We start from the raw sequence: 84,216 nt of genomic DNA, 5'->3' as shown, positions 1-84,216 counted from the left end.
GAATGATCCAAGTAAATCTGTTTGAGAGAAAAACCTTAAAAGCTTTATTCATGCCCGATAAAATACCGATAAAACAAAAGGAAGCTCAATTGAGCCTCCTTTTATGAAAAATTGTGGGACAGCAGTGATCTTCAGATTCCCTTTTTTATTGCAAATCTTGCTTGGAAAAAATAAAGTCATCTAAATAATTTGCTAAAATGGGCGTATAGCAAACAGACTTATTTTTATATGGCTTATCAACTTATTCCATTATCCATTCAAGCAACGGACAACATTCAGTGTCCCCATTGTCAACAAAACGTCATTAATTGGGCTGAAGAGCAGTATGTACAGCCCTGTGAACATACCTTATTTATTGCCATGGATATCGGTTTTGAATATATGACCGATGAATTTGAGCAAACCATGTCACGTTCGGTTGATGATCTGCATGCTAATGATGATCAGGTAAATATGTTTGCAGAAATCACGCAATCCACTTATCCCAATTATTTGATTTTTCAATCTGATTTGGGCATAGCAGGATATTCTCGTTATGTCGGTTTTACGGCATAAATAGAATCTAATATAAAAGCTCCCGAAGGAGCTTTTATATTTTGTAGTACTAAAAAAGTTTAGTTCTCGATGACTTCTTCTTCAACATCATCATCTGCCGTGTCCATGCCTAGTTCTTTGAGCTTGCGAGTCAGGGTATTACGTCCCCAGCCGAGCAATTCAGCAGCATGGCGTTTACGACCACGGGTTTGTTGTAAAGCGGCAGTAATCAGAGTGCGTTCAAACATGGGTGTGGCAATGTCCAAAATCTTCATTTCACCGTTTTTAAGCTTTTGGATCGCCCATTGAGCCAATAATTCATCCCAGTGATGCAGTGAAACACGATCAAAATTACTGTGTGGTTGGGCTTCATCACCCGAACGTTGAATTGGAATTTGTTTCAATTCAGACGGTAAATCTTCAGGGTAAACCTCACGTCCAGTAATCATGACTGTAAGCCAGCGACAGGTATTTTCTAACTGACGGACGTTGCCTTGCCAGGGTAATTGTTGCATGTACTCTTGGGTTTCTGGACGCAAGATTTTAGGATTCACCCCTAATTCTTTACCAGCGCGTGCCAAGAAGTGCTGCGCCAACATTGGAATGTCTTCACTACGATGGGCCAGTTTTGGAATGTGAATACGGATCACGTTCAGGCGATGATATAAATCTTCACGGAAGCGACCATCATGAACCAGTTTTTCCAAGTCTTGGTGAGTTGCTGCGACTATACGCACATCCACTTTGACCGGGATATGACCACCGACACGATAGAATTCACCATCTGCCAAGACACGCAGTAAACGTGTTTGGGTTTCAAATGGCATGTCCCCAATTTCATCTAGAAATAAGGTACCGCCATTGGCCTGTTCAAAACGACCTTGACGTTGCGAGTTGGCTCCGGTAAATGCGCCTTTCTCATGACCGAAAAGTTCAGTTTCAATCAGGTCTTTTGGAATAGCAGCCATATTTAAGGCAATAAAAGGCTTGCTGCTACGTGGCGAATGGCGATGCAGGGCATGTGCAACCAGTTCTTTACCTGTACCAGATTCACCATTAATCAGTACGGTAATATGCGACTGTGACAAACGGCCAATTGCACGGAAAACTTCCTGCATTGCAGGTGATTCACCAATGATTTCGGTCGTTTGAATAGGCGGTGCTGTTTTTGCAGATTCTTGTTGTTGTAACTTGGCAATATGCAAAATTGCACGATTCACCAATGCCAATGCTTCATCAATATCGAACGGTTTTGGTAAATATTCAAAAGCACCGGTTTGATAGCTGGATACCGCAGATTCCAGGTCTGAATGAGCGGTCATAATAATGACAGGCAAATCCGGATGGCTACCTTTCACTTTACCCAAGAAAGTGAGACCGTCGATTCCCGGCATGCGGATATCTGTCAAAATTACATCAGGCGCATCTATATTAAGTTGATCGAGCGCAGATTGTGCTTCTTCAAAACTGGTAACGTCAAAACCTTCTTCTTTGAATGTTTTTTCCAGTACCCAGCGCATGGCGCGATCATCATCAATTACCCATATTTTATTTCGCGACATGGTTAAACTCCCAAGGTAAATATAAGCTAAAGACTGTTTTTCCTGGAACTGATTGGCATTCAATCATTCCGCTATGTTGATGCATAATATTCTGTGCAATGCTCAAACCGAGCCCTGTGCCTTTAGCACGTCCTGTGACCAGTGGATAAAACACCGATTCTAAAATTTCTTCCGGTACACCCGGGCCATTGTCTTCAATATCAATACGAACAGCAGAGCGCTTTAACACACCATTAATGGTGACTAGACGCTGAATCCGTGTTCGCAAAATAAGTTCAGGCTGATGGTCTACAAAGAATTCTTTATTTTCCATCATGGCTTGGACTGCATTTACACTAATGTTGAGCATGACCTGAATCAGTTGATCGCGGTCTGCCATGACATCGGGTAGAGACAAATCATAGTCACGGGTGATTTTGATTTTCTTTTTAGTTTGATTGGTAATGAGTGAGCGCACGCGTTCGAGTGGCTCATGTACATTGACTAATTCATAGCTTGGCAATTGGCGCGAGCCGAGCATGGTGTCCGCCAGGTTACGTAAACGATCCACTTCACTAATGATAATGTCAGTGAATTCTGAATATTGAGGATCATTTAAGCTGCGTGCCAGCAATTGGGTTGCACCACGGATGCCGCCTAAAGGATTTTTAATTTCGTGCGCCACACCACGAATCAGCTGTCGTGCAACCTGGTGTTGTTGAATCAGGTTTTCTTCTTTAGAGATTTTCAACATCCGATCAATCGGATTTAATTCTATCAGTAGAAGCGGGTGATACGGCTTTTGAGCGTTTATTTGTGAAACAGTATAATCCACATGGATATCTTTAAAGTTGACACTAATGGTGGCTTCACGACGGGTATAAGGCTGTCCTGTGACGAAAGTATTCAATAACGCTTCTTCGGTATTAAACTCATCATCAGGCATATGCAGTAAATTTAAGACGGGTTGACCTGAAGCACGCAGCAAACTGATGTCAAACAAAGCTTCACAAGAAGAATTTAAATAAAAAATATTCAGCTGGCTATCGACCAGTAAAATGGCGGTGGTTAAGTTATCCACTAAAAGGCGATAGTCGATCCCGGCGGGTTGATCCATTAGCGAAAGCATCCTGTATTAAAATAGCGCAATGGCATCTGCACTTCTTGTCATTTCTCCCTGTTATGGGACATTCAACGAGTTAAACGTTGTCGAAATAAAGCAAAATGCACGCCAACTTTGAGCACGTGTGGAAATAAAAATTCTGACGCTATAAAAGTGTGCTTTTTGTTGTTTGATTACAGAATTTACATAGCATAGTAAAGGAAATAAAAATATTAGTGAACCAAAATGGTGCATTTAAAATATTTGGTAAAAATATAGGCATATTTTGGTGCGTGATGCAAAGAGTCGGCTTTCTACCTATTTTTATGATCGGAAAAGACATACAATACGCGGATTATAGTGGAGTGCAGATTCATGAAATCCCCCAAAGTCGGTTTCGTTTCTTTAGGTTGTCCTAAGGCATTGGTAGATTCTGAACGAATTTTAACTCAGTTAAAGACTGAAGGTTATGATGTAGCATCGGATTATGATGGTGCTGATTTAGTTGTTGTGAATACGTGTGGTTTTATTGAATCTGCCGTACAAGAATCGTTAGATGCAATTGGTGAAGCCATGAGCGCAAATGGTCGTGTCATTGTGACCGGTTGTTTGGGTAAAGATGAAGACAAAATTCGTAAAATGCACCCGAATGTCCTTAAAGTGACAGGTGCCGCGGCATATCAAGAAGTGATGGAGGCCGTACACGAGTACGTACCTGAACCACCAAAGCATAACCCGTTTATTGACCTTGTTCCTGAACAGGGTATTCGTTTGACTCCTAAACATTATGCCTATTTGAAAATATCGGAAGGCTGCAACCATCGTTGTACATTCTGTATTATTCCAAGTATGCGTGGTGATCTGGTTTCACGTCCTGTGGGTTCTGTTTTAAGCGAAGCACAAGCGTTGAAAAAAGCCGGTGTAAAAGAAGTCTTGGTCATTTCTCAAGATACATCTGCCTATGGTGTAGATACCAAGTACAAGCTGGATTTTTGGAACGGTCAGCCGGTTAAAACCAAATTCTTCGACATGTGTGAAGCTTTAGGTCAACTCGGTATTTGGGTGCGTCTACATTACGTTTATCCATATCCACATGTGGATGCGGTGATTGACTTAATGGCACAAGGTAAAATCCTGCCATATCTAGACATTCCTTTTCAGCATGCCAGTCCGCGCATCTTGAAATTGATGAAGCGACCAGCCCATAGTGAAAATACGCTTGAACGTCTTAAACTTTGGCGTGAAAAATGCCCTGAATTGGTGATTCGTTCAACATTCGTGGTTGGCTTCCCGGGTGAAACTGAAGAAGATTTCCAGATTTTGCTTGAATGGCTCAAAGAAGCACAGCTTGATCGCGTAGGTTGCTTTACCTATTCACCTGTTGAAGGTGCGACAGCAAATGATCTTCCAGACCATGTGCCTGAAGAAATCAAGCAAGACCGTTATGAACGTTTCATGCAAGTACAGCAAGAAATTTCAGCAGCCAAACTGCAAAAACGTATTGGTCAAACCATGACAGTACTGGTTGATGATTTGGAAGATGAATTTCCGGTGGCTGTGGCACGTTCTTATGCAGATGCACCTGAAATTGATGGTAATGTCTTTGTAGAAGATATTGATAAGAGTCAAATTAAAGCCGGCGATTTGCTTGAAGTCGAAATTACCGATGCAGATGAATATGATTTATATGCGAAGTTAATTCGAGTCAAGTCTGCTTGATCTGTCATAAAAGTATACGAATAAAAGTTTAGATATTGGAAGATTCGGAGATTTCCTGATGTTGGATTCAAAAAAACCCCGTTATGCACGCATTTTGCTTAAGCTTTCTGGTGAGGCACTTGCAGGAAATAAGGACATGGGGATTGATGCACAAGTGCTTGATCAAATGTCTTTAGCGATTGCTCATTTGGTGGGTTTGGGTGTTCAAGTCGGTATCGTGGTTGGCGGTGGTAACCTGTACCGCGGTAGCCAATTGCAAAAAGATGGTTTGGTTGGTCGTGTAACAGGTGACCAAATGGGCATGCTTGCAACTGTTATGAACGGTTTGGCATTACGTGATGCTTTGGTACGCCGTAACATCAAAACCCGTTTAATGTCTGCTTTGCCAATTGGTGCAGTAGTTGAAGCGTATTCAAGCCGTGATGCCATCCGTCATTTGACTCAAGGCGAAGTGTGCGTATTTGTTGCGGGTACAGGTAATCCATTCTTTACTACTGACACAGCTGCTTGCTTGCGTGGTATTGAAATTGAAGCCAACTTGATCTTAAAAGCCACTAAAGTGGATGGCGTATATAATAAAGATCCAAGCAAATATGACGATGCGGTAAAATATGAAACACTTACATTTGACCAAGTGTTAGATGAAAAGTTAGGCATCATGGATTTAACTGCGATCTGCTTGTGCCGTGATCATAATGTGCCACTACAAGTATTCGATATGAATAAGTCGGGTTCATTGCTTTCAGTGGTTATGGGTGAAAAAGAAGGGACTCACGTTACCAATTAATGACGTGAGCCTGAAAGCTCTTTATACTACACGCTATTTAGTAATTATATCTCTTAGAATTAAGTAAGGAAGATCATATGATTAACGATCTTAAAAAAGACAGCGAAGACCGCATGAACAAGACTTTAGAGTCTTTAGAACATGGTTTTGCTAAAGTTCGTACTGGCCGCGCGCATCCATCAATCTTGAATGGTGTGATGGTTCCTTACTATGGCTCTGATGTGCCTTTAAACCAAGTGGCAAACGTGGGTCTTGAAGATTCACGTACATTGTTGGTACAACCATTTGAACGTACAATGGTTTCAGCAATTGATAAGGCTATTCGTGAAGCAGGTTTGGGTTTAAATCCGATTACTGCTGATGCGATTCGTGTGCCAATGGCTGCACTAACTGAAGAAACACGTCGTGACATGCAGAAAGTTGCACGCACTGAAGCTGAAAATGCCAAAGTTGCGATCCGTAACATCCGTCGTGATGTATTGGGCGACATCAAAGCATTATTGAAAGAAAAAGAAATTTCTGAAGATGATGATCGTCGTGCATCTGATGATATCCAGAAAATCACCGATAAATTTGTTGCTGAAGTGGACAAACGCCTTGCTGCGAAAGAAGCTGAATTGATGAAGGTCTAAGATTTAATGACCGTATCAGAAGACAGTTTACCTCTTCCAAAACATGTTGCCATCATTATGGATGGCAACAATCGTTTTGCAAAAAAAATGCAAATGCAAAAGGGTGCTGGACACCGTGAAGGGAAGAATGTCCTGGATCCGATTGTTGAGCACTGTAGAAAAAAACAAATTCAAGCGTTAACCGTTTTTGCATTTTCTAGTGAAAACTGGAATCGTCCTCAATTTGAGGTTGATTTACTCATGGCATTGTTAGAAGAAACAATCCATGAGCAACTGCCTCGAATGGAAAAATTCAATATTGCCTTATGTTTTATTGGTGATCGTTCTCGTTTATCTGCGCATTTACGTGAGTTGATGTTGCAAGCCGAACAAAGGACTGCTAAGTTCGACAGCATGACTTTGACCATCGCGATTAGTTACGGTGGTATGTGGGATATGGCGCAGGCTGCAAAACAAATTGCAGCGGATGTTCTGGCAAAAAAAGTCGCAGTTGAAGATATAAATGTTGAGTTGTTTGGGCAACATGTCAGTATGGCGGATTTACCCGCGGTAGATTTACTGATCCGCACGGGTGGTGATTATCGTTTGTCGAATTTTTTACTTTGGCAAGCCGCTTATGCTGAGTTGTATTTTACCCAAACCTTATGGCCTGAATTTACCGTTGAAGAATTCGATGATGCGTTAGCAGTCTTTGCTGGGCGTGAACGTCGTTTTGGTAAAACTTCAGAGCAAATCCAACAAGAGAAACTTGAGAATTAATAAATGTTAGAGCGGATTATAACCGCATTGGTATTGGTAGCAGTTGTACTTAGTTGTATGTTTGCTACACAGTCTCAGTATCCAATGTTTGTGCTGATGATTGTTGCAGCAGGGGTCGCAGGGTATGAGTGGTTTAAACTTATGCCAGGAAAAAATAAAAATCTGGTGAAACCCTTTGCTTGGGGTTATGGATTAGCGACAGCAGCATTAGCAACTTTGGCATTATATTTTAATGATATCGCTCTATTACTTTGGGCAGCTTCCATTTTTTCCTGGATTTTAAGCATCTTTTGGGTTAAATCATATCCAAGTTATGATGGATGGTATAATTCAAGCTTAAATGTGATTGGATTTATTTTAATTTCTGCTGCAGTGACCGCAATTTTCTCAGTCTGGAATAGCTCGCCATGGTGGCTGATGTACCTGTTTTTACTGGTATGGGGGGCAGACAGTGGCGCTTATTTTGTCGGGCGTAAATTGGGTAAGAAAAAACTGGCACCCGATGTGAGTCCAAATAAATCGGTTGAAGGTTTATATGGCGGCATCTTCACTGCAATGATTATTGTGGTAGTGGTCGAAGTTGTTTATTTAGATTTAACTTTGGCTCAGCATATTCTGTTTTTAATTTTATCTGTAGTCACTGTATTTAGTTCTGTATTGGGCGATTTGTTCGAGTCCATGATCAAACGTCGTGCCGGAATTAAAGACTCGGGTCGTATTCTGCCAGGGCATGGCGGGGTGCTTGACCGTATTGATTCATTGCTTGCTGCTGCTCCAATTTTTGCTGCAGGCATGTATGTTTTAAAACTTATTGGTGTAGATTTATAGATGTCACAATCTGTTTGTATATTAGGTGTAACGGGTTCCATTGGTCAAAGTACCTTAAAAATTCTGCAGCAGCATTCTGAAAAGTATTCTGTATTTGCAGTCACGGCGCATAGTCGAATTTTGGAACTTGTGGAAATATGCAAACAGTATCGACCGAAAATTGCAGTTGTTCCCTCAAATAAGGTTGATGAACTCAAGCAACATTTTCAAAATCAAAATCTTAACGATATTGAAATTTTGACCGATGAAGCCGGCTTGATTGCCGTTGCTGAACATGCAGATGTCGATGTGGTCATGGCAGCCATTGTTGGTGCGGCAGGTCTATTGCCTACATTGGCTGCGGTAAAAGCGGGTAAGCGAGTCTTGCTGGCGAATAAAGAAGCGCTGGTGATGTCGGGTGACCTGATGATGCAAGCTGCACATGATTATCATGCGGAATTGCTTCCAGTCGATTCTGAACATAATGCTATCTTTCAATGCTTACCTCAGAATTATTTCCAAACAGAACGTAACGGTCAGCCTAAACAGGGGGTGTCGCGTATTTTGCTTACCGCCTCTGGTGGGCCATTTTTAAATCATAGTCTTGAACAATTACAAAATGTGACACCTGCACAAGCGTGCAAGCATCCAAATTGGTCGATGGGGCAAAAAATCTCTGTTGATTCTGCGACTTTAATGAATAAAGGCTTGGAACTCATTGAAGCCTGTCATCTCTTTGCAATTTCAGAACAGTTTGTAACAGTGGTTGTACATCCACAGAGTATTATTCATTCTATGGTTCAATACGTGGATGGTTCGACTTTGGCACAAATGGGCAATCCTGATATGTGTACGCCAATTGCGCATGCGCTAGCATGGCCAGAGCGTATTCAAACCCATGTGCCTGCCTTGGATCTATTTGTGAATCATCAACTGGATTTTCAAGAACCTGATACCACTCGTTTCCCCGCATTGAAACTGGCTCGACAAGCAATGCAAAGTGGTGGTTTGGCACCCGCAATTTTAAATGCTGCGAATGAGATTGCTGTTGAAGCATTCTTGAAAAATAGCATTGGCTTTACTGAAATTCCTCAAGTGGTTGAACAAACCTTGAATCAGGTTGAAAGTGGTGCGGCGGAATCGATTGAACTTATTTTACAAGCTGACCGAGTTGCTCGTTCTGTAGCACAGCAAATTGTCATCAATAAAGGAAACTAAATCATGAGTGCCTTGTTTATTGTTGTGGCAGCCATTCTTTTGCTTGGACCGCTCATCGCGATTCATGAGTTTGGGCATTATATTGTTGCACGTAAACTCGGTGTGAAAGTTTTAGTCTATTCAATTGGTTTTGGACCAACATTATTTAAATGGACGTCTAAGAAGTCTGGCATTCAATATCAACTTTCTGCATTGCCCTTAGGTGGCTATGTGAAAATGTTGGACGAGCGCGAAGGTAGCGTGGCGGAAGAAGATTTACCAAAAGCCTTTAATCGTCAGCATCCATGGAAGCGAATTGCGATTGTGGCTGCAGGTCCATTGATTAATTTAGCTTTTGCTGTGGTTTTATTCTGGATTTTATTTATCCCATCCCAAGAACAACTGAATACTCGTGTTGGTAAAGTGTTACCGAATACACCTGCTGCAACTGTTCAAATGCAAGTGGGTGACAAAATTACAACAGTGGATGGTACTGAAACCAATACATGGGAAAAATTGAATTTTGCTTTGGTTGACCGTGTAGGTGAAACAGGTTCAATTGAAATTCAGGTAGAACGTGATGGGCAAATTAAAACCTTTCAATTACCCATTCAAAATTTCTTAAAAAATCAAAATCAATCTGCATTAGACAGTTTAGGCTTTATGCCATATCGCCCACACATTCCTGCCATTGCCACTAAACTTAGTGAAGATGGTGCAGCGATTCGTCAAGGGATGAAAGAAGGCGATAAAATTGTTGCGATTGATGGCGTAAAAATGAATGACTGGTTTGATGTGGTTCAAGTGGTTCAGGCTTCACCAGAAAAATTGTTAAAAATAGATGTGTTACGTCAAAATCAATTGCTGCATTTGCACGTGATGCCACAAGCCAAACGTGACAACATGGGGAATGTTTCAGGTATGCTTGGCGTACAGAATATTCCAGGGGAAATAAATATACCTGCAGATTATAAACAAATGATTCAATACAGTCCGACTGAAGCATTTGTGATGGCGGTTGATAAAACGGGTCAAATTTCAGGTATGATTTTGAACTCGATCGTCAAAATGTTTCGTGGTTTAATTGGCCTGGATAATTTATCCGGCCCGATTACCATTGCGAAAGTGGCAGGACAAAGCGCGGAAATGGGTTGGCAGACCTTTATCTCTTTTATGGCTTTAATGAGCGTGAGTTTGGGTATTTTAAATTTATTACCAATTCCTATGCTGGATGGTGGACATTTAGTTTACTATTTTATTGAGCTGATTCGTGGTAAACCTGTTTCTGAACAAATACAATTGGTTGGTTTAAAAATTGGTATGGTACTGCTCGGCAGCATGATGCTCCTTGCATTATTCAATGACTTCATGCGTTTATAACAACGTAAATACGAAATAAATTAACATCGGAAAAGACTGGCATGCAGCACACACATTTATTTATGCCTTTGGCGCTCATTAGTGCAATGGCAGCAGTACAACAAGTATATGCAGCAGATGAATTCATTGTCCGCGATATTAAAATTGACGGGCTTGTTCGTTTAACGCCAACAAATGTCTATGGGATGTTGCCTGTCAATGCTGGCGATCGTGTCGATGATACGACTATTGCAAATTCAATTCGTGCTTTGTATGCCACGGGCTTGTTTGATGATATCAAAGCATCAAAAGAAGCGGATACGCTCATTTTTAGCGTGGTTGAACGTCCACTGATTTCCAAGGTTGAGTTTAAAGGGAACAAGCTCATTCCTAAAGAAGCACTTCAAGATGGGCTTAAAAAAATGGGCATTGCAGAAGGTGAGGTTTTGAAAAAATCTGCCCTGCAAACCATTGAAACAGAACTTGAACAACAATATATGCAGCAAGGTCGTTATGACGCTGATGTAAGTGTTAAAACAGTCGCTAAACCAAACAACCGTGTCGATTTAACTATTGAGTTTGTGGAAGGTAAAGCAGCTAAAGTTGTAGATATCAATATCATTGGTAATACTGTTTTTAATGAAAGCGATATCAAGCAAGCGTTTGCAGTGAAAGAAAGTAACTGGAGTTCGATTGTTACCCGTAACGATCGCTATGCCCGTGAAAAAATGGCAGCCAGTCTGGAAGCTTTACGTGCTCTGTATTTAAACAAAGGTTATATCAACTTTAATATTACCAATTCAAGTTTGAACCTGAGTGAAGATAAAAAGAATATCTTTGTTGAAGTCGCTGTTGAAGAAGGTGAGCAGTTCAAATTTGGTGAAACCAAGTTCCTGGGGGATGCACTTTATAAACCAGAAGAACTGAAAGCACTGCAAATTTACAAAGATGGCGAAACTTATTCTCAAGAAAAAGTAAATGCAGTCAAACAGCTTTTGCTTCGTAAATATGGTAATGCTGGTTATTACTATGCCGAAGTGAACATGGTTCCTGAAATTAATGAAGAAACTAAACTGGTTAATCTGAATTATTATATTAATCCAGGTCAACAAGTGACCGTACGTCGTATTAACTTTACTGGGAATACCAAAACAGCGGATGAAGTATTACGTCGTGAAATGCGCCAAATGGAAGGTGCATTAGCAAGTAATGAAAAAATTGACCTGTCTAAAGTTCGTTTAGAACGTACCGGCTTCTTTAAAACGGTAGATATTAAACCTGCTCGTATTCCAAATGTGCCAGATCAGGTTGATTTAAATATCAATGTTGAAGAGCAACATTCTGGAACTAGTACTTTGGCGGTTGGTTTCTCGCAAAGTGGTGGTGTGACCTTCCAAGCAGGTTTAAGTCAAACTAACTTCTTGGGTACAGGTAATAGTGTTTCTATCGATTTGTCTCGTTCAGAAACGCAAGATTATTATAATTTAAGTGTGACAGATCCGTACTTCACCATTGATGGTGTACGTCGTGGTTATAACATGTACTACCGTAAAACCAAGCTGGATAACGACTATAACGTCAATAACTATGTGACGGATAGTTTTGGTGGTGGTATCACTTTTGGTTATCCAATTGATGAGAACCAAAGCATTAGTGCTGGTCTGAATATTGATCAGACTAAGGTAACGGCAGGTTCTTATGTATCGACCTATGTTCGTGATTATTTACTTGCTAATGGCGGTAAATCAACGGATAAAGGTTCAAGTTGTCCAGCGGATGCTTCGGGTAATTCTCAACTCACTGTACCTGTATATGACACAGATGGAACAACTGTAATATCTTATACTTGTGCTGTATCAGAAGTTACATATGACAATGCTTTTGAAGGGGATTTCTTAACCTATAACTTGAATTTGGGCTGGTCGTATAACACCTTAAACCGTCCGGTATTCCCAACAAGCGGTATGTCACATCGTGTTAATGGTGAAATTGCATTACCAGGCAGTGATGTTGAATACCAAAAATTGACTTATGATGCTCAAGCATTCTTATCATTACCCTATGACTTTGTGCTTCGTGGTTATGGTAAGTTAGGTTATGGTAATGATTTGCCATTCTATAAAAACTTCTATGCGGGTGGTTTTGGTTCAGTTCGTGGTTATGACAACAGTACATTGGGACCGAAATATCCGGGTGTAACGTATAATGAGTCCAAAACTAAAGATTATAATCCTGAAGAAGTTGGTGGTAATGCTCTAGTACAATTTGGTGCAGAACTTGCATTACCTCTTCCGTTTAAAGGGGATTGGACGCGTCAGGTTCGACCAGTACTTTTTGCTGAAGGTGCACAAGTATTTGACACCCAGTGTAAAGTCCCTAGCGGAAACTTGTATTTAAATGGTACCGCAACTGATCCGGGTATCAGTGCTAAACAATATTGTGAAGATAATTTTGGATTTGATGCGAATAACATGCGTTATAGCGTAGGTGCTGGCTTTACCTGGATTACCATGATTGGCCCACTTTCACTCAGTTATGCTTACCCATTGAATGAAAAATCGGGTGATAATACTAAAAATATCCAGTTTGAAATTGGTCGTACTTTCTAAGGTGACGTAAGAATAATTTAGGTTGTGTTAATACATTTATCGGGTGTATTGACACAATCAAACTTAAAGAGAATATGATGCAAAAAATGATGATGGTGATGGGTATCGCCTTGGCAAGCACGACCTCTTTAACGCAGGCTGCCGGTTACGGAGTGATTGATTTAGAGCGTCTTGTGGAAAATAGTAGCTATTTAAAGCAGCAAAATATAACTGTACAGCAAAAAATCAAGCCACAAACTACTAAAATTGAGCAGTTATCTAAAGAGCTTGAAGCATTACAGCAACGGGCACAATCCAATACCAAATTTACAGATGCAGAAAAGCAAAAGCTTTCGGCACAGTATCAAGCCAAGCTTCAAGAATTGAATCAATTACAGCAATCTGTACAGTACAGCGTACAAGATTCGATTCAACAAATTCGTAATGTTTTTGACGCGCGTGTGAAGCAAACTGCGGAACAATTGCGTAAAGAAAATAATTTAGATGTTGTTTTGAATAAAAATTCAGCGCTTGCCTATGACCCTAAATATGATTTAACTGATAAAATGATTCAAAAGGTCAATATTATTAAGTAATCAATGAATCCTAGACAATTTCGCTTAGAAGATCTTGCTCGCCTTGTACAAGGCGAGTCTGTCGGTCAATCTGATTTAATGTTACAAGGATTGGCAAGCTTAGATGTCGCTCAAGCCAAACATATTGCATTTGTAAATTCTGAAAAATATTTAGATCATGCACGTGCTTCAGAAGCAGGTGCACTGATTGTCACTACAGCTTTAAAATCACAGCTAGATACACATAATAATTTTATTGTGGTTGATAATCCTTATCTGGCTTTTGCCATCCTGACGCATGTCTTTGAAAAAAAACATACGCAACAGGGTATCGAAAGTACAGCTCGAATTCATTCCTCTGCCATCGTAGCTGATAGTGCCTATATTGGACATTATGTGGTGATCGGTGAAAATTGTGTGGTGGGTGATGAAACAGTCATTCAATCGCACGTTAAAATCGATGATGATGTAGAAATTGGCAAACAATGTTTTATTGATTCACATGTCACTTTAACGGGTGAAACGAAAGTAGGTGATCGAGTACGTATTCATGCCAACAGTGTGATTGGTGGAGAAGGTTTTGGCTTCGCACCTTATCAAGGTAAATGGCATCGTATTGCACAACTAGGGTCAGTTAAAATTGGCAATGACGTGCGAATTGGATCAAATTGCAGTATCGACCGTGGTGCATTGGACGACACAATTCTAGAAGATGGCGTGATTATTGATAACCTTGTGCAAATTGCCCATAATGTCAAGATTGGTGCCAATACAGCGCTTGCAGCAAAATGCGGTATTGCGGGTAGTACCACAATTGGCAAAAACTGTATATTTGCGGGTGGAGTAGGTGTGGTCGGTCACATTAATATTGCAGATAATGTGACAATTACCGGCATGTCAATGGTCACAAAAAGTATTTCTGAGGCGGGAAGCTATTCTTCAGGAACACCAATGTTGGAAAGTTTACACTGGAAACGTGCTGCTGTACGCTTTAAACAATTAGCAGATGTGCCATTGACCCAATTAGTGAAACGGCTTGATCATATACAGGCTCAAATAGAGTCCCTTGAATCAACTTTTAAGCGTAAATAGAATATGATGACCGAGTCGAATACTGCTGCATTTACGAAACCTGAATTGCCAATGCACATTCAACAAATTCGTGAATATTTACCTCACCGCTATCCATTCTTATTGGTCGATCGCATTGTAGATGTGACTGATAATGGCATCGTGGGCTATAAGAATGTTTCAATCAACGAAGAGTTTTTACAGGGGCACTTCCCGGGCTACCCGATTATGCCAGGCGTTTTGATTGTTGAGGCATTAGCCCAAGTCTCTGGTATACTTGGTTTTATCATGAATAATGAAAAACCTGGTCCAGGATCACTGTTTCTTTTTGCGGGTGTTGAAAAAGTCCGTTTTAAAAAACAGGTCGTTGCTGGTGACCAATTGGTATTAAAATCAGAATTGGTTATGCACAAACGTGGCATTTACAAATATAATTGTATCGCCACAGTGGATGGCGTTGTAGCAACAACCGCGGAAATTACGGTTTCGCATCAGAAAATAGAGCAGGCATGAGTAATAACGATTTAATTCACCCAACCGCCATTATTGACTCATCTGCAGTAATTGCTTCAGATGTACAAATTGGTCCTTATTGTATTATTGGGCCGCAGGTCAGCATTGGTGAAGGCACCAAGCTACATTCACATGTAGTAATTGGTGGCTATACTCGCATTGGGAAAAACAACGAAATATTTCAGTTTGCGAGTGTGGGTGAAGTATGTCAGGATTTAAAATATGCTGGCGAAGAAACCTGGCTTGAAATTGGCGATCACAATTCCATTCGTGAACATTGCAGTTTACACCGTGGTACGACGCAAGATCAGGGCATTACCAAAATTGGTAGCCATAACTTATTGATGGTGAATACCCATATTGCACATGACTGTGTGGTGGGGGATCATAATATTTTTGCCAATAATGTCGGTGTTGCTGGACATGTTCATGTTGGTGACTATGTGGTGGTGGGTGGAAACTCAGGTATTCATCAATTCTGCAAAATCGATTCTTTTAGTATGATTGGCGGTGCTTCGTTAATTTTGAAAGATGTACCCGCTTATGTGATGGTTTCAGGCAATCCGGCACATGCCTTTGCAATGAATGTAGAAGGGATGCGTCGTAAAGGTTGGTCTAAGAATGTGATCCAGGGATTGCGTCAAGGATTTAAATTGATCTACAAGGAAGGTTTAACCACCGAACAGGCGATTCAACAGATTCGTGCGGAAATCCTGCCTGAAGTTCCTGAAGTTCAGTTGCTGATTGACTCTTTGGAACAATCGAAGCGTGGTATTGTTCGTTAATCGAATATGCTGCTCAATAAAAAAGACACCTTCTATGGTGTCTTTTTTATTGTTTTATTTCTTTAAATAACCTGCTTCTTCCGACTTCGGATAATCTTTGAGTAGCTTGGTCTTAAGTTGATTGGCCAATATTGTATTACGGTCTACATCTTTGGCGATACTGTGAAGCTGGTACAGCGCTCGAGCTGCTTTAGCTGAATTCGGATATTGATTGATTACAATATTGTAATTCTTTTTCGCTTCAGTGTAATTGGTCGGTTCAATGGCTAAATTGAATTCTGCCAACCAGAAATAAGCATTACTAATATAAACACTGTTAGGATTATTTTTAATAAAGTTTTTCATCGGTGCAATGGCTTTTTTTGCACCACCTTGTTTATAGGCATCTAAAGCCACAGTATAAGCAGCTTTGTCCAGATCAGCCGGAGAGGGTTGAGTATTTGCTTGAGTACTAACAGCTGCTGGTGAGATAGTGGTTGACTTTGCTGCTACTGGAGTTGGGGTATTTACGGTGCTGGGAGAAGTATCCTGTTGGTTATCCTCCTCTGGAGTTGCACTTTCTGGATCCACTTTTTGTTGCAAGAGTTCTAAACGCTGATCCAAATCGGTATAGCGATTGGTGAGTTCATGTTTCAGTTTTTCAATTTCATTGTCTTGCTCTTCAATTTTGCCACGTAATGCACGAACATCATTTTCTAATTGTTGATTTTTCTGCATGATTTGCCAATTCAGATTGGTCGGTACATTGGCAGTTGTGGCACCTGAATCAATAGCGACATTATTTGCACTTGGTTCAATGCTCGTTTGGCTTAAACCGCGAGATTCAATTGGAATGTTGGCATAAAGCGAAGCTGAGCTAAGTAAGGTGAGTACACATAAAGCATGCTGTTTGAGCATCATAAAAACATCCATTTCGTATTCTTAGGCATATTCAAAATTTGCGACATTTAGAATGTACCAGTTTAAAAGATCTGACCACATTAAAAACGTCCATGCCGTGAAATGCAATATGCATTTACAAACTTGTGGTAGGTTTAAAGTAATTGATAGTCCAGATAAAAATATACAAAAATGCTATTTTTAATCAATATTGTTTTTTTAATAATCAAATAAAAGCGATGTGGCTCGAAAAGTGATTTGAAGGCTTGCAAGTTAAATAAAAATCTCTATACTCTAATCTTGCAATGGTAGCCCCGCTGGTGGCTTCGCAATTGTACTCTGTAAACCCCGCCAGGACCGGAAGGTAGCAACGGTAACAGATCTATGATGTGCCGAAGTTTTGCTAGTGGGGTTGCCACCAGTTTCTAAAATAATAATTCTTATTCTATTCCTCTCTTAAAAATCATCCTCTTTTCTTGTAATTGCTTTCATAATCGCATCCATTTCAAAACCCCGATACATCAAAAAGCGAATTTGCTTGGCTTTTAGTTTTGGCTCTTTTTCTACATTTGTACCGTATTTTTTAACTTTCAGTTGATAAGCCTGTTCATTCCAGTCGGTTTCTTTTAGTTCTTCCTGAATTAAACTGGCATCAATTTTTTTTGATTTTAAAGCCAGCTTAATTCGGTTTGGACCTTTCCCTTTTCTTTTTTGACTCGACAGCATAATTTCTGCGACACGTTGGTCACTTTGATAATTTTCTTTGGCTAACTCATCCACCAGTTTCAGCACCTCATCACGATCCATGGCATACAGTGCCAGTTTTTCGATCAGGTCAGCTTTTGAGTATTCTTTGCGTGTCAGTACGGCAAAGGCATACGAGCGCAAACGTGAGCCTGTGAGACCTTTAGGCTTGGGCTGTGGCTCATCTTCAAAGTGTAATGCTTCGGACTCTAGGATGGGGGCTTGTGGGGCAGATGTCGCTTCTGTCGATGAATCATCAAATTGTTGTTTCATGCTTTCATAGTCAAGCAGTTTGGGAAATTTTGGATTAGTCATAGTGTTGTATCTATCACATCAAATAAAAAACGCCCCGTAGGGCGTTTTACAGTTTAACTCGAAAAATTCGACTTTAACATCATGCTGATTAAGCATCTAGGAAGTCTGGTTCTTCTTCGTCTTTTTCTTCAATTGGCTTGGTCACAGGGGTTAACAGCTTTTCGCGAATCAGACGGTCAAGCTCCTGTGCAATTTGAGGGTTTTCCTCTAAATGGCGGATCACGTTATTTTTACCCTGACCAATTTTATTACCTTGATATGAATACCAGGCACCTGCTTTTTGTACCAGTTCTTGAGCTACTGCAAGATCAACCAGCTCACCCAGTTGATTCACACCTTTACCATACAAAATCTGGAATAAAGCTTCTTTGAACGGAGGTGCCATTTTGTTCTTCACGACTTTAACCCGTGTTTCAGAACCGACAATTTCGTCGCCTTCTTTCACTTGACCAATACGGCGGATATCCAGACGTACAGAAGCGTAGAATTTAAGTGCATTACCACCCGTTGTGGTTTCAGGACTACCGAACATTACACCAATCTTCATACGGATCTGGTTAATGAAGATCACCATACAGTTAGAGCGTTTTGCATTACCGGTAATTTTACGTAATGCCTGACTCATCAAACGTGCCTGTAAGCCGATGTGCGAGTCACCCATTTCGCCTTCAATTTCTGCGCGAGGCGTAAGGGCAGCCACGGAGTCGACAACGATCATGTCAATTGCACCAGAGCGAACCAGCATGTCTGCAATCTCAAGTGCCTGTTCACCATTGTCCGGCTGAGAAACCAACAGGTTGTCCAGGTCTACACCTAACTTGCGTGCATATTGAGGATCAAGCGCATGTTCAGCATCGATGAAGGCACATGTACCACCCGCTTTTTGACATTGTGCAATGGCTTGCAAAGTCATCGTGGTTTTACCTGAAGATTCAGGCCCGTAGATTTCAACGATACGACCTTTCGGCAAGCCACCAATACCGAGTGCGATGTCCAGTGTTAAAGAACCTGTAGATACCGCTTCGACAGCCAGTACGGTGTTATCACCAAGACGCATTACTGTATTTTTACCAAACTGTTTTTCAATTTGGCTTAGGGCAGCATTCAGCGCCTTACTTTTATTATCATCCATCTCACAACCTCAAAACGATGTCACAAACATATTAACTTAAGTGGATGTGTTACTTTAAAACGTGTTCCACTCAAGTATAGTGACAGATTCATTCTTTATGTTCTATATCAATTCAGTCAAATGCGACAGAATGTGACGCTTAAATTAATCATGACTATAAGACCAGTCTTGGTCAAATTGTTGATCATTATCTTGTTTAAATTTACTGATTTGCCGTCGATCTTTTTTACTCGGTCGATGTTCAGGTCGGGCTAGATTATGCAACTTTCTTTGGGTTGCAAGCAACTCTCGTTTTGCAATACTCACTTCTGTTTCTTCATACAGCAGTTGGGCAGCGGGTGCCGCACCACGATTCGCGGATAAAGCTTTAATCACAATGGTTTTTCGCTCAAAACCTTGTTGAATGGTCAGTTCCATTCCAATACGAACTTCTTTGGAAACTTTAACGCGTTCACCATTATGGTGGACTTTTCCGCCTTCAATCGCAGCTTTGGATATCGAACGTGTTTTAAAAAAACGTGCCGCCCACAGCCATTTATCTACACGCATACTTTCAACGGTGTTTTGTTGAGAAGGATTAGGCATATTTTTTCAAATCCTCTGCTTGTTCTAACATGACGATTAAATCGGTCAAGTCTTGTAAAATAGGATAAGGACTTTCAGTCCGTATATTTCCTTTAGATGAGGGCTGTGCAATGCTAATTAAATTCTGAATACCAAATTTTTCTGCACCTTTCAGGACTTTTTCTGTGTCATCGATAAAATAAGCGGATTTTTCTTGGAATGGATGTAGGGCATGCAGCTTTTGCCAGAATTCGATCGATTCTTTGGCATAACCAATGCTTTCACTGCTGATAATCACATCAAAATAATCAGCGATTTGGGTGTGTTCAAGTTTAAACTTTAAACCTTCGCAATCTGCATTGGTTGCAATCCAGCAGGCATAACCATTGGCTTTTAAATAATCGAGCAGTTCTATACAGCCAGAACGTAAAGCCACCTTATGTTTAAATTCATGTTGTAGTGCAAGAGTATCGACGCCAACTTTTGAACTCCAGAAACGGGTTGAATACCAATTTAGGGTATGATTATGCTCTTGATAAAACTGGAATAGCGATTCAGTACTTTGTTCGAGCGTGCAACCGTGCATGGCAGCATGGCGAATGGGAAGTTGATGATTCCAGATGAAATCATCATAAGCAAGGTCAAGGAGCGTGCCATCCATATCAAAAATAATAATTGGTCTTTCCATTCAATAATCTCCAATGTTTTTCAAAGTTCAACAAGGCGCATAGAAAAACCATACAATCACTGAAAATATTCATTTTTTGCACTCATCAATGCTTTTTAAATATTTTCAAAGTTCAACAAATTTGTTTACGTTTCAAGAAAAATTATGTACAAATCTGTGTACATATTTTTGTCTTGTACATGAATGTGAAAATTATAGCGCATTGGATGATACGTAGCATGTCTTTAAGTGATTCATGGTTGAAATCAAATAACGGTAAAGTACGCGATAAAGTTGAAGTGGTGACTGATCGTGATGCCTTGTCTGTTCGCATATCACCAAAGGGGAAAATGGTATTTCAGTACCGGTATCGCTTTAATGGAAAAGCCAAACGCATAGATGTTGGTACATATCCGTTAATGAGTTTAAAAGATGCCAGAATATTGGTGCAGAAATACAAAATCGAATTAGATCAAGGAAAGGACCCACTTCAGTTAAAGCTTAAGCGTGAAGATGACTATGCAAAGCAGCCGACTGTAAAGGAGATTTGTGATACCTGGTTTAACACGATTGGTATCAATAAGGTGGCATGTAAGGACGATTACCGAGCCTTTGAAATCCATGTTTACCCACGTGTCGGAAAACGTATTTGTGATGATATATCTCTGCAAGAATGGTCAGAGTTGTTATTCACAATCGTAACAAATGCAAGGACAGTAGCAGTAAAAATTCTAGGTAACTTAAAATTGATTATGCGGTGGGGATGTATTCACGGCAAGCTGAATAATCAACCTATCCAACATTTGAAAGCTGCCGATCTAAATGTTAAGAAGGTAAAGCGCTCACGTTACCTATCAGAACAAGAAGTATTTTGGGTGGTTCATGCATCACTTAGAAATAACGCCATGTCACCAAAAAACAAAGCCATAATTATCATGCTTCTATTTTTTGGATGCCGTGTTTCAGAATTGCGATTAGCCAAAAAATCAGACTTCGACTTTCAGGAAAATATTTGGTATATACCACCTGAAAATCACAAGATGGGGGATAGAACACACAAGCCAATTATTCGCCCCATCATTCCTCAAATTGTGCCATTTTTAAAGTATGTATTTTCATTATCGCCAGACAGTTGTGAATATGCTTTCCCTAATTTAAAAGGAAAGAAATACACCAGGCTAGAGAAGGGATTTCAGACCACAATTCCAATGTATGTCGGGAATAGCATTAAAAAGATATTTGATGTTGAGATTGATCAGTGGTCAACCCACGATTTACGTAGAACAATGCGAACACATATTTCAGAACTTGCACCACCGCATATTTGTGAAATTATGCTTGGGCATGGATTACCTGCGGTATGGGGAACTTATGACTTGCATGAATATTTAAGTGATCAGGCGCAAGCTTATGAAAAGTGGTTTTATAAGCTTTGCGCTATACTGGATAATTATGAGCGATTTGACATTAAAGGCTGTATATCAAGCGACTCAAGCAATCCATTTCTCTCTTCCCATAATGCTACAGCTTTGATTCCGTAGCGACTGCTTGATTTGCCGTGTGCTTTGATTAAAGGCTGAGGAAAATCCTTTCTACTACGCCAGTTAATCAAAGTACCCTTGGAAATACTGTACCGCTCCAACAACTCAGGAGTCGAAATATATAATCCCATTAAGACACCTCCTTCAAACTATTCATAACCGAACCCGATAAAATCGATTTGTGATTAATTTCTAAAATCTCATCAAGACTTACAAAAAATGGAACACTGTCAACCAGATCATTACCAGCAATTGTGTTTGGGCCATCAATACGTCGAACAACCCCAGTCACCACAATTACTTGACCTAAAAAGTTTTCAAATTGAGCCTTGATTGTGTCGCCAATTTTTACAACAGGTCTCTCAATCATAACTTCGCTCCCAAACTCACTTCAAAAGGTAACTTCACATCAACACTTGCTTCCTCGTTACGCATCCAGTAATCAACAGCAATGTGATAAATAGCCGATACCTGTTCAGCAGTAAGCGTTTTAACTGTGCCAGTTTTACAGATCACAAAAGGAGCAAGCTCATCAGCAAAGTCTTTTGCTATTTCGAGTATTTCAGTCATTGGCTGGCTCCTGTGCTTCGATTGCTTCTTCTTTGGTATCAAAAAACTTAACTTCTGTACCATGACGTTTTCCAAAGGCTAGCAATGCAAAGCAAGGCTTGTTACTTATTTCAATAACTTCAAGGCAATCAATCTCAACAATGGCATTAATGTCATTGTCACTGGTAATGGCATCTTTTATTCCATCAATACAGGTCCACTCATCCCAATCTTTTAACTTGAAGTAGTGGTGGGTATTGGATTCAGTTTTCTCTACAAACCCTTCCAGCACCGCTTGAGCTTTGGCTGCTTGCCACATATTCCAAGCGTCATTAGCCACAATGTTGAAATAACCGCCCATTGTTTTACTAAATTCCAGAATGTCTTTCCCGCGAATGGCGCATTCACGTCGATAAATTTCAGTTTTCTTAAAATTTGATTCGAAAGCTTCTTTTTGAATATCCATCACGCTCTCCAAGTCGCTTCTTTAAACTTTGCATCAGTGATTAGATCTTCAATTTCACCAATGCCTACATTGCTAAATATATGGGTCATCTTCGCCCCGAACACTGTGAGTGTTCGGGTGATAGTGGAGTAGTTAAAATTCATTAAGATCCCTCAAGTGCGATATTGAACGGATCCAACTCAAGTCGACGCTTGTTAACCAGTTCCATTAATCGTGGTTGAATCTCTTCATCACATGCCGACACATCAATTTCTAAGGCATCCAATTCAGTAAGGTTTTCAGCTCTTTGAATACGTACCATAAGTGATGGTTGAGCAATTGGAGGATTGAGTTCTACCAAACGTTTATTGATTGCACTTATGAGTGGTGTACGTTGCTCCGGAGTCCAAGACTTTGTATATTTGATTTGAGCATTCGCTTCTGCAGGTGAAGCAGCTTTAGCCACTCGATCAAGCAGATCAGCCAGTAATTCCTGGTGAACAATATCTTCATTCACTTGAACTGTTTTTTCCGTAGATTTAGATGCCTCATTAATCACTCTGCGACGAGTTTGAATGTATGTATTCAGAATCCCTCTTTGGTTATCTAATAAGCGAGAATCTTTATTGATCTCGTTTTCCAAGATAGTAATAGCCTCTAGTTGAGTTGCTCCAGTAAGGGCCAACATGTATTCACTTTTAACTGTTTGTGATAATTGAACAGGGTCTGGATCAGTAGGCACTACTTCAACTACCTGACTTACATTTAAAGCTTCAATACGTTTTTCACCCAGCTTGTTCAGCTCAATGATTTGTCCACGAACCATATGTCCATTTGCACTTAATTGATAACGGATCTGCATGACAGCATCTACGGTTTCAGCTTCATTGAGTTGAGCTGTGAACTTATCGACCAATTTCACTGCATCGGTTTCGACAAATTCTTCTGTCAAACTTTCCTCTACTGCAGTAATAGGGCCTTGTTCAGTAATCTGAATATCTGGCTGACTTTCAAATGTCTTTTCTTCAACAACATTTGAGGTAGCAGTATCAGGATCAGATGGTGTACTTGCCTGATCTGCATCATTCTTAGTTTTAGTTGAGCGTTTCTTTTTAATTTTGATATGGCTTTCTATCGTCAAAGGGTAAGCAATAGTCCGACCAAAAAGTTTACCAATTGCTTGTAGCTGCAATTCAGCATTTTCCTGATCCGCCTGGGCGAAACCATTACGCACACACTCATAATACTTTTTACACAATGTGGTGTATTTAGTGTGCGCAACATGATCAGGGTAAACTAAGAAGATTTCCATATCCTCTTTAACATCATCAAGTGTTAAAGGCTTGGTAAACGTAATACCAGCTACTTCAATAGTTTCAACCTTGATGCAGAACTCATGGCCAGGTGTTGCAAAGATAGTTGCAGGAAAACGGTCCAGATCATCAAACTCAATTAATTCACCAACGGCACGGCACAGAATATTTCGACCTGCCATCATTGCTGCAAAAGCTTCATTACCATTTAAAATATTCATGCTACCGCCTCACTTACTTTTGCATTACGAACGAGTTTTACTTCAACCGAATCAACCATTAAATTGTCATCTTTCACCAAGCGTTCAGCTTCAAATCCAGTAGCTGCTTCAACACGGCCTTTGATGAACCCCTTGCCACCGTGAACAGTGGCTTTATATGACCAAACATACTTTTTCATTATTCTTATCCTTTTAATGCTTTGCGAAGATACGGATCCAATTCATCCTGGCGAAGTAACCAAGATACATAGCTAGGTTCTAGGTCTTTAATGGCTGTGCCTTTATGTTTACCAAAGCTGATCTTTTTAGGAATCCGTGCGGTTTCGGACATAAGGAAAAGAGAGTTGATATCTTTGATTCCTAACTTTTCCACAATCACTTGAAGCAATACACCAGTAAAATAGATATCCCATTTAGCGTTATGAGCTTTTCGCAAATGAGTGCGTGCAAGGGCCTTGTCTTCCATAATGAAGTAGTACAAAGCGCTTAAATTGTGAGTTTCCATGTCAGGCCAAACCATGCGTGAAAGGGCAAGGGTACAAATGCCTTTTACATCGATTGATGAATCACACAATTTGATTGCTTGAATGTCATAATCAATGTTGTGGCCAATGATATAAGTCACACCTTCGGGTAAGCGGAAAGTATCAAAGCTTGGTTTACCAACAAGGTCAGCCTCAAGGATGTGATGAACTGCCATAGCACCCATTGAGATCGGTTCAGGGCATGAAAAATATTCATCAAAGTTTTGCTCATGATTTACCTCAAGTACCCCCTGCGCAAAAGTGCAAGGAGAGTAAGAGACCTCAATTGGATAGCCGTTAATTGTGTTTGTTTCAGTATCCAAAATAATTGCATTCATGCTCATGCGATTATTTCTCCCTGTCCTTGAGTTGTGTTGATGATGTAAGCTTTCACATCGTTAAATTTTGCCGCTTCAATTGCCATTAGGCTGTCAATACCTTGATTCTCACAGAAACTCATAACATCTAGATTTGCTTGAGTAAGTAGCTCTTGAAGTTCATTGCGTTGAACATTGGTAATACCGAAAAATTCAGCAGGATTAATCCAGCGACTGGAATTAATGTCAAAAGTGAAACCTAGTTCTTTCGCCTTTTTAAGCATGATTTGACGCATAGATTGATAATAAATATGTGACTTATCTAATGACTCAGTGAGCTGTGTTAAATCACCCGCGTGTTGGATTTCAGAGCAGCTTTGTTCCCAGTTCTCTAAATCTTCTTGAGCCTTCATAGTTGCAAGCTGATCAGGTGTAAGTGTGTTGATGTGGTCTTTGGCTTGTTTTATTAGATCAGCCAAAAAACTTGGATTAGTCTTGAGATCTGGCACCCAAACTTCACCCGTCTGAACCTCAACACCTTTGTCGTTGATAATCTTAAGACCCAAATCACCAGCATTTTTTGCATGATGCGTAGGACATGGACTAAAGCTAATTACACGAGCATTTTTACCTTCACCGGTAGTTACAGTGGTTAAATAACCCATGATGTCTGCAATACGGTAAAGCTCATTACGATTCTTACCACCCAAATCAGGACGATAAATCACTTGATCGCCACTCTGATCCTCAGATGCATGGGCAATAAAAACCACATCCTTTCCAGAAGCAATAAAGCTGTTTACGTATTGCTTAAAGATATTGTTTGCTAAGCCTTGGGCTTTTAATTTGAGTGAACCGTCTTTCTGTTTATTGGTATTGTTGAGCATGAGATGCGTTTTAATGCTTTCAAGCATTGCACCCACGGTATCAATAACAATGGTGTTATATGGTTCAAGATCACTTGCAGTTAAGTTTGCAACATCAGCCCATTGATTGACTTGAACCACAGCACCGCGTCTAAGCTCACCAGTACGATGCGAGCCTTTATCAAAGTCGAATGAAATAGCTTTGTCACCAGTGAAACCAATTGATGTTTTACCCAAGCCTGGATCAGCGTAAAGGTAAACAATGATTGCTTTGACCAATAAAGCCTGATCAGCCGGAATAATATTTAAACTCATGATATTTCCCCTTAGTTCCAGCCACGTGTGTTAGACCAACCATGCGTACCTTTGGCACGGTTAAATGCTTTACGCTCATACGATGGAATATGTGTACTTTGCAAACCAATCGCTAAAGCTTTACGACGTTGGAATGCGCGTTCACGGTCGAAGTTTTGGCGGATCCAAGGCTTAGCAACTTGTTCTTCCAGAGTTACTTTATGAAGTTCACCGGTTTTACGGTCTTCAGCAAAGATGTCTTTACCTTGTTCAACATAAACAGTGTGGCCAAGACGCATAGAAATGCTGTCTTGCTCATAGCCACCAAGGTATTCAGCGAATTTTTGAGTAGAAGTCGTCATTAGCGAGTCCCTCCATTAGCGGAAAACTGCAACTGGTGTTTAAGAGCAGCTTGTTCTTGACGATCTACCTCGTTTGAACAACTACGGACTGTTACTACTGTTGATGCAGCAGTACCAACGATTAGAGAAACAGCCATTACTTCTTTGAAAACTGCTTTAGCTTTAGCACCAAAAGAAGGGCGCATTTCAGAAGCGGTCGGATGCTGAAACAAAACAGAAGTCGTTTGACTTTTGTTAGTGTCAAACTCAGGGGTTTGACTATGGGATGGGATTTGATTCATACTTACCTCGCTAGTTAGCAAAAGCACATTTGATTCTCAGGTCGGTGTGCTTTTTGTTTGTTTACGAGATTTAGTTTACCAAAGGAAACTTTATTGTCAATGAAAAAGTTTATTAAAAGAAACTTATTTTTATATTGGGAAACTTTTATGCTTTAATAGACAAAAGAAAACCCATCACAGGGATGGGTTTTCTTTTAAAGATTCTTTATTTTTTGCTGATGAATACTACTGTTGCAATGATTGCTGTGACATTAACTACTAACAAGGAGATGAGTGTGATCATAATTTAAGGTAAATACGGCACAAGGTTAAATTATAGTTGGTAAGGTTGTTTTATATACACCTTTATTGTTTATTTTATATAAAAAAAACCCACACTGGATGGGCTATTAATTCGTTTTACTTAGCACTGAATATTGTCTTTTTTCTTATAGTAATCCAATGCTATATCTAAATCCTTTATCAATGTACTTTCTGTGTATTCACCTGGTGATAGCCTCAATAGCGATGGCATGTAATTGGTTTTGTACTCTACAGGGTAGTCTTTACATAAGATCTGAATACGAGCCTCTTGTGTGGTGTTGGGATCGTCGAGTTGATCTAGAAATCTACTAATCCGTTTATCAGATTTTTCAAATTGGACGTTTGCTATTGATGAGTCTGTTTCCTCTGAATTGGGTACTTCGGCTACTTTTGATTGGTTATCGCAGCCAGCAAGAATGATAAGAAATAGGGTGGTTGTGAGAATTTTTGTTTTCATGGTTAAAGTTTTATTGTTATTTGATCAGGAATTATAAAGGAAAATTGATAAAAGAAAACCCACCGCTGGGGTGGGGCAATATAATTTAAGATATTGATTCAATATTAAAATCTAATTCTGGTTGTGTATTGGCTGTTGGAATTCTTACAGGCTCAATCGAATCACAATAAATCATGACCTCCGAACCCTTAACTTTGTAGTAGGCACTATAATTTAAAGCATAATCAACTTGTCGATAACCCCTATATATTTCTTTAATTTCAGGACAGTTATCATAAGAAACAATCCATTTTGTTTTCACTTCATCCAATGCATTCCGAATTTGAACATGATCGTCATGTAGGTAGAAATTTCGATATAGACCTTGGCCCTTAACATAGTAAGGAGGATCTAAATAGATAAGTGAATCTGGGGGTAATAAGGAGTCTACTTGGTTTAAAAGCTCTAAAGCATCAAGATTGTAAACTTTGATACGATCTTTATATTCACCAATTTTTTCAATTCTTTTTGACAGGTTTTCTTTATGATAACGCGCATCCAATTTATAGTTGCCATTTTGGTTCTTACCACCAATAACACCACCTTTTAAAATTCCAGAACGGTTTGTTCGGTTTAAGAAAAAAGTAGCAAATCCATGTTCAAGTTGATCATGATCTTCAGGTTTCGCTAAGATAGTTTTTTGCTTATGCCATTCATCAATAGTAATTTGTGTGTCATTTACTAGCTTAAGAAAGCATTCAGTGTTTTCAGTAACAGATTTCCAAAAATTGAATACAGCTATATCAAAGTCATTTATATGAATGTTTTTACAATGTCCATTAAAAAGCAAATCTAGAGCTACGCCTGACCCTCCCGCATATGGTTCGAGATAGTCACCTGTAAGAATATTAGCCTCCATTAAGTCTTTAACAAATGGAGCAAATTTACCTTTTCCACCGGGATAACGAAGAGGGGTATTGAAGTTCATTTGATACTACTATTTGCTGAAACAATATTTGAAAGAAAAATATCGCATTCTTCTTCATTTTCAGAAGCCCATAAAGAAAAGATATTATTTGTTATGAGATCTTCCTGCACACCATTGTACCAACTCTTCATTGCCTTTCGGTCAATTTTTTTTACATCGTCAACGGTAGTTGGTAGAGGCACGTAATTACTTGTATAAAATTTATTTAAGTCTTTAATATTTTCTAAATAATAATTAGTACTAAATAAGTCGGGAGTTTTATTTTGCCAAAAATCTCTATTAGATTTCATATTAATAAATTTCTCTAATAAATATGAGTAAATTATTTTATCGGGTGGCATGCCGAAATATTGAGAATTTTGATTATTAACTGGTAATAAAACAACATTGTTAGCACTTAACAATGATTCCTTCATATTTTTGCTATTACCATCATACATATCTGCATCTAATATTATTAAAGATTTTTGAAAATGAGGTGTTTTATTCATTGCTAGTAAATTATGACAACCTAGTTTTGCTGGCACAAAATTTAATTTATTTCCAAAATAGCTAAAATTATCTGTTATTTTCTGACTAGAAAGAATGCCCTTAAAAAAATCTAAAGCTTCTAAATCTTCAAAATAAACATAAACTTCAGTTGGCAATGGAACCGATTCTAAATTAGCAGCGGCAATTTTAGAAGATTCCAAAAGCATATCATTCTTAATTTTTAAGTAAGATGATTTCTGCATAACCTTAGGTATATTGGTGTCGATTAGATAAACTATATCGTCTACTCTATATTGCTTAGCAATACTTTCATCTATGATTTCTTTTATTATTGTCAATGAATGACTGGTTACAATAATTTGAAGTTTCAGAATATCTGCAAAATTTTTTAATGTACGAATTAAATTTTTCTGAGCTCTAGGGTGTAGTCCTGCTTCTATTTCATCAATTACTAAAATGCCCCCATTGTAATCATCACCTAAATTGTTTTTTAAATTATTAAATGATGCTAATGCAGTAGCAAGAGAGCTAAGAGAATCCTGCCCTAAGGATATTGAAAGTGATGAATGCCCAAACTCGGGAACGAGTGATTGTTTATTGTTATTGTTCGAAAAAGAATGCGTATATATATTTTTTTCTGATTCTAAATTAAAGGGTATTACTGAATTAAAAAAATCATAAATAAAATCAATACTTTCTTGATCTATAGTGGTTATTTTGTGTTGTATATCAGACCAATCAAACTCTCCAATGGGACTAATTCGACTCATTCCTAAATATAATGTAGGTATTTTAATTTTTGAAGCGCCACCTATTTCATTAATTTCCAAAAATTCCTTCTCAATTTTATTTTTGATTCGCGGTATAACTCTCATTCTATAGATATATAAATTTTCGCCATTAAGATAAGATTGCTGATTTTCAGTTAGAGTACTTTCATCAGCTTTTACCATAAATTTCTTTAGATTTTTTTTCTGTATTAATTTTTTATGTGAGCCTGAGACAGAGCACTCTTTTATAACTTCGACATTTTTAATATCATATACTAAGTCTGCGCTAGAAGCCCCTTCCTTTCTATTTGCAAAATCATAATTATAATCTAAGAAAAAAAGTTCACTAAAGTCTGCTCGAAAGGCTTTATTTAGTAGTGTCTTATGATTTGTATATTCAGAGCCATTTGCGATTAGTCCTAAAATTGTAGATTTTCCAATCCCATTGTGCCCAGCAATAACTGTTATTCTCGGAGCTATATCTATGGTTAAATCAACTAAATTTCTAAACCCAGAATTGCCAAACACAACTTTTTTTAATTTCACTAGAACACCCTTCAAATAACTAATTTTAAAATTTATAAATCAAATGGTAGCTTATATTTTAAGGACCATTTTAATAAGCTATTAACCACTTCCGATCTGATGATTTTTCATAAATCCAATCACCCAAAAAGTTGAATTCTCTTAAATTCCTTATTGGCTTCTATGTTGTTTCTATAAAATTTATCCCTATCAGGCGCATCAATAAACTTAGTAAACGTACTTGCTTCAAGAAGCCTGTATATGAATTTTTCACCTGTCTTAAGCTCAACTGTTAATAAAAGCCATTGATAAAGCACACGGCTGATCTTGCGGGAATTTATTTCAATTGTTTGCATTCATAACACCACAGCACTCAAATTACGGGTGATTTACTTTTAAAACAACTCGATACAGCCTAAATAAATTCAAGTCGCGTCGGGTTCGCAGTTTTATTTATCTAGCCAACAAAAAAATGATTTGGGGGTTTATAACTCAGAATACTTTTCTAAAAATTCATCTAACCATCCTTGTGCTGCCTCAATATTAGTTATGTCGGTCAACTTTAGATTAGTGCCTTCTGCTTCGTTAAAGCCTTCAATAATAGCTTCAAAGATATTTGCTTCACTAATGACCTCACGTGCCATTTCCGCAGCGTCATAGCTTTGTTTGGCTTTTTTAAGCGAGGCTATTTGTTTATCAATTCCTGCGCCAATTTTATCTAATGCTAATTTAAATTCTTGACGATTAATCGTTAGAGCAGTTTTGGATTTATTAAGTGTTGCAATCATTATGTTTTCCTTCTGCGAGTATTCTCATCCAGCTCGCCAAAATTGACGACCCATAACTTTAAAATTTAAGCCGTTTTGCTCTGATACTTCACGATCTCTATATTTTAAATTTAAGCTATGCAGGGTGAGCTTTCCTCCTTCCTCCTTGAATATCTGCTTAATCATTCCTTCACCCTCAAAATAAACAGCATAAATTCCACCATCTACAATTTCAGTTTTAGAAATATCAATACCCACTAGATCGCCATCATGAATAAAGTCAGTCATGCTATCACCCTTGGCTTTAATGATTCTCATGCAGCTTGGATCAACATGCTTCCTCTGAAAGAATGACGGTGTAAATGGGAATTTCCCGTTAATAACATCAAAATGAAATTCTACAGATTCACCAACACCACAAGAAAAATTAGCTTCCACGACATCAATCCAAATAAACCCATTCTCTGTTTCATAATCAATAACAGTTGGCTTATGTGCTTCATCAACATCAAATGAAACATCACCTTTGCTAGTCAAATTATGCTTATTCATAAATTCTTGCATATTGAAATTATTGAAGAGTTTTTCTTCTTCACCTGTAAGCAACCAGTTCTGAGATGTTTTTAATACAGCTGCTAATGCCGGCAAGAATTCTGCCTTAGGTGTATTTGTTCCAGCCACCCATTTGGATACAGCCCCTTTTGTGGCCCCTGTTGCTTCAATTATTGCAGTTTGTCGAAGACCAAGCTCTTTCATTCTTTGAATTATACGGTCGCTAATAGTGGTCATACAAAATCCCTCATTTCTTGTTTCCTATAGTAAACAAGCACCTTGATATATGAATAAACTTATGGTTTACTAATGGAAACTATTAGTTTATAAAGGTAAACCATGACTGTAGACGAGCTAAAACTTCATTACGGAGTTAAAACCGATTCTGAGCTCGCTCAGAAGGTCGGATATACCAAGGGTGCTGTTAGTAAATGGCGAAGCAAGGGTATATCCCTAGAAACCCAAGCTTTATTGCAATTAAAAACAAAAGGGAAGGTTAAGGCCAATCTACAGGCTTTAACTGCATAGGTGAATTTATGAGTCTTGAAAAGAAATCTACACATGTTCGTTTGTCTCCGGAAATCCATGAGCGAGCTAAAACACTTGCTGAAATTAAGGGTAAAGACCTTGCTCAATACCTAGCGTTTCTCCTTGAAAAAGAAATCGTAGGTGAGTGGCATGTACTTAATTTACAAGCAAAATCCTTTGAGCGCTTGGGATTGAGAGCTTTAGTGCGGGATATATCTACTGAGGTGAGCTTTCCAGAGGGATCGGAAGGGATTAACGCAAATTTAGGCAAAGAAAAAGCCTGACGGGCAAGGTCAGGCTTTTAACAATTCAAACTATGAAGGGAATGAATATGAAATCAAATTTAGCACATGAACCACCAGAGTCGCAAGGCGACTTGGTTCATTTTCCAAGAAATGAGCGACAAAGTATGTCGAAAAAGGAAGAGCGCTACACAAGAACGCCTAATGCTTTAATTGATGACTTAATCATGTCTCAGTTGAATGATAAAGCCTTCAAATGTCTTATGTTCATAGTACGTCAAACATCTGGTTTTGATCGTGCATCTCACCCCATCGCTATTACTCAATTTCAAAAATACTGTGGCATTAAAAAACGCGACACAGTGATGTCTTGTATCCGTGATTTGGAAGAAGTTTGTTTAATCAAAGTTGAGCGAAAACTCGGTTGTTTAAATGAATATTTCTTCACTCCTGACCAGTACCGTGAAAAGGGACTAGTACCGTTAAAAGGTAGTACCGCTAAAGGTGATGGGACTAGTACCACGAAACAGGACGGGACTAGTACCGCCAAAGGGGACTACACCAGTACCGTTGAACGGGGCACTATTAAAGAAACATTTAAAGAAAATATTAAAGAAAACTTTAAAGAGGAAATCGCCCAAGAAAATTCAGTCGATGCAGTTTTAAATCTCTGGACACCTGATCTCCATTCTTTGAATTCTTGGTTGCAGCAATCAGGTGAAATGGCAATGACTCAGGAATGTGTCAATCAAATTTTACTTGAGGTGAATGCTCACTACGAACCACGTTTGAAAACAGGTTCGGTTACTTCAAACCAGATGTACTCAAACTTTGTGAAATGGGTCAAACGTGGTTACAAGCCAAAAGCTCAAACAAAACCCAACCTGAACGTCAACGATGCATGGAACAACATTCCCGAATTCCAAGGAGAGATAGCATCCGTTGAGATACCGGAGGATTTTGTATGAATACCATGGCTTTGCTCACAGATGGATTTCAGAAGGTTGAAGCATTTTGCGCTGAACACAACATGGCAAAGGTTCAAGCAGGTCCAAATCAGATTTGCCCGCAATGCGCTATAGATCTAGTGGAATCTCAAAACAAAAACCGCCAGAAAGAAATCGACCAGATGGTACGTGAAAAGCATTTTGCAGGTGCCATGCTCCCAGAACGTCATGCTGAATCAGGTTTTAAAAATTACATCGTTCAGCATGCAGGACAGAAAAACTCACTTAATCAATCAATCTCATACGCTAAAAACATCCTGATTGGCGCTAAAAACAACTTTGTCATGGTTGGTAAGACTGGCGTAGGGAAAACCCATTTGAGTTGCGCTACAGCTCGCACATTGCTCAACAAGGGCATGTACGTTCGCTATATCACAAGCGAAGAGATGGCCCAAAAAATCATGCGAGCTTGGGATAAGGACACCAAGGATGCAAGTGAAAGATCGGTGATCTATGAATTCACTCAATACGATTTATTGATTCTGGATGAGTACGGATTGCATGACCGGGATAAGCGCCTGGAACTTGTTCACAAGGTTTTATACGCACGTTATGACGCAATGAAACCAACCATGCTGATTTCAAATTTTACATTGGCTGAACTTCAAAAGGATTTGGGTGACCGTCTTTGGTCGCGATTCCAGCAAGGTGGCTTGACAGTAGTTGAGTGCAATTGGGGTGATCAGCGTTTAGGAGGTGGGGTGTGAAGGCTATCAAAATTCCTTGTGAGCATGACTTATTAAGCAAAAATCATAATGTGTGGGCTGATGCTGTAATGAGATGCAAAGGTGGTAATCCGTACTGTGGTGCAGATGGATTTTGTCATGCAGATGGAAAATGTTTCGCAGATCAAGAGCTCACCAGAGAACAAGCTATTTTAGAAATGGATCGTTTGGCTCAGGAGCTTTATGAGGCGAAGCAAGAAAATGGAAAGCTAAAAACATCTTCTGAAAGTTTAATTAATCAACTTGAATTTGCATTAGAGCAAAACAAGAAAAACGGAAAATCGGAACGAGTTTTTGCAATTCGATACTGCATTTCTGAGATTAAAAAAACTTTGCGAGGTGCCGCATGAAACACCCATTAGATAACAAAACCGTGGATTGCTTTAACTCCAAGTATGCAGTCAAGCATGGCGAAAGAATGATTCTTGTGTTGAAAAACATCATCAATAAGCGTGGTCGAACCAGTATGAAAGAGGTTCAAGGGTGGATTGGTATTAGCAGTTCTGCCAGTGGAACTTTTGTGCGTCAGTTGATTGCTGCGGGTTATTTAGAAACCAATAGCAAAAGACCTGTAAGTCTTAAAGCTACTGAAAAAGCAAAACAATTATTTGGGGTGGCAGCATGAACTTAATCGAAAAATTGGGATTGGAAAAGTGTAAGGCGATTGTGGGTGGGGCGCCTGAGTGGGCTAATTATTGGATTACCAGAGACCAATATCATCATCACATTATTTCATTTCCAAACATGACAGGTCATTCAAGTTATCTATTGAGTGACCTCCGCACCGCAATTGCTGACCATGAGCGTACAGACACATGCTCTGACATCCGCAATCACATTAGCCCTTTGACTGAGGTGAGTGAGAGATGAGTGAATTTCAAAAGTACTGGCAAGACTATGTTGCTTCGGACGTTGTTTTAGGATCAGAGGAGTATTGCGCTCAACAAGCATGGAAGCACCAACAAGCCAAGATTGATGAACTGCAAAAGCGGATTGATGGGGCTTTATTCGAAATGCAACAACTCTCTCTAATGTTGAGTAAGGACATTGATGGCTATGAAGACCCTGCTCAAATATGCCAGTCGGAAGGCGTTGATATGGGTGTGAGGATTTTGGAAAAAGCCCTGCGAGGTGAGCGTGAATAACAAAGATTTTCTAATTTGCATTTTGCTTAGCATGGCCTTGTTATTTGCAGTCAAATTTTTTTGGAAGTGGGCAACTGGTGGATTCAACAATATTGCCGTCATGGAGTGGATGAACCGAGGTTTTTCTTTTGGTATTGGATTCTCAATTTCAATCATTGTGGTGGTTCTAGTGTTCAAGTTGGTTGCAGGTGACTAATGACCAGCATCTCGCTCACTGAATATCGCGAACAGTATGGCGGTGGTCGAAAGACTGCCACTAAACGACCTAAGAAGGTCAAAGGTGAAAAGGTTATTAGTGAAGGTGAGGCAATACTGAGCCTTCAGCTTAAAGCGCTAAAAATCGAATTTGAGCAGGAATTTAAGTTTCACCCAAAACGGAAATGGAGGGCTGACTTCCACCTGGTAGAAAAGAGGATTTTGGTTGAGGTTGAAGGTGGGATCTGGAGTGGTGGGAGGCATACAAGGGGTAAGGGATACATTGGGGATATGGAAAAATATAACTCAGCAACAATGATGGGTTATCAGGTAATACGGTTTAGTACAGAGCAAGTGAAGTCAGGTTTAGCGATAAAGCAGATTGAGAAGATGGTAGGGGATTTGGGATGAATGCAGCAGTGGATAAGTTTGAACAATTTGAATGGTTGACTCATGGCATTAGCGCTAAGACAGCCAATTATGAACCGAGTGTTCGTGGTACGGGGGAAAAGCCATTGAATTATGAAGATCGTTTGGGTGCTATTGCTTCAATGGATACGCAATTAGCCAAATCAGTGACAGCTTTGATTGTATTTGATGGTAAGTCGGAAAGTGATTATGAGTATGTGCGTAATCACCTGGCTAAAATTATGTTGGCCAATGCAACAGAAGACAAGAAACGTGAGCCTGAACATATCGCTATGTATCACTTGGCATGGCAGATTGCACGAATGGTTATGGATTTTGCTTTAGATCCAGATTTAGAGGATAACTACACTGCCAAGGGTCGTTTGGCTTATGCAGGCATTAGTGGTAATCAGATGGGTGTAGATACCTATCGTATGACGTGGAAGGGTTATGAGAAACTAATGGTACTTGCTATTGAATCTGCTATTGATGAGGCATCCAAGGCTATTGAGTTGTATAAGAAAAATACTTACAAAGAAATGCGAGCATAGGTATTTCGTTTTAGCGAAGACTAAGGTATAGTTTTACTATACTGGTCGTATTACGGTTTGACCAAATATTAAAGCTCATCGAAAGGTGGGCTTTTTTGACATTGTTTGTTCATGTAAATAAAGGATAATAACTTTTTTCTTTTGAGCTTTAATAGAAATGGCAATTCTAACTGTCAAGAAATTAGATGATACTCTTAGTGAGTTAGCAGTTAACGGCAAAAAACCTGAAAAGATTTTGTTAGGTTATAAAGCATATGGCGACCTAATGAATAATCGCAGTTTTTTTGAAGAAGTAGCAGGCTCAGCAATGGATCCAAACAAACGAAAATATAAAAATATTAAAATTAAAGTTACCCAAGACGAATACCAGTTTGAAGTGAAGTGTTCAAAATAATAGATTGATATATCAAAGAAAGCTCGGTCATTTGATCGGGCTTTTTGTTGCTTATTGAACAGTAACCATGTTATTAAAGGTGTATTGTTTTTAAACAATAGTTCTAATTCAGCGCAAATGGTTAGAAAGAAGCTCACTTAGTAATAGGTGGGCTTTTTTAATACCAGGAGAAAAGTCATGCCCAGTTTCAAAAGTTTGCTAATTAGATAAAGACTGTTTGAGCAAGCACGTTTAGATCCCACGAAAGAGGATACAACCCATGCAGTTCATCGAGCATGAATAGGATATGCAGGAAAGTGATTATCTGATTGGGAGTGATGTCCCGCCTTAAAATGACAACGAAACCGAAAATTGATTAGTACTGTGCCTATTCAGTGGCAATCAAAGTAGGGAGTAGCTATGGACCACAGCATAGGACTTCTGTGGTGATCAATTCAAAATCAGATCAGTTGTGAATTAAACGTGATATTTATCAAAAAATTACGAAATAAACTGTTTGATTGAATAGCAAATATCGAGTAATTTTTCCATTAGGTTAGATGAGGTTATAGATCATCTAACTGAGCGAATCGATTGACACTCGGAAAGACGAGAATTACCACAAATGCTTACAGAAATGTGAGCATTTTTAATGCCCCGAGAAATGTTTTTTGTGTAAGCAATATCGGGGCACCCAGATTCTAATTCCCTATAATTCACGGGAATTAAATTATAAAAAGACATTTACCCTGCTGACGGTACCTTCACAAATGAAGGGACCATATCGAGCAGATGAACGGAATGGTGAGCTTTTTTAATATTTAATAAATCATTAATTAAGTTTTCCTAATAGTTTGATTCAATTAACATTATTTTTTCTTTTGGTACATTATGCCACTGAAAATTATTTGATTAGTGTACAAAATAGCAAACAGAAACTAGCTGTAGTTTCTGAATGACCTTTTAAGGTCCTTAGTTTATAGGCCCACATCATCTTTCCTTGAGTGGGCTTTTTTTTGCATGGAGAAAAGCATGTTCCGTTTCTTAATGTGTTTATTTGGCTTTCATGGTGCGACTGAAATTGAATACACGGCTGATGATGAAGAAATCAAAGTGTGTCGGGATTGCCTAAAAGAAGTTAAGTGATTATTTATTAAGCCAAATATTAGATATGTTAAACAAATAATTACATTCAGATGCACAAATCATCTGCTAGGATGTTTGCACATAAAAACAAGTAAATAGATTTTTAGGCATGACATGAGCCTGTTTAACTTGGGAGAGTTAAGCAGGTTTTTTTTATTAATATATTATCCAAACTTGCCGGACGTATTACGGCACATAAAACCCCGCTCAATATGCATTATTGGTGGGGTTTTTCTTTTCTTATCAGTGGTGACCATGACAGATCGTGTACAAGCTAAAAAAGATTTGCAGTTCTGTTGTGATGAACTTGCGATATATCAAAGTTTAAGTCGTTCAGGTTTAAAGCGTCACCAGTTGATGGCGATTGATGAAATCATGATTGGGCTTAAAGAACGTATTAAAAATTTACGTACGATTCTGCATGCCTGATGCTAGATGATTTGAAACTATATTATTAATGTGAGCAGGTAGTATAATTATTGGTATATCATGAACTTGGTTTTAATAATTAAGGATTTGGTGATATGGGTGTTTGGATTGCCAATAAAGATGAGTATGGCGAGTATCAGTTTAATGAAAGGCTTTGGCCGGACTGGTATAAACCTGAGAATATTGAGGTTGCTGCTGTCGAGCATTATCGCAATATAATTGAAGATTCAAATATTACTTATTACTTATATTCATGCGAAAGGTTAGATTCCAAAGCCTTAGAGGGAATGAAAAGTGATTGGTTAAGTTTTTGTGTGCCGTAGTAAGATAATTTATTGCAACCTCCTCCGGGAGGTTTTTTATTGGGTGATGGTTATGGAACTGGATAAATACAAAGCCTTAACAGATAAATCGCCAATTAAAACAAAACCACGTACCAGATCACTACCTAAACCAAGTGAAAAATACCTAGAAGCCTTCGATCGACTTAAAGAAATCCTTGATCGCATGGAAATTAAGTATGAAGAATATTTTCACTTCAAAAGCACCAAGCATTGGCGTTTTGATTTCCATTTGATTGAGTATCGAATGTTGATTGAAATCGCTAGTGGTCCATGGTCAGGTGGTCGTAAAGGTCGTCTCGCTACAAAGGCTTGGAGTATTGACAGGTATGGCCATGCTGAAGAAATGGGATATCAGTATATCCGCTTTGAAACCGGCGACATAAACATGGGCCGGGTAACTAAATGGCTCAGAAATTTAAAGGCATCTTATGGACCAGTTCAGACCATTCCCGCCGACAGATCTGATTGATCAGGCTGAGGAAGAAGAAGCGATCCGCTTGGTACCCGCCGTGGATCTAAAAGAATGGGTTATTAAAAACTGGCTAACCATTGGTGGTGAACTCCATAACCCGGATCACGATCATATTGCTGAGTTACTGCATGACAATGAAGAGTTTCTTGCATTCGCTTGGGCATCATCTGCCGCCGTAGCTAAAAAACGAATGGTGCTTGGTCAATGTGAAAAGGTCATGTTTAATCAGGGTGGATGGAAGAAAGCACGACAAGAACAACAAATGCGTGATTGGTTTGGCTTTGTGCCTCAATACCTAATCACTGTGGACGCGGCATTTTGCGAACAAACTTCAGATCGTGAGTTTTGTCGTTTGATTGAACATGAGCTTTATCACATCGGTGTTGAACGTGATGCAGATGGCGAGATTATTTATAGCGATATGACCGGTCTACCAAAACATTATTTGGCTGGCCATGATGTGGAAGTGTTCTTTGGTGAAACTAAACGATGGGGTGCTGATGAGTCAGTAAAACGACTTTTAGAAATTGCCAAGAATGCTCCATTCGTATCAGAAACTAATATTGCTGCTTGTTGTGGGAACTGTGTGATTGGTTAGAGCTGAAAGGCTCTATTTTTTTGCCTATCTTGCATGACGTAGCATGACAAAGGTGATTTTATGGCAGCACTTAAAGAGCCTGTAAAAATGTTTATAGTTCAGTCTCTTGCATGCTTTGAAACACCTCAACAAGTGGCTGATGCTGTCATGCAAAGATTTGGTATCGAGATTGATCGTAGGCAATGTGAAAATTACGACCCAACAAAATTTGCTGGACGTAATCTAAGTAAAAAATTAAAGGACTTATTTGAACAATCTCGCAACGATTTTCGAAAAAATATTGAAGATATTGCGATTGCGAATAAAGCTTTCCGTTTACGTGAACTTCAAAACATGTATGAAGACTCCGGCAAAAATAAACGAGCCAAGCAGAATTTATTGAAGCAAGCATTCCAAGAAACTGATGGTCGTGTGACTAAACAGGAAATCACTGGTAAAGATGGCGGTCCTATTCAACAGGAAACTAAAAACCCACCCCAATACACACCAGAGCAACTTGCAGGCATGACCGCGCAAGAGCTTTCACGTTTGGCAATTAATGGCAAGTTATGACTTATGCAATTGAAGATATAGCGCCACTAATTAAAGAGTGGACGATTAACACACGTCTACCTGAAGTCGTTGAAGAGATGACAAGGCGTTATTACTACAGAATGCTGATTGAGCAAAATGAGCTAAGTAAACAGGCTGAAATATATAAATGCAGTAAAGATCCTATCCATTGGTTTAATCATTGGGTATGGACTTACGATCCGCGAGGTATGCCGTTTGGTTTACCTGCAAACATTCCTTTTGTATTGCGTCCAGGTCAGGTTGATCTTGTAAATTGGCTGCTTGAGCGCGAGAGCACACAAACACATGGTTTGATTGAAAAAAGCCGTGATGAAGGCATGAGTTATGTTGTTCTGGGTTTTTACCTGCATCGATGGCTTTTTGTCGAAGGCTTTGCAGGTGGTGTGGGTAGTCGTAAAGAAGATCTGGTTGATAAGAAAGGTGATCCAAAAACACTACTTCACAAGTTTCGTGACATGTTCTCAAAAATGCCTAATTGGATGAAGCCTAAAAGCTTTGTCGAGAAGGTTCATGACAACTACATGCGTATTATCAACCCTGATAATGGTGCAACGGTCACCGGTGAAGCAGGAGATAACATTGGTCGTGGTGGTCGTACCACAATGTACTTTCTTGATGAATGGGCATTTGTGGAAAGACAGGAAGCTGTAGATGCGGCAATCTCTCAAAACACCAACGTACACATCAAAGGTTCAACTCCAAACGGTATTGGTGATAAGTTTCACCAGGATCGTTTTAGTGGTCGCTACGCAGTATTCACCATGGCATGGCGCGACAATCCAGATAAAAACTGGACTGTTACATTCAATGGGAAATTGATTCATCCATGGTATGAGAAGCAACTCGCAACACTGGATGACATTGTTTTAGCCCAAGAAGTTGATATTGATTACGCTGCATCGGTTGAGGGTGTATTGATTCCATCAGCATGGGTGCAGGCTGCTGTTGATTCTCATCTTAAGCTAAACATTCAGCCATCAGGTGAGCGAATGGGTGCGCTTGATGTGGCAGATGAAGGCAAGGATAAAAACTCATTTGCTGAACGTCATGGCATTGTATTGCAGTATCTGGAGACATGGTCGGGCGTTGGTGACGACATCTTTGGAACCACTCAAAAAGCGATTGATCTTTGCTTAGACCATAAACTCAATATGTTTTATTACGATGCTGATGGCCTTGGTGCAGGTGTACGTGGTGATGCTCGTGTCATTAATGAGCAAAACACAACCAAAGGCATTACTGAAATCCAAGCAGATCCATTCCGTGGTTCAGGTGCTGTACATAATCCTGATCAAGAGATGGTTGAAGCACGTAAAAATATTGATTTCTTTGCAAATCTTAAAGCTCAAATGTGGTGGTCTTTACGTATCCGATTCCAAAATACATATCGTGCGATTCAAGGTATGAAGTTTGATCCAGACAATCTAATTTCATTATCCACTCAAGATGTTGATAAGCGAGAGCTTGAGCAATTAAAACGCGAGCTATCGCAACCAACTTACACCAAAAATGGTGCCGGTAAGATTTTAGTCAACAAGCAACCCGATGGTGCGCTATCTCCCAATAGAGCAGATGGCGTGATGATCTGTTTCAGCGATATTAAAGGGCCTGCACGAGTTAGACCGGGTGGGGGTGGTTCACGAACTTATTAAGGTTTTTAAAATGGCAAAATCTAAAAACAAGCAAAAAGATACTAAGCCAAAATCAGCAGGCTTAATGTCGGAAGTTGCGGTTGAAACACTTTCATTTGCAATGGGTCGTGCTGCTGACATTGATGAGGTATTGAAGCAAGCTGGTGTGTCGCGTCAACGTCTATCAGTTTTGATGGCTGATGATGAAATCTCTCAGGCCATGGAAACTCGTTTAGATGCAGTCTTAAATGCGCCGTGGCGATTTGTTGAGGATCATGGTGATCAAACTATATTTTTAAAAGAGTTGTTTACCCGTTGGCACTTCGAGATTGTAACGGGTGCATGGGATGCCTGCCCATACGGTTATTCAGTAATGGAAGCCAATTATTTTATTGATGAAAATAATCGGTTCTCGATTGCTGAAATTGGTACCAAACCTATGGAGTGGTTTGAGCCGAAAAATACAGGTGCTTTAATTTTTAGGAAGCCTCAATCTAATACCGAAATTAATGTATTTAAAACCTATCCATTAAAGTTCTTTTTAACTCGACGCAAGCCTTCTTACAAACAGCCTTATGGAGATCCATTACTTTCAAAGCTTTACTGGATTTGGTTCTTTAAAACTAATTCAACCAAGTTTTGGGTCAAGTTTTTAGAGCGTTTTGGCTCACCATTGCTGGTTGGTAAAGTTGGCGGCAATAACCGCGTTCAAGCAGATATTGATGCAATGACTAGTGCCTTGCTGAATGCTCATTCTCAATCTGTTATCTCTATTGGTTCTGAGGATGACATAAATACCGTCGGCACAAACTTCTCAGGTGCTGGCTCGTCAGCATTTGAAGCATTTGATAATGTGATGACCAAGCGAGTGCAAAAAGTCGTACTGGGGCAAACACTGACATCTGGTAATGATGGCGGCGGTGGTAGCAAAGCATTAGGCGAAGTCCATAATGAAGTGCGTTTGGATAAACGTAACTCCGATTTAAGGATGATTACACCAGTCATTCAAGACATTATTAATGCGCTCTGCCTGCTCAATGGCTTTGAAAAGCACACCATTATTTTGGGTGGTGAGCAAGATTTAAATATCAAAGTGGTTGAGCGAGATCTAAAACTTAAAACACTTGGTGTTGAGTTTAATGATCAATACATTGTTGAGACATACGGGCTTAAACCTGAGCATTTTAAAGTACGTGCCGAATCGATTACAGCAAACACTCAATTCACAGCATTACCTAAAACAGCATTCAACTTTAAGGCATCTGCCAACAAGTTATCTGCAGCACAGCAAGAAGTTGAAGAATTAACGGATGGCCAAGATGATTTACAGTTATTGGATACTGAACAGATTAAACAACTGGTTGCTGAATCAGATAGTCCTGAAGCTTTGATATTTAATTTGTCGCAATTAATACCAGGTGCAACTCAATCGCAATTCACAGCCAATTTAGATCAGGCTTTGTATGCTGCTGACGTGTTGGGGTATGCGACATCAAGTAAAGGTGAGTAGTTATGCAACCAGTCACGTTTCTTGAAGCTCTAGAATACGCTCACAACAAAAAGATCGTCTTGCCTGATGAGTTTTACTCAATGGATCTAAAGACTAGGCAGATGGCAACTACGGTTAGCTTTTTATCAAGTCTTGAGCAGATTGAAACCGTTATTAAGGCCGTGAATAAATCGATTGCGGATGGTGGCACGTTTAAAGACTTTCAAGACCTAATTGCTGAATCTGAAATCATTTTGCCAAAGCATTACCTAGACAATGTGTTTCGCACAAATATTCAAAATGCCTATGGTCATGGTCGGTGGCAACAACAGCAACGAAATAAAGCTAAACGTCCTTATTTGATGTATTCAGCTATCAATGATAGTCGTGTACGTCCAGCACATTTAGCTTTGAATCGAATTGTATTGCCGATTGATGATCCTTTTTGGCTTACACATTATCCTCCCACGGGTTTCCGTTGCCGGTGCAGTTGCATAGCATTAACTGAAAAAGAAGCATTGAAATACGGCATTACGCCAGATGACAAACTGCCAGAAGTTGCTGAAGCATTGGATTGGAGTTCTCATCCTCTGCAGTTTGGTGAGCTTGAATCACTGGTTGATAAAAAGATCGGTGCTTCATCCTTGGATAAGGAATATCTGCTCGAGCAGAAAGAGGTCATTAAGGCTGAATGGACTGCATCTAAAAAGCTGACCAGTCTATTTGCTCCAATGGACGACAAGACTCGAGATCTGTTTGATACTGTGGCCAATACTGTTATTCCACTTGATCCAAAGATCAGACCAAGTGCGATTCGAACTTTCTTGGATTATGTTCAAGGCAATGATTCAGCATTAACCGGTTACCTTAATTCAGCTACAAGCTCACTGGCTGACGATGTTTTGAAACGATGGTTAGTTGCTGACATGAAAGCGATTCAAGCTGTGGCAAGTAATACAGCTTCAACCGTGGTTGGATCCGCAACCATTCAGCAGGTCGTAGCTTATGAAGTAGGTCAAACAGTTCAACTTAATTCGCCGTTACTGATGAGTGATACAGCCTCAGATATTGTGATCAAGGTTGAGAATGCTAAAGGCTTTGGTATTGATCTGGATATGTTGAATGCGGGTAACGGTGTTTTATTTCCAATAGGTCTGTCGTTTGAAGTGGTTTCTATTGAGGCAGTTGAAGGGCAGATGGTTTATACGTTGAAAGCATTAATTAACTAAGTTTTAAAAATGAATCTAGACCACTCCATTCGGGGTGGTTTTTTTATTAAGGAAATAAAAATGCGTGTATCAGGTTTTGAAAGCATTATGCCTACTGAAGTTAAAGAAGGTGTTGAGTTACCCAAATTTATTCGCACTTTAACAGTTGAAACAGCGGAAGAAGAACAGCAGTTGCGTTTATTTTTAACAGGTGCCTTAAAGGTTGATGAAAATGGTTGTCATTCATTAGGACGTGATTTTGGTTCGAATGCCTTAGCGATAAATCCAGATGCGACAAATGGTAGTCGAGCATTAGGCGAAGTACACAATTCCTCGGAAGCCATCCTTAAGCTAGATTACCCACTAGAAGATAAGTTGAAAATCATCGATACATTGGTTTCAGCTCTTAAAAATGAGAACTCAGTGTTCTATGATCACACCAAAGAAACTGAAGAAAAATTGTTGGCATTAATTCGAAGTATTTAAAAACACAATCATTCAAGACCACCTATTAAGGTGGTTTTTTTATGGAGCATGAAAATGCCAGATCCAAATGAAAAGCAAAAAAAGGAGCAGGACAAGTTTTGCTTCCAATTAGGCCAAGTCAGTGTAGACAAGCCTGAAGATGGAAAAAAGAAACGCACCTTCTCGGGTATTGCTTACAGCGGTGAAGCAATTACTGATCATTGGTATTGGGACAAGGTTGTATTTGATCTTGATTCCATTCAAATCAAAGGTCGTATTCCTGCACTACTTGAACATCGAACCAGTCAACGTGCTGGGGCAATCAACTCTCATTCTGTTAACCATGCCGAAGGTCTAAAAATTGAGGGTAATTTACTTTCAAATGAATTTGGCACTCAAGTCGCTCAAGATTCTGATGATGATTTTCCGTGGCAAATGTCAGTTCGAATCTACCCAACCACAGTTGAAGAGGTCAAAGAGGGTTCGGTCATTGTGAATGGTCGAACATTCCAAGCGCCTGTTGCGGTTTTCCGTGGTGGGCGTATCCGTGAAGTGTCCTTTTGTGCTTTAGGTGCTGATGACAATACAAATGCAGTGGCAGCCAGTCACTCTCCAAAAAACTTTAATCAACCAGAGGACACTAACGTGACCGAATTAGAACAGGCGAATGCCCGAATCAAAGAGCTTGAGACTAAAAACTCTGAGCTTAAAACTCAAAACAAACAATTTGCTGCTGCAAAACGTGAAGCTGAAATCACTGCACTTGGTAAAGACCTCGGCAAAGAATTTAGCGCTGAAGATATCACTGAAATGAAGAATCTTGATGATTCAGCATTTGCATTCTCGGCTAAACAGTTGCGTCAATTTTCGGCTTCCAAACCACCAGAGCAACAAACACCAGGTGTAAATCCTGCATTTGCACATTTGTTTAGCCATCAAGCAACAGGTGGTCAGGGTGGTCAAGCTCCACAGGGCTCGGCTTTAGATCAAGCATTCAACCAATTTGCAGCAGCGCAGCAACAAGGAGCTAAATAATGAGCCAGGTAGTTACAGGAACTATTGAAAGTAAACAGCTAGTTGTGGGCGATGGTATTCGTACTGAGAACGCCAAAGTCAAAACAGCAACAGCTTATAAGCAAGGTGACTTACTTGTTGTCAGTGCTGCAAACGTAGCTGATCACCCAACTGTGACTGAAGGTGTGGTTGGTGATTGGAATGCAATTGCTGTGTGTGATTTCACTGTAGAGCAGTCTACTTATCATGCTGTGAATAATCTTGAAATGCCAATCTATGTACAAGGCCCTTTCGATGTGGCTTTGGTAACGGTAAAAGGAGTTGCTTTAACCAATACACAGATTGACGCCGTTCGTGCTCAAGCACTTAAAAATAAAATCGAACTTCGTAAAGTTGTGGGGAACTAAGACATGAGTCAAATTTTTACATTTCAGAATGCACCAGTTGAATTACTGGATGTGCCACAACTTGTATTGTTAACAGATACCACCCAGAAGGTTGATACTTGGTTGATGGATCGCTTCTTTCCACAACGTGTTTCATACACCAAAAAGGAAGTTCCTGTCGGTGAGTTAAATACGGCAACTCCACTTGCACCGTTTGTTACTCCGACTGCAGCTGGTCGTCAGATTAAAGTAGGTGAGTCTGGCAACGTGAAATTCGTAAAGCCTGCCTACCTAAAACCAATGATGACGGTCATGCCAAGTGAGGTACAAAATACAGCACTTATCGCACGCTTACGTCAATTTGGCGTGATTGCGACTGGTTCTAATCGTTTATCCGATGCGGATCTATTGCTGATTGATCAGGCTCAAAAGGCTCTATATCTTCGACAATCAATTGAAAACCGAAAGCTGTTGATTGCACGTGATGTATTGCTTTACGGTAAAACCACTTTTGCTTCTGCAGATTTCCCGATGTATGAAGTGGATTATGAGCGTAACCCTGCTTGCAACTTCGCGCCGTTGATCAAATGGGGTCAAGCCAACGCTACACCTGTTAAAGATATTCAATCAATGATTGACTTGTCTATCGAGCACTCAGGTACATCACCGATCATGGCTTTGACCACATCTAAGGTGTACAACACGCTGATTAAAGATCCTGAGTTTAAAGAGAAATTCATTGCACCATATGCAGGTATTAGCGTTCCACTCACTCCGACTTTCGACCAAGCCGACAAGCCTCAATTCCGTGGCACTGTCGATAATCTCGAAATTTGGACTTATGACGTGAGTCACAATATGGGCGGTGCCTCTGATCGTTTTATTCCTGAAGACTTCTTTGGTCTTGTCTCGGATGCTAATGGTTGGATCGCACACTGTGCATTGCAAAACGTTGAAGCGTTTGGTCAGGCTTTGGAATTCTATTTGGGTCAATGGCAAGAAAAGAATCCTTCAAGCATTCAAATGCTCGCTGAATCATCTCCACTTGCTGTTCCAAATAACAAAAACGGTTTAGTCGGCGGTCGCGGCTTCGTTTAAGAGGAAAACACATGTCAAAGTACATTGCAAAACAGTCCATTGGTCACTTTCGACCAGGGCAGGAAATCACAGGGCTTGAAGCTAAACAACTTCAAGCCCTTTTAGCATCTGGGGCTATTGAAGAACATCAAGAGCCGGAAGAACCTAAAGAAGATGGCACCGCTGCACGATTGGCTGAGCTTGAAAAGGCCAACACAGACCTGACCGCAACCATCAAGCTAATGACCAATGAAAAGGTCAAATCAGATCAGGTAAATGCTGAACTCAAAGCTAAGGTTGCTGAGCTTGAAAAGGCATTAACGGATTCTGAAGCTGCTTTGAAAAAAGCTACTGCAAAACCTAAGGCCGGTGATAAGCCTGTGGACGAAACCAAATAGGTGATTCATGTACGCGACTGAAGCAGATTTGGTCGCACGATTTAGTGAAGAAGAGATTAGTAATTTAAAACTTATGGTCTCTAACCCTACCTTTGTCGATGATGCAATCCAGGATGCAACAGAAGAAATTAACGGTCACATCGGTGGTCGTTATCCTTTGCCGTTGCCAAATGTGCCCAGTAATTTAAAGCGTATGGCGTGTGATATTGCACGCTATCGCCTTTACTTTCAGCAACCGACTGAAGAGATTCGAAAGCGTTATGAAGATGCAATCGCATTCTTAAAACGTGTTGCTGACAACAAAGCACATTTGCAAATTCAATTGCCTGAAACAAATGAAATCGTGGACGATCAACCGAAAAACAAGCCATCTACTGCGCCCATTGGCACTTCTTATACCGGTGGTGTATTTGGTGATGACACACTGAATAAGATGCCGACCATGTGAGGTATTTATGAGTGGTGTAGCAATTTCAATTGATGTAGATGGTGATTCACCAATTCTGACCATCCTTAAAAACCTTTCTGATTTTGAGCAACGCAAGAGTGAATTATTTGAAGACATTGGCAGCATCGTTGTTGATGGTATTCGTTCGCGCTGGGAAGGTGGAGAGGGCCTAGAGGGTAAATGGCCCTTATCGGTACGAGTAATGCGTGAGGGTGGTACTACCTTGCGAAAAAACTCAAGGTTGTTGGATTCAGTTACCTATAACGTCCTTCCGGATGGAGTGGAAATCGGAACCAATGTTGTATATGGGCCGATTCATCATTTCGGTGGTGATATCAAACATGAGGCAAGAGTGCGAAAAACATTCTTTCGTCAAAACATGCGTACTGGTGAAGTCGGCAATCGCTTTGTGAAACGCGGTCGCTCTAACTTTATGCAGGAAACAATGGGTAAGGCCTATACGGTCAAAATGCCGCGTCGACCTTGGCTTGGTATTACTGAGGATGAGGAGCAAAGCATCTTGAACTCTATTGAAGGGGTGGTATTTGATGAGTAATTTTTTTGCTGTTCGGGCAGAGATTGCAAAAAAACTGGAAGAGATTTCAGAATTTAAGAAGATCTATACCCCAATCAATATTGGAAGTACTTCGGAATTATCTCAGGTTACACCATGCGCTCATGTGAATTATCTGCGCATTAAAAAAGTGGACGAGGCGGGCAGAGGTGCTATGAATGCACTGAAGCAAGAGTGGGATATCACCATTGTTGAGCGTCATGCTGCATCACAATTGTCGGATGGTTCAAAAGCAATCGATAAGGCTGGTGAGTTAGTTGCCAAGGTTATTCCACTTTTAAGTGGTTGGCGACCAGAGTCAAGTACTCGGCCATTATCACTGGTACGGATCAGTGAAGATTTTTCATCAACTTGCGTCTATATCACGATGGTATTCGAATCATCATTATTCATTTAGGAGCCAATAATGGCGAAACAATACAAGGCAACTCAGCCGGTCGGTCGCTTTAAGAAAGGCGATGTAGTCGGTGGGCTGAGTGATGCTCAAATTAAAAAATTACTGGCAGATGGCACAATTCAGGAAGTGCCTGAAGCTAAAACTGCTGCACCAACCAAGAAAACCACAGGGGATGAAAAGTAATGGCTAAAGAATATATTTCATTGCAGGGTAAATTCTATTTATCCAAGCTAACCAATGGTATTGCCGGTGCTATGCGCCATCTGGGTAACGTTCCTGACTTTGAGCTTGAAATCGGTGCGGATGTTATTGAGCATCAGGAGTCGACATCAGGTAATCGCACTACTGACTTCACGATGGTAAATACCACATCTGTAAATTTCTCTGGAACACTTGAAGAAGTGGATAAAGAGAATTTAGAGTACATTGTTTCCGGTACAAATACAGAAGTCACAAGTGACACGGTTGCTGATGAATCTCTAGGGACTGTGGTTGCTGGTGATGAAATCCAGTTGAACGGATACAACTTGTCACAGGTTTCTTTTAAAGACTCCACCAGCAGCACACCAAAAACACTTACTGCTGATCAGTACACAGTAGATTCAAAGTTTGGCACTGTGATTTTCCATGATGTAGCTGATCTAACGATGCCAGTTCTAGCCACCTATACTACAGGTGCTGTAACTCATACCACTCTGGCGAATAACTTTAATGAAGAATATGAGCTGTTCTTCAAGGGGGTAAATACAGCAAATGGTAAGCATATGGCTGTGCGCTTATGGCGTACCAAAAAGTCACCAGAGACCACTTTCCCTCTGATTCATGAAGAACTGGGTCAGTATGAAATTTCTGGTCAGGCTTTGTCTGATGTAGGTAAAGAAACAGATCCAACGCTTGGCTTGTATGGTCACATTGTTTCGATTCCAGCAGCTGTATAAATCAAAGCAGGCACAAAGAACTCCACAGGATGCATTAAGCATCTTTTTTTGTGCCTGTTTTTAGATGACTTTGAATTGTATTAACTAGTTTCTACAACCCAAAGTCATTTACCACCCTATTGACAGAAAAGTATATTTTTAAAGCGAAGCCGGCCTAACAAGTCGGCTTTTTTAATGCCTGCAATTTGGGCAAACCGCTGGCTAGGTTGATCCCCGAAAGGAAGATGGTCGTTTCGACTATTCATTGCATCTTCTTGCCAGTGTTTCTTTTTTAATGAGTAGTCGGAGCATATCAATGAATGCAATCGTAAAAATTGAAAACCAAACCCCATTTATTGAAGTTGAATTAAATGGAAAGGTGCAGCTTGGAGTAAACGCCCGCGACTTACACAAGATGCTTGAAGTGAAGGCGGAATTCTCTCACTGGATTAAGCGTCGAATTAAGCAGTGTAAATTTGAAGAAAATTATGACTACACCCTTGTCGTCAAAAAAGACGAGCAGGTATCGGGTGCAAAATATTTAAATGAATACATTATCTCGGTAGATATGACTAAGCACCTTGGGATGATGGAGCGCAATGAAAAAGGTCATGAGATTCGCAAATACTATATTGAACAAGAAGAATTAGCGCGTCAGCTTAAAGATGGTCTTCAGTCGCGAATCGGACATATATCAGCACAAGTCGAAATGATTACTCAATCACTTTCTGAGGCAGGTCGATTCCTGTCTGTAAATGGAAAGCAAACCAAACCAGCGCTACTAAAAGAACTGGATGAGCTAATGAAAGAAGCTCAGCCAGAATTAAAACTAGAGGGTGGAATTTGAAATACCATCATTTTTTATTTCCGCATTCCAAATGGCGAATTCTAGATTTTAAATCCAGTAATCATCTTGGTCGCATTTGAAAAGTGACCAAGAACCAACGCCACCTTCGGGAGGTTTTTTAATACTTGAAAAAAATACATTTTCAGCTATAAATAAATCTAATACTTTAAAGGATTGAGAGTTGTATTGTGAACGAGTTTAAAGAAGGTGATGTGGTTTTCCTAAAGTCAGGTGGTCCAGCTATGACTATCACAGAGCTAAGTGATGATCGGGCTTCTTTCTGTGAGTGGTTTGATAAACATCATGCTTTTCATAGCAAATCCTTCATAAATACAGCGCTAATAAAAGATAATCCAAACCCCAGTAAAAAATCTGCAGCAGTATAAACAAAAGCACCTTAGGGTGCTTTTTTAATACCTGAAATTTATATTTGAGATTCCATCATGAATGATTTTTTCTTAGCCACAAACCGAAGTATTAAGGTTTCTGTATTAAATATCGATATCGAAGTTCGTCAGATACAAATGAAAGAATTTGATATTTGGGCAACACATGCTGAAGTAATTAAAAACTTCATCAAAGATAGAAATCATTCAGATGAGATTTTGACTGAGTTGTTTAAGGTTCATGGCGTGCAAGTCATTTCAACAATTGCATGCGTAACCGATCTGGACAATGAATCACTCTTTAAACTTGCTGTTGATGAGCAGGGGTTTAAGGATTTGCTTAAAGCGGTACTCTTGGTCAATCAAGCCTACTTCAAATATGAAAAGCCAAAGCGTGGTTCCAATAAACAAAACACAGAATCAACATGGTTCGACTCATTTCAGTACTTAGTCAGTGCTGGTCATCGTCATCAAGACATTATGAGTATGACCTATGGTGCATTTGAGCAATACCTAAAGTCAGCGCAAAAAGATCATAAAAATAAGCTGCAGTATTTATCGAGTGTGATTCGCTCAGCTCACCACGCCAATGCCAAAGAGTTTAAAAAGTTCTTTGAGGAATTGAAGGAATAAGATACAGGTGACTTTTACCAAATGATTAGATATTCTCTTTGAAAACGGGGATATAAATTTATGAAAAAAGTTATTTTAGCGATGCTATTGGCAGTATGTTCATCTGCTTATGCCGTTAGTGTGGATTCAGTTCGGGGTAGTACAGGTTTTGTAGAGCGTGGCAATTCATACGGTAAAATGATTGATGTTTTGGGTAGTCCAGATTCTTCTTATAAACACATTATCCATGATCGTGATGGCTGGCCACACAAAGCAATCACTTATTCTTATTCACTCAATAATGTACGTTATGAAATAACAGTAGTTGATGGTGCTGTTTATAGCATTAACTGGGAGCGATGATTGTGGGTGTGAAGATATGCAGGTCATGCAAAAAACCCATGAAAGCTACCGATACGCATTGTAGAACTTGTGGCGCTGAGTACAAAAATAGCCCAGTGCTTTTGATTGTAATATTGCTTATTGTTTTTGGCGCAGGTTATTTTGCTTGGGGTAAATATAAGGAGAATGAAGCCAAACAACTTGCTGTAGCTCAAGCGGAAAAGGATAAGAAAATTAGTCAGGCTAAAGCAGAGCTATTAAGTGTGGGCGTAAATTCGGAAGATGCACAAAAAGTAGCTGAAGCAAAAGTAGATAATATAACCATCACGAATCCGCAACACATAAAGTCTTTCAATGACATTTTTGCTGAATGGCAAGATGCAGAAAAAGTTGCAGGTTCGACAAGCCGAATAGCATTAGCTCAACCAGTATCAAAACTTCAGGAAATCAAAAGAAAGCTTGCAGCCTCATCTTATGCTGGATGTATGGAAACAACTCGGATTTTGTATGTCACTGCAATGAATACGCAGATAGAAGCTTATTTAGAATTCATGAAGGGATCGGATGCTGAAGCAGCCGCACAGTTAAAGTTTATTGATTATTATAAGCAAGCTGAGCAGGCAAATAAAGAATATGTAAGATGCAAGCCAACACAACATACAAGCAATGGTGCGGAGTAATTTATAAGTGAAAAAATTATTTTTTATTTTTACTACCTTGATTTCTTTTGGTGTATCAGCTGGAGAAATTTATACCTGTACAATAAATGGCAAAACCATATATCAAGGAAAGCCGTGTCCTGGAAGTAAAGCACTTACTGAGAAAGTAAGCCAAGCTAAAGCCAACGAGCAAGCCAAAGAATTAGCCAAGTATCGTTATGAGGTTGAGATGCGTGAAATGAGTTTGCGCAAAGAACCCAGTATTGGGATGACCACAAATCAAGTTGGAAAATCAACTTGGGGGTATCCTAAAAGTTATTCCGAAACACAAAGTTTAAATGGTTTGTCTGAGTTCTGGCATTATGAGTCGGGAAGAATGATTTATTTTAAGAATGGTAAGGTTGTCTCAATAACTAAATAGTCAATCTTTTGGTACTTTCATAGAGCTAGAAACAAGCCGGAATAAGCGAAAGACTCTAATCACAAAATAAACCATAGACCACCTTAGGATGGTTTTTTAATTCCAAATTCCAACCACCGAAAGGTGGTTTTTTTATGCCTAAAATTTAGAGGTCAGCATGTCTGGAAAAAACTTAACATTTAAATTGGTGCTGGATGCTGACAACAAGGGGTTGGTAAGCACTGCAAAAAATTCTGAAACAGTGATGAAGGCTGTTTTTGACTCAATCAGAAGTGAATCAGACAAGTTAAAACAGGCCACTGAATCAGCCTCTAAAGAAATTGGCAATATCGTTCCTAAAGGTACAAGTGAATTAGCAGACAAGCTTACTCAATCACTTACCAGTGCTACAGGCATTATTAAAGATGCCGGTGACAATGCTAAATCTACAGCGGGAAATTTTACTGATTTCGGGAATAAGGCTGAAAAGGCTTTAAGCCAACTTAAAACAGATTTAACTCAGGCTAAACAAAAACTTCAGGAGTTCTCAGCAACCAATGCGTCGCCTGCAGATATTGAAAAAGCCAAGGTGCAAGTTGATCAATTAGAAAAAGAAGTTCAACAAGCGGATCAAGCATTTAATAATTTTCAGGGCGAAGTAGGTCGAGCAAATACCAGCTTAAAAAATACTGATACAGCAGCACAAACAGCGCAAAAAGGGCTTAATGGTGCGAAGTTTGCTGTGACCGCACTCGTTGGTGCAATGGGGGCACTTGGTGTTGGGCTGGGTATCCGTGAATTAGCCCAAGCAGCAGACTCATACACAAATCTTTCAGCACGAATCAATATTGCCACTAAAGATGGGGGTAACTTCAAATCTGCAATGGCCGGTGTTCATCAAATTGCATTGATGACCAACTCAAGTCTTGATGCTACCGGTGATCTGTTCTCAAGGCTGAATGCTGTCGGTAAAGACATGGGGATGACACAACAGAACTCCTTAGATTTAACCAAAACCATTAACCAAGCCATACAAACAAGTGGTGCATCAGCACAAGCTAGTGAAGCATTTACAGCCCAATTTATCCAGAGCATGCAGCAAGGCACCCTACGTGGAGAAGAATACAACTCCATGATGGAAAACGGCTACGGCGTTGCTGAAGCACTAGCGCGTGGTTTAGGAGTAACCACTGGCGAACTTAAGAAGATGGCTGACAACGGCGAACTAGGTGCAGAGCGTGTCTATAAAGCCTTATTAAGTCAAAAAGATGCTGTTCAACAAACCTTTGATCAATTTCCTACTACCATCAGCAATGCACTGCAAAAGATTTCAACATCATGGCAAATTCTTATTGGAGAGATGGATCAGGCCAATGGATCAAGTGCAACGGTAGCAAATGCCCTATCAGTCATTGCGGATAATTTAGGGATTCTAAAATTATTCTTTGATGATGTAGCTGCGGGAGTTGGTTGGTTCCAAGATAAGTTATCTGAGATTGATCCCTCTACAATTGAATCCATCCAAAGCACTTTATCGGCTGTATACGATACGATTAAAACGGTCATATCGAGCCTAGCTGGAATGGCAGAAACTGGTTGGAGTGCCTTCTCATCTGTATTAGATGCTATTGCACCACTATTTAACGCAATCTTAAATGGCAAAGAGGAAGTAAGCGGGATAACTACATTATTTAATGTTTTTAAAATCGCTCTAGGTGTAGTTTCAGACGCAGCTACAGGTCTAAATATTGCGCTTAAGTTACTTCTTGCTGGCATTCAATTTATTTCAGGTGGTATTCACGCACTTAGCGCTTCGGTTCTTGATTTCTTCGGTTTTGATGATCTTGCTGCACAAGCGCAAAATGCATCTGATGCGTTATTCAGACAGGCTGAAAAGAATGCATCTGAGGCAAATCGGTTGGCACTTGAGAGCAAGTCAGCGACACGAGAAGCAATCCGAGAAATCCGTCAGACTGAAGAAGAAGCAAACCAAGAGCGCATAGCTGATAGCCAAAAAACCCTAGATGAACTCAAAGCCAAAGAGGAAAAGCATAAGGCTGACTACAAAGCGATAAGTGACGAGCGTATTCAATTAGAGCAACAGCTATTCGATGCACGTAAAACTGGCAACCAAGCCTCTATTGATTTAGCCACAAAGGGTTTAGCTGAGCTTGACGCTAAGGAAAAGGCCTATCAGGCTGAAAGTCAGAAAATCACCGATGCCAAAATTCAAGCTGCACAGACTGTTGCAAATGCAATGATTCAGTCGGCTGATGCTGCTGGCATGGCACAGCTAAAGGTTTTGAATGCCCAACTGGCGGCTCAGGGATTACAGGCTGAGTTTGATAGCACTGGAAAAGTGGTTGTTAAGGCTATGCAAGAGGCTGTTGTAGCCACTGAAGGTCAAAGCAATGCAACAGATAAGGCTCGTAAAGCCGCGGCTGCCCTCGGGATAGATTTAGATGTTTCTTTAAATAGGGTTTCAGAGAAATTTAAAGCAGGTGAAACCAATGTTAATAGTTTTGTTGCTGGCTTAGAGGGCTTGGGGGTTACGGGCAAGCAGGCGGGTGAAGTAACTTATGAAGCTTGGCAAAAGTGGACTGAAGAGGCTAAAAGCCAAGCCGAAATTGATCTAGCAAAGAAGGGATTGGTTGAGTTCGGTAATCAAGGTGTCTTTTCTGCCAAACAGGTTGAAATGGGGATGCGCTATCTTGATGAAGTGAATGGCAAGCTACCTAAAAATATTTCTGAGGTTGAAAAAGCTTACAGACTGCTTGGCATAACATCTCGTGAAGAAGCCGGGAAAATGGCTGATGCACAAATGAAAGCGTTCAATGTGATGCAAAATAGTGGGACAGCATCTGCTGAGCAAATCAAACAAGCATTAATTAACATGGCGGATAAAATTTATGCTTCTGGGGATGCAGTTAAAATTGCTTTGTATGAGTCGAAATTAGGAGCGAGTGGTTTAGCTACACAGGTAGATGAAACTGGCAAAAAGTCAGTTAAGGCTATGTCTGATATTGAGCAGTCGATTCATCGTACTCGCAGTGCTACAGACGGTGCAAAAGATGGCTTTAGAAGTCTTGGTCAGGTGGCACGTGAAGAAGCCCAAAGCGTTAAATCGGAATGGGAGCAGGCAATTGATGCAGCTCAAGCTTCAACCGATAAGTTTAGGGCTGAAATGAAACGCCAAGGCGAATCATTAAGCAAAGGGATTTATGATTACGACTCATACAGTAAGGCTGATGTTTTATCGCAGCTTAAAAGTAAGGGCTATAGCGATAAAGAGGCAGAGAAATTGGCAGGTTCAATCTGGTCTGAAGCAATGTCAGCAGATCGTGCTGCTAAAGAGCAAGGATTGGGCAAGGATGGAAGTTTAGCAGTCAAAGCACTAATTAATGCTGAGTACAATAATGCAGCCTCTAAAGGCTTAACCACTCAGCACGGTACAAACAAAATTAATGAGCTGATGCGTCAAATGACTGCCAGTAATCTTGTGTCGACAGGCCCTTCAACCAAGCCTGTAGATGTGAATAGCCTTGCTCCTAATGTGAGTATGCCTATTGCAAGCCCAGCCACAACCAATGCATCCAAAGACGTTAATTACAACATTAGCTTTGGTGGTCAAACACTCTCATTGTCAGGATCAGCAGAACAAGAATCTGCAATGAATCAACTGATCAAACAACTTAAAACACAGGCGAAATCAACATGAAGCTCGTTCGCTTAGCAACATCAGAAACCGTCCCATTAGAGGACGGTTTTTTATGGCCTGATGAATTTTCATGGAAAGCCATTGAACAGAATCAAGCCTACGCCATGGATGGTACTTTGCAGATTCAGGAAGGCAAAAAGAAGTCTGGACGGCCTATCACTTTGCAACCGGCTGATACAGGCATGGGTTGGATCAAGCTGCGTGAATTACGAACTGTTTTGGAGTGGTCTAAGTTGCAGGATGAGAATTTCAAATTGCAGTTTGAGCAGCCTCATGACAACCGTCAGTTCACCGTCAAATTTAATCACCAGGATGGGGCTTTAGAAGCTGATCCAGTGAAAGGAATTCCAGCGGTATCACTGGATGATTATTACAACGTGACCTTGCGCTTTACGGAGTTAAACGATGGCGATTGAAACCAAAGATTTAGTGATTTACAAGTCTGAACGCTTGACTGATAACTCGGATGGCGGTGGTAAATATTCTGGTGTGGTGGTGCAGGATGGCATTAGTAACAACCTGTTTAATGATGTGTCAGAAATGGATCGAACCATGGGTGATGTATCCATGCGCAAGGTCTTTCCTGCCGTCACGACTGAAGACACTGACCTCTTGATGGGCGCAACGGTCTTTCTATCTGAACTACCAGAAGATCCAAACGTGTCAGCACTGCTTTTCAGTACCAAGAACTGGACCGATGAACGCCAGTCTGCCCAGAACCGGGTCGAGAATTATTCAGCTAAGGGTGGTCAGATTGCCGGCACGCCGCTCGATACGCACTGGAAAGGCATGTCATCACTGCAGGTGGCTATGTTCCCGCAAGAGGTTGAATCATCCGTTGGGGATACGATTGTCCTAATTAGTGATGAAGGCAAAGCTTTGGAGCGTGAACAGTATGTTCGCATCACAAAAGTTGAGACTCGCACTGCCATTATGGTAGTGGATGGCAAAAACGTGGAATACAAGATTGCCACTTACTCATTAAATGATGCTTTGGGAATTGATTTTGTTGGTTTGTCTGCTCGTCAATGGTATTCAGGCGGCACATCAAAAACTATCATCCGCGACACCATTGTTGCTGATACTGGCCTGTACTACTCATCTACCGCGTTGGCTTCTGATGCGGGTGTGGGTGAGTTTACCGTCAATGCCAAAAGTATCTTTGCCCAGCTGATTCCATCGGCCCAGACTGAAACACCCATCATTGATGTGAACGCTGCCGGTGAAAGTATGGTACTGGTTTCTGGCAACATAGGCACTATTACAGCCAATTATCCCAATATGGTCATCGGGGTTAGTCAAAACCTCTACATTGGCTCTGCAGTGATTCCGTCAAGTATGTCATTCACTTTGCAGGGCCAGCAGATTACCGATCAGGGCGGCTTGCTTAAAAATACCCAAGGCACTCAAGTTGGAACGATTGATTACCAGCGTGGCCTGATCCAATGGACTTCCGCAGTTCCAGCCGGAACCATGAGCTTAAATATCACATTCAAGCCAGCAGCTGCACCAAATCAGTATTACCAAAGTCATGCTATTCCGGTGACTCAGAATAACCAAGGTACAAACTGGACAGGGGTTTTGATTCCGATTCCAGCACCTGGTGCTTTATCGATTTCATATATGTCACAAGGCAAATTTTATGAGCTTAAAGACGATGGTTCAGGTCAGTTGAAAGCTGCTAGCCCTTCGTTTGGTTCCGGCATGATTAATTATGAAACTGGTTCATGGCTGTTGACCACTGGTGCGCTTCCTGATGTAGACACACCAATTTTGTTGAACTGGGGCACACCGATTGCAACTTATCAGCGAGCCAATTTACCTGTACTGCCTGCGAAGTTTGATTTCAATCTTGTGCAAGAGGCTATTCTAGCCGGTAGTGTGACAGTGACTTGGGTATTGGAGGGTGTGACAAAAACAGCAACTTCAAATAATGCGGGTAAATTTACTGGTGATGCAACAGGCTTTATTAATTTTGCATTAGGTAAAGGTGCTTTGATTCCAAATCAGTTACCGCAAAAAGGTACTGTATTTAATTTTAGCTATCAGTTTGGTGATGCAAAAATTCAGGATGTGCCAGCAGCTATTCCAAATGCAAGTCAGCAACTCGCATTTACCGTTGGTACTGGTGCAGCACTGCAACCCAACTCGGTCATGATTGAGGTTCCACTCACATCGGCATTAGGTGACACGATTACGCTTGTTGTTACAGACAATGGTTCTGGCTCACTTATTGATGCTTTTGGTCAGGTGCAAGGGACAGTCAACTATTCGACTGGCGCGGTAAGTATGACTCCGGTTGTTTTAACTTCATCTTTCTATGAAAAGACACCTGAGACTTTTAGTCTCTCCAGCTCAACCCAAAGTGGCTCGAGTTCATCACTACCAACGGCTACAGCAACCACTAGCTATAAGCCACAGTCAAACCCCTGGGCAAATTATGTTGCAGGTTAAGTGAGGAAATATGACAATTTATCAATCACAGCCAAGTAGTGTTGCTCTTGGAAATACAACATACAAAGCTTTTTCTGAAACGACAGGAATTAAAGCGCATTACCGCGATGCTTCCGGCAGTACATCTGGCACAAAATCCATAACAAGTGGTGACTTAAAGCTTGATCTCACCTATGGCTTTAGCGAGCAGATTTTATCTGGATCGGTACGCTTTAAACTAGGTGACAGCACTTTTATTGATCGTGACGGTTTGATTTATCGCGACATCAACCCAAGTAACGGCAGTGGTATTCAATCGGGTGTGATTCGCTTGGGTACTGGTGAAATTGAGTTGAGCTCATGGACACCAGGGCAAACCAACTCATTAACACTGGAGTCCTTGATTACCACAACCGATCTACCGCCAATCAATAAGATCAGCTTTAGAACACCAATCATTCCGGTTCGCCCACAGTCGATGACTATTATCGTGACATCGCTTGAATACGGTCAACTCACACTGACTGCGGATGAAAATGGCGTAATTGAAACTAGCCGGGCGCATGGTCAGGTGAATTGGGACAATGGCTTTGTCAGTATTTATTTCTATACCAAAACCAAAATAACCGAAGCAAATAGAGCTGAGATTGAAGCGAACGATTGGTATGATCCATTGCTTGAATATCAGGAAGGGGTGGACATCTATATCAATATTCCAGTTTGGGTCGATGCTTCATCAGTACGCTATAACGCAGTGGCTTATACTTATATTCCGCTAGATTCTGAAATTTTAGGTTTGTCAGCAACACGTTTACCGATTGATGGTCGGGTGCCAATTTTCCGCACAGGCGGTATTGGTATTGTCAGCTCAAGCAAGGTGCAAGAGTTGCCAAGTGCGATTGCGGGCACTACCTACAACATGAATGATCAGCGCATTTCATGGGCAGAACTGGAAGATGCTAACGGAACGAAAGTAGCTTTCGATTTATACACAGTTGATTATGACTACGGCCGTGTGACGCTTGGTGGTGATTTTGTGCTGGGTAATCTGGTTGCACCACTAAAAGTGAAATACCGCTATCAGGATATGGGCTTAATCCGTGATGTACAGATTAATGGTCAGCTAACATTTACCAAGCCTCTAACCCATAACTATGATGCGGTGGATACCATTGTCGGATCTGCTTTGGTCATTGGGGATATGCAGGCACGCTATACACGAAAGTTTGTGCAAGGTTCATGGAGTGGTACTTGGGCGGATGAGCCTGTAGGTGCAACAATTCCAGCTAATTACAACGATGCTTTGTATCCGATCCAAGTCACCAATAAGGGTGCTATTCAGGAACGCTGGTATATCCAGTTTACCAGCGCAACAGATTTTCGTTGTATTGGCGAATACTCCGGTCAGATTGGCATAGGCACAACAAATGCAGATTATGCCCCAATCAATCCTGTCACTGGTGTGCCGTACTTCATCATAAAGAAAGAAGGTTGGGGTGCCGGATGGGCCAATGGCAATGTGCTGCGCTTCAATACAATCGCTTCAAACTTCCCGGTCTGGGTGATTCGCACCGTGAAGCAATCCGAGCCTACTGTTATTTCAGATCAATTCCAGATCATGCTACGCGGTGATATTGACCGTGTGTTGTAAAAAATCAAACACAGATATGACCGCTATATGCGGTCTTTTTTTATGGGTAAAAATATGACTGGATTAGTAAAACATTATCAAAACTCAATGAATGGAATCCCGCAATTAACCAACAATTGGGGTTCGATGATCAATTTGCTTGATGCGGTATTGGTGCATGGCTTTAACCATGTGCCTGTTTTGGGCTTATCCAAAGCCAATGCAGAATCTATCACAGCAACAATTAATCTTGGTAGTGGTCACGGTTTTATTGATCGACAAGTGGTGCGCATTGCAGGCTCTACAAATGGATGGAATGGTGACCATAAAGTCCTAAGTGCTGACACTAGCTCAATTACGATTGAGTGCACAGCTGAGCATCCAATAGTTATTTCTGGTACGGCATCGTGTTTTACAGCACCCGCAGATTTTGAAATTGTGCATCAAACACCGAGCGAATCTACTGAGCCAAAACGCGCATATCGCTCAACCGACCCTGAATCACTTGGGTTAATCTTACTTGTGCATGATTTTTGTAGCATTGGTGCAGCAACTGCTGGGGCTAAATTTGCAAAAGTCGGTCTCGTTGAAAACATGACCGACATTAATACGATTGTTGGAAATCAACTACCTGAAGATGCCAATAACTGGGGTTGGGATGGCACATATCATGGCTGTGCGAAGTGGTATTACGCAAATCCGCAGTATGGTAATGCCTATGACCAGCGTAATGATACACAGGCGCCAGCTGCAGGTGGTCGTACTTTTGATCTAGTAGTAGATGGTAAATCCATGCTTCTCAGTGTTCAAAACCAATGGTACAATGCACTTTATGGTTTATTTGAATTTTATGATGCAGAAATACGCGGTGCAAATGCCATATTAGCTGCAACAGGTCTTAACTTTAACCCGACGCAAGCTCAAAACCGATATGCAGCAGCGCGCGGCGGGTTAATGACAGGATTTAACAACTCAACAGGCCCAGGTGACGCTGCAAGCCAAGCACAAGCTGGGTTGCTGTGGTATAACAATTCAGCATTGCGGCAAGATCAAAAAATATCACGCCCTATCGCTTTAGGATTTATGACCAATAACACTGCGATTGATGCTACATCATCAAGTAATTTTTTACTACAAATGCCAATCTTAGATAGCAGCATGGTTTTCCGTGGCTCAATTCCGTTTGCACGAATGCAGATGGGGGGCGGTAGAAACGGAACGTATTTCACGGACGATGGAAAAATCAAATGTCTTTCGTTGTATAACGGAAACTTTGGTTCACAAAACTATGCGTTTGCTATGGAGTCTTTATGAGCACAATGAAGATTACACATGCAGGCTACTCAACGCCTAAAGTTAAGCTAATTTCGGGGCGTACATTAGAACTGGGTGTAGCAAAATCAAAAATGGTGCGTATATATAGTCGCAATAGCGGCGCACTGCTTAAGCAAATTAAAAGCAATGAGGATGGTGTTTATAAAGCATACCTGCCATACGATGCTGCATATTTAATTGTTGGTGTGGATGAAAACAAAATCTTTAATGCGACAGCTCAAGATAATGTAGGTGCGAAATGAGTCAATCGTCAATTAAATCAAAGCTTGCCATGATTCAAGCCTTTGCAGAATTTATGGATAACGGTAGCCAAAGTGCTACCGTTATTTTTTATGAAGGTGTGCAGCCAGTCAGCCCTACTGTTGCAGCAGATTCAAACAGTGCTCTAGTGACACTCACATTTCCGGAGCCTTGTATTAAAGAAACCACGTCCACTTATGTAGAATTTCACCCAACCGATACTGCAACCGTGATTAAGTCGGGCACTGCAACATGGGCACGGATCTACAACGGCGCTGGTGAAATAGCTGCCGATCTGATAGTAGGCACAGATATTACGCTTGCCAATACCAATCTAGCCCTTGGTGGTACGCTGTCTATCACTTCAATAAAACTCAGACCTTAAATTAAAAGGGTGCTCATGTGGATTTTAAAAATAAGCTCGGCACCGTTGATGCGCACAACCTAAACTTAAACTTTAAACCCGATAATACCGACAGCCATAACATTATTCTCAATTTTGAGCACTTAGCCGATGGCTCGACCAATCTCAATTTTGGGGATGATGTATCTGCTGTAATCGACACAGTATTAGATGCTGAGTTTAGTTTTGAAATCACTGCAATTTATGCTGACAGTGGTGTAAATACTGCAGTTATAGACACGGTACTCGACACTGAATTCAGCTTTGATGTAGTTGCGGTCTTTAAAGAAAATACTGATGTCATTGGCCAAATCGATACTGTTTTAGATACGAGCTTTAGTTTTGAGGTCGAAGCAGTATTTAGTGAAAACTTATGCATCATTGATACGGTTTTGGATACTGAATTTCAATTTGAAGTTAAAGCATTATTCGATATTAATCATCTGGTCGGTGTGTCTTTAGGTTTAGGGCTGCAGTACCAGAGAGCCATCACAGCGTTGAGCTCAATAGAAATACCGTGGGCCAAGCCAATATTAAGAGTCTCAAATGAGGCTCTTTTTTATGACCAAGGCTTGGTGATTTCTAATCAAGCAGATATCCGGTATGAGCAAGCAGGATCATTAACTCGGGCGGTCAGATCCTTGCATAAGCAGGCAACCGGTTTAAGTTCTAATGCATGCATCATCTGGGAGGAAGGCGATAAGCGCTTTATTCATCAGCGATATCTGCACGATGAAACAATCAAGTTGCGTCATAATCGGGAAACGGTCTGGCAGGAAATGATCCGCAAGCGTAAGAGCTTTATCTATTCGCATGACGTAGCCCAAGTCTTTGAGCACCGCTTTTCATTTGAGTGGGATAAAAGCCTTGAGATTGTCACCAAGTCAGATTTGCCTTGGGATCAGGCCAAAGCGATTCATTACCGCAAGCATCCGGTTCAGCCTTGGCCAAAGCCTGAGCTACCAAAATATGAAGGTAATGGTGATTTAAATTTTATCTGCTTATGTCATGACGTTGATTCACATAATGTCATTTTAAATTTTGGTGCAGATGACTGTATTCCAGCACTGCCAAAAAGGAACTGGTGGTATATCGTGAATACACTAATAGCCGAGCGACTGGATACCGGCGAGAAGATCAAAGTTATGGATGGCACCTACAGCACCAGCCGGTCACAGTGGTGCTGGACCTATTCAATTACCGTGGCGCATACGGAAAAAGAAAAGCTGCAACCAATCAATGGTCAGCCGGTGATTCTTAAGATCATGATCAATGGGTTTGAGCACCATATTCTGCTCGAAGATCCAGAGGAGACCCGACGCTTTGCCAGTGTGCTTTACACTTACCCGGGGCGAAGTGTTACTGCCTTGAACTCAGATAAGTATGGGCCAACACGCTCATTCATTCAGGATAACGAACGTACCTCTGTTCAATTGGTTCAGGCTGAAATTGATCGAGCGAATAGCGGTACCAGTTTGGATTGGAAGCTGATTGATGAATTGGGCTGGATTATACCGGTTGAAAGTCTGAGTTATGCAGAACTGGCACCCATCGATGCAATCAAGCAGGTGGTTGATGCAGGCGGTGGCTTTATCTATAGCCAGAAAGCAGGCAACACACTGACTATTTTACCCTGGTACCAGAAAGGCTACTGGGATACGATGCCCCTTGATGATTACGATATTCTATTGTCTGAAAGCTTGGTGATGCAGCAGAACATCAAACAGAATGATGAATACACTGCCGACTTTAATGCCATCACTGTAGTGAATAGCCGCAGTGGTGAGAGCCTGAAAGTACAGCAACGTGGTACTTCGGGTGATGTTCCGCTGGAAACGGTCACAGGACCATTATTCAATGTAGTGTCTGGTGCCAGTTACGGCAAAAATGAGTTGGTGAAAGCCAATATTCAGGAGTTGCATACTTTCTCAGATATTCCAGTGAGTTCGGAAATTGGCGAGATGCTGCCCGGAAAAACGATTGCCTTTAATGGCCAGTGGTGGGGTGTGATTGATGGCGTAAGCGGTAGTTTTTCACATGAAAAAGTAACTGAAACAATTGCAGTGGAGCGTATCAGCCGTGACTAATCCTCTTTTTGAATTGCGGAAACTTTTAAATCCGACCCATGCTGAATACATCGGCACCATTACATCAGTGAAGCATCCAGAATACCGGGTGCAGATTGACGGTGGATACGGACCGGTGCTGTGCACATCAGGGACCCAATATAATTTAGGCGCTCGAGTCTTTATTGCAAATCAAGTTATCTTGCGACCTGCTCCAAGTGGGTCACATTCACAAGTAGAAGTTTAAAACCATTCAACACAATGCACCTCCGGGTGCTTTTTTATTACCAAAATTTAGGGGGCGCAAGTGAATGAACCAAGTGCATCACTTTGGAAAAAATTAAATGAAGTGACGGATAAGCTACAGAAAGTATCTGAACAGCTCATTGAATCAAATGCCATCAACAAGGGGTATCACCAAGCACTTGATCAGCAGCGTGTAAAAATCGATTCACTTGAACAGCAAAACCATCAAGCCCAAGGCGCTATCGGTTTACTGAAGTGGGGGGCAATGCTATTGCTTGGTATCGCTGTTTCAGGTGGCACATGGACAATTAATACAATCAATCAACTTAAACAAGATACGGCAATTATTCAAAGCCATAGAGAGGATCGTAAATGAAGTTTATAAATGAAAATGCATGGAAATATCTTTCCGTAAAGCTCCCGATCTTGGGGGCTTTTTTAATGCTTGTATTAATTCCTGCATTACAGTGGGCGGTAGATTTTAAGGTTATTCCGGTTGAATACCATGCATATGTGACTGGCGGCTTAATGGTTGTATTATCATATATTGGTAAAAAGCTATACCAACCATCATTGCATCAGATTCAAAGCTTTGCTGCGGTCCCAAGTACGGATGATAATTTGAAAAACTTGTTTAGTAATTTTAGAAAAATTTTAGGTGGTTCTCTTACTCAAGCACAAGTAAGTAAAATTAATGATTTGCTTGCGGGGTTTAAAGGTGAAAAGTCAGTCAGTCAAAACGGAATCAATTTACTTTCAAGTTTTGAAGGGTGTGAACTTGCAGCATATTTATGCCCAGCGAAAGTATGGACCATTGGCTTTGGCACTACAGTTTACCCAAGTGGTGTGAAAGTCAAAAAAGGGGATACTTGCACACCAGACCAGGCTAAACAATTTAAAGCACATGATCTAAAGCGTTTTGAGAAAACAGTCAATGATTTGGTCAAAGTACCACTTACCCAAAACCAGTTTGATGCGCTTGTATCGCTCACATACAACATTGGCACAGGTGCTTTTGAGAAATCCACACTGCTTAAAAAATTGAATGTTAGCGATTATCAAGGTGCCGCAGATCAATTCACCGTATGGAATAAGGGTGGTGGTAAAGTTTTGCAAGGCTTGGTAAGTCGCAGAGCTAAAGAGCGAGAGTTGTTTTTGAAGTAGTGATAAAAAAGCCCTCAAGTGAGGGCTATTATCATATTTATTCATTTTCCCATTGGGTAACTAATCGTTCAAACTCACAATAAATTTTTTGATTATTTCGTTGTTTTCGCAACTCATATATATAGGGCTTCAAAGCATTCCAGTCATTAACAACTGATGTTTTTCTCATTCTTTTATATATACCGCCATCCAAAGCTTCTTCAAATATTCCGCAAGCTAGAAACTCATAGTGATTTAGGTATGCAAAAACAATATCATTTTGAGACTTATTTGCTTTAATATCACAAGCAAGATTCGTTAGATTTACATTCCCCGAATCACGCATTTCAATAAATTTCTTTTTACAGTCTAAATAAGACACATCCACTCTTTCGTGCAAGGCGAGATCAATTGTGGCGCGCTGGCGTGCCTTTTTTTCATTCTGTGTATTTTGAATTTTTAGTGCTTTAACTTGTAGGGCATTAAAAATTAACGCACAAGCAGCGATCAATAAGCTGATTGTTTGTAGAAAATTTGGAAGTGTCATGCCTAGGATCATTACAGGCTCGTTCAATTTTTTACCCCAATAAAAAACAACCCTCACATGAGGGTTGTTTTGTCTAACTTATGGTTAATTAAATCTTAAAGGTCGCAACCCTCGAAGCACTCGACAGTTGCAAATACCACTTTAGCATCTTTCATAATAAACTCCTTTGGGTGTGTGAAATAGATATATTATAATTAAAATTGATTTGCTAGGTATGAGAAATCCTACTAAACTTCTTTAAACCTTTAGCATGTGCCAATATTATTCTAAAGTGAATAATTGAACAAGGGTTTTGGTATTTCTTTTTGTTATAATTAATATACTTAATAGTCAGTACAGCTTAAATCCCCTCTAAGGAAGTACATTAACTCTTCACCACACTCAAAACCAAAAAACAATCAAGGCCACCAACTTTAACTTAGTCGGAATTCTGATAGAAAAACTTTAACTTGCAGGAATGCGCAAGTTTGCATATTTCGCAAGTTGATGGATCAACACTTAAATTTCACTTCCTAATTTTTTCTCAATAAAACACTTCACTACAGCTTCAATAGCTGTATCCGCGGTTTGCTCAGCTTCCTTGCTATCTGCACGTGGACCAATATAGAAAGCAGTCCATCTTGAATATGAGCGCACCAAACTAATTTTTTCTTTCTCAATCAGTTTTCCACATAGGTCCCAATTTAGTTCCGGCACATTTTTTACTTTCATAGCTCTGGCAAGAATAGTGGGTAGTTGATTGTAAGTGAGCTCGGATACTTTCATTTTTATTCCTTATTGCCATATAAGGCTATAATGTACATAGCAGATTTTTCAAAGTGTACAAATGTGTGTACATAAAAATTAGGTAAATTATTTTAATTAAATTAATACTAATTAAAATAATTACTTATGATTAAATCAATCCATATCAAAAATGATGGTCGGTTTTTCTGAGTAATTCGACATATAAAGGTAATCTATGTTTAAAACAACAACAGCACCACAAGATGCTTTGATTTTACAGCTTGTACCCATTGTGACACAGGCGTGTGAAATTTTGCGAGTAGAATATCAGGCATATTGTGCGGGTGGAGCTTTTGATGTCGAGAGAAAAAGTGACAATTCTCCTGTGACCCAAGCAGATCACCGAGTCAATGAATTTATCACCCTATCTTTACAGCAGAATTTTCCACAGATCCCTTTATTGTCAGAAGAAGGTGACAATACCGAACGGAAACAATGGCAAAACTTCTGGTTGCTTGATCCTTTGGATGGAACCAAAGAATTTCTGCATAAGCGACCTGAATTTACGATTAACTTAAGTTTGGTGGAAGGTGCACAGACCACTTTTGCGATATTAGCCATTCCGGCTGAGCAGATGCTCTATATTTGCCCGAAGCAAGGTTTACCGTTGAAATTTGAGCTTCAAACCGGGCAATGGTGGGAGTATCTGGAAGATAAACCATCAACTGCAATTCAAATTGGCTTAAGCCAAACTAGCCAGAATAAGCCCAAATATGCTGAATACTTGGACATATTAAAACAACAAGTTGAAATTGTTGAATTTAAGGCAGGGAGTGCTTATAAATTTTGTATGATCCTTGAGGGGAAAGTCGATATTTATCCACGTTTCCATCCGACCAGCGAGTGGGATACCAGCGCAGGTCAATGTCTGATCGAGCGTATTGGTGGTGGGCTGGTGGATTTAAAGGGCAGACCCTTTTTATATAATCAACGGAATAGTTTATTGAACGGTGGCTTTATTGCATTTAAGAATATTGAAATGAAAAAATTAGCATTCCATGCTCTAGGACTTATGGCGAACATCCCTTGAGCAGATGTTTTAACATGCTATAGTGTGCCGAACCATGTTTAATTTTTGGCTGCATCATGGCATTAGACCTACTCCCTGCAAGTATGCTCAAGGCAATTGATTTATTGCCCGATGCAAAAACACCTGTGACTTTGTTTACCCGTCATTCTATTCGTGAAGTGGTGGCTGGGCAGGGTTTGGCTGGCTATGATTTACAGTTAACCTCACAAGGTCGTGACTTGGCACAGGCATGGGGCACATATTTAATTGAAAATACAGACCGGAGTATCCAGCACTGTATTTCAAGTCCAATTCAACGCTGTGTCGATACGGCAGCTTTAATGATTCAAGGTGCTGATTCGAGTACGCTTGCACAAAATACCCATCATATTGAAATCGTCGAGCAAGGCTTGTTGGTTGAACCGGGAAGTTTTGTGCTGGATATCAAGCAGGCAGGTCCATATTTTAGCAAACAAGGGGCTTTGGGTTTTATCAATAGTTTTGTCAATAATGCCTTGCCGGGAATGAAACATCCGATTACCGGCGTGGTAGACGTATTAGAGCTTATTTATAACACCCATCCCCAAGATCATTTTGGTTTAAGTTTGGCAGTGAGCCATGATACGATTTTAGCTGCAATCATTGCCGTGATTTCTGGGCGTAACACCATCAGTCAGGAAGACTGGCCACAAATGATGGAAGGCTTGTTTGTCTGGTTTGAAGGGGATGAGTTTTTAGAATCGAAACTCAAATGGATTTGGCGCGGTAAAGTCAGGGAGCTTTCGATTCGAGAGTTTCAGAAGTTAGAAAAATAAAAGAGTTACTTCTAAAAAAGAAAAACTTAAATCACCTTAAGAAAATCTACCCAGATGGTGTTCTATTAAAAAATGATAAATCCATCTTATCTTCCGCAATTTTAAATATTTGATCCGTATTAACAATTACTAAATTAAAATGGGTGTAGGGGTAACATTTTTCCATAATTTCAGCCATAAACTTAGAAATTCATATAAATAAGCGTTTTTACTGGCTGATATTTTATGATAAAAATGAACCTATACTAAGGGAATACAAGTATTTAGAATATTATTTTGCATGAATATTCAAAAGTTAAAAGAGTTGAAATACGCAAAATATGATTTAAGAAAGCAGTTGAATTAAAGTGTGATATATTTATCAAAATATATTGAATTGTGTGATTCTTGGCAATATAATCAAAACAAGAAGATATGATTTTAGGCCGCTGAAAATGGACGTAATTTTATGGGATGGTGAAAATACCTTCCCTGCAAAAATTGAAATTTTTAAACAGTTCTTAAAAAAATATTTAACCTCACTTAACTATGTAGATCTTTTGAGTAGTACACCTTTTCATTACGATCCTGAAAATGATGAATTCTTAAATCCAGATATTCAAGCCTATTATTATTTGTGGTCTATTTCTTAGAGCCAAAACGATTTTAACAAATAAAAAAAGCCCTCAAATGTTATTACTAGTTGAGGGCTAATTTATATCTATTTAATATTTTTAAACCTGATTACCACTCTGTTATTGCTATCGAGTAACTTTAATTCCATCTTGGAAGCCTCATAGCTTACAACTTGGCTTAATGCTTGAGAGAACTTTTGCGGTAAATTGGTCGCATTTGAACATGCGTTATTTTCTACTGCTCTTAGATTTGCAAATTTAATCTGGGTTCCCATAACGGCATAACCTCCCATGAATTGGTTACATCCATCAGTGCCGCTTACTTCATTACTATCAAATGTCATGGTGGGAACAGCAGACTGGGTCGGGTCAGCTTTATAAATAACTTGATTAATTTCGGTTAATACCCAATTTTTATTTTGCAATTGATCTAAATTTCGATCAGTGGAGGGATTGGGCATAGATGTACTACAACCAACCAAAGTTAAGGAAGTTGCTATACTTGTAGCGAGAATAATTTTTCTTAACATCGCTTTTCTCCAATTAATTTAATACTTAAAGATAATTGTGAGGCAGTTAAAACAAATTACAGTTTATAAAGTTTTCTTAGAATTCATTTGATTGTTAACTAATCATCTACAAGAGTGGATCGGAAAACAAACATGTATTGTTTTAGGTAAACAAGGACATGTTAAAGGATACAAGGAGCAATAAACTTAAATAGAACAACTATGGTTAGAATTATTGATTAATCATATATTTGTTATATTAAGGGTATAAACAGCATTCAATCCCTAGGCTTTCAATTCATTACAATTTAATCTTAATCAGCTAAAGTATTTGAAGTACAAAAATTTATATATTTTACTTATAAATGATAGAGTTTCAGACGTAAAAAAAGCCCGTTAAGGGCTTTTTTCAATGCAACAACTTAGTTAGCCAAAGCTTTAACTTGTGCATTCAAACGGCTCTTATGACGAGCAGCTTTGTTTTTATGGATGATGCCTTTATCAGCCATACGATCGATTACAGGTACAGTTGCTTTGTAAGCTTCTGTAGCAACTGCATAATCACCAGCAGCGATAGCAGCTACTGTACGTTTGATATAAGTACGAACCATTGAACGTAAGCTAGCGTTGTGTTTACGTGCTTTAACGTTTTGACGGGCACGTTTTTTAGCTTGAGCAGAGTTTGCCACTCGTGCACTCCTTGAATTAGATTGGTCTGGGCGGGCTGAAATTGCAACTGAAAACCTTCATCAGAAGAATTATCACCAGCCCGTAAACAAGTGCCATATTGTGATTAAACTATGACGTTAAGTCAAGTCTTGACTTGCTTTGACAACATTTTAGATGCATAAAAATTCTAAAGAAACCGTTAGATTAGTAATAACCTATAGAGATTGCTTAAAAAATGACTAAATCAATTAAAAGTGCAATTGTGATTGGAGCAACAGGTTTAGTAGGTCGTGAGCTACTGAAACAACTCAATCGTATAGAAAGTTGCGAAAAAATTACCGCGGTGGTTCGTCGTGAAGATTCAGCCCTCAAAAGTTTGGAAAAAGTACAACAATTCCTTCTCGATGATTTTCTGTTACTCAATGATGAAGATGTGAATGGATATAGCCATGCATTTAGCTGTTTAGGGACAACGCTGAAAAAAGCCGGATCCAAACAAAAATTTCATGATGTTGATTATGAAATAAATGCACATTTTGCTGATTTATTTGAATCGACCAATACCCATTACTTGCTGATCAGCGCACTGGGTGCAAATAGCAACTCAAATTTTTTCTATAATAGAGTGAAAGGCGAACTGGAAAAGCATATCCAGATTTTAAACCTTGAGCGTGTGTCGATTCTACGTCCTTCATTATTGTTAGGTGAGCGTCCAGAACAACGCAGTCTGGAAGATCTGACTCAAAAGCTGTATCAAAAATTCTCGCATTTAGTTCCTGATACATTCAAATATAAGCCAGTGACAGCAGAGCAAGTGGCTCATACTATGGTCGAGGCAGCGCAAACTCAAACTGAAAAGTTTGAAATTTATGATAATTTACGCATACAAAATTCCAAATGAGGGAGATAAAAAGTGTCTAATGCAGCATTCGTAACTTGCGATTTACTTGATGACAATCCAGAGAAAGAGATTCAAGTGGTGACACCATCCATGGATGGTAAATTCTTTAAAAGCTATGGTGCGCGTAAAATTTTTGGCGGTCAGGTGGTGACGGTTAAATGCTTTGAAGATAATTCGCGGGTCAAAGAACTGCTTGCGACGGATGGTACCGGTAAAGTGCTGGTGGTAGATGGCGGTGCATCTATGCGCTGTGCCTTGATGGGCGATATGATTGCAGAGTCAGCCGTTAAGAATCACTGGAATGGAGTGGTGATTTATGGCTGTGTACGTGATGTAGATGCGATTGCTGAATTGGATCTGGGGGTACATGCCTTGGCTGCAATTCCACAAAAAAGTAATCGAAAAGGCATTGGCGAAGTGGATTTAACTTTGTATTTTGGTGGGGTAAGCATCAATTCTGGTGATTATATCTATGCTGATAACAATGGAATTGTGATTGCAAAAGAAAAATTAGTCGACTTATAACGACAATTGCAGAAGGATAAAAATGGTGAATCATCAAATTAAAGTTGTACAGGCTTTAGCTTCAGCATTGACTGAAGGTGGACGCGGAGTTAGTGGTACCGCATTTCCGAAACAGCCGGAAAAATCACTCAAACTTTATGAGTTTGAAGGTTCGCCATTTTGCCGTCGTGTACGTGAAGTCATGACCTTGTTAAATTTGGATTATGAGGTTTATCCGTGTCCAAAAGGTGGGCAAAAATACCGACAAATTGTCAAAGAAAAAGGTGGGAAAAAACAGTTTCCATTTTTTATTGATGAAAACTCGGGTGCCCAGATGTATGAATCTCAAGACATCATTCACTATTTATTTAAACATTATGGCAAAACTGGAAAAACACCGAAAAAATTTACGCAATATCCCAAAATTCCTGTAGCTGCCTTGGCTGGAACCATCATTAATGGCGCACGTGGAGTTTGGGTGAATAAAAAAATTATTGATCGCGAGGCGCCAGCCCAACTTTTAGAATTGTGGGGTTTTGAAGCGAGTCCATTTACCCGTGTGGTACGTGGTGTATTAACTGAGCTGGAACTCCCTTTTAAATTTCATAACGTACCCAAGGAACGCTGGCAAGATATGGGGCCAGCTATGCTGCGTTTAAAACCCGGAAAATATCAACCCTTAACCGGCGGAAAACGTGAGAAGATTGTTGAGATTATGGGGCGTGATATTCAGGTTCCTTATTTGGTCGACCCGAATACTGGCGTGAAAATGTTTGAGTCAGCTGAGATTGTGAAATATTTAAAAAAACAATATAGCTGAATGATCACAACAGCAACAAAGAAACAGCTTTATAAGCTGTTTTTTTCTATTCAAAAGTAAGTATTTAAAACTTTAATTTAGAGACGAGTGCAAACTGAATTTCAGATAAATAATTTAATTTGTTGAGCGGATATTAATCATGGATTGAATCGTCAGTGTTTTTATTTTATGGTGTTAAATTGAAAGGATAACGCTCAAAATACCAAACTAGAATTTTAATTATTAGTATAAAAGTCATCAAATTACTTGGTTTTAGGGATATTTTTTTAATTGTTTTCCCGTTAGATTGGGTCAATAAAAGAAAGGGGTAGTGTGTGTCCGGATTAGAAACGATTTTACCTGTACCTGTTTTAATTGTTGAAGATGAAGATCTCATTCAAGAACGATTAAGACATATATTGAACGGAATGGGCTATGACAATGATGTGCTCATTTTTGCCAAGAATCTAAAAGAAGCCTTCCTGCAAATAGAACAACAACCTATTTCCTTGGCATTGGTCGATCTCGGACTTCCTGATGGAAATGGGGTGGAACTGATAGAAAAGCTGCGTGCCCAAGATAGCAGTGCTTTAATTCTGGTGATTTCCGCATGGAGTACGCAAGCAAGTCTATTTTCAGCCATCAAAGCCGGTGCGACCGGCTATGTTCTAAAAGAACGCGATGATGCGGAAGTGCGGCTGGCGATTCGCAGTATTTTGCGTGGTGGAGCACCGATTGATCCTTTTATTGCACAGGAAATTTTAAAGCAGATTTCAGCTTCAGTGATTACAGGCTCAAATGATGATAAATCCTTAGAGTCGGAAGTGGCACTTTTGACCAATCGTGAAACAGAAATTTTAGACTTGGTTGCCCAAGGGATGAGTAACAAAGAAATAGCGGAACAGTTATTTGTCTCTAAATATACGGTGGAAAGTCACATTAAGCATATTTACCGAAAATTGGCGGTGACGAAAAGAACCAAAGCAGTCAGTGCAGCACGATCCTTAGGGATTTTATGAATCATTCCATCCTGTATTTCTTTTGCATATTTTTGCTGAGTTTATTCAGTCGAATCAGTTATGCAGAAATAACAGAAAGGATTAATGAACAATGTTCAGTGCATATTAATTCTGTCTATGCTGTTAAAACGCCGTCACAGACAGTTTTACCCAAGCAGGGCTGGCAGTTGGTGCAATTGCCAGATAAATGGACCAATCACTGGAAAAATTATAATGGGGGTGCCTGGTATAAGATTGAATGGAACTGGTCATGTCAAAATAATGCGAAGTTAGTAGAGCCAATTGCTTTTTCAATTGATTATATTAATTCTGCAGGGGCAGTTTTTTTAAATGGTGATTTGCTGTGGCGGGATCGGCATTTACAGGAACCTTTGTCTAAAAGCTGGAATATGCCACGTTATTGGATCTTACCGATATCGGGATTAAAATTTGATGAAAATGAAATTTTGATTTATGTGAATGGTTTTGCTTTTCAATCTCCAGGGCTTGGTACGATTTCCTTTAATAATGTGCAAAGCAATGATGAGATCCATCAAAGCAAAATTTGGAACCGCAGAACATTATTTCAAATCAATATCATTTTATCGATCACTTTTGGGGTGATCTGTTTTGTTATCTGGTTATTAAGACCTAAAGAAACCACTTTTGGATGGTTTGCCTTGAGTTCCTTGCTATGGGTGCTATTTATTTCCAATCTACTGACTACAGAAACATTTCCATACCCAACAAGCTTAATGGCAACCCAAGCAAATCTGACTTTCTTTGTCTTATATATTATTAGTTTTTGTATTTATTTACTCAGATTTATCCGAACGCATTTAGCTAAAATTGAAGCTTCGATGTATTTTGCTACTGGACTTGCCATTACTGGTATTTTTTTCACCCCACAGCAATTTATTTATTTTGTCTTTCCACTGATATTTTTAATATATGTAGGCATATTTTTTATCACCTATATTTATATCAGCTATCGTGCCATTCAATCTAGACGATCAGATTATATTTTTTTAGCCATTTGTTTAACCGGAATTGTCAGCTTTGCTATCTTTGATACGCTATTGTTATTATCGAAATCATCTTCTGATGTACAACCATTATCACCCTATACCTCACCAATTATTAGCTTCTTTGTGGTGATCATATTGGGTGCGAGATTGACACGCAACATAAAAAAAATAGAAACATTTAATACCGAATTAAAAGTCAAAGTTAAACAGGCGGAAGAAAATTTAAGTTCAAGTTTGAATGAAAAACATCAATTGGAACTTGAGAATGTGAAGTTGCAAGAAAGAATACATCTATCTCATGATTTACATGATGGCTTAGGCGCGTCATTGGTTCGCTCCATGATTTTAGTGGATCAAAGTGCACATAATATTCCAAATCAGCAATTTTTATCGATGCTCAAATTACTTAGAGATGATTTAAGGCAAATTATTGATAATGGTTCATCTGCTGATAATAAAATTCCAGTCAGTCCAGTCATGTGGGTTGCACCGGTTAGACACCGTTTTAGTCAGCTGATGGATGAGTTAGATATTCATTCTAAATGGGCTTTTCCGAGGGAGTGGCAGGCGATACCCACAGCGCTCCAGTGTTTGACCTTGATTCGTGTGCTGGAAGAAAGTTTAACCAATGTGATTAAACACAGTCAGGCAAAAAATGTGAAAGTGTCGATGACTTATCTTGTAGAAAATCAATTAATTTTGACCATACAGGATGATGGCGTGGGTTTTGATACGGATTGTGTAGCACAACAGGGATTAAGTATTGGGATGCGCAGTATGAAAATGCGCTTAGAACGTATAGGTGCGGAACTTATTTTATCTTCTGGAGAGGGATGTACGATAATTCAAGCCATTGTTCAGCTTAAATGATTTTATTTATGCAGCTGAAATAATCTTTTAACAAAGAAGTTGTCACTGGGAGATAAGGCTAATCCTAGCCTTTAAAATATGGGCGTTCATTGCTCTATCTAAAAAAGATAATTATTAAAAATAAATTTTGATAACAAGATAAGGGGGAGGTGTAATGAATGATAATTTAAAATTACATAATATTCAGCAACTCGAGGATTTAAAAACTTTAAATATAAAAGATTTGAATCAACTTTTTAAAACAGGAACCTGTCCAAAAATTGAATCTTTAAAGGGCAGTGCAAAAGGTAGGGTGATTAAACCCGTCTGGTTTCAGCGTTTAAATCTTTGGCGAGGTAAAGTATTTAATCTTTCCTCTACAGGAGAATTAACAGGACTGAATCGATTAGGGATTGGTAAAATTGAAACCCAAAGATATCAATTTAATGCCCATATCGGAAAATCACTATTTAGTGATCAAGATGTTCTGATTATCAATCATGATTTATCTGCTAATCCAAATTGGGTTAGGCATTATCATGATGAAATGGTGCAAATAGATACGCATATTTATTTAGCAACTTCATATTATCGGGTTGGAAAAAAACTAAAATTTGTAAGTTATTTTGCTTTTGATTTTTCTAAAAAATAAGCTTTAATGCTTCTAGAATATAAAAAAGGGGAAATCTAATTTCCCCTTTTTGCTTGATTTATTCTTGCTCTGTAGCAGGTAATAACATCAGAATCGATTCATTTAACAAGTTTACGATGTCTTCCAGCATATCCGGATCATAAAGATTTTCATCGAGTAATACTGAACTGCCATCAGCCAATTGTTTTAAAATCGGTGCAAACGCATCTGAAATACAAATGCCTTCACCATTGGCCCAGAACAGCAACTCATCTTCGTCTTCAGTATAAAGTAGACGTGATGCCGGCTCAAGAATAAGGGAATAACCTTGATCCAATACTTCTTCCAAATCACCTGTACCAATGGCTTCTGCCTCTGGAATGTTTTCAGGATATTTCGGTTCCGACATCAGGCTCATGAGCGCATCTTCAAGCACGGTTGGATTTTGCAATTGAGCTAAAAGTTCTGCTTTTAAATACTCAATTTCAGCCTGACTGATTTGACCGATCGGGCTGATTTTGTCGCGAATAATGTCAGTCAGTGGGTTTTTAAGCAACTGATCAGCCGCAAATTTGTCACTGACGCGATCCATCATTTCCGCCACATTTGGCATACGGAAACCAAATGAGTAGGTCAGACAGTCATCTTCTGCTACGCCGTAATGAGACAGACCTGGTGGTACATAGAGCAAATCGCCTGGTGCTAAAACTTCATCAAAATTGACCTCCATCTCTGGCAGTAATTTTAACGGTTGACCTGCAACAAATTCGCTTTCAGGATTGCACATTTGACCTAACTGCCAGCGACGGTGTCCATGTCCCTGTACTAAAAACACATCGTAAAAATCGAAATGTTTACCGACTGAGCCGCCTTTTGGGGCATATGACACCATGATGTCATCACGACGCCACTGCGGAATAAAAGGGAATTTTTTCCAAAGTTCAGCAAGGTCAAAAGAGTAATGATCCACAGCTTGTACGAGTAAAGTCCAAAGCTTTGGCATCTTCTGGAAATCAGCTTTGGTTAAAGGCGATGATTTCACAGACCATTGGTTTGGATCTTTATCTTTTTGTTTGATTAAACGGGCACTAACATTTTCATCCAGTGCCAGTTCCATCACATCGTTAGGTTCTAAAAGATTTGCAATTTCAGGAAGCGCATTACGTACAAGTAACGGTTTTTTTTGCCAATATTCAGCAAGAAATTGTTCAGCGGTAATTCCGCCTAATACATCTAATGGTTGAGACATACATACAGCCTAAAATTAAGGAACTAAAATATTCAATTGACGCAGGATGTGGCACAGCTGAATCATCGGCATACCCATCAAGGTAGTTTGGTCTTGCCCAATCATTTGATCAAACAGGCTAATACCCAAACTTTCACATTTGAAACTTCCGGCGCACATTAAAGGTTGTTCTACTTCAATATAACGCTCAATTTCAGCAAGACTGAGTTTGCGAAATTTGACTTTGTAGTGTTCAACTAGCGTTTGTTCAAAGCCAGTTGACTGCTGTTGAACACTTAATGCGGTACTGAAATAGACAATTTTATCGGAATTGGCTTGCAGTTGTTTCACTGCTTTTTCAACCGTTAGCGGTTTGCCAATAAAAATATCCGGTGCACCTTCACGCCAAGCGACCTGATCTGATCCAATCACAATGGCTTCTGGATATTGTTCTGAAATGGCTCTGGCCTTTTCAAATGCCAGTCGTTTGGCCAAATGATCCGCATGATTTTCACCACGCGGAGATTCATCAATATCAGGCACGATACTTTGATAATTGATGCGCAGGCGGTTCATCAGGTCTTTACGGGTTTGGCTGCTTGAAGCCAAAATAATTTGGGGAGTACTCATCACACTGCATATTCCATAAGCACATCAAGCGGAACATAGGAGAGCACAGCTTGATGGCAAGCTTGAATTTTAATGGGAGGGGCGATACCGGCCTGGTATGCTTCAACCCAACGGGTCACACAAATACACCAAAAATCACCGGGCTCTAAACCCGGGAAATCGACTTCTGGTAATGGTGTGATCAAGTCATTACCTACTTTTTGCGAAAAATTAAGAAACTCAGCGGTCATTTGTGCACACATTGTATGCTGACCTAGATCTGTTGTCGCAGTATGACAAAAGCCGTTACGAAAATATCCGGTAATAGGAGCATAGCAACAGCTAGCCATAGGTTCGCCTAAAACATTTAAACGATTGATATTTGGATCTGGGTGAATAGACATAAGCTCTAAATCATGGAGTGGCTTTTGACTATCATAATCAAAACTTTGCCTTTCGACAGCTTTTATGCAAAAGAAGCTAACCTTTTTCTACATAATCATTTAAAATCGGGCGGTTTTTATATCTATAAAGAGAGCTATACATGAATTTTCAGCGTATGACTGACCTCGATTTAACAGGTAAACGCGTTCTTATTCGTGAAGATTTAAACGTACCTGTAAAAAATGGTGAAATCACAAGCGATGCACGTTTACGCGCGGCGCTTCCTACAATTAAAGCAGCGGTAGAAAAAGGCGCTGCGGTAATGGTTTGTTCTCACCTAGGTCGTCCCGTTGAAGGTGAACCTAAACCAGAACAGTCTTTAGCTCCTGTTGCTGCTTATTTGACTCAAGCTTTGGGTCAAGACGTTAAATTATTGACGGACTACTTAGATGCTGTTGAAGTTGCCGCAGGTCAGGTGGTATTGCTTGAAAACGTGCGTTTCAACCCGGGTGAAAAGAAAAACAATCCTGAACTTGCACAAAAATATGCAGCACTTTGCGATGTGTTCGTGATGGATGCATTTGGTACTGCGCACCGTGCAGAAGCATCAACTGAAGGCGTAGCGCGTTTTGCCGCTGTTGCAGCAGCAGGGCCGTTACTTGCAGCTGAACTGGATGCTTTAGGTCGTGCACTTAAAACTCCTGAAAAACCAATGGTTGCGATTGTTGCAGGTTCTAAAGTTTCAACTAAACTGGACGTGTTAACTTCACTTTCTGATATTTGTGATCAAATCATCGTAGGTGGTGGTATTGCCAATACATTCCTGGCTGCTGCTGGCTACAATGTGGGTAAATCATTGTGTGAAAATGATTTGATCGACACAGCCAAAACTATTGCTGCAAAAGTATCAGTTCCCCTTCCAACAGACGTTGTGGTTGCAGATGCAGCTGAAATCGACTTTGCAGATTTCTTGGGTTCATTGGCTAAAGCAAAAGCAGTGGTTAAAAATGTTGCTGATGTCAGTGACAACGACATGATTTTAGACGTTGGTCCAGAAACTGCAAAAGCATTCGCTGAAATTATCAAAACTTCAAAAACCATTCTTTGGAATGGTCCAGTGGGTGTATTTGAAGTGGATCAGTTCGGTGAAGGCACGAAAGCATTGTCTTTAGCAATCGCTGAATCTGAAGGCTTCTCGATTGCAGGTGGTGGTGATACTTTAGCTGCAATCGACAAATATGAAGTGGCTGACAAAATTGGTTATATCTCTACCGGTGGTGGTGCTTTCCTTGAATTTGTAGAAGGCAAAACCCTTCCTGCAGTTGCGGTACTACTTGAACGTGCTTAATCTTTAGATCTGAAGTTCTAAATCAGATAAAGCCATAAAGTAAAAATGACAAAAGGTTGACTACAGTCAGCCTTTTGTCATTTCGGGATACATATTTTAGTCATCAAAATGAAATATATCTGCAATAAAATTACGTTCATTAAATCTCCTGTCCTAGGAAAATCTGATGAACTTGAAATTAACACTTGCAGCACTCCTTATTGCACCTTTAGCTTTAACTGCTTGTGCCAAGAAAGATGAAGCTCCAAAAAATGACGCAGCTGCAACAGCAGCCGTAGAAGAAAAAGTTACGCCAGAGCAACAAGCGGCAATCGACTCACTTGATAAACCTGTTCTGGATGAAAAAAATACAGATGTACCTGCGGAAATAGCCAATGCGAATGCAGATGAAGCAACTCCTGCAGCTTCTGAAGCGACTGCACCTTAAGTTTGTCATGTTTTATTTAAAAGTCCCTGCATAAGCAGGGATTTTTTTTGAAATAGTGTTTTTTATTACTGAATTGAAAGCAATCAGCATGTAGAATATGGGGCATCAACTGGGAGGACATTATGGCACTTATCTCATTGCGCCAGCTCTTGGATCACGCCGGTGAACACAACTACGGCGTACCAGCGTTTAACGTAAACAATTTAGAACAAATGCGCGCAATTATGTTAGCCGCAGACGAAACGAATTCACCTGTTATTGTTCAGGCATCTGCGGGTGCTCGTAAATATGCAGGCGCTCCGTTCTTACGTCATTTAATTTTGGCAGCAATTGAAGAGTGGCCACATATTCCAGTGGTTATGCATCAAGATCATGGTACTGACCCTGATGTATGCCAACGCTCGATCCAATTGGGCTTTTCATCGGTAATGATGGACGGTTCATTGGGTGCGGACGGTAAAACGCCTACTAGTTACGAATACAATGTAGATGTAACGCGTCGTACAGTTCAAATGGCACACGCTTGTGGTGTTTCAGTTGAAGGTGAAATTGGTTGCCTGGGTAGCCTTGAAACCGGTATGGCGGGTGAAGAAGATGGTGTAGGCGCGGAAGGCGTTCTTGACCATTCTCAGCTTTTAACTTCAGTTGAAGAAGCGACTCAATTCGTTGCAGATACCAATGTAGATGCTTTGGCAATTGCAGTGGGTACTTCACACGGTGCGTACAAATTCACACGTCCACCTACAGGTGATATTTTAGCGATTGATCGCATTAAAGAAATTCATGCAGCATTGCCAAATACCCATCTTGTAATGCACGGTTCAAGCTCTGTGCCACAAGAATGGTTGGCTGTGATCAATGAATTCGGCGGTGACATCAAAGAAACTTATGGTGTACCGGTTGAGCAACTGGTTGAAGCAATCAAACACGGTGTTCGTAAAATCAATATCGACACTGACTTACGTTTGGCTTCTACTGGTGCGATGCGTCGTATGATGGCGGAAAAACCAAGCGAATTCGATCCACGTAAATTCTTCTCTGCGACTGTCGATGCAATGAAACAAATCTGTGTAGATCGTTACACAGGATTTGGTACTGCGGGTCATGCAGACAAGATTCGTCCAATTTCTTTAGAGAAAATGGTGAATCGTTATAAATAATCACTAAAGATTATCTATAATCAAAAGCCCACATCTATTGTGGGCTTTTTTATATCTAACCCTAAACCCTTATATATAAGGAAAATAAGGAAAAAGATGGAACTTATATTTGCTGCGGCCTGCTGTAGTGTCGTCATCTCAATTCTTTTAAAGCTCGCTAAAGGCAAAGGTTTTGATGCACTCCAAATGATTGTGTGGAACTACGCATCTGCCAGTCTGTTGTGTTTTTTATGGTTTAAGCCAGATCTGCAGCATATTTCCATGCTCAATACGCCGTGGTGGCTAATTCTTGCCTTAGGCGTTTTGCTGCCGAGTATTTTTTTATGTTTAGCCCAATCATTGCAATATGCGGGCATTATTAAAACTGAAATTGCCCAGCGTTTATCCGTTGTATTGTCTTTGTTAGCCGCATTTTTTATTTTTCAGGAACAGTTTAATAGCCTAAAAATCATCGGGATTGCGCTAGGTATTTCAGCTGTACTGAGTATTCTATTTTCGCATCAAAAAGCCGAAACAGGGCAGCCATCTTCAAAACAGGCGATGTTATATCTGGCATTGGTCTGGTCTGGATACGCCTTAATTGATGTGTTGCTCAAATACACCACAGGATTAGGCGTACAGTTTGCAGTAGCCCTAAACTTAATGTTTATTTGTGCCTTTGTATTGTCATTGGCTTATATTGCAATGACCACAAAAACTGTTGGTAGCAAAAAGAACATTCTGGCTGGACTAGGTTTGGGTGTACTGAATTTTGCCAATATTACACTGTATGTCAAAGCGCATATTTTATTGAAAGACACACCTGCAATTGTGTTTGCAGGCATGAATATTCTTGTGGTGCTATTTGGTGCATTAAGTGGCTTAATTATCTTTAAAGAAAAATTAAAACCCGCTACCGCTGTAGGTTTGGTTTTAGGTTTGGTTAGTGTGATTTGCCTAGCTTATGCGATATCTGTTTGAATAGGGTTTTTGCAAAAGTTTTCGGATGCTTCACGATGTCTATGGTGTCGGCTGTACCTAATAGTAAACCAGCCTGCTTGCAGTCTGGACAGGTTGGATAAAAAGAAATCGCATTGGTGGAATATTGATACATATAAATTTTATTGCAGTGTGTGCATTCAAATTTCATCGGCATTTTAGTTGTAGCAGGAATCATGATGTGAACCACCTTTTATTTTTGCGCAAATATACCTCAATATTGTTGCAAGAATAAGACCTGAAATGACATGAAAGGGGGTTGAAACCCCACTGCTGTCCCACAATTTTTCATAAAAGGAGGCTCAATTGAGCTTCCTTTTGTTTTATCGGTATTTTATCGGGCATGAATAAAGCTTTTAAGGTTTTTCTCTCAAACAGATTTACTTGGATCATTCTTAGTAACCGTT

General features: G+C 39.9%; 101 protein-coding genes, 1 other RNA gene and 1 pseudogene. 73 read left to right on the top strand and 30 right to left on the bottom strand.

The genetic code is table 11. The features are described 5' to 3' along the window. The first annotated feature begins 228 nt into the window (after nucleotides 1-228). The gene (locus E0409_RS06765; RefSeq protein WP_131289077.1) at nucleotides 229-555 is read left to right on the top strand and encodes a hypothetical protein; all 327 of its coding nucleotides are present in this window, start codon (nucleotides 229-231) and stop codon (nucleotides 553-555) included. A 59-nt stretch (nucleotides 556-614) separates the two neighbouring features. Here E0409_RS06765 and glnG read toward each other — a convergent pair whose 3' ends face one another. Together glnG and glnL are read right to left on the bottom strand one after the other, a co-directional pair. After that, the gene (gene glnG, locus E0409_RS06760) at nucleotides 615-2,096 is read right to left on the bottom strand and encodes a nitrogen regulation protein NR(I) (protein ID WP_131289075.1); all 1,482 of its coding nucleotides are present in this window, start codon (nucleotides 2,094-2,096) and stop codon (nucleotides 615-617) included. After that, nucleotides 2,083-3,192 carry a nitrogen regulation protein NR(II) gene (glnL, locus tag E0409_RS06755; protein ID WP_131289073.1) on the bottom strand — a complete coding sequence of 370 codons (1,110 nt, stop codon included), beginning with the start codon at nucleotides 3,190-3,192 and terminating at the stop codon, nucleotides 2,083-2,085. Before glnL ends, glnG begins: the two co-directional genes overlap by 14 nt. A gap of 360 nt (nucleotides 3,193-3,552) precedes the next feature. Here glnL and rimO point away from each other — a divergent pair, with 360 nt between their 5' ends. The 12 genes from rimO (at nucleotide 3,553) to lpxA (ending at nucleotide 15,969) form a co-directional block, all read left to right on the top strand. Further along, nucleotides 3,553-4,896 carry a 30S ribosomal protein S12 methylthiotransferase RimO gene (gene rimO, locus E0409_RS06750; protein ID WP_131289071.1) on the top strand — a complete coding sequence of 448 codons (1,344 nt, stop codon included), beginning with the start codon at nucleotides 3,553-3,555 and terminating at the stop codon, nucleotides 4,894-4,896. 58 nt (nucleotides 4,897-4,954) lie between these two features. After that, nucleotides 4,955-5,683 carry a UMP kinase gene (gene pyrH / locus E0409_RS06745; RefSeq protein ID WP_067724540.1) on the top strand — a complete coding sequence of 243 codons (729 nt, stop codon included), beginning with the start codon at nucleotides 4,955-4,957 and terminating at the stop codon, nucleotides 5,681-5,683. Nucleotides 5,684-5,760: 77 nt separating this feature from the next. Further along, complete coding sequence (frr, locus tag E0409_RS06740; protein ID WP_131289069.1) at nucleotides 5,761-6,315, top strand: ribosome recycling factor; 555 nt, start codon at nucleotides 5,761-5,763, stop codon at nucleotides 6,313-6,315. A gap of 6 nt (nucleotides 6,316-6,321) precedes the next feature. After that, on the top strand, nucleotides 6,322-7,074 hold the full coding sequence (uppS, locus tag E0409_RS06735) for a polyprenyl diphosphate synthase (RefSeq protein WP_131289066.1): 753 nt from the start codon (nucleotides 6,322-6,324) through the stop codon (nucleotides 7,072-7,074). Between the two features lie 3 nt (nucleotides 7,075-7,077). Next, nucleotides 7,078-7,902 (top strand): phosphatidate cytidylyltransferase, encoded by an 825-nt coding sequence (locus E0409_RS06730; protein WP_131289064.1) that lies wholly within the window; start codon nucleotides 7,078-7,080, stop codon nucleotides 7,900-7,902. Then, nucleotides 7,903-9,099, top strand: a complete 1,197-nt coding sequence (gene ispC, locus E0409_RS06725) for a 1-deoxy-D-xylulose-5-phosphate reductoisomerase (RefSeq protein WP_131289062.1) — start codon at nucleotides 7,903-7,905, stop codon at nucleotides 9,097-9,099. A 3-nt stretch (nucleotides 9,100-9,102) separates the two neighbouring features. Further along, nucleotides 9,103-10,458 carry an RIP metalloprotease RseP gene (rseP, locus tag E0409_RS06720; protein WP_131289060.1) on the top strand — a complete coding sequence of 452 codons (1,356 nt, stop codon included), beginning with the start codon at nucleotides 9,103-9,105 and terminating at the stop codon, nucleotides 10,456-10,458. Between the two features lie 41 nt (nucleotides 10,459-10,499). Beyond that, nucleotides 10,500-13,046: an outer membrane protein assembly factor BamA gene (gene bamA / locus E0409_RS06715; protein ID WP_131289058.1), complete on the top strand. Its 2,547-nt coding sequence runs from the start codon at nucleotides 10,500-10,502 to the stop codon at nucleotides 13,044-13,046. A 77-nt stretch (nucleotides 13,047-13,123) separates the two neighbouring features. Continuing rightward, nucleotides 13,124-13,621: an OmpH/Skp family outer membrane protein gene (locus E0409_RS06710; RefSeq protein ID WP_131289056.1), complete on the top strand. Its 498-nt coding sequence runs from the start codon at nucleotides 13,124-13,126 to the stop codon at nucleotides 13,619-13,621. Nucleotides 13,622-13,624: 3 nt separating this feature from the next. Then, a complete protein-coding gene (gene lpxD / locus E0409_RS06705) occupies nucleotides 13,625-14,692 on the top strand; it encodes a UDP-3-O-(3-hydroxymyristoyl)glucosamine N-acyltransferase (protein ID WP_131289054.1) in 1,068 nt (355 codons plus the stop codon). Between the two features lie 6 nt (nucleotides 14,693-14,698). Further along, nucleotides 14,699-15,184: a 3-hydroxyacyl-ACP dehydratase FabZ gene (fabZ, locus tag E0409_RS06700; RefSeq protein WP_131289085.1), complete on the top strand. Its 486-nt coding sequence runs from the start codon at nucleotides 14,699-14,701 to the stop codon at nucleotides 15,182-15,184. Next, nucleotides 15,181-15,969 carry an acyl-ACP--UDP-N-acetylglucosamine O-acyltransferase gene (gene lpxA, locus E0409_RS06695; RefSeq protein ID WP_131289052.1) on the top strand — a complete coding sequence of 263 codons (789 nt, stop codon included), beginning with the start codon at nucleotides 15,181-15,183 and terminating at the stop codon, nucleotides 15,967-15,969. Before fabZ ends, lpxA begins: the two co-directional genes overlap by 4 nt. Nucleotides 15,970-16,023: 54 nt before the next feature. Here lpxA and E0409_RS06690 read toward each other — a convergent pair whose 3' ends face one another. Beyond that, the gene (locus tag E0409_RS06690; RefSeq protein ID WP_131289050.1) at nucleotides 16,024-16,869 is read right to left on the bottom strand and encodes a YbgF trimerization domain-containing protein; all 846 of its coding nucleotides are present in this window, start codon (nucleotides 16,867-16,869) and stop codon (nucleotides 16,024-16,026) included. Between the two features lie 294 nt (nucleotides 16,870-17,163). On the opposite strand from E0409_RS06690, the gene ffs reads away from it, so the two are divergent. Then, an RNA gene (gene ffs / locus E0409_RS06685) (signal recognition particle sRNA small type) lies at nucleotides 17,164-17,260 on the top strand. 44 nt (nucleotides 17,261-17,304) lie between these two features. Here the strand turns inward: ffs and E0409_RS06680 are convergent. The 4 genes from E0409_RS06680 to E0409_RS06665 all read right to left on the bottom strand — a co-directional run bounded on the left by E0409_RS06680 (nucleotide 17,305) and on the right by E0409_RS06665 (nucleotide 20,291). Then, entirely contained in the window at nucleotides 17,305-17,907 is a 603-nt protein-coding gene (locus E0409_RS06680; RefSeq protein WP_131289048.1) for a regulatory protein RecX, read from the bottom strand. A gap of 88 nt (nucleotides 17,908-17,995) precedes the next feature. Continuing rightward, on the bottom strand, nucleotides 17,996-19,039 hold the full coding sequence (recA, locus tag E0409_RS06675) for a recombinase RecA (protein WP_131289047.1): 1,044 nt from the start codon (nucleotides 19,037-19,039) through the stop codon (nucleotides 17,996-17,998). 144 nt (nucleotides 19,040-19,183) lie between these two features. Next, a complete protein-coding gene (locus E0409_RS06670; RefSeq protein ID WP_131289045.1) occupies nucleotides 19,184-19,624 on the bottom strand; it encodes an RNA-binding S4 domain-containing protein in 441 nt (146 codons plus the stop codon). After that, nucleotides 19,617-20,291, bottom strand: coding sequence for an HAD-IA family hydrolase (locus tag E0409_RS06665; protein WP_131289043.1), 675 nt, complete (start codon nucleotides 20,289-20,291; stop codon nucleotides 19,617-19,619). Before E0409_RS06665 ends, E0409_RS06670 begins: the two co-directional genes overlap by 8 nt. Nucleotides 20,292-20,509: 218 nt before the next feature. On the opposite strand from E0409_RS06665, the gene E0409_RS06660 reads away from it, so the two are divergent. Next, nucleotides 20,510-21,811 (top strand): tyrosine-type recombinase/integrase, encoded by a 1,302-nt coding sequence (locus E0409_RS06660; RefSeq protein WP_131289041.1) that lies wholly within the window; start codon nucleotides 20,510-20,512, stop codon nucleotides 21,809-21,811. Here E0409_RS06660 and E0409_RS16705 read toward each other — a convergent pair. From E0409_RS16705 to E0409_RS06580, 16 genes are all read right to left on the bottom strand, one after another. Continuing rightward, nucleotides 21,721-21,942 carry a hypothetical protein gene (locus E0409_RS16705; protein WP_131289039.1) on the bottom strand — a complete coding sequence of 74 codons (222 nt, stop codon included), beginning with the start codon at nucleotides 21,940-21,942 and terminating at the stop codon, nucleotides 21,721-21,723. The two genes, E0409_RS06660 and E0409_RS16705, sit on opposite strands and share 91 nt — an antisense overlap. Beyond that, nucleotides 21,942-22,181 carry a hypothetical protein gene (locus tag E0409_RS06650; RefSeq protein WP_131289038.1) on the bottom strand — a complete coding sequence of 80 codons (240 nt, stop codon included), beginning with the start codon at nucleotides 22,179-22,181 and terminating at the stop codon, nucleotides 21,942-21,944. The genes E0409_RS16705 and E0409_RS06650 overlap by 1 nt, the downstream gene beginning before the upstream one ends. Further along, a complete protein-coding gene (locus E0409_RS06645; RefSeq protein ID WP_131289036.1) occupies nucleotides 22,178-22,381 on the bottom strand; it encodes a hypothetical protein in 204 nt (67 codons plus the stop codon). The genes E0409_RS06650 and E0409_RS06645 overlap by 4 nt, the downstream gene beginning before the upstream one ends. After that, a complete protein-coding gene (locus tag E0409_RS06640; RefSeq protein ID WP_131289034.1) occupies nucleotides 22,374-22,826 on the bottom strand; it encodes a hypothetical protein in 453 nt (150 codons plus the stop codon). Before E0409_RS06640 ends, E0409_RS06645 begins: the two co-directional genes overlap by 8 nt. Before the next feature lie 142 nt (nucleotides 22,827-22,968). Then, nucleotides 22,969-24,339 carry a hypothetical protein gene (locus E0409_RS06635; RefSeq protein ID WP_131289032.1) on the bottom strand — a complete coding sequence of 457 codons (1,371 nt, stop codon included), beginning with the start codon at nucleotides 24,337-24,339 and terminating at the stop codon, nucleotides 22,969-22,971. After that, the gene (locus tag E0409_RS06630; protein WP_131289030.1) at nucleotides 24,336-24,518 is read right to left on the bottom strand and encodes a hypothetical protein; all 183 of its coding nucleotides are present in this window, start codon (nucleotides 24,516-24,518) and stop codon (nucleotides 24,336-24,338) included. Before E0409_RS06630 ends, E0409_RS06635 begins: the two co-directional genes overlap by 4 nt. Nucleotides 24,519-24,523: 5 nt before the next feature. Beyond that, nucleotides 24,524-25,201, bottom strand: coding sequence for a 3'-5' exonuclease (locus E0409_RS06625; protein WP_131289083.1), 678 nt, complete (start codon nucleotides 25,199-25,201; stop codon nucleotides 24,524-24,526). A 2-nt stretch (nucleotides 25,202-25,203) separates the two neighbouring features. After that, nucleotides 25,204-26,361 (bottom strand): ATP-binding protein, encoded by a 1,158-nt coding sequence (locus E0409_RS06620; protein WP_131289028.1) that lies wholly within the window; start codon nucleotides 26,359-26,361, stop codon nucleotides 25,204-25,206. Between the two features lie 11 nt (nucleotides 26,362-26,372). After that, nucleotides 26,373-26,702: a hypothetical protein gene (locus E0409_RS06615; RefSeq protein WP_131289026.1), complete on the bottom strand. Its 330-nt coding sequence runs from the start codon at nucleotides 26,700-26,702 to the stop codon at nucleotides 26,373-26,375. Then, complete coding sequence (locus tag E0409_RS06610; RefSeq protein ID WP_131289024.1) at nucleotides 26,702-26,983, bottom strand: hypothetical protein; 282 nt, start codon at nucleotides 26,981-26,983, stop codon at nucleotides 26,702-26,704. Before E0409_RS06610 ends, E0409_RS06615 begins: the two co-directional genes overlap by 1 nt. Nucleotides 26,984-27,386: 403 nt before the next feature. Beyond that, on the bottom strand, nucleotides 27,387-27,743 hold the full coding sequence (locus E0409_RS06605; RefSeq protein ID WP_131289022.1) for a hypothetical protein: 357 nt from the start codon (nucleotides 27,741-27,743) through the stop codon (nucleotides 27,387-27,389). Nucleotides 27,744-27,828: 85 nt separating this feature from the next. Further along, nucleotides 27,829-28,710: a DNA adenine methylase gene (locus E0409_RS06600; protein ID WP_131289020.1), complete on the bottom strand. Its 882-nt coding sequence runs from the start codon at nucleotides 28,708-28,710 to the stop codon at nucleotides 27,829-27,831. After that, nucleotides 28,707-30,518 carry an AAA family ATPase gene (locus E0409_RS06595; protein WP_131289018.1) on the bottom strand — a complete coding sequence of 604 codons (1,812 nt, stop codon included), beginning with the start codon at nucleotides 30,516-30,518 and terminating at the stop codon, nucleotides 28,707-28,709. The genes E0409_RS06600 and E0409_RS06595 overlap by 4 nt, the downstream gene beginning before the upstream one ends. 119 nt (nucleotides 30,519-30,637) lie before the next feature. Further along, entirely contained in the window at nucleotides 30,638-30,853 is a 216-nt protein-coding gene (locus tag E0409_RS06590; protein ID WP_131289016.1) for a hypothetical protein, read from the bottom strand. Nucleotides 30,854-30,982: 129 nt separating this feature from the next. After that, nucleotides 30,983-31,285, bottom strand: a complete 303-nt coding sequence (locus E0409_RS06585; RefSeq protein WP_131289014.1) for a hypothetical protein — start codon at nucleotides 31,283-31,285, stop codon at nucleotides 30,983-30,985. 24 nt (nucleotides 31,286-31,309) lie between these two features. After that, a complete protein-coding gene (locus E0409_RS06580) occupies nucleotides 31,310-32,053 on the bottom strand; it encodes a S24 family peptidase (protein WP_131289012.1) in 744 nt (247 codons plus the stop codon). 299 nt (nucleotides 32,054-32,352) lie between these two features. On the opposite strand from E0409_RS06580, the gene E0409_RS06570 reads away from it, so the two are divergent. The 45 genes and pseudogenes from E0409_RS06570 to E0409_RS06365 all read left to right on the top strand — a co-directional run bounded on the left by E0409_RS06570 (nucleotide 32,353) and on the right by E0409_RS06365 (nucleotide 67,037). After that, on the top strand, nucleotides 32,353-32,628 hold the full coding sequence (locus tag E0409_RS06570; protein ID WP_131289008.1) for a hypothetical protein: 276 nt from the start codon (nucleotides 32,353-32,355) through the stop codon (nucleotides 32,626-32,628). 47 nt (nucleotides 32,629-32,675) lie between these two features. After that, complete coding sequence (locus tag E0409_RS06565) at nucleotides 32,676-33,554, top strand: replication protein (RefSeq protein ID WP_131289006.1); 879 nt, start codon at nucleotides 32,676-32,678, stop codon at nucleotides 33,552-33,554. Next, nucleotides 33,551-34,300 (top strand): ATP-binding protein, encoded by a 750-nt coding sequence (locus E0409_RS06560; protein WP_131289004.1) that lies wholly within the window; start codon nucleotides 33,551-33,553, stop codon nucleotides 34,298-34,300. Before E0409_RS06565 ends, E0409_RS06560 begins: the two co-directional genes overlap by 4 nt. Then, nucleotides 34,297-34,668: a hypothetical protein gene (locus E0409_RS06555; protein ID WP_131289002.1), complete on the top strand. Its 372-nt coding sequence runs from the start codon at nucleotides 34,297-34,299 to the stop codon at nucleotides 34,666-34,668. Before E0409_RS06560 ends, E0409_RS06555 begins: the two co-directional genes overlap by 4 nt. Further along, the gene (locus tag E0409_RS06550; RefSeq protein WP_131289000.1) at nucleotides 34,665-34,943 is read left to right on the top strand and encodes a helix-turn-helix domain-containing protein; all 279 of its coding nucleotides are present in this window, start codon (nucleotides 34,665-34,667) and stop codon (nucleotides 34,941-34,943) included. The genes E0409_RS06555 and E0409_RS06550 overlap by 4 nt, the downstream gene beginning before the upstream one ends. Nucleotides 34,944-35,184: 241 nt before the next feature. Beyond that, nucleotides 35,185-35,463 carry a hypothetical protein gene (locus E0409_RS06545; RefSeq protein ID WP_131288998.1) on the top strand — a complete coding sequence of 93 codons (279 nt, stop codon included), beginning with the start codon at nucleotides 35,185-35,187 and terminating at the stop codon, nucleotides 35,461-35,463. Nucleotides 35,464-35,494: 31 nt separating this feature from the next. After that, nucleotides 35,495-35,659: a hypothetical protein gene (locus tag E0409_RS16480; protein WP_165541307.1), complete on the top strand. Its 165-nt coding sequence runs from the start codon at nucleotides 35,495-35,497 to the stop codon at nucleotides 35,657-35,659. Beyond that, complete coding sequence (locus E0409_RS06540; RefSeq protein ID WP_131288996.1) at nucleotides 35,659-36,069, top strand: DUF559 domain-containing protein; 411 nt, start codon at nucleotides 35,659-35,661, stop codon at nucleotides 36,067-36,069. The genes E0409_RS16480 and E0409_RS06540 overlap by 1 nt, the downstream gene beginning before the upstream one ends. After that, nucleotides 36,066-36,617 carry a hypothetical protein gene (locus E0409_RS06535; protein ID WP_131288994.1) on the top strand — a complete coding sequence of 184 codons (552 nt, stop codon included), beginning with the start codon at nucleotides 36,066-36,068 and terminating at the stop codon, nucleotides 36,615-36,617. The genes E0409_RS06540 and E0409_RS06535 overlap by 4 nt, the downstream gene beginning before the upstream one ends. A gap of 157 nt (nucleotides 36,618-36,774) precedes the next feature. After that, nucleotides 36,775-37,011 carry a hypothetical protein gene (locus E0409_RS06530; protein ID WP_131288992.1) on the top strand — a complete coding sequence of 79 codons (237 nt, stop codon included), beginning with the start codon at nucleotides 36,775-36,777 and terminating at the stop codon, nucleotides 37,009-37,011. Between the two features lie 1,380 nt (nucleotides 37,012-38,391). Continuing rightward, a complete protein-coding gene (locus E0409_RS16475; protein ID WP_165541306.1) occupies nucleotides 38,392-38,565 on the top strand; it encodes a hypothetical protein in 174 nt (57 codons plus the stop codon). Between the two features lie 95 nt (nucleotides 38,566-38,660). Next, complete coding sequence (locus E0409_RS06525) at nucleotides 38,661-38,888, top strand: hypothetical protein (RefSeq protein WP_131288990.1); 228 nt, start codon at nucleotides 38,661-38,663, stop codon at nucleotides 38,886-38,888. 52 nt (nucleotides 38,889-38,940) lie between these two features. Further along, nucleotides 38,941-39,378: a hypothetical protein gene (locus E0409_RS06520; protein WP_131288988.1), complete on the top strand. Its 438-nt coding sequence runs from the start codon at nucleotides 38,941-38,943 to the stop codon at nucleotides 39,376-39,378. Beyond that, nucleotides 39,338-39,979 carry a putative metallopeptidase gene (locus tag E0409_RS06515; protein WP_131288986.1) on the top strand — a complete coding sequence of 214 codons (642 nt, stop codon included), beginning with the start codon at nucleotides 39,338-39,340 and terminating at the stop codon, nucleotides 39,977-39,979. Before E0409_RS06520 ends, E0409_RS06515 begins: the two co-directional genes overlap by 41 nt. Before the next feature lie 60 nt (nucleotides 39,980-40,039). Beyond that, nucleotides 40,040-40,531, top strand: coding sequence for a DUF2280 domain-containing protein (locus E0409_RS06510; protein ID WP_131288984.1), 492 nt, complete (start codon nucleotides 40,040-40,042; stop codon nucleotides 40,529-40,531). After that, on the top strand, nucleotides 40,528-42,204 hold the full coding sequence (locus E0409_RS06505) for a terminase large subunit (protein ID WP_131288982.1): 1,677 nt from the start codon (nucleotides 40,528-40,530) through the stop codon (nucleotides 42,202-42,204). The genes E0409_RS06510 and E0409_RS06505 overlap by 4 nt, the downstream gene beginning before the upstream one ends. Before the next feature lie 10 nt (nucleotides 42,205-42,214). Beyond that, nucleotides 42,215-43,693 (top strand): phage portal protein family protein, encoded by a 1,479-nt coding sequence (locus tag E0409_RS06500; RefSeq protein ID WP_131288980.1) that lies wholly within the window; start codon nucleotides 42,215-42,217, stop codon nucleotides 43,691-43,693. A gap of 2 nt (nucleotides 43,694-43,695) precedes the next feature. Continuing rightward, nucleotides 43,696-44,901: a phage head morphogenesis protein gene (locus E0409_RS06495; protein WP_131288978.1), complete on the top strand. Its 1,206-nt coding sequence runs from the start codon at nucleotides 43,696-43,698 to the stop codon at nucleotides 44,899-44,901. Nucleotides 44,902-44,961: 60 nt separating this feature from the next. Beyond that, a complete protein-coding gene (locus E0409_RS06490; RefSeq protein ID WP_131288976.1) occupies nucleotides 44,962-45,366 on the top strand; it encodes a hypothetical protein in 405 nt (134 codons plus the stop codon). A gap of 54 nt (nucleotides 45,367-45,420) precedes the next feature. Then, on the top strand, nucleotides 45,421-46,380 hold the full coding sequence (locus E0409_RS06485) for a hypothetical protein (protein ID WP_131288974.1): 960 nt from the start codon (nucleotides 45,421-45,423) through the stop codon (nucleotides 46,378-46,380). Then, the gene (locus tag E0409_RS06480; RefSeq protein WP_131288972.1) at nucleotides 46,380-46,766 is read left to right on the top strand and encodes a hypothetical protein; all 387 of its coding nucleotides are present in this window, start codon (nucleotides 46,380-46,382) and stop codon (nucleotides 46,764-46,766) included. Before E0409_RS06485 ends, E0409_RS06480 begins: the two co-directional genes overlap by 1 nt. Before the next feature lie 3 nt (nucleotides 46,767-46,769). Then, nucleotides 46,770-47,843, top strand: coding sequence for a major capsid protein (locus E0409_RS06475; protein WP_131288970.1), 1,074 nt, complete (start codon nucleotides 46,770-46,772; stop codon nucleotides 47,841-47,843). Between the two features lie 11 nt (nucleotides 47,844-47,854). After that, the gene (locus tag E0409_RS06470) at nucleotides 47,855-48,220 is read left to right on the top strand and encodes a hypothetical protein (RefSeq protein WP_131288969.1); all 366 of its coding nucleotides are present in this window, start codon (nucleotides 47,855-47,857) and stop codon (nucleotides 48,218-48,220) included. A 7-nt stretch (nucleotides 48,221-48,227) separates the two neighbouring features. After that, complete coding sequence (locus tag E0409_RS06465) at nucleotides 48,228-48,668, top strand: gp436 family protein (RefSeq protein ID WP_131288967.1); 441 nt, start codon at nucleotides 48,228-48,230, stop codon at nucleotides 48,666-48,668. Nucleotides 48,669-48,675: 7 nt separating this feature from the next. Then, the gene (locus E0409_RS06460) at nucleotides 48,676-49,224 is read left to right on the top strand and encodes a phage virion morphogenesis protein (protein ID WP_131288965.1); all 549 of its coding nucleotides are present in this window, start codon (nucleotides 48,676-48,678) and stop codon (nucleotides 49,222-49,224) included. After that, a complete protein-coding gene (locus tag E0409_RS06455; RefSeq protein ID WP_131288963.1) occupies nucleotides 49,217-49,639 on the top strand; it encodes a phage tail terminator protein in 423 nt (140 codons plus the stop codon). Before E0409_RS06460 ends, E0409_RS06455 begins: the two co-directional genes overlap by 8 nt. 9 nt (nucleotides 49,640-49,648) lie before the next feature. Beyond that, nucleotides 49,649-49,822, top strand: coding sequence for a hypothetical protein (locus tag E0409_RS16470; protein WP_165541305.1), 174 nt, complete (start codon nucleotides 49,649-49,651; stop codon nucleotides 49,820-49,822). Next, nucleotides 49,822-50,577, top strand: a complete 756-nt coding sequence (locus tag E0409_RS06450; protein WP_131288961.1) for a phage tail tube protein — start codon at nucleotides 49,822-49,824, stop codon at nucleotides 50,575-50,577. The genes E0409_RS16470 and E0409_RS06450 overlap by 1 nt, the downstream gene beginning before the upstream one ends. 295 nt (nucleotides 50,578-50,872) lie before the next feature. Then, complete coding sequence (locus E0409_RS06445; RefSeq protein ID WP_131288959.1) at nucleotides 50,873-51,403, top strand: antA/AntB antirepressor family protein; 531 nt, start codon at nucleotides 50,873-50,875, stop codon at nucleotides 51,401-51,403. A gap of 188 nt (nucleotides 51,404-51,591) precedes the next feature. Continuing rightward, complete coding sequence (locus E0409_RS06440) at nucleotides 51,592-51,789, top strand: YodC family protein (protein ID WP_131288958.1); 198 nt, start codon at nucleotides 51,592-51,594, stop codon at nucleotides 51,787-51,789. 57 nt (nucleotides 51,790-51,846) lie between these two features. Continuing rightward, complete coding sequence (locus E0409_RS06435; RefSeq protein WP_131288956.1) at nucleotides 51,847-52,422, top strand: hypothetical protein; 576 nt, start codon at nucleotides 51,847-51,849, stop codon at nucleotides 52,420-52,422. Nucleotides 52,423-52,482: 60 nt separating this feature from the next. After that, entirely contained in the window at nucleotides 52,483-52,764 is a 282-nt protein-coding gene (locus E0409_RS06430; protein WP_131288954.1) for a hypothetical protein, read from the top strand. Between the two features lie 38 nt (nucleotides 52,765-52,802). Beyond that, nucleotides 52,803-53,423, top strand: a complete 621-nt coding sequence (locus E0409_RS06425) for a hypothetical protein (RefSeq protein WP_131288952.1) — start codon at nucleotides 52,803-52,805, stop codon at nucleotides 53,421-53,423. Nucleotides 53,424-53,430: 7 nt separating this feature from the next. After that, nucleotides 53,431-53,823 (top strand): DUF4124 domain-containing protein, encoded by a 393-nt coding sequence (locus E0409_RS06420; RefSeq protein WP_131288950.1) that lies wholly within the window; start codon nucleotides 53,431-53,433, stop codon nucleotides 53,821-53,823. Nucleotides 53,824-53,980: 157 nt separating this feature from the next. After that, nucleotides 53,981-57,520, top strand: coding sequence for a tape measure protein (locus E0409_RS06415; RefSeq protein WP_131288948.1), 3,540 nt, complete (start codon nucleotides 53,981-53,983; stop codon nucleotides 57,518-57,520). Next, the gene (locus tag E0409_RS06410; RefSeq protein ID WP_131288946.1) at nucleotides 57,517-57,936 is read left to right on the top strand and encodes a hypothetical protein; all 420 of its coding nucleotides are present in this window, start codon (nucleotides 57,517-57,519) and stop codon (nucleotides 57,934-57,936) included. Before E0409_RS06415 ends, E0409_RS06410 begins: the two co-directional genes overlap by 4 nt. Continuing rightward, nucleotides 57,926-59,845: pseudogene (locus E0409_RS06405) on the top strand (hypothetical protein); the annotation flags it as partial. The gene E0409_RS06410 and the pseudogene E0409_RS06405, both read left to right, overlap by 11 nt. Nucleotides 59,846-59,984: 139 nt before the next feature. Beyond that, nucleotides 59,985-61,604: a hypothetical protein gene (locus E0409_RS06400; RefSeq protein ID WP_131288944.1), complete on the top strand. Its 1,620-nt coding sequence runs from the start codon at nucleotides 59,985-59,987 to the stop codon at nucleotides 61,602-61,604. Nucleotides 61,605-61,658: 54 nt separating this feature from the next. Beyond that, entirely contained in the window at nucleotides 61,659-62,897 is a 1,239-nt protein-coding gene (locus E0409_RS06395; RefSeq protein WP_131288942.1) for a hypothetical protein, read from the top strand. Further along, the gene (locus E0409_RS06390; RefSeq protein WP_131288940.1) at nucleotides 62,894-63,160 is read left to right on the top strand and encodes a hypothetical protein; all 267 of its coding nucleotides are present in this window, start codon (nucleotides 62,894-62,896) and stop codon (nucleotides 63,158-63,160) included. The genes E0409_RS06395 and E0409_RS06390 overlap by 4 nt, the downstream gene beginning before the upstream one ends. Further along, nucleotides 63,157-63,543 carry a hypothetical protein gene (locus E0409_RS06385; protein WP_131288938.1) on the top strand — a complete coding sequence of 129 codons (387 nt, stop codon included), beginning with the start codon at nucleotides 63,157-63,159 and terminating at the stop codon, nucleotides 63,541-63,543. The genes E0409_RS06390 and E0409_RS06385 overlap by 4 nt, the downstream gene beginning before the upstream one ends. 17 nt (nucleotides 63,544-63,560) lie before the next feature. Next, nucleotides 63,561-65,648 carry a hypothetical protein gene (locus E0409_RS06380; protein ID WP_131288936.1) on the top strand — a complete coding sequence of 696 codons (2,088 nt, stop codon included), beginning with the start codon at nucleotides 63,561-63,563 and terminating at the stop codon, nucleotides 65,646-65,648. Then, complete coding sequence (locus E0409_RS16695; RefSeq protein ID WP_131288934.1) at nucleotides 65,641-65,874, top strand: hypothetical protein; 234 nt, start codon at nucleotides 65,641-65,643, stop codon at nucleotides 65,872-65,874. The genes E0409_RS06380 and E0409_RS16695 overlap by 8 nt, the downstream gene beginning before the upstream one ends. A 60-nt stretch (nucleotides 65,875-65,934) precedes the next feature. Beyond that, nucleotides 65,935-66,249: a hypothetical protein gene (locus E0409_RS06370; protein ID WP_131288932.1), complete on the top strand. Its 315-nt coding sequence runs from the start codon at nucleotides 65,935-65,937 to the stop codon at nucleotides 66,247-66,249. Nucleotides 66,250-66,494: 245 nt separating this feature from the next. After that, on the top strand, nucleotides 66,495-67,037 hold the full coding sequence (locus tag E0409_RS06365) for a lysozyme (RefSeq protein ID WP_252151780.1): 543 nt from the start codon (nucleotides 66,495-66,497) through the stop codon (nucleotides 67,035-67,037). Between the two features lie 37 nt (nucleotides 67,038-67,074). Here E0409_RS06365 and E0409_RS06360 read toward each other — a convergent pair whose 3' ends face one another. Together E0409_RS06360 and E0409_RS06355 are read right to left on the bottom strand one after the other, a co-directional pair. After that, entirely contained in the window at nucleotides 67,075-67,563 is a 489-nt protein-coding gene (locus E0409_RS06360) for a DUF4760 domain-containing protein (protein WP_165541304.1), read from the bottom strand. 498 nt (nucleotides 67,564-68,061) lie between these two features. After that, nucleotides 68,062-68,328, bottom strand: coding sequence for a phage protein NinX family protein (locus E0409_RS06355; protein WP_252151778.1), 267 nt, complete (start codon nucleotides 68,326-68,328; stop codon nucleotides 68,062-68,064). A gap of 196 nt (nucleotides 68,329-68,524) precedes the next feature. Here E0409_RS06355 and E0409_RS06350 point away from each other — a divergent pair, with 196 nt between their 5' ends. From E0409_RS06350 to E0409_RS06340, 3 genes are all read left to right on the top strand, one after another. Beyond that, nucleotides 68,525-69,379 (top strand): 3'(2'),5'-bisphosphate nucleotidase CysQ family protein, encoded by an 855-nt coding sequence (locus tag E0409_RS06350; protein WP_131288926.1) that lies wholly within the window; start codon nucleotides 68,525-68,527, stop codon nucleotides 69,377-69,379. Nucleotides 69,380-69,435: 56 nt separating this feature from the next. After that, complete coding sequence (locus E0409_RS06345; RefSeq protein ID WP_131288924.1) at nucleotides 69,436-70,173, top strand: histidine phosphatase family protein; 738 nt, start codon at nucleotides 69,436-69,438, stop codon at nucleotides 70,171-70,173. Nucleotides 70,174-70,607: 434 nt separating this feature from the next. Continuing rightward, nucleotides 70,608-70,805, top strand: a complete 198-nt coding sequence (locus tag E0409_RS06340) for a hypothetical protein (RefSeq protein ID WP_131288922.1) — start codon at nucleotides 70,608-70,610, stop codon at nucleotides 70,803-70,805. A gap of 68 nt (nucleotides 70,806-70,873) precedes the next feature. Here E0409_RS06340 and E0409_RS06335 read toward each other — a convergent pair whose 3' ends face one another. Next, nucleotides 70,874-71,317, bottom strand: coding sequence for an META domain-containing protein (locus E0409_RS06335; protein ID WP_131288920.1), 444 nt, complete (start codon nucleotides 71,315-71,317; stop codon nucleotides 70,874-70,876). A 401-nt stretch (nucleotides 71,318-71,718) separates the two neighbouring features. After that, complete coding sequence (rpsT, locus tag E0409_RS06330) at nucleotides 71,719-71,985, bottom strand: 30S ribosomal protein S20 (protein WP_067724582.1); 267 nt, start codon at nucleotides 71,983-71,985, stop codon at nucleotides 71,719-71,721. A gap of 215 nt (nucleotides 71,986-72,200) precedes the next feature. Between rpsT and E0409_RS06325 the strand changes: the two genes are divergently transcribed. From E0409_RS06325 to E0409_RS06300, 6 genes are all read left to right on the top strand, one after another. Further along, nucleotides 72,201-72,866: a Rossmann-fold NAD(P)-binding domain-containing protein gene (locus tag E0409_RS06325; protein WP_131288918.1), complete on the top strand. Its 666-nt coding sequence runs from the start codon at nucleotides 72,201-72,203 to the stop codon at nucleotides 72,864-72,866. 12 nt (nucleotides 72,867-72,878) lie between these two features. Continuing rightward, the gene (gene rraA, locus E0409_RS06320) at nucleotides 72,879-73,391 is read left to right on the top strand and encodes a ribonuclease E activity regulator RraA (protein WP_131288916.1); all 513 of its coding nucleotides are present in this window, start codon (nucleotides 72,879-72,881) and stop codon (nucleotides 73,389-73,391) included. A gap of 22 nt (nucleotides 73,392-73,413) precedes the next feature. Then, on the top strand, nucleotides 73,414-74,190 hold the full coding sequence (locus E0409_RS06315; RefSeq protein WP_131288914.1) for a glutathione S-transferase N-terminal domain-containing protein: 777 nt from the start codon (nucleotides 73,414-73,416) through the stop codon (nucleotides 74,188-74,190). 314 nt (nucleotides 74,191-74,504) lie between these two features. Next, the gene (locus E0409_RS06310) at nucleotides 74,505-75,188 is read left to right on the top strand and encodes a LuxR C-terminal-related transcriptional regulator (RefSeq protein WP_131288912.1); all 684 of its coding nucleotides are present in this window, start codon (nucleotides 74,505-74,507) and stop codon (nucleotides 75,186-75,188) included. Further along, entirely contained in the window at nucleotides 75,185-77,065 is a 1,881-nt protein-coding gene (locus E0409_RS06305) for a sensor histidine kinase (protein ID WP_131288910.1), read from the top strand. The genes E0409_RS06310 and E0409_RS06305 overlap by 4 nt, the downstream gene beginning before the upstream one ends. A 154-nt stretch (nucleotides 77,066-77,219) precedes the next feature. Beyond that, nucleotides 77,220-77,696, top strand: coding sequence for a hypothetical protein (locus E0409_RS06300; RefSeq protein WP_131288908.1), 477 nt, complete (start codon nucleotides 77,220-77,222; stop codon nucleotides 77,694-77,696). A 58-nt stretch (nucleotides 77,697-77,754) separates the two neighbouring features. On the opposite strand, the gene E0409_RS06295 is transcribed toward E0409_RS06300, so the two are convergent. From E0409_RS06295 to E0409_RS06285, 3 genes are read right to left on the bottom strand one after another with little or no spacing between them, the layout of a single operon-like run. Further along, nucleotides 77,755-78,924: a ribosomal protein uL16 3-hydroxylase gene (locus tag E0409_RS06295; RefSeq protein ID WP_131288906.1), complete on the bottom strand. Its 1,170-nt coding sequence runs from the start codon at nucleotides 78,922-78,924 to the stop codon at nucleotides 77,755-77,757. Nucleotides 78,925-78,939: 15 nt separating this feature from the next. Beyond that, a complete protein-coding gene (locus tag E0409_RS06290; protein ID WP_131289079.1) occupies nucleotides 78,940-79,533 on the bottom strand; it encodes a Maf family protein in 594 nt (197 codons plus the stop codon). After that, nucleotides 79,533-79,916 carry a DUF2237 family protein gene (locus tag E0409_RS06285; RefSeq protein ID WP_067724598.1) on the bottom strand — a complete coding sequence of 128 codons (384 nt, stop codon included), beginning with the start codon at nucleotides 79,914-79,916 and terminating at the stop codon, nucleotides 79,533-79,535. Before E0409_RS06285 ends, E0409_RS06290 begins: the two co-directional genes overlap by 1 nt. A 140-nt stretch (nucleotides 79,917-80,056) precedes the next feature. Between E0409_RS06285 and E0409_RS06280 the strand changes: the two genes are divergently transcribed. The 4 genes from E0409_RS06280 (at nucleotide 80,057) to E0409_RS06265 (ending at nucleotide 83,791) form a co-directional block, all read left to right on the top strand. Then, the gene (locus E0409_RS06280) at nucleotides 80,057-81,244 is read left to right on the top strand and encodes a phosphoglycerate kinase (protein ID WP_131288904.1); all 1,188 of its coding nucleotides are present in this window, start codon (nucleotides 80,057-80,059) and stop codon (nucleotides 81,242-81,244) included. Nucleotides 81,245-81,410: 166 nt separating this feature from the next. After that, complete coding sequence (locus tag E0409_RS06275; protein ID WP_131288902.1) at nucleotides 81,411-81,671, top strand: hypothetical protein; 261 nt, start codon at nucleotides 81,411-81,413, stop codon at nucleotides 81,669-81,671. 122 nt (nucleotides 81,672-81,793) lie between these two features. Next, a complete protein-coding gene (gene fba, locus E0409_RS06270; RefSeq protein ID WP_131288900.1) occupies nucleotides 81,794-82,831 on the top strand; it encodes a class II fructose-bisphosphate aldolase in 1,038 nt (345 codons plus the stop codon). A gap of 96 nt (nucleotides 82,832-82,927) precedes the next feature. Next, nucleotides 82,928-83,791, top strand: coding sequence for an EamA family transporter (locus E0409_RS06265; protein ID WP_131288898.1), 864 nt, complete (start codon nucleotides 82,928-82,930; stop codon nucleotides 83,789-83,791). The last annotated feature ends 425 nt before the right edge of the window (nucleotides 83,792-84,216 follow it).

Source organism: Acinetobacter sp. ANC 4862 (assembly GCF_004336635.1).
GTDB lineage: Bacteria > Pseudomonadota > Gammaproteobacteria > Pseudomonadales > Moraxellaceae > Acinetobacter.
Note: the sequence above shows the minus strand (reverse complement) of the source record. Positions and strands in the feature narration are given on the sequence as shown.

Excerpts from the sequence above, each read along its gene's own strand:
- E0409_RS06565 (WP_131289006.1), top strand. The coding sequence starts at position 32,676 with ATGAAATCAAATTTAGCACATGAACCACCAGAGTCGCAAGGCGACTTG.
- fba (WP_131288900.1), top strand. The coding sequence starts at position 81,794 with ATGGCACTTATCTCATTGCGCCAGCTCTTGGATCACGCCGGTGAACAC.
- E0409_RS06730 (WP_131289064.1), top strand. The coding sequence starts at position 7,078 with ATGTTAGAGCGGATTATAACCGCATTGGTATTGGTAGCAGTTGTACTT.
- E0409_RS06355 (WP_252151778.1), bottom strand. The coding sequence starts at position 68,328 with ATGAAAGTATCCGAGCTCACTTACAATCAACTACCCACTATTCTTGCC.
- E0409_RS06510 (WP_131288984.1), top strand. The coding sequence starts at position 40,040 with ATGGCAGCACTTAAAGAGCCTGTAAAAATGTTTATAGTTCAGTCTCTT.
- E0409_RS06465 (WP_131288967.1), top strand. The coding sequence starts at position 48,228 with ATGTACGCGACTGAAGCAGATTTGGTCGCACGATTTAGTGAAGAAGAG.
- E0409_RS06315 (WP_131288914.1), top strand. The coding sequence starts at position 73,414 with ATGGTGAATCATCAAATTAAAGTTGTACAGGCTTTAGCTTCAGCATTG.
- E0409_RS06765 (WP_131289077.1), top strand. The coding sequence starts at position 229 with ATGGCTTATCAACTTATTCCATTATCCATTCAAGCAACGGACAACATT.
- E0409_RS06500 (WP_131288980.1), top strand. The coding sequence starts at position 42,215 with ATGGCAAAATCTAAAAACAAGCAAAAAGATACTAAGCCAAAATCAGCA.
- E0409_RS06305 (WP_131288910.1), top strand. The coding sequence starts at position 75,185 with ATGAATCATTCCATCCTGTATTTCTTTTGCATATTTTTGCTGAGTTTA.
- E0409_RS06325 (WP_131288918.1), top strand. The coding sequence starts at position 72,201 with ATGACTAAATCAATTAAAAGTGCAATTGTGATTGGAGCAACAGGTTTA.
- uppS (WP_131289066.1), top strand. The coding sequence starts at position 6,322 with ATGACCGTATCAGAAGACAGTTTACCTCTTCCAAAACATGTTGCCATC.
- E0409_RS06710 (WP_131289056.1), top strand. The coding sequence starts at position 13,124 with ATGCAAAAAATGATGATGGTGATGGGTATCGCCTTGGCAAGCACGACC.
- E0409_RS06275 (WP_131288902.1), top strand. The coding sequence starts at position 81,411 with ATGAACTTGAAATTAACACTTGCAGCACTCCTTATTGCACCTTTAGCT.
- E0409_RS06550 (WP_131289000.1), top strand. The coding sequence starts at position 34,665 with ATGAAACACCCATTAGATAACAAAACCGTGGATTGCTTTAACTCCAAG.
- glnG (WP_131289075.1), bottom strand. The coding sequence starts at position 2,096 with ATGTCGCGAAATAAAATATGGGTAATTGATGATGATCGCGCCATGCGC.
- E0409_RS06605 (WP_131289022.1), bottom strand. The coding sequence starts at position 27,743 with ATGAAAACAAAAATTCTCACAACCACCCTATTTCTTATCATTCTTGCT.
- E0409_RS06525 (WP_131288990.1), top strand. The coding sequence starts at position 38,661 with ATGGGTGTTTGGATTGCCAATAAAGATGAGTATGGCGAGTATCAGTTT.
- E0409_RS06480 (WP_131288972.1), top strand. The coding sequence starts at position 46,380 with ATGAGCCAGGTAGTTACAGGAACTATTGAAAGTAAACAGCTAGTTGTG.
- E0409_RS06625 (WP_131289083.1), bottom strand. The coding sequence starts at position 25,201 with ATGAATGCAATTATTTTGGATACTGAAACAAACACAATTAACGGCTAT.
- E0409_RS06640 (WP_131289034.1), bottom strand. The coding sequence starts at position 22,826 with ATGGATATTCAAAAAGAAGCTTTCGAATCAAATTTTAAGAAAACTGAA.
- E0409_RS06580 (WP_131289012.1), bottom strand. The coding sequence starts at position 32,053 with ATGACCACTATTAGCGACCGTATAATTCAAAGAATGAAAGAGCTTGGT.
- E0409_RS06535 (WP_131288994.1), top strand. The coding sequence starts at position 36,066 with ATGAATGCAGCAGTGGATAAGTTTGAACAATTTGAATGGTTGACTCAT.
- E0409_RS06350 (WP_131288926.1), top strand. The coding sequence starts at position 68,525 with ATGTTTAAAACAACAACAGCACCACAAGATGCTTTGATTTTACAGCTT.
- rseP (WP_131289060.1), top strand. The coding sequence starts at position 9,103 with ATGAGTGCCTTGTTTATTGTTGTGGCAGCCATTCTTTTGCTTGGACCG.
- E0409_RS06335 (WP_131288920.1), bottom strand. The coding sequence starts at position 71,317 with ATGTTAAGAAAAATTATTCTCGCTACAAGTATAGCAACTTCCTTAACT.
- E0409_RS06425 (WP_131288952.1), top strand. The coding sequence starts at position 52,803 with ATGAAAGCTACCGATACGCATTGTAGAACTTGTGGCGCTGAGTACAAA.
- E0409_RS06650 (WP_131289038.1), bottom strand. The coding sequence starts at position 22,181 with ATGATTGAGAGACCTGTTGTAAAAATTGGCGACACAATCAAGGCTCAA.
- E0409_RS06340 (WP_131288922.1), top strand. The coding sequence starts at position 70,608 with ATGGACGTAATTTTATGGGATGGTGAAAATACCTTCCCTGCAAAAATT.
- E0409_RS06475 (WP_131288970.1), top strand. The coding sequence starts at position 46,770 with ATGAGTCAAATTTTTACATTTCAGAATGCACCAGTTGAATTACTGGAT.
- E0409_RS06505 (WP_131288982.1), top strand. The coding sequence starts at position 40,528 with ATGACTTATGCAATTGAAGATATAGCGCCACTAATTAAAGAGTGGACG.
- E0409_RS06615 (WP_131289026.1), bottom strand. The coding sequence starts at position 26,702 with ATGACGACTTCTACTCAAAAATTCGCTGAATACCTTGGTGGCTATGAG.
- ispC (WP_131289062.1), top strand. The coding sequence starts at position 7,903 with ATGTCACAATCTGTTTGTATATTAGGTGTAACGGGTTCCATTGGTCAA.
- E0409_RS06450 (WP_131288961.1), top strand. The coding sequence starts at position 49,822 with ATGGCTAAAGAATATATTTCATTGCAGGGTAAATTCTATTTATCCAAG.
- E0409_RS06470 (WP_131288969.1), top strand. The coding sequence starts at position 47,855 with ATGTCAAAGTACATTGCAAAACAGTCCATTGGTCACTTTCGACCAGGG.
- E0409_RS06530 (WP_131288992.1), top strand. The coding sequence starts at position 36,775 with ATGGCAATTCTAACTGTCAAGAAATTAGATGATACTCTTAGTGAGTTA.
- recA (WP_131289047.1), bottom strand. The coding sequence starts at position 19,039 with ATGGATGATAATAAAAGTAAGGCGCTGAATGCTGCCCTAAGCCAAATT.
- E0409_RS06360 (WP_165541304.1), bottom strand. The coding sequence starts at position 67,563 with ATGACACTTCCAAATTTTCTACAAACAATCAGCTTATTGATCGCTGCT.
- E0409_RS06385 (WP_131288938.1), top strand. The coding sequence starts at position 63,157 with ATGAGTCAATCGTCAATTAAATCAAAGCTTGCCATGATTCAAGCCTTT.
- E0409_RS06515 (WP_131288986.1), top strand. The coding sequence starts at position 39,338 with ATGGACCAGTTCAGACCATTCCCGCCGACAGATCTGATTGATCAGGCT.
- E0409_RS06435 (WP_131288956.1), top strand. The coding sequence starts at position 51,847 with ATGAATGATTTTTTCTTAGCCACAAACCGAAGTATTAAGGTTTCTGTA.
- E0409_RS06410 (WP_131288946.1), top strand. The coding sequence starts at position 57,517 with ATGAAGCTCGTTCGCTTAGCAACATCAGAAACCGTCCCATTAGAGGAC.
- E0409_RS06285 (WP_067724598.1), bottom strand. The coding sequence starts at position 79,916 with ATGTCTATTCACCCAGATCCAAATATCAATCGTTTAAATGTTTTAGGC.
- E0409_RS06400 (WP_131288944.1), top strand. The coding sequence starts at position 59,985 with ATGACAATTTATCAATCACAGCCAAGTAGTGTTGCTCTTGGAAATACA.
- E0409_RS06390 (WP_131288940.1), top strand. The coding sequence starts at position 62,894 with ATGAGCACAATGAAGATTACACATGCAGGCTACTCAACGCCTAAAGTT.
- E0409_RS06295 (WP_131288906.1), bottom strand. The coding sequence starts at position 78,924 with ATGTCTCAACCATTAGATGTATTAGGCGGAATTACCGCTGAACAATTT.
- E0409_RS06585 (WP_131289014.1), bottom strand. The coding sequence starts at position 31,285 with ATGATTGCAACACTTAATAAATCCAAAACTGCTCTAACGATTAATCGT.
- E0409_RS16475 (WP_165541306.1), top strand. The coding sequence starts at position 38,392 with ATGACAGATCGTGTACAAGCTAAAAAAGATTTGCAGTTCTGTTGTGAT.
- fabZ (WP_131289085.1), top strand. The coding sequence starts at position 14,699 with ATGACCGAGTCGAATACTGCTGCATTTACGAAACCTGAATTGCCAATG.
- E0409_RS06485 (WP_131288974.1), top strand. The coding sequence starts at position 45,421 with ATGCCAGATCCAAATGAAAAGCAAAAAAAGGAGCAGGACAAGTTTTGC.
- glnL (WP_131289073.1), bottom strand. The coding sequence starts at position 3,192 with ATGGATCAACCCGCCGGGATCGACTATCGCCTTTTAGTGGATAACTTA.
- E0409_RS06455 (WP_131288963.1), top strand. The coding sequence starts at position 49,217 with ATGAGTAATTTTTTTGCTGTTCGGGCAGAGATTGCAAAAAAACTGGAA.
- E0409_RS06645 (WP_131289036.1), bottom strand. The coding sequence starts at position 22,381 with ATGACTGAAATACTCGAAATAGCAAAAGACTTTGCTGATGAGCTTGCT.
- E0409_RS06460 (WP_131288965.1), top strand. The coding sequence starts at position 48,676 with ATGAGTGGTGTAGCAATTTCAATTGATGTAGATGGTGATTCACCAATT.
- E0409_RS06560 (WP_131289004.1), top strand. The coding sequence starts at position 33,551 with ATGAATACCATGGCTTTGCTCACAGATGGATTTCAGAAGGTTGAAGCA.
- E0409_RS06660 (WP_131289041.1), top strand. The coding sequence starts at position 20,510 with ATGTCTTTAAGTGATTCATGGTTGAAATCAAATAACGGTAAAGTACGC.
- E0409_RS16705 (WP_131289039.1), bottom strand. The coding sequence starts at position 21,942 with ATGGGATTATATATTTCGACTCCTGAGTTGTTGGAGCGGTACAGTATT.
- E0409_RS06520 (WP_131288988.1), top strand. The coding sequence starts at position 38,941 with ATGGAACTGGATAAATACAAAGCCTTAACAGATAAATCGCCAATTAAA.
- E0409_RS06590 (WP_131289016.1), bottom strand. The coding sequence starts at position 30,853 with ATGCAAACAATTGAAATAAATTCCCGCAAGATCAGCCGTGTGCTTTAT.
- bamA (WP_131289058.1), top strand. The coding sequence starts at position 10,500 with ATGCAGCACACACATTTATTTATGCCTTTGGCGCTCATTAGTGCAATG.
- E0409_RS06600 (WP_131289020.1), bottom strand. The coding sequence starts at position 28,710 with ATGAACTTCAATACCCCTCTTCGTTATCCCGGTGGAAAAGGTAAATTT.
- E0409_RS06635 (WP_131289032.1), bottom strand. The coding sequence starts at position 24,339 with ATGAATATTTTAAATGGTAATGAAGCTTTTGCAGCAATGATGGCAGGT.
- E0409_RS16480 (WP_165541307.1), top strand. The coding sequence starts at position 35,495 with ATGGCCTTGTTATTTGCAGTCAAATTTTTTTGGAAGTGGGCAACTGGT.
- E0409_RS06620 (WP_131289028.1), bottom strand. The coding sequence starts at position 26,361 with ATGAGTTTAAATATTATTCCGGCTGATCAGGCTTTATTGGTCAAAGCA.
- rimO (WP_131289071.1), top strand. The coding sequence starts at position 3,553 with ATGAAATCCCCCAAAGTCGGTTTCGTTTCTTTAGGTTGTCCTAAGGCA.
- E0409_RS06540 (WP_131288996.1), top strand. The coding sequence starts at position 35,659 with ATGACCAGCATCTCGCTCACTGAATATCGCGAACAGTATGGCGGTGGT.
- lpxD (WP_131289054.1), top strand. The coding sequence starts at position 13,625 with ATGAATCCTAGACAATTTCGCTTAGAAGATCTTGCTCGCCTTGTACAA.
- E0409_RS06610 (WP_131289024.1), bottom strand. The coding sequence starts at position 26,983 with ATGAATCAAATCCCATCCCATAGTCAAACCCCTGAGTTTGACACTAAC.
- E0409_RS06345 (WP_131288924.1), top strand. The coding sequence starts at position 69,436 with ATGGCATTAGACCTACTCCCTGCAAGTATGCTCAAGGCAATTGATTTA.
- E0409_RS06395 (WP_131288942.1), top strand. The coding sequence starts at position 61,659 with ATGACTGGATTAGTAAAACATTATCAAAACTCAATGAATGGAATCCCG.
- E0409_RS06430 (WP_131288954.1), top strand. The coding sequence starts at position 52,483 with ATGAAAAAAGTTATTTTAGCGATGCTATTGGCAGTATGTTCATCTGCT.
- E0409_RS06690 (WP_131289050.1), bottom strand. The coding sequence starts at position 16,869 with ATGATGCTCAAACAGCATGCTTTATGTGTACTCACCTTACTTAGCTCA.
- E0409_RS06280 (WP_131288904.1), top strand. The coding sequence starts at position 80,057 with ATGAATTTTCAGCGTATGACTGACCTCGATTTAACAGGTAAACGCGTT.
- E0409_RS06570 (WP_131289008.1), top strand. The coding sequence starts at position 32,353 with ATGAGTCTTGAAAAGAAATCTACACATGTTCGTTTGTCTCCGGAAATC.
- E0409_RS06300 (WP_131288908.1), top strand. The coding sequence starts at position 77,220 with ATGAATGATAATTTAAAATTACATAATATTCAGCAACTCGAGGATTTA.
- E0409_RS06290 (WP_131289079.1), bottom strand. The coding sequence starts at position 79,533 with ATGAGTACTCCCCAAATTATTTTGGCTTCAAGCAGCCAAACCCGTAAA.
- E0409_RS06680 (WP_131289048.1), bottom strand. The coding sequence starts at position 17,907 with ATGACTAATCCAAAATTTCCCAAACTGCTTGACTATGAAAGCATGAAA.
- E0409_RS06490 (WP_131288976.1), top strand. The coding sequence starts at position 44,962 with ATGCGTGTATCAGGTTTTGAAAGCATTATGCCTACTGAAGTTAAAGAA.
- frr (WP_131289069.1), top strand. The coding sequence starts at position 5,761 with ATGATTAACGATCTTAAAAAAGACAGCGAAGACCGCATGAACAAGACT.
- lpxA (WP_131289052.1), top strand. The coding sequence starts at position 15,181 with ATGAGTAATAACGATTTAATTCACCCAACCGCCATTATTGACTCATCT.
- E0409_RS06545 (WP_131288998.1), top strand. The coding sequence starts at position 35,185 with ATGAGTGAATTTCAAAAGTACTGGCAAGACTATGTTGCTTCGGACGTT.
- E0409_RS06670 (WP_131289045.1), bottom strand. The coding sequence starts at position 19,624 with ATGCCTAATCCTTCTCAACAAAACACCGTTGAAAGTATGCGTGTAGAT.
- E0409_RS06415 (WP_131288948.1), top strand. The coding sequence starts at position 53,981 with ATGTCTGGAAAAAACTTAACATTTAAATTGGTGCTGGATGCTGACAAC.
- E0409_RS06445 (WP_131288959.1), top strand. The coding sequence starts at position 50,873 with ATGAATGCAATCGTAAAAATTGAAAACCAAACCCCATTTATTGAAGTT.
- E0409_RS06265 (WP_131288898.1), top strand. The coding sequence starts at position 82,928 with ATGGAACTTATATTTGCTGCGGCCTGCTGTAGTGTCGTCATCTCAATT.
- E0409_RS06665 (WP_131289043.1), bottom strand. The coding sequence starts at position 20,291 with ATGGAAAGACCAATTATTATTTTTGATATGGATGGCACGCTCCTTGAC.
- E0409_RS16470 (WP_165541305.1), top strand. The coding sequence starts at position 49,649 with ATGGCGAAACAATACAAGGCAACTCAGCCGGTCGGTCGCTTTAAGAAA.
- pyrH (WP_067724540.1), top strand. The coding sequence starts at position 4,955 with ATGTTGGATTCAAAAAAACCCCGTTATGCACGCATTTTGCTTAAGCTT.
- E0409_RS06630 (WP_131289030.1), bottom strand. The coding sequence starts at position 24,518 with ATGAAAAAGTATGTTTGGTCATATAAAGCCACTGTTCACGGTGGCAAG.
- E0409_RS06495 (WP_131288978.1), top strand. The coding sequence starts at position 43,696 with ATGCAACCAGTCACGTTTCTTGAAGCTCTAGAATACGCTCACAACAAA.